Source organism: Streptomyces sp. NBC_00876, from assembly GCF_045207435.1.
GTDB lineage: Bacteria > Actinomycetota > Actinomycetes > Streptomycetales > Streptomycetaceae > Streptomyces.
In genome coordinates this window covers 4,022,807-4,136,930 of record NZ_CP108800.1, presented here as the reverse complement: position 1 = coordinate 4,136,930, position 114,124 = coordinate 4,022,807, and the positions used below count along the sequence as shown (strand labels likewise).

Genomic DNA, 114,124 nt, shown 5'->3' with positions numbered 1-114,124 from the left:
GCAGGATCAGCGCTGCCACCATGGAGATGTAGGTGTACCGCTGAAGGATGCGGTGGTCCTTGAGGATCATCAGCACGGCGACGAAGAACGCGACGCCGATCGCCGAGTAGAGCAGCTGCTTGGGGGCGTCGGGGCTGTATGCCCCGTACATGCTCTCCGCACGGCGGATCAGTCTCGGCGACTGGTCCAGCCGCCAGATCAGGACCAGGCCCAGCCCGTTGAGCAGCGTGGCCAGGGGCAGCAGCAGCGGGTCCGCGTACGGAGCGAACTTGCGCACCACGAGGTGGGCGACGCCGCCGAGCAGGATGAGACCTGCCCCGTATCCGAACATGCCGGACGGGAGCTCGCCGTCAATGGCGAGCCCCACGTTGGCGTAGGCGAACACCGAGATGGCGATGGCGAAGACCATCATCATCAGTTCGGTGTTGCGCCGGCTCGGTGCGTCGATCGCGCCGATCGTGGTCGTGTTGGTGACAACGCTCATGGTGCTGAAGGCCCCCTACGGCTTTACTGCTTACCGCACTGCGGGACCAGCTTCTTCTCTTCCTCCGAGAGGCTGGGACCAGGAGTGGGAGTCGCTGAAGTCTGCTTGGTCTTGGTGCCGCCGGACGTCGAGGAGGTCTTGGTGGCCTCGGTGTCCGTACCGGCGGCCTGGCCCTCGTCGGCCTGGGCGTTCTTCTCCGCCGCGCGACGCTGCGCGTCCTTCTTGCAGGCGGTGGCCTGGGCGGAGAGCTCGCCGATCTTCTCGCGGGCGTCGTCGAGGCTGCCCTCGGCGATCGTCGCCTCGACCTGCTTGCGCTGGTAGGGCGGGAGGTACTTGAGTTCGATCTCGGGGTGGTCTTTCTCGACCTTCGAGAGCGAGACCCAGGCGAGGTCCTGGCTGATGCCCCGGTACAGCGCGACGTTGTCGTTCTTCGCGCCGACGTAGAACTGGGTCTGGGTCCATCGGTAGCCGCCGTAGAGACCGCCGCCGATGACCGCCAGCGCGAGCACGATGTACAGGGACCGCTTGAGCCACTTGCGGCCGCCGGGCTTGACGAAGTCGTCGTCTGAGTAGGACCCGAAGGACCCGTCCGGCATGCCGCCGTAGCCGACGTCGTCACCGCTGCCGGGCGGGCCGAAGCCGCCCGTGGGCGGCGGGACGGTGCGGCCGAGACCGGCCGCGCGTCCGGCCGGGGTCTCCATCGCGCCGCCGTCGTTCAGCTGGGCGGCCTGGTTCTCCGCGACCGCGCCGACGATGACCGGGGTGTCGTTGAGCTGCCCGGCCAGGGTGTCGTTGCTGTCGACGTCCAGGACGTCGGCGACGATGCAGGTGATGTTGTCCGGGCCGCCACCGCGCAGGGCGAGCTGGATCAGGTCCTGGATGGTCTCCTGGGGGCCCTGGTAGCTGGCGAGCGTCTCCTCCATCGTCTGGTGGGAGACGACGCCGGAGAGCCCGTCGGAGCAGATCAGGTAACGGTCGCCGGCCCGGACCTCACGGATGGAGAGGTCGGGTTCGACGTGGTCGCCACTGCCCAGCGCACGCATCAGCAGGGAGCGCTGCGGGTGGGTGGTGGCCTCCTCCTCGGTGATCCGGCCCTCGTCGACCAGGCGCTGGACCCAGGTGTGGTCCTGCGTGATCTGGGTCAGGACGCCGTCGCGAAGCAGATACGCGCGGGAGTCGCCGACGTGGACGAGGCCGAGGCGCTGACCGGTCCAGAGGAGGGCCGTGAGCGTGGTGCCCATGCCCTCGAGCTGAGGGTCCTCCTCGACCATCATCCGCAGCTGGTCGTTGGCCCGCTGGACCGCCGTACCGAGCGAGGTGAGGATGTCGGAGCCGGGCACGTCGTCGTCGAGCTGGACGAGCGTGGAGATCACCTCGGAGCTGGCGACCTCACCGGCCGCCTGGCCGCCCATGCCGTCGGCGATGGCGAGAAGGCGGGGTCCGGCGTAGCCGGAGTCCTCGTTGCCTTCCCGGATCATGCCCTTGTGCGATCCGGCGGCGAAGCGCAGGGAAAGACTCATGCGCACCTCGCCCGTCGGCTCGGGGTACAGCCGGTCTCGAGCCACACTGCCCACCCTCCGGTCGGGAGCCTGGCCGGGTCCGTTGCCCGGACCGCCGCGGCTCGCTCGCTCCGCTCGCTCATTGTCGTACTACTTCCGCAGCTCGATGACGGTCTTGCCGATCCTGATCGGCGCGCCCAGCGGAACAGGCGTCGGGGTGGTGAGGCGGGTCCGGTCCAGATACGTGCCGTTGGTGGACCCGAGATCCTCGACGATCCACTGGCCGTCACGGTCGGGGTAGATCCTGGCATGCCTGCTGGACGCGTAGTCGTCATCCAGCACGATCGTTGAATCATGGGCCCGGCCCAGCGTGATGGTCTGCCCCTGGAGCGCCACCGTGGTGCCGGTGAGCGTGCCCTCGGAGACGACCAGCTTGGTCGGTGCTCCCCGGCGCTGGCGGCCGGGCTGCTGGCGTTGCTGCGGCGGTGCCGCGGCGGTCTGGCGTGCCTGTGGAGGGCGCGCGTCGGTCGCAGTGCGGCGTGAGCCGCGCTGCGTCACGCGCGTTCCGAACAGGTCGCTGCGAATGACCTGGACGGCCACGATCACGAACAGCCACAGAACAGCCAGGAATCCTAGCCGCATGACCGTAAGGGTCAGCTCTGACATTGCCCCCGCTTCACCCTTCGGCTTGCCGGTAAACGATGGTGGTACTGCCCACGACGATCCGTGAGCCGTCGCGGAGCGTAGCGCGGGTTGTGTGCTGTCCGTCTACCACGATGCCGTTGGTGGACCCGAGATCCTGGATCGTCGAGGGCGTTCCGGTCCTGATCTCGCAGTGCCGGCGGGAGACGCCGGGGTCGTCGATCCGCACGTCGGCGTCGGTGCTGCGCCCCATGACGAGCGTCGGGCGGGAGATCTGATGGCGGGTGCCGTTGATCTCGATCCAGCGCCGCACCTGCGCGTTCGGCAGGGGGCTGGGAGTCGCCGGCGGACGGCGGTCGGACCCGGGCGCTCCGGGACGCCCGCCACCCGGCGGCGGGGCCGCGGGCATGGGCGGGGGGGAGCTGGGCGGGTAGCCGTAGCCGCCGGTGGGCTGCGGGGCTGCGGGGCGTCCGGGACGGGCCGGCGGGGCCTCTCCCGGGTGGCCCTGCTGTGACGAACTCGACGCCAGGGTGCGGCTGCGGACCCGGTAGAGACCGGTGTCGAGGTCTTCGGCCTTCTCGAGATGGACCTTGATGGGGCCCATGAAGGTGTACCGCTGTTGCTTGGCGTAGTCCCGGACCAGTCCGGAGAGCTCGTCGCCCAGCTGGCCGGAGTACGGGCTGAGCCGCTCGTAGTCGGGGGCGCTGAGCTCGACGATGAAGTCGTTGGGGACGACGGTCCGCTCTCGGTTCCAGATCGTGGCGTTGTTGTCGCACTCCCGCTGGAGGGCACCCGCGATCTCGACCGGCTGGACCTCGGACTTGAAGACCTTGGCGAAAGTGCCATTGACCAGACCTTCGAGACGCTGCTCGAAACGCTTCATGACTCCCACGGGGCACCTCCTCCGGTGTCGTCGTCCCTGTACTGCTTACTGATCGTATCCACGCGTCGGGAAATCGGCTGGTTCCCCTTGTCTGCACTGTGGATGAGTGTCCCCCCTCACACGGATCGTAGAGGCGGCCTCCTGACAGTGTCCCGCACCTTGGGTGCACTCAGGAGGAGTGGGGGGCGGCCGCTCCGGGTTCCCGTTTCCCTCCGGGCGTTCGGCGAAACAAACGGATGTGAATCCACCCTGTCCAGCGTGCTAATCTTCCGTTTGTCGCCAGGCGCTCACAGTGCAAGTGAGAGTCTGGAAACACCACTCATGCGCGAGTGGCGGAACGGCAGACGCGCTGGCTTCAGGTGCCAGTGTCCTTAGGGACGTGGGGGTTCAAATCCCCCCTCGCGCACAAGAGAGAAGCCCCACAGGCCATTGGCTTGCGGGGCTTCTTCAGTTTGGTCTCCAGGCTTCGTCTCCGGGCTTCGCCGCCCGGTTGCGTCTCCCGGTTGCGTCTCCCGGTTCGGTCTCCCGGTTTGGGTTCAGGGTTTGGTCCCAGGGTTTGGTTTCACGTGAAACGCCCGATTCGCGGTCTCCGTCGAGTCGAGAGGCTGTGAATCGGGACGGTTGCAACGGAAGGGCCGGGGTCCGTGGACCCCGGCCCTTCCGTTGCTGCGGGCGAATCAGGCGGCGAGGCGGGCGGCGAGGGCCTTGGCCTTCTCCGCGGCGTCGTCGAGCGCCTTGGTGCGGGAGGCGTCGGCGAGCGGAATGAGCTCGGCCATCTGCGGGTTGACGCGGGCCAGGGTCAGCTCCGGGACGATGAAGTCGATCTCGGCGGCGAACATGGCCGTCAGCAGCTTCTCCAGGTAGTTCTGGACGAACTCGGCGTCCGCGCGCGGAGTGCCCGGGGCGTACGAGCCGCCGCGGCTGGCGACGATGGTGAACGGGGTGCCGGCCACCGGACTGTCGGGGCCGACGTTGTGGCCCACGATGATCACGTGGTCGAGCCAGGCCTTGAGTGTCGACGGAATCGTGAAGTTGTACATCGGGGCGCCGATCAGGACCGCGTCCGCGGCAGCCAGTTCGGCAGCCAGCTCGCCGCGCAGCGGGTGCTCGGCACCGGCGGCGAGGGCCGAGGCGTTCAGGTGCGGCAGGGGCTCGGTGGCGAGATCGCGGTAGACGACCTTTCCGTCGGGGTGCTGCTCACGCCAGGTCTGCACGAATGCGGCGGTGACCTCGCGCGACGAGGAGCCCTCGGGGGTGATGGCGGAGTCGAGGTGCAGGAGTGTGGCCATGGGGGATCTCCACGATTTCGGTGCGGTGGCGGGCCGTGGGGCGGGCCGAGTTTTCGTACGCACCTAGTAATAACATAGGGACTTACTTTTCGTAAGTCCCTCACGGTGACGCAGTACCCTGGGCGTATGGCTGATCACAGCGAACAGGCGTGCCGACGGGTCGATGTGGGCATCAGTCGCGTCTTCGAGCTGTTCGGTAAGCGCTGGACGGGGCCGATCGTCTCCGTGCTGCTTCAGCAGCCCGTGCACTTCGCCGATCTGCGGCGGGCGATCCCGGGCATCAGCGAGCGCATGCTTTCGGACCGGCTGTCCGAGCTGGGCGCTGCGGGGCTGGTCGTTCGCGAGGTCGACGAAGGGCCGCCGCTGCGTGTCGCGTACCGCCTGACGCCGGCCGGTGCCGCGATGGAGCCCGCGCTCAAGGAGCTGGGGCGTTGGGCGGAGACGCACCTGAAGGACGACGTAGGCGGCTGCTAGCCGGCTGTACGGGCGGTCGGGGCTGCGGGGCTGCGGGGCTGCGGTGCGGCGGGCGTCAGGTGGCGGGCGGCAGCGGAGTGTCCGGGCTGCTCGCCGAGTTGTAGCGCAGCAGGTACGTGGCGAAGCGTGCGAGGTCTTCCGCTGTCCACTCCGCGAGGCGTTCCTGGTAGGCGGCCCGGCGGCTGGCCTGGGTCGAGGTGAGCGCCCGTGATCCGGCCTCGGTGGGGTGCAGCACCTGGATGCGGTGGTCGTCCGGATCCGGGTGGCGCTCGACCAGGCCGAGCTTCTCCAGCGTGCCGACCTGCCGGCTGACCGTGGACTTGTCGAGCATGTAGTGCGCGGCCAGATCCGTGGCGCGGCATCCCTGTTGGTCCTCGATGTGCGCCAGCAGCGTGTATGAGACCAGTGGCAACTCCGGATGGAGGCGGGCCGCCGCTGCTCGCGCGCGGCGCGCGAAGGCGGTCAGTTCGCGCTGGATGACATCCAGCGACTCTTCGCGTTCTCCGGGGGTGCCTGGCACGGGCTCGCCTTCCTCGAAAGTTCAGTTGTATAGTACAACGGAATAGGAGTTGTAAAAGCCAACCATCTGCCGAATGTCTGGAGCTTTCCGATGTCCACAGGCCCGAGCGCCACCACCGGTAACACCGCAGGAGCGCTGCGCCATGTGCTGAGCCACCTCGTCACGCCCCTGCTGATGTGCGTCGGGATGGGGCTCGCCTACCTCGGGGCCTTCCATGCCCCGCAGCCGCACGATCTGCGGGTGGATGTGGTCGGCTCCGGGCCGAGTGCGCAAGTGCTCGCTCAGACATTGCAGGACAAGGGCGACGGGGCGCTGACCGTCCGCACGGTCGCCGACCGCGCCACCGCGGTCGACCACCTGGCGACGCAGGCGAGTTACGGCGCCTACATTCCGGGCCGGGCTCCCGAACTGCTGGTGGCCACAGCCTCCTCCGACACAAGCGCGACGGTGGTGGAGAAGGTCTTCACGGGGGTGGCGGCCGGACAGGGCGCTCCGCTGAAGGTGACGAACACGGCCCCCACGGCCGACGGCGACCCGACCGGACAGGGGATCTTCTTCCTGCTCGTCGCCGTGAGCATCGGCTCGTATGCGTCCGTGGCCGTGATCGGCGGAGCCGGGGCGGTTCTGGCGCTGTGGATCAGGGCCGCGCTGGCCATCGGCGCTTCGCTCGTGGTGAGTGTGATCGGAGCGGCGTTCGCGGGGCCACTGTTCGGGCTCGTGGATCACGGGCTCGGGGGCCTCTGGGCGATTGCGTGGCTCTACTCGGCGGGCATTCTGCTGATCGGCGTCGGCCTGCACACCTTCCTCAAGCGGTGGACCACGCTCGGGATCATGGTGCTGTTCGTCATGCTCAACTTCACCAGCTCCGGCGGGATCTTCCGCCCCGAGCTGCAGCCCGGGTTCTTCGGCGCGCTGCACTCCTTCTGGAACGGGGCGGGCTTCGTCGAAGGTGTCCGCAGCCATGTGTACTTCGGCGGCCACGCGCTCGGCGGGCATCTGCTGGTGCTCGCCCTCTGGTTCGCGGTGGGCCTGGTGATGGTGGCCCTGGCAGGTCTGGCCGAGCGCAAGCGCCGGGAGGCCGTGTCAGGCGGCGCACCGGCGGCTGCGGGGGAGCGAACCGGAAACCGGGCGGAGCAGACGGTAGGGGCCGGGCTGGCGAAGCCGGCAGGGGCCGGGGCGGGCGCGGGGCCGGGGTCGGAGGGCGAGGAGGATGCCGAACAGGAGATGGAGGAGGCCGTGGGCGTCTGACCTGGGCGGCCGGCGCGGCGGCGGAAGTTGTCCACAGGCTGTCGGGCAAGTCGTCCACAGGGGCAGACGGCCGTCGGTGGACGGCGGTACCGTCGTCGGCAGTTGATGTTGGGCCGGACGCCCGGCTGCGTCGGGCGAGGGCGGGGGAGGCTGCGCGACATGGGCGGAATCGAAGCGGCAGTGCCGGTACAGCGGATCCAGCGGGCCGTGAAGGGGGAGCCGCGCATTCCGGTCGTGCCCGGGTTCGCGCGACGCGCGGACCCGGCGGACCCCAGCGCTTCCCGGTCACCGAGAGACGCGGGCCGGGCGCTGCGCCAGCGTGTCCCCCGGTCCTCGCACGACTCGCTGGTCCTGCCCGCCGGGCGGCCCGACGCGGTGCGGGCGGTCGAGGAGTCGAACCGGGGCCGGGTGCCCGGGCTCACCCCGATCCGGGTGGGCCGGATGGCCGCCACCCCGTTCGCCTTTCTGCGGGGCTCGGCCGGGCTGATGGCCCACGACCTGGTGGGCACCCCTGTCACCGGGGTGGCTGCCCAGCTCTGCGGTGATGCGCATGCGGCCAACTTCGGTCTGTACGGCGATGCGCGGGGCAGCCTGGTCATCGATCTGAACGACTTCGACGAGACCGTGGCCGGTCCGTGGGAATGGGATCTCAAGCGCCTCGCCACCTCGCTCGTACTCGCGGGCCGCGAGGCGGGTGCGGACGAGGACACCTGCCGTCGGGGCGCGTACGACACGGTGGGCGCCTACCGGCGGACGATGAGGCTGCTGGCCAGACTGCCGGCGCTCGACGCGTGGAACGCCATCGCCGACGAGGAGCTCGTCTCGCACACGGACGCACGGGATCTGCTCGGTACGTTGGAGCGGGTCTCGCAGAAGGCCCGTAACAACACCAGCGCCCGCTTCGCGGCGAAGTCGACTCAGGACTCCGGGGACGGCGGACGCCGGTTCGTCGACGCACCGCCGGTGCTGCGCCGCGTGCCCGACGCTGAGGCCGCGGCGGTGGCGGTGGGACTCGGCGACTATCTGGGGACCGTCTCGCAGGACCGGGTCCCGCTGCTCGCCCGGTATGCGATCCACGATGTGGCGTTCCGGGTGGTCGGCACGGGGAGCGTGGGCACCCGTTCGTACGTGGTGCTGCTGCTGGATCACCGGGGTGAGCCGCTGGTACTGCAGGTGAAGGAGGCCAGGCCCTCAGTGCTCGCACCGTATCTGCCCGCTGTGGGGTTCGACGTGCCGGAGGTGGAGCACGAGGGGCGTCGGGTGGTGCTCGGGCAGAAGCGGATGCAGGTGGTCAGCGACATCCTGCTGGGCTGGGCAACCGTGGACGGGCGGCCTTTCCAGGTACGGCAGTTCAGGAATCGCAAGGGCAGCGTCGATCCGGCGGCACTGTCGGCCGACCAGGTCGACGACTACGGGCGGATGACCGGCGCGCTCCTTGCCCGGGCCCATGCGCACAGCGTCGATCCTCGGCTGATCGCGGGCTACTGCGGTAAGAACGACGAGCTGGACGAGGCGATGGCGTCGTTCGCGGTGACGTATGCGGACCGTACCGAGGCGGATCACGCGGAGCTGGTGCGGGCCATCGGGGCGGGGCGGCTCTCTGCCGAGCTGGGGGTGTGACGTCCGGGGGCGTGACATCCGTCCAGGCGTGCGATGGCTGCCGGTCCGAAGGGCGTGACGTTCATCGGGCCGGGACGGGAGGGACAGAGCGGGACGGTTGTCGGGCAGGAGCGGGATGGGGGCGGGACGGTCATCGGGCCGGGTGTGACGTCCGTTCCGCCGACCGTGTGTGCTCGGCGGGTGAGCGGTGGCCATACGCTGGACGGGTGACCCACGAAGCCGCCGGGGTGCCGACCACCCGGAACGACGATGACCGGCAGGACGACGACCCTCAGGACGAGCAGTCCGGGTCGCCGGCCGACGCCGAGCCGACCACTGCGCAGACTGCCGAGGCGACGACCGGGACGAACGCCGGGCCGGCGGCTGCTGAGCCGGTAGCCGCGGCGTCCGCTGCTGCTGGGCCGGTCGCTGAGCAGGAGCGGCCCGAGGCGCGGCTTGCGCATGCGGTGCGGGTGGCCGAGCAGGCCCTGATCGAGTTCGAGATCGCGGTGGAGACGTTCCGGGTCGAGGTCGAGAACTTCTCCCGGCTGCACCACCAGCGGCTGGGGCCGATGTACGCGCGGCTCGATGAGCTCGATGCACAGATCGCCGAGGCGCGGGCCGCCATGACCGGTGACCCAGAGGACCTGCGCAAGGCGCAGGAAGCGCGGGCGATCGTGATGCCCATGCCAGGGGTCGAGGAGCTGTTCCACGACTGGATCGACTCCGACGGTCTGTCCCCCGAGGCGGCGGCCATGCTGACCGAGCAGCCGGTCCGGCCGCCGAAGCGTGTCCGGCCGACCGAGGAGGCGCGCAAGCTCTATCGCGAGCTGGCTCGCAAAGCCCATCCGGATCTGGCTCAGGACGAGGGGGAGCGGGCCCGACGGGACGAGTTCATCACCCGCGTCAACGCCGCATACGGGCGTGGGGACGAGGCACTGCTCAAGGAGCTGGCCCAGGAATGGGCGGCCGGGCCGGTCGCGCCGCAGGCCGAACTGGGTGAGGCCGACGAGCTCTACGCTCGGCTGAACTGGCTGACCCAGCGCAAGGAACTGCTTGCCGAGCTCGCCCAAGAGCTGGAGCAGAGCGCGATCGGGGCCATGCTGCGGATGGCCCCGGACGACCCGGATCATCTGCTCGAGGAGATCGCCGAACAGCTGCTGGGCGAGGTCTCGCAGCGCGAGGCGGAGCTGGCAGCGCTGGTGCAGTAGCGTTTTCGGTGACTCCGGAGCGTATTGACGAGAGAAGGCATGACCCATGAATTTCGGCCCGCTTCCCACGGTCGATGTGACGGCGGTACCGGCGGACGGCCTCGTGCTGGACGTCCGGGAGGACGACGAATGGGCGGCCGGGCATGTCGACGGCGCCCTGCACATTCCGATGAGCGCCTTCGTGGGCCGCTTCGGTGAGCTGACCGAAGCGGCGCAGGACGGCCGGCGCGTGCATGTGATGTGCCGGGTCGGCGGCCGGTCCGCCCAGGTCACCCAGTATCTGGTGCAGCAGGGCATCGACGCTGTGAACATCGACGGCGGAATGCTCGCATGGGACAGTGCCGGGCGCCCGATGGTCACGGACAGCGGCAACCCGGCCTTCGTCGTCTGACCAGGCCGGACACGGCATTGTCCGAGCGGACCGGATAGAGCTTCACCCGGGCCGGACCGGGATCTGCCCGGGCTGGACAGAGCTTCGTCCGGGCCGGACAGGGCTTCGCCCGGGCGTGCCGCTCCTGGCGGGAAGCTTTCCGTCGGGAGCGGCAGGCCGGGCTGCCGGGGACCGGCCGCCGGGCGGATCCGCCGCGTCTCAGCCGAGGGGGTGCGCGGCCAGCAGGTCGCCCAGGGCCTCTTCGTGAGCCGCCGCCGGGCCGAGGGACAGCTCGATCTGCTTAGCCCAGGCGTGGAAGCGGTGCAGGGGGTAGTCGGTGTCCGCGCCAAAGCCGCCGTGCAGATGCTGCGCCGTCTGCACGACCCGGCGGACTCCGTCGGATGCCCAGATCTTCGCCACCGCGATATCGCCTGCCGGGGGCAGCGCTCCACTCTCACCGGTGGCGATCCTCCAGGCTGCCTGCCAGAGGGTCACCTCCATGGCCCGCAGATCGATGTAGCGGTCCGCCGCCTGGACGGCCACGGACTGGAAGGTCGCCACGGGAAAGCCGAACTGCTCGCGCTTGCCCGTGTACTGGCTTGTCATGGCCAGCACGGTTTCGCCGAGACCCAGTGCGAGCGCGCAGGTTCCGGTGGTGAGCAGGGCGTTCAGCCAGTCCCAGGCGCCATCGGCGTCGATCAGCTCGCGCGGTTCGATCCGTACCGCGTCCAGCCGTACCTCGCCGAACAGTTCGCCGTTGGTTGAGACCTGCTCCGCGATGGTGAGACCGTCGTGATCGCGCCGGACGAGAGCGAGAACGGCCTTGCCCTCCGGGGTGTGGGCGGGCACCGCGATCAGGTCCGCAGCCTGTGCCCAGGGCACGCCCGACTGCACCCCGTCCAGGACCCAGGCCGCGCTCCTCCCGGCCCCGTTCCCTGCCCCGTCCACCGCTCCGTCCCCGGCGTTGTCCAGGCGCGCGGTGACGGCGAGTTCGGCCGGGTCGTGGCCGGTGCGGCCATTGGCGCCGACGGTGAGAACCAGCTCGCCCCGGCCGACTCGGGGCAGCAGTTCCGCAGCCACCCCCTGATCGCCGTAGCGTTGGAGAGCCATCGCGACCGCGCATGTCTCCAGGAGCGGAACCCGCGCGAGAACCTTCGCGGACTCGCGCAGTACCAGGCAGAGCGCGATCAGGTCGAGACCGGCCCCGCCGTGTTCGGGCGCCAGGGTCAGGCTCAGCAGGTCACCGGCGGCGAGACCGGCCCACAACCGCCGGTCGATGTCCTCGGCCACCGCACCCGGTACGAGTGCCGGGCTGGGCACCGCATCGGGCGCGACGCCCGAGAAGACCGCCTGCGCCGCCTCTGTGGCTGCCTGCTGTTCCTCGGTGAAGGTGAAGTCCACTGTCCTGGCCTCCCGCGAACCGCTGCGCCCGTACTCGGACCTGACGGATCGTCAAGATAGAACAGGTTCTACAAGAAGGGAACAGCTGTGTGCCGTGACGCGCATGCCGCGCGGCGTGCGCCGGGCCGCATATGCCGCGCGGCGACCGTCCGGCCACGTATACCGGTCCGGCCGGTGCCGGGTCAGCGGTCGAAGTCGAGCTCTACCTCCCCGGTCACCGGATGGGACTGGCAGGCCAGGACGTAACCCGCTTCCGTCTCCTCCGGCTCCAGCGCGAAATTGCGGTTCATCCGCACCTCGCCCGAGACCAGGAAGGCGCGGCAGGTCCCGCATACCCCGCCCTTGCAGGCGTACGGCGCGTCCGAACGGCTGCGCAGCACCGTTTCCAGCAGCGATTCGCCTTCCTGTACCGGCCACTTGCCCGAGCGGCCGTCCAGGGTCGCCGTGAGTGTGCTGTGCGCGGGTGCTTCGGCCCGGGGCCGGGGGGAGGTGTCCGGAGCCTCGTCGACGTGGAAGATCTCCTGGTGGATACGGGCCCGGTCGACGCCCAGGCCGTGCAGCGCGCCCTCCGCTGCCCGGACCAGGCCGAGCGGTCCGCACAGATACCAGCCGTCGATCTCCGCCACCCGCAGCAGAGCCGGCAGCAGTCCGGTGAGCCGCTCGCGATCCAGCCGTCCCGAGGGGAGGCCGGCCTGCTGCTCCTCCCGGGAGAGCGCGGTGACCAGCTGGAACCGGTCCGGGTAGCGGTCCTTGAGGTCGGCGACCTCGTCCAGGAACATCGTCGACGCGGCGCTCCGGTCGCTCCGGATCAGGCAGAACGTCGCGTCGGGCACGCGGGCCAGCAGGGTCGCCGCGATGGACAGCACCGGGGTGATGCCGCTGCCGCCGACGACCGCCGCGAACTGTCCGGGACGCGGGGCCAGGACGAAGCGGCCCATCGGAGGCATCGCTTCGATCTCGTCGCCGACCGCCAGTTCCTTGATCGCGTAGGTGGAGAAGGCGCCGCCGTCGACGAGCCGGATGCCCACCCGCAGTGCCGGACCGGCCGGCTGCTCGGTGGCCGGTGCGCAGATCGAGTACGACCGGCGGACCTCCTGGCCGTCGACGGTGTAGCGGACGTTGAGATGCTGGCCGGGCTTGTGGCGGAAGGTCTCGTGCAGATCCGGCGGCACGGCGAGGGTGACGGCCACCGAATCGTCCGTGAGCCGCTCGATCGCGCTGACCCGGAGCGGATGGAACATCTACAACTCCTTGAAATGGTCGAAGGGTTCACGGCAGGCCACGCAGCGGCGCAGCGCCTTGCAGGCGGTGGACGAGAACCGGCTCAGCAGCTCCGTGTCGGTGGAACCGCAGTGCGGGCAGCGGATGGACAGGGCGAGAGGTACTGGTTCGCCCGAGGGGGAGGCGGCGCCGTTCGGCCGAGGGGGTGCGATGCCGAACTCGGCCAGCTTGCGACGTCCTTCCGCGCTGATGTCGTCCGTCGACCAGGCGGGTGAGAGGACCGTGACGACGGAGACCTCGGTCATCCCGTGGTCGTGCAGCACGCGCTCGATGTCCGCGGACATGGCCTCTATCGCCGGGCAGCCGGTGTAGGTCGGCGTGAGCCTGACCGTGACGCGGCCCGGTGCCGGCACGTCCACGCCCCGGACCACTCCCAGCTCCTCCAGGGTCAGGACGGGCAGTTCGGGATCGGGGACTGAGCCCGCGAGGCTGAGCAGTTCCTCCTCCAGCGGAGTCGAGGTCACCATGACGCCCCCGGATGGCTGCGGTGCAGATGCTGCATCTCCGCGATCATGCGGCCGAAGGGCTCCGTGTGGATGCCCTGTCTGCCGGCCCCGGCCGTCCAGGCGCCGGACTGCGGACCTGTCGGCACGGTCAGCGTCGCCCGCTCCAGCACGGTGGTGACGGAGTCGAGCCAGCGGCTGTGAAGCGCCTGCCAGTCCACGTCCACACCCTCGACGGGCTGGAACAGCTCACCGGTGTATCGCCACAGCGCATCGACCGCCCGCTGCATCCGCCCGTGGCTCTCCGCGGTGCCGTCACCGAGCCGCAGCGTCCACTGCTCGGCGTGGTCCCGGTGGTAGGCGACCTCCTTGACCGCCTTGCCCGCCAGCCCGGCGAACTCGCCGTCACCGAGCGCCAGTTGCTCGTACAGTCCGTGCTGGTGGACGGAGAAGTACAGCTGCCGGGCGATGGTGTGGGCGAAGTCGCCGTTCGGCTGCTCGACCAGCTGGACGTTGCGGAAGGCGCGTTCCTCGCGCAGATACGCCAGCTCGTCCTCGTCACCGGCCAGGGAGAGCAGCAGCCGGGCCTGGCCCAGCAGGTCCAGAGCGATGTTGGCCAGGGCCACTTCCTCCTCCAGCACGGGGGCGTGGCCGGCCCACTCCCCCAGCCGGTGCGACAGCACCAGCGCGTCGTCGCCGAGGGCGAGGGCGGCGGTCACAGGTGCTTCACCCCTTCCGGGATCTCGTAGAAGGTGGGGTGCCGGTAGGGCTTGTCGCCCGCCGGTTCGAAGAACGTGTCCTTCTCGTCCGGCGAGGACGCCGTGATCTGAGCGGACGGCACCACCCAGAGGGAGACTCCCTCGGACCGGCGTGTGTAGAGATCGCGGGCGTTGCGCAGGGCCATCTCGGCGTCCGGGGCGTGCAGGCTCCCGGCATGGGTGTGCGAGAGCCCGCGCCGCGAGCGTACGAACACCTCCCAGAGCGGCCAGTCGGTCGAGCTGCTCATGCTGTCGCCTCCCCGTTCGGTACAACCGTGTGTTTCTGTGCGTACGCGGCGGCGGCGTCCCGGACCCAGGCGCCTTCCTCGTGTGCCCGGCGGCGCTGGGTGAGCCGCTGCTCGTTGCACGGTCCGTTGCCCTTCAGGACCTCCTGGAACTCCGTCCAGTCGATGGCTCCGAAGTCGTGCCGTCCCTGCTCCTCGTTCCACCGGAGGTCAGGGTCGGGGAGGGCGAGACCCAGCACCTCGGCCTGCGGGACACAGATGTCCACGAAGCGCTGCCGCAGCTCGTCGTTGGAATGCCGCTTGATCTTCCAGGTCATCGACTGGGCCGAGTGCGACGAGGCGTCGTCCGGCGGGCCGAACATCATCAGGGACGGCCACCACCACCGGTTCACCGCGTCCTGGGCCATCTCGTGCTGCGCGGGTGTGCCGTTGCTGAGCGCCAGCAGCAGCTCGTATCCCTGGCGCTGGTGGAAGGACTCCTCCTTGCAGACGCGGACCATGGCCCGGGCGTAGGGGCCGTAGGAGCAGCGGCAGAGAGGCACCTGGTTGGTGATCGCGGCACCGTCCACGAGCCAGCCGATCGCGCCGACGTCCGCCCAGGTCAGCGTCGGGTAATTGAAGATCGACGAATACCTCTGACGGCCTGCGTGGAGCTTGTCGAGCAGCTCCTCACGGCCGGTGCCCAGGGTCTCGGCCGCGCTGTACAGATACAGACCGTGTCCCGCCTCGTCCTGCACCTTGGCCATGAGGATGGCCTTGCGGCGCAGCGAGGGTGCGCGGGTGATCCAGTTGGCCTCGGGCTGCATGCCGATGATTTCGGAGTGGGCGTGCTGGGCCATTTGCCTGACCAGTGAGGCGCGGTAGGCGTCGGGCATCCAGTCGCGCGGTTCGATCCGCTCGTCGGCCGCCACCGCGGCGTCGAAAGCCGCCTCCAGGGCCACGTCCACCCCATCGGTACTGCCCGCTGTCGCCTGCGCTGTCTGGCCCGCAGTCACTGCCGCCATCCCGGACTCCCTACCGACCGATCGTTCGGTTCAATGTCTTCAATGGTGAGTCTGCGGCCCGTAGGGTGTCAACCCTGTGGATAACTGACCGGGATCGATGGGGATCGGGGCGGGATGGACTCGTACGGCGGCAGGGGCGTCGGCGGTGGGGGCGAGAGCGTGGCCGGCCCCGATCCACATCCGGTTCCCGGGCCGCGTACAGGCCCCGGCCTGCGGGCCGGTCCGGACGCTGACGCCGGCTCGGAGCCCGGCGCCGGGCAGGCGTCCGACGGAGGGCCGGAGTCCGGAGCCGGTTCGGGGTCCGGGGCCGGTTCGGGCCTGCGCACCGGAATGGCGGGGCTGTCATTTCCGTACCAGGTCGTCGCCGCCGTGGCACTGTCGGTGATCGGGCTGATCGCGGGCGTTCAGCTGGTCATGGTGTTTCTGCACGTCGCACCCTCCAACACGCTGACCAAGCAGCACGGCGAAGCGGTCGACGAATGGGTCTATCCGGAGTTCGAGCAGAACTGGAAGCTCTTCGCGCCCAATCCGCTGCAACAGAACATCGCCGTGCAGGTACGCGCCGAGACAGCCGGCTCCGACGGCCGCCGGACCACGTCCTGGCGGAATCTCTCGGGTGAGGACGGCCAAGCGATACGGGGCAATCCGTTGCCCAGCCACGTCCAGCAGAACGAGCTCCGCAGGGCCTGGGACTTCTATCTCGGGTCCCACGACAGCCAGAACCGGGCCAACGGCCCGCGCGGCACCCTCTCCGAGCAGTACATCCGCCGCATCGTGATGCTGCGCCTCAGCGAGCACGACTACGGCAACACCGTCCTGAGGATCCAGGTCCGGTCCGAGGTGCGGTCCGTCGCGGCGCCGGACTGGAGCGACGAGAAGATCAGCACCGCGCCGTCCTACCGGGTGCTGCCCTGGTGGACCGTCACCGAAGCCGACCTGCCCAAGGGCTCGGCCGACTCCGAGGAGGCGGACCAGTGAGCACGCCCGGCCCCGACCACAGGCTCGCCCGCGGAATCCAGCGCATCACCGCCTCGGCCCTGGGCCCGTACCAGAGCGCCGTCATCCGTATCGGCTTCTCCGCCACCTACCTGCTGTTCCTGCTGCGCGAACTCCCCCACCGGCACGAGATGTACGGCCCCGACGCCCCGTGGCGCTGGGACATGGCGCAGCAGCTGATATCGGGCAACCGGGCCTTCACGGCGCTGATGTGGTCGGACAGCACCGTCTGGTTCGAGGCCGTGTATGCCCTGGCGCTGATCTCCGCCGCGTTGCTGATGGTGGGATGGCACACCCGTGCCATGTCCGTCCTGTTCATGGCCGGGGTGCTCTCGCTGCAGAACCGCAGCATCTTCATGGGTGACGGCGGCGACAACGTCATCCATCTGATGGCGATCTATCTGATGCTGACCCGGTGCGGGCAGGTCTGGTCGCTGGACGCCCGCCGTGCGCGGCGCCGGGCCGCTGGGGTGGAAGCCCTGGATGCCGTGGACGAGGTGGACGAGGCGCACTGGACGCGTGTGGCGGACGAGGGCGGGGAGCCGTACGCGAAGGCCGGTGGCGGGCGTCCGGCGCGGGGGGATGTGGCCGGTCCGCTGCTGTGGGCGGTGCTGGGTGCCGTTCTCCTCGGGGCCACGGTGACGGACAGCCTGGGCGGAACCGTCTGGCTGCCGGTTCTCCTCTGGATTCTGTGGACCGGCCACGCCGCCTGGTGGGCCGTGAACCGGAACGCACCGCGCAGCGAGCTGCGCACCCTGCTCGATGTCATCGCCAACCTCGCCCACAACGCCACTCTCGTCGTGATCATGGCCGAGGTCTGTCTGATCTACGCAACCGCCGGCTGGTACAAGATCCAGGGCTCGCGATGGCAGGACGGCACGGCGCTGTACTACCCCCTCAAGCTCAACTACTTCACGCCTTGGCCCGGCCTCTCGGACATGCTCGCTTCCAGCGGTGTGATGGTGATGGTGCTGTCGTACGCCACGGTCATCGTGCAGGTCGCCTTCCCCTTCACCCTGTTCAACCGGCGCGTCAAGAACGTGCTGCTGGTCGCGATGATCTGCGAGCACGCCGGCATCGCCATCCTGCTGGGCCTGCCCTTCTTCTCGATGGCCATGATCGCCGCGGACGCAGTGTTCCTGCCGACCGTCTTCCTGGTGTGGCTGGGCGGCCGGGTGACGCTCGGGCGGGAGCGGCTGTTCCGGCGGCGCGGCAGGGTTCCGGGTCAGCGGGATGCCGCCGGCGGCCGGGAGGCACCGCAGCACAGCGACGGCGGGGGCCATACGCTCGTCGGGTGAGCAGCGAGACAGGCAGTACGAGCAGTACGGGCAGTGCGGGCAGTGCCGGAAGTACGGGCAGCGCCGGAAGCGCGGGAGGGGCGGCTGAGCCGTCCGTGACGGGTGGGGGAGCCGCGCCGTCCGTGACGGATGAGCCGGCGCAGTACGACGAAGGGTTCGGGACGGAGATCGGCGTCGGACCGCATCCCCGGCCCTGGCCCGAAGGCGAGCGGTACGACCCCGAACTGCTCGCCGGGGGCGACCGGCGCAATGTGGGCGACGCGTACCGCTACTGGACCCGGGAAGCGATCGTCGCCGATCTGGATCTGCGGCGGCACGACTTTCATGTGGCGGTGGAGAACTGGGGCCACGACTTCAATATCGGTTCGGTGGTGCGCACCGCGAACGCCTTCCTCGCCAAGGAGGTGCACATCGTGGGGCGGCGTCGCTGGAACCGGCGCGGGGCGATGGTCACCGACCGCTACCAGCATGTCCGTCACCACCCCGACACTGCGGATCTGACCGCCTGGGCGGCGGCCGAAGGGCTGCCGATCATCGGTATCGACAACCTGCCGGGGGCTGTCCCTCTGGAGCGGACCGAGCTGCCGCGGCGGTGTGTGCTGCTCTTCGGGCAGGAGGGGCCCGGGCTGACCGAGGAGGCTCGCAAGCATGCCTCGATGGTGTGCTCGATCGCGCAGTTCGGGTCCACGCGGTCGATCAATGCGGGGGCGGCTGCGGCGATTGCGATGCATGCGTGGGTGCAGCGGTATGCGGATATTCCTGGGGCGGGTGTGTAGGTGCCGCGATCGTGACCCTGTGACCCTGTGACCCTGTGACCCCGTGGTGGCCCTGCGGCCGGTCGCTTGTGGGGGCGGCCGGCAGGGCCTCGATTTCGGGTGCGGGTGGGGGTGCCTGCGGCGGGGCTTTTCCCCTACCCGCCCCTTCCCGTAACCGGGGGCTCTGCCCCCGGACCCCCGGTCCTCAAACGCCGGACGGGCTGGGATTGGGCTCGGTCGGTAGGCGGGGTGGGCCTGCCGGGTGGGCTGGGATTGGGCCCGGTCGGTGGGCGGGTGGGGTTGCCGGGTGGGCTGGGATTGGGCTTGGTCGGTGGGCGGGGCGGGGGTGTCTGGCAGGCCTCGGGTTGTCAGCGTTGGCGGCGGACTTCGAGGGTGCGGAAGCGGTTCGAGACGAAGGCTCCGTCGCACAGGGCCGCGTTTGCCGCCGGGTTGCCGCCCGAGCCGTGGTAGTCGGAGAACGCCGCCGTCTGGTTGACGTACACCCCGCCGGTCAGATTCAGCGAGAGCTGGGCCGACTCGTCCAGGCAGACGTCCTCCACCGCGCGCTCCACCTCCGGTGACGTGGTGTACGCGCCCACCGTCATCGCTCCCTTGTCGCGGATCGTGCGGCGCAGCAGTTCCACGGCGTCCGCCGTCGAGTCGACCGCGACCGCGAAGGAGACCGGGCCGAAGCACTCCGACAGGTAGGGGGACTCGGCGTCCGGCTTGGCGCCGTCGAGCTTGACGATCAGCGGCGTACGGACCACGGCCTCGGGGAACTCGGGGTTGGCCACCTCTCTCGACGGCAACGCGACCTCGCCCAGTTGTGCGGCCGCCTCCAGGCGGGTCCGCACGTCCGGGTTGACCAGCGCGCCGAGCAGCCCGTTCGCCCGCGCGTCGTCACCCAGCAGGCCGGTGACCGCTGCGGCGATGTCGCCGACCACGTCGTCGTAGGTCTTGTCGCCGGCATCCGTCGTGATCCCGTCCCGGGGGATCAGCAGGTTCTGCGGGGTCGTGCACATCTGGCCGCTGTAGAGGGAGAGCGAGAACGCGAGGTTGGCGAGCATGCCGCGGTAGTCGTCCGTCGAGTCGACGACGATCGTGTTGACCCCGGCCTTCTCCGTATAGACCTGTGCCTGGCGGGCGTTGGCCTCCAGCCAGTCGCCGAACTCCGTGGACCCCGTGTAGTCGATGATCCTGATCTCGGGGCGGACCGCCAGGGTCTTGGCGATGCCCTCGCCCGGCCGCTCGGCCGCCAGGGCGACGAGGTTGGGATCGAAGCCCGCCTCGGTGAGCACCTCGCGCGCCAGCTGAACGGTGAGTGCCAGCGGAAGCACCGCACGGGGATGCGGCTTGACCAGGACCGGGTTGCCGGTGGCGAGGGAGGCGAAGAGGCCCGGGTAGCCGTTCCACGTGGGGAAGGTGTTGCAGCCGATCAGCAGCGAGATGCCGCGGCCGGCCGCGGTGAACGTCTTGTGCAACGCGATCGGGTCGCGCTTGCCCTGCGGTTTGGACCAGTCGGCGGTCCGGGGAGCACGGATCTGCTCCTCGTACGCATACGCGACCGCTTCCAGACCCCGGTCCTGGGCGTGCGGGCCGCCGGCCTGGAACGCCATCATGAAGGCCTGTCCGCTGGTGTGCATCACCGCGTGGCCGAATTCATGGGTGCGGGCGCTGATCCTCGCCAGGATCTCCAGACAGACCAGGGCCCTGGTCTCGGGGCCCGCCTCGCGCCAGGCGGGCATGCCGGCACGCATCGCCGGAAGCAGGACGTCCAGGTCCGCGTGCGGATACTCGACGGCCAGCTCGGGGCCGTACGGAGAGATCTCCCCGCCCGTCCAGCCGTCGGTGCCGGGCTGACCCAGGTCGAGACGCGTGTGCAGCACCGCGTCGAAGGCGGCCTTGCCCTCGGCGGCACCCAGGCTGCCGGGGGCGCCGCCCTCGCCGTACGCCTTCGGGTGCTCGGGATGCGGGGACCAGTAGTCACGTGTGCGGATCGCTTCGAGGGTCCGGTCCAGCGTGGGGCGGTGCCTCTCGGACAACTGGTGCGGGGAGAGCTCGGCGGCCATGACGGACCAACTCCTCATCGAGCTGGGCAGGGACGGGCGGACAGAGTTAGAGTAACCGAACGATCGGTCGGGACAAGGGGGCCCACCAAACCTGTGGACAACTCGTAGGGGAGGATCGCGGGCATGACCACGGCCAAGCGGGACACGTACACCCCGGAGACTCTGCTCACGGTCGCCGTCCGTGTCTTCAACGAGCGCGGCTACGACGGCACGTCCATGGAGCACCTGTCGAAGGCGGCAGGGATCTCCAAGTCGTCCATCTACCACCACGTCGTGGGCAAGGAAGAACTGCTGCGCCGCGCGGTCAGCCGGGCCCTGGACGGACTGTTCGGAATCCTCGACGAGGCGGGCGCTAAGCGGGGCCGCGCAATCGAGCGGGTCGAGTACGTCACTCGCCGTACCGTCGAGGTGCTGATAGCCGAACTGCCCTACGTCACGCTGCTGCTGCGGGTGAGGGGCAATACGAAGACCGAGCGCTGGGCCCTGGAGCGGCGGCGCGAGTTCGACCAGCGGGTGGCCGATCTGCTCAAGGCCGCGGTCGCGGACGGCGATCTCCGTTCCGATGTGGACATACGGCTCGCGACGCGGCTCCTGTTCGGGATGGTCAACTCCCTGGTGGAGTGGTACCGGCCGTTGCCGGACGGTGGCGCCGAGGAGGAGCAGCTCGCGGACACCGTCGTGCGGCTGGCCTTCGAGGGCATGAAATCCAGTCGCTGAGCCGGACGGGGGCGTCTGCCGCGCCCACCGCGCCGGCCCGGGCGGGGCAGGTTCTGGTGGGTAGGGGCTTTCCGCGTCTCAGGTGAGTTCCGTGGGGCGATCGGGGCCAGGTGCCAGGTCCGTCTCCTCGAACACCAGCAGGGTGCGGGTGGAGAGCACCTCCGGTATGGCCTGGATCCGGGTCAGGACCAGTTCGCGCAGAGCCCGGTTGTCCGGGGTGTGCACCAGCAGCAGGACATCGAAGTCGCCGCTGACCAGTGCGATGTGCGTGGCCCCCGGCAGCGCCTGGAGCTGTTCGCGGACCGTGCGCCAGGAATTCTGGACGATCTTGAGCGTGATGTAGGCGGAGGCCCCCTGCCCGGCCCGCTCATGGTTCACCCGTGCGCTGAATCCGCGGATCACGCCGTCGTCGATGAGCCGGTTGATCCGGGCGTACGCATTGGCCCGCGACACATGGACGCGGTCGGCCACCGACCGTATCGAGGCGCGGCCGTCCGTCTGGAGCAGCCGGAGGATGGCGCGGTCGATGGAGTCGAGCGGGCGCGCCGGAGGGATCTCGGAGGGTTCCTCGCCTCCGTCGGCCATTTGTTCAGCTGCCATGTTCCCGTGCCTCCCCGTCCTGGACGACCTGCCCCCATCCCAGGCTGTGGAGAACCGTTTGTCCACAGGCTGGCGGCGCCTGTAGCCAAAATGCGCTCGCGACCGAACAATCGGTAGGTGAGACGCACCACACCCGCGCCTCGCACGGCTTTCGATATTTCGACATATTTCGACACCCCTCGATATCGGGGCATCCCTCGATATCGCCAGATGCCGCTCGATACCCCTCGATGCCAGGAGGTGCTTGTCATGACGGTCCAAGAGCTGCCCGGCGCGGCCGCCTACCGGCCCACGCCGCCCCCGGCCTGGAAGCCGCTCACCGATCCCGCGCCTCTGCTCCCGGACCCCGAGCCGTACCGGGTGCTCGGTACGGACGCCGTGGCCGACGCAGACCCCGAGCTGCTGCTGCGGCTCTACGCCGAGCTCGTGCGCGGTCGGCGGTACAACGCGCAGGCGACCGCCCTCACCAAGCAGGGCAGGCTCGCCGTCTACCCGTCGAGCACCGGGCAGGAGGCCTGTGAGGTCGCGGCCGCCCTGGTGCTGGAGGAGCGGGACTGGCTCTTCCCCAGCTACCGCGACACGCTCGCAGCCGTGGCTCGGGGCCTGGACCCGGTCGAGGCGCTGACCCTGCTGCGCGGCGACCGGCACACCGGTTACGACCCGCGCGAGCACCGCATCGCCCCCCTCTGCACCCCGCTCGCCACCCAGCTGCCGCACGCCGTGGGCCTGGCTCACGCGGCGCGGCTCAAGGGCGACGACGTGGTCGCGCTTGCGATGGTCGGCGACGGCGGCACCAGCGAGGGCGATTTCCACGAGGCGCTGAACTTCGCGGCGGTCTGGCGGGCCCCGGTCGTCTTCCTCGTGCAGAACAACGGCTTCGCCATCTCCGTACCCCTGGCCAAGCAGACCGCGGCACCGTCCCTGGCCCACAAGGCCGTGGGGTACGGGATGCCCGGCCGGCTGGTCGACGGCAATGACGCGGCCGCCGTGCACCAGGTGCTCTCCGAGGCGGTCGTGCGAGCCAGGAGCGGTGGCGGACCGACCCTCGTGGAGGCCGTCACCTACCGCATGGACGCGCATACGAACGCCGATGACGCGACCCGCTACCGCGGGGACAGCGAGGTCGAGGCCTGGCGGGCGCACGATCCGGTTCTGCTCCTCGAGCGTGAGCTGACCGGGCGAGGGCTGCTCGGCGCGGAGGCCATCGAGGAGGTGCGGGCGGCCGCGGAGCGGATGGCGGCCGGACTGCGGGAGCGGATGAACGCGGACCCGGTGCTCGACCCGATGGACCTCTTCGCCCATGTGTACGCGGAGCAGACCACGCAGCTGCGCGAGCAGGCGGCCCGTCTGCGGGTCGAGCTGGACGCGGAGCAGGACGAGCACGGCACGGACGACAGGGGTGCAGGGCGATGACCACCGCAGCGGCCACGGCCGGAGCGCGGACGGCGAAGGCCAAGCCCGCCACCATGGCGCAGGCTCTCGGGCGCGCACTGCGTGACTCGATGGCCGAGGACCCCTCCGTGCACGTCCTCGGCGAGGACGTCGGGACGCTCGGCGGGGTATTCAGGATCACCGACGGTCTGGCGAAGGAATTCGGCGACGACCGGTGCACCGACACCCCGCTGGCCGAGGCGGGCATCCTCGGGGCGGCCGTCGGCATGGCGATGTACGGGCTCAGGCCCGTCGTGGAGATGCAGTTCGACGCCTTCGCCTATCCGGCGTTCGAGCAGCTCATCAGCCATGTCGCCAAGATGCGGAACCGGACCGGGGGCGCGATGCCGCTGCCCATCACGGTCCGGGTGCCCTACGGCGGCGGAATCGGCGGCGTCGAGCACCACAGCGACTCCTCGGAGGCGTACTACATGGCGACCCCGGGTCTCCACGTCGTCACTCCCGCCACGGTCGAGGACGCCTACGGGCTGCTGAGGGCCTCGATCGCCTCCGACGACCCGGTGGTCTTCCTGGAGCCCAAGCGGCTCTACTGGTCGAAGGCCGACTGGTCGCCGCAGGCTCCCGCGGCTGTGGAGCCCATTGGGCGGGCCGTCGTACGGCGTCCCGGACGCAGCGCCACGCTGATCACGTACGGGCCGTCCCTGCCGGTCTGCATGGAGGCCGCCGAGGCCGCGGTCGAGGAGGGCTGGGACCTCGAGGTCGTCGATCTGCGCTCGCTGGTGCCGTTCGACGACGAGACCGTCGCCGCTTCCGTGCGGCGTACCGGCCGCGCGGTCGTCGTCCATGAATCCACCGGCTTCGGCGGCCCGGGCGGCGAGATCGCGGCCCGGATCACCGAGCGCTGCTTCCACCATCTGGAGGCGCCGGTGCTGCGTGTCGCCGGATTCGACATCCCGTATCCGCCGCCGATGCAGGAGCGGCACCACCTGCCGGGCGTGGACCGGGTCCTCGACGCCGTCGCACGACTGCAGTGGGAGGCGGACAACTGATGCCTCAAGTACTCGAATTCAAGCTTCCGGATCTCGGCGAGGGGCTGACCGAGGCCGAGATCGTGCGCTGGCTGGTGGAGGTCGGTGACGTCGTCGCAATCGACCAGCCGGTCGTCGAGGTCGAGACGGCCAAGGCGATGGTGGAGGTGCCGTGCCCGTACGGGGGCGTGGTCACCGCACGGTTCGGCGAGGAGGGCGCGGAGCTTCCCGTCGGGGCTCCCCTGCTGACCGTGGCCGTCGGGTCCGTGGAGTCGTCCCGGGAAGCGGCGGATGCCGGTTCCGGTACGGGGGGCGCCGCCGGGGCGGAGCCGTCCGGCTCCGGGAACGTCCTGGTGGGGTACGGGACCGGCGCACCGCCCGTGCGCCGCCGACGGGTCCGGCCGGAGGGTCTGAAGCCGCCCACCGTCGCCCCTGACACTGCCCCTGTCACCGCCCCGGCGCCTGTTGCTTCCGCCGGTCAGGTACCGGCCGGGACTTCGTTCTCCGCAGCCCTTCCTGACGGGCTGCGGGTGCCGGTCGCCGAGCCGGTCGCCGGGCCGGCTGTTGGGCCGGTCGCCGTGGTCTCCCCGCTGGTGCGCAAGCTCGCACGACAGCACGACCTCGATCTGCGCCGTCTTGCGGGATCCGGTCCGGACGGGCTGATCCTGCGCGCCGACGTCGAGTCCGCCATCCGGGCCGCGACGGTGGTTGCGACGCGGCCTGTGGAAGCCGAGCCGTCGGCACGACGTGTGGGCGAGCGGATCGCGTTGCGCGGTGTACGGGGCGCGGTCGCCGAGAAGCTGTCGCGCAGCCGTCGCGAGATCCCCGACGCCACCTGCTGGGTGGACGCCGATGCGACGGAGCTGATGGCGGCCAGAGCGGCGATGAACGGCGTCGGCGGCGCCGGGTTCGGGACGGGCGCCGCCAAGGTCTCTGTGCTCGCGCTGCTCGCCCGTATCTGCACGGCGGCCCTGGCGCGGTACCCCGAGCTCAACTCGACGGTGGATCAGGAGGCGCGCGAGATCGTGCGGCTGCCCGAGGTCCACCTCGGGTTCGCGGCTCAGACGGAGCGGGGGCTGGTCGTCCCGGTCGTACGGGATGCGCAGACACGCAACGTGGAGTCGATCGGCGCGGAGATCACCCGGCTGACCGAGGCGGCCAGGACGGGGACGCTGAAGCCGGCGGAGCTGACCGGCGGCACGTTCACGCTCAACAACTACGGGGTGTTCGGGGTCGACGGATCGACGCCGATCATCAACCACCCGGAGGCGGCGATGCTCGGCGTCGGCCGCATCGTTCCCAAGCCGTGGGTCCACGAGGGCGAGCTGGCCGTGCGACGGGTCGTCCAGCTCTCGCTGACCTTCGACCACCGGGTCTGCGACGGCGGCACAGCGGGGGGCTTCCTGCGCTATGTGGCCGATTGCGTGGAGCAGCCGGCGGTGCTCCTGCGGACGCTGTAGGCGGGGCCGGGAAAGGGAAAGGGGAAGAGGCCGGGCGGGCCGCAGTAACTGCCTTGGCTGCCGTGCCCTCTGCCCTCTGCCCTCTGGACTCTGGCCTCCTGAGTCTCCGGGGCTGTGCGGCACGCATACTCGGGGCATGACCGCGTATGACGCCATCGTTCTCGCCGGAGGGGCCGCCAAACGGCTGGGCGGCGCCGACAAGCCCGGGCTCCGGATCGGGGGCCGGGCGCTGCTCGACAGGGTGCTCGCGGCCTGTTCCGATGCCGGGACCACCGTGGTGGTGGGCGGCCGGCGGCCCACCGTGCGAGCGGTGACCTGGACACGCGAAGAACCTCCGGGCGGCGGTCCGTTGGCCGCACTCGGGGCCGGGGTGCGGCATACGGCGGCGGAGCGCGTTCTCGTGCTCTCCGCCGATCTGCCGTTTCTGGGGGCGGCCACGGTCAGGGCGTTGCTGGACGCCTCCGGTCACGGGGAGGCCGAAGGCGCTGTCTGCGCCGATGAGGACGGCCGGGACCAGCCGCTGGTCGCCGTATACCGCGCGGAGCCGCTGCGGCGAGAACTGGCACTCCTCGCCGCCGAGCACGGCAGTCTGGCCGGGCTGCCCCTGCGGCTGCTCACACACGAGTTGCAGCTGTCGCGGGTGACGGCGGACCCGCTCGCCTCGTTCGACTGCGACACCTGGGAGGACATCGCTTCGGCCCGGGCACGAATCAGAGAGCATGGGACCGTGCTGGACGAATGGATCACCGCAGTCAAGAACGAACTGGGCATCGAACTCGACGTCGACACCGGCCTCCTGCTCGACCTCGCCCGTGATGCCGCCCACGGTGTCGCCCGTCCCGCCGCGCCTCTGACCACATTCCTGGTCGGCTACGCGGCGGCGAAGGCGAGCAGCGACGGCGGCGGACCCGAGGCAGTGGCGGAGGCGGCCCGCAGGGCCGCCGCGCTTGCCCTCCGGTGGGCGGACGAGACCGAGACGCCAGAGACACCGTGACGGGGCGCAGCGGCAGTACCGAGCGTCTCCCGGCGACGGCCTCGCCTGCGGAGGCGGATGACTCGCTCCTGGTGCCCGAGAACCCGGCCGTCTCGAGAAACCACGCTGCCGAGGCTCAGGCCGAAGCCGTGTCCGAAGCCGCATGCGGATCTGCGTCCGAAGCCGTGTCCGGAACCGCATCCGAGGCCGCATCCGGATCTGCGTCCGAAGCCGCAACCGGAACCGCATCCCAGGCCGAGGCGGACGAGGAGCGGGCCGTCGAGCAGGCGCTCGCCCTGGTCGGCAGACGGGCACCTGATGGGCCCGGACCGGGCTTCCCCGGCCGGCCCCGGAATGCGGATCCCTCCCGGGCCGATCCCTCCACCCTCCGGCACGACGCCGCCCGTTCCACCGCCCATGCCCCGGACCGGCCCGCCACGCCCGGCTCGAACCGGTCCGCCATGCCGGGCCCCGGCCCCGGTCGGTCCGCCGGGCGTCACCCCGATCGGCCTTCCGCGCACGACCGGCCTTCCGCGCACGACCGGCCTTCCGCGCACGAGCGGCGGCACGCCCGCGCGACTGCCTGGGGCGAGGCCCGTGCCGTCGCCGCCCGTGCGGGCCGCGCGGTTCCTTCGCGTGCTGTGCGGCTCTCTCTCGATCACGCGCTCGGACACGTGCTCGCCGAGCCGCTTGTCGCGCTCACCGATCTGCCGTCCTTCGACACCTCCGCCATGGACGGCTGGGCCGTCGCGGGACCGGGCCCCTGGCACATCCGGGAGAACGAAGGCGTCCTCGCCGGCCACGCCGCTCCCGCCGCGCTTCCCGACGGCGAGGCCGTCCGCATCGCCACAGGAGCCCGCATTCCGGCGGAGGGCACCGCCGTCATCCGCAGCGAGCACGCCCATGCGGATGAGGCCAAAGGACTGCTGCACGCCCAGCGGCAGGTGAGCCCCGGGCAGGACATCCGGCCGCGAGGACAGGAGTGCCGGTCGGGCGATCAACTGCTCCCTGCCGGAACGCTGGTGACACCCGCCGTCCTCGGACTGGCCGCAGCCGCCGGGTACGACGAACTGCTCACCCGGCCCCGGCCGCGCGTCGACGTCCTCGTCCTGGGTGACGAGCTGCTGACGGCCGGGCTGCCGCACGACGGGCTGATCCGCGACGCACTCGGACCGATGATCGGCCCCTGGCTACGGGCGCTGGGCGCCGAGGTCTCCGCGCCGCGGCGCCTCGGTGACGATGCGGAGGTTCTGCGGCAGGCGCTCACCGGCTCCGAGGCCGACCTGGTCGTCACCACCGGCGGCACCGCGGCCGGCCCTGTCGACCATGTGCACCCCGTTCTTGCACGGATCGGCGCGGAGTTGCTCGTCGACGGTGTCGCGGTGCGTCCCGGACATCCCATGCTGCTGGCCCGGCTCAGTCCCGGAGGGCCGTATCTCGTGGGGCTGCCCGGCAACCCACTGGCCGCGGTCTCCGGATTGCTCACACTGGCCGAACCGCTGCTCAGAGGGCTCGCCGGACGGACTCCGGAGGACCCCTACCGTGTCGCGGTAGGGGACGAGGTGCACGGTCACCCGCATGACACCCGGCTGGTGCCCGTGGTCCATCGCGTGTCCGGTGCTCGTGGCTCCAGTGACTTCCGCAGCGGCGCCGGAACCGGTGGTGGGGCGGATCACGTCGTACCCCTGCATTACAACGGTCCCGCCATGCTGCGCGGGATCGCCGCCGCAGACGGGCTGGCCGTCGTGGAGCCGGGCGGGGTACGGTCCGGCACCGAGGTGGAGATCCTCGATCTACCGTGGGCCCCGGCGACGCCGTGGACTGAAGGGTGTTTCACGTGAAACTTCCCGGCCATGATGCGATGGCCCGGCAAGCCGATGAGCATGTCGTCCCTACCAGGGTGATGCTTCCGCGCCGGGTCGTCGACGGACCGGCGCGTCAGGTCGCCAAGCGGCTGATGATGGCTCTGATGGTGCTATTCGCCACCGTGTTGATCGTGTGGGTCGACCGCGGTGGGTACCACGACGCGGCCGACGGCACGGTCGACCTTCTGGACGCGGTGTACTACGCGACGGTCACCCTCTCGACCACCGGGTACGGCGACATCACCCCGTACAGCGACGGCGCCCGGCTCATCAACGTGGTGCTCGTGACACCGCTGCGTGTGCTCTTCCTCATCATCCTGGTCGGTACCACCCTCGAGGTCCTCACGGAGCGGACCCGGGAGGACTTCCGGCTGAAGCGTTGGAGAACCAACTTGCGTGACCACACTGTTGTCGTCGGCTTCGGTACGAAGGGCCGTTCGGCCATCCAGACCCTCCGTGCCACCGGGCTGAGCAAGGACCAGATCGTCATCGTCGACCCGGCGTCCAAGGTGATCGAGATCGCCAACGCCGAGGGATACACCGGAGTTCTCGGGGACGCCACGCGCAGCGATGTGCTGCTGCGGGCCGAGTTGCAGAAGGCGCGTCAGGTCATCATCGCGACTCAGCGCGACGACACGGCGGTCCTGGTCGCGCTGACCGCGCGCCAGCTCAACCGTGGCGCGAAGATCGTGGCGGCGGTGCGCGAGGAGGAGAACGCTCCGTTGCTGCGGCAGTCCGGAGCCGACGCCGTGATCACCAGTGCCAGTGCGGCGGGCCGGCTGCTCGGCCTCTCCGTGCTCAGCCCCAGCGCGGGCACGGTGATGGAGGACCTCATCCAGCAGGGCAGCGGGCTCGACCTCGTCGAACGGCCGGTGATAAAGGCCGAGGTGGGCAAGAGCGTCCGCGAGACGGATGACCTAGTGGTCAGTGTTCTGCGCGGTCACCGGCTCCTCGGCTACGACGATCCGGCGGCCAGCCCCTTGCAGCTGACGGACCGGCTGATCACCATCGTGCGTGTGTCGAACGATCCGCCCCTCAGCCAGCCGCCGCAGAGCGCACCGCGCTCCTGAAGGTCCCGGCCCCGGCACGGTCCCGGCCCCGGCACGGCCCCGGCACGGCCCCGGCCCCGGCCCCGGCCCCGGGCCCAATCCTGGCCCGGGCGCCGCGCGGGGCCGCCGTACTCACCGTGCTTCGCTGCCGTCCGTGTGCCACGGAGTAGCCTCGCGGCCATGTATGCGATCACGATCCCCGAACCCGGTGGCCCCGAGGCGCTCGTGTGGGCCGAGGTGCCCGATCCCGTAGCCGGTGAGGGCGAGGTCCTCGTCGACGTCGTGTCCAGCGCGGTCAACCGGGCCGATGTGCTGCAGCGCCAGGGCTTCTACAACCCGCCGCCCGGTGCGTCCCCCTACCCGGGTCTGGAATGCGCGGGCCGGATCTCGGCCCTCGGCCCCGGTGTCACCGGCTGGTCCGTCGGCGACGAGGTGTGCGCGCTCCTGGCGGGCGGCGGATACGCGGAGAAGGTCGCCGTTCCCGTGGGGCAGCTGCTCCCCGTACCGGACGGCCTGGACCTCGTCCTCGCCGCCGCGCTCCCCGAAGTGACCGCGACTGTCTGGTCGAACGTGTTCATGGTGGCCCATTTGCGGCCCGCCGAGACGCTGTTGGTCCACGGTGGGTCCAGCGGGATCGGCACGATGGCGATCCAGCTCGCCAAGGCGGTCGGCGCCCGGGTCGCGGTGACGGCAGGCGGGCCCGAGAAGCTGGCGCGCTGTGCGGAACTCGGTGCCGACATCCTGATCGACTACCGGGAGCAGGACTTCGTCGAGGAACTCCGCAAGGCGACGGACGGGGCGGGCGCGGACGTCATCCTCGACATCGTCGGTGCGAAGTACCTGGACCGGAACGTGAACGCGCTCGCCGTCAACGGCCGCCTCGCGATCATCGGTCTCCAGGGAGGCGGCAAGGGCGAGCTGAATCTGGGCGCTCTGCTGATCAAGCGGGCCGCGGTCACGGCGACCTCGTTGCGCGGACGTCCGCTCGCCGAGAAGGCGGCGATCGTCGCAGCCGTGCGTGAGCACGTCTGGCCGCTCATCGCCGACGGCGTCGTGCGTCCGGTGGTGGACCGTACGCTGCCGATGCACGACGCCGCGGAAGCGCACCGCGTGCTGGAGTCCAGCACCCACATCGGCAAGGTGCTGCTTCAGGCCCCCACGGCGGTCTGAGCAGGTCACGCGTCACGAGTGAGCTCCCAGGAGTTCCACGGGGTTCCAGGAGTTCCAGGAGTTCCAGGAGTTCCAGGGGTTCCAGGGGTTCCAGGAGTTCCAGAAGTTCCAGGGGTTCCAGAGTTCCGGGGGTTCCGCGGTACCCCCGGACGCCCGCAGGGCCCGGCACACGGAGTTCGCGTGCCGGGCCCTGCGGGCGTGATCGTTCGACGGGTTACAGGACCGGGACCGGGGCCGGACCGGGGTCGGTACTACAGGTACGGGCCGGAGCGGATCGCGCCGTGCGGGTCCGCGCCGCCGTCCTCCTCGTCGTGTCCGCTGCCGGGCGGCAGGGCGCGGCGCATCTGCTCCAGCTGCGCACGGGCCGCCATCTGCTGGGCGAACAGGGCGGTCTGGATGCCGTGGAAGAGGCCCTCCAGCCAGCCGACCAACTGGGCCTGCGCAATCCGGAGTTCCGCCTCGGACGGAACCGACTCCTCGGTGAACGGCAGGGACAGCCGCTCCAGCTCCTCCACCAGCTCAGGTGCGAGGCCGTCCTCCAGCTCCTTGACCGAGCTGGCGTGGATCTCCTTGAGGCGTACACGGCTCGCCTCGTCGAGAGGTGCCGCCCTGACCTCCTCCAGGAGCTGCTTGATCATGCTGCCGATGCGCATGACCTTCGCGGGCTGTTCGACCATCTCCGTCACCGGGACCTCACGCGACTCGTCGTCAGTGCCACCGCCGCCGATCGCCATTCCGTCCTGTCCCACTACGAGGACTTGGGGGTGCTCCTGCGACCGTTCATTCCTCGGCATCTCCATGCCGCCCATTGTCTCGCACACGCGGCGTACAACACTGTGGTGCCCCCGGAAACGGATGATCCACCGTTTCCGGGGGCACCGGATCAGCCGCGAACCAGCTGCAGATCAGCATCGAATCAACGTCGCATCAAAGTCGAAGCAGCCTCGAATCAGCCGGTCAGGCCGTTGCCGTCGCCTCCGCGGCCGTCCGCGCGCTCACCCGGCGCGCCGCGCCAGTGTCAGCCGGGAGCGGGTGAACACCGCCGCCAGCACCCCGGCCAGCAGCGGAACGACCACGGCCAGCAACCCGATGGTCGACCAGGGCAGCACGATCGGGGTGAACGCGGACTCCATGGGTTCGCGCCGCATCGCCTGCATCGCCTGGCGCAGATCGACCAGGCGCAGCGCCACCGCGGGCACCAGGCCCGCCGCGGTGCCCAGAAGCACCCCTGTCAGCGCCACCACCACGCACTGGAACCCGGAGAGCGTCCGACGCACCCGAGGGGGCGCGCCCACCGCGCTCAGCGTGGTGAGGTCGGCCTCCGCGTCGGCCTTGGCGAGGCCGGTGGTGATCGCTGCCGCACCCAGGGTCACCACCCCGGCGAACAGGGTCAGGATCATCAGAATGGTGCTCTGCTGGCTGTCGGGGCCGGATTCGGACTGGATCCAGTACCCGCCGCCGGCCTGCTCGATGGCGGCCGAGACGCGCTGCTCCTCGGCGTCCGTGGTCGGGTGGGAGAGCGCGTACACACTGCCGGACGGCTGGGTGTACAGGCCGAGCCGCTCGGCGGTCTGCCGGGGCATGATCATGCGGATGCCGGGGGTGGCGGCGTACTCGGCATCCGCGACGTACACCTTCAGGCGGTCCGTGGTCCTGCGGGCCGGGCCGGGGTGCAGCTTGCGGTTCTTCGTGTCCTCGGCGTTGTACGCGTGGACGGTCTTGAGCGTGATCTCACCGTTCTTCGCGTACGCGCGGTTCAGCAGGACGGGGGTGCCGGCCTTCAGCGCCGCGGCGGCCGCCGGGTCGTCGAGCTTCACGTAGGTGTCCAGCAGGGCCGCGTCGCCCACGACGATGTTGTTGCTCTCCGAGCTGAAGCCGCCCGAGGAGGTGTACTCGTCCAGGCAGGCCGGGGAGCGCATCATCGTGCGGTGCTCCTGTGCGGAGAGCCGGGCGGCGAGTTCCTTGGCGCCCTTCGTGTTGAGCGGGCAGGTGTGGCCCTTGCCGGTGGGCTTGACCAGCTCGATGCTGCCGCAGCCGCCCTCGTCCCCGAAATAGACGTGGCAGTCGCTGCCTGCCCAGATACGGGAGAAGTCGGCGTGGCCGCCGGTCACCGCGAGGTTCCGCTCGACGGCGGCGCGGATCAGCGGAAGCCGCTCGGCCGCCTTGGCGTCGGTGGACGAGAGGGTCAGCGCCCCCTTGGTCAGCATGGGCGTGTAGTCGTAGTCCTCCTCGGCCATGCTGCTGGACATGTACGTCGCGATGGCCACCGAGCCCGCGACGGCCGCCATCACGGCGGCGACCGCGGGAGCGGTGCGGCCGCGGTTGCGGGCCGCGTCGCGCAGCGCCATCCGCGGCGAGAGCGGCAGCCTGCGGCCGAGCCGGCCCAGCAGGCCGACGATCACCGGAATGCAGGCGAGCAGTCCGAGTTCGGCGACGACCGAGCCGCCGGCGACCAGTGTGGAGTTGCCGCTGGTTCCGCCGTAGACGGCGACGGCGACACCGAGGGCCAGCACACAGGAGCCCACGGTGGGCATCACCCGGGAGCTGCGGCGTACGCCGCGCCGCCCGGTGAGCGATTCCAGCACGGACTGCCGGGCGGCCACGATCGCCGGCGCGAAGGCCGCGAGGAGCCCGGTGACCAGGCCCAGTACGGCGATGACCAGCAGTTCCGACGGATTCAGGATCAGGGAACCGAAGCGCTGTCCGGCCCAGTCCTCGATCAGCGGCCGGAACGCCACGGTGAGCAGCAGCCCGGCCGCGACACCGGTCACCGCTCCGACGCCGCCGAGCACCAGGCCGCCGGAGAGCACCACGGCGCGGACATGGCGCCGGTCGCCGCCGCAGGTGCCGAGGAGTCCGAGCTGACGGCGGGAGCGGCGCGCACCGACGGCGAAGGCCGGTCCCGCGAGCAGGACGATCTCCAGGACGGCCATGGCGACCACGGTGAGGACGGCCGCACTCGTCTCTGCGGCGTTGTCCGAGGCGTAGCCGTTCATCCTCTTCGACAGGGGGACCTCGGAGTCCGGCGGCGGGTCCAGGACCACCTGGCGGGACACGACGAGCGCCCCGGCCTTGTTGGCCGAGAGCACATCGCCCCAGCCGATACCCGTCGCACCGGATCCCTTGACCAGCCACTCGGTCGAGCCGGTATTGGGCGGCAGCACCTTCTTGTCGCGGTCGGCCGCGGCCTGCCACGGGTCGATGACCGCGCCCGGGTCCGCGTACAGCTGCTTCGCCTCCAGGTCGGAGGGCAGCTCGACCACACCGGTGATCGTGTACGTACGGCCGGCGCTGTTCACCGTGGTGCGGGAGCCGATGTGCAGCCCGGACGACTTCAGGAACGGCTCGGTGGCCGCCATCTCACCGGTGCCGCGCGGGAACTCGCCCCGGAGCAGTTCGATCTTGCCGCGGGCCAGGCGGTCCGAGGTCCGGAACTCCACGATGTCGGTGTTGGTGACCCCGTACGCGGTCGTGACGCTCGCGGGGACGGACCGGATGCTGATCGCCCGCGCACCCTCGGGGAAGGTGTGACGCATGTCGACCGGCGCGATCTCCCCCTCGGGCATGTCGTCAGCGGCGGTGTCGTACATGCTCCCGTCGGGCATCTGCGTCAGCGGCCCGTAGGCCGGGTCGCTGAACAGTGCGTCGGCCGAGCCCATCTGGGCCGTCAGCTTCTCGGCGGTGGTGGAGTCCACGCTGCGGTACGTGACGTCCGCGGCCGTCACCCCGAGCACCGGCAGCGCGATCATCGCGACCACCAGGGCGCTGCGGCCCTTGGCCCGCATGGCGTCGCGGCGGGCTATCCGGAGGGCGGCGCGCCACCCCGTGAAGAGGCTCACTCGGGGCTCCCGGCGGCCAGCAGGGAGTCGGCCCCGGCCGTCAGTGTCTGGTCGACGATCGAACCGTCCCGCAGGAAGACCACCCGGTCCGCCCAGGCGGCGTACCGCGGCTCGTGCGTCACCATCACGCCGGCGGCGCCCTGGTCACATCGGCTGCGCAGCAGGGCGAGGACGGCCTCACCGGTCTCGGAGTCGAGGGCCCCGGTCGGCTCGTCGGCGAGCACCAGACGCCGGTCCCCCACCAGTGCGCGGGCGATCGCGACGCGCTGCTGCTGACCGCCGGACATCTCGTCCGGGAAGCGGTCGGCGACCTCCAGGAGGTTCATCTCCTCCAACGAGGCCCGGGCCTCCTTGCGCGCCTTGCGGACCGAGACGCCGTCGAGCTCGCGCGGCAGGGCGATGTTCTCGGCGGCGGTCAGCGCGGGGATCAGGTTGTAGTCCTGGAAGACGTAGCCGACGCTGCGGCGGCGCAGAGCGGCGACGCCCTTGCGGCCGAGCGCGGATATGTCCTGACCCTCGATGACGACCTGACCGGCGGTGGCGGTGTCGAGCCCGCCGGCGATCGTCAGCAGGGTGGACTTGCCCGAGCCGGAGGGGCCCATCACGGCGACGAGTTCACCGGCGTGCACCGAGAGGTTGATTCCGCGCAGGGCGTGCACCTCGGCCATGCCGGTGCCGTGGGTACGGGTGAGCCCGCGGAGCTCGAGCACCGGTGCATCCACGGACAGGGGCGGGACGGCTGGGGACGGGGTCGGGACGTGCAGGGACATGACGGTGGGTTCCCCCTCGGAACGGGTCTGTGGTCGGTGTGTGGCGCGTGGCGCGTGGCGCGTGGTGCGCGGTGTATGGCGCGTGGTGCGTGGCGCGTGGTGTGTGGGCGTGGTGTGTGGGCGTGGTGCGTGGTGCGTGGTGCGTGGTGCGTGGTGCGTGGTGTGTGGCGCGTCCGCCGTGTGTGCGGGACGTGTGCCGACGCATGCGTGCCGACGCCTGCGGGTCGTCGCGTGCCTGCCGCGCGTGGGGCGTGTGCCGGACGCGTACGGGACACGTGCCGGACGCGTACGGGGCACGTGCCGGACGCGTACGGGGCACGGGTTGCGTGCGGTAACGGGCAGGCGCGCCGTGGTCAGCGGCGCGTGCGGGACCGCGGGGCGGCGGTACGGGCAGGGCCGCGCGGGGGCGTCGTCGCCTCCGGTTCCGTGGCGGCGGCCTCGGCGAGGCGGACCAGCCGGGACTCGCAGTGGTCCAGCCAGCGGGCCTCGGCCTCGGCCTGGAAGATCAGCTGTTCCAGTACGAGCAGCCAGGCGACCTCGTCGCGGTTGCCGGGGACGTCGGCGAGGGCCTGCGCCTTGAGCCGCGTGTAGTCCTGCATCGCCTTCACCGTGTGGTGGCGCTGGGACTGGATGACGGCCCGGATGTCGACACCGGGCGCGCCGACGGCCATGGCGAGCTTGATGGCCAGCTCGTCGCGGGGCGGGTTGGTGCGGTCGACGGGTGTCTCGAACCACGCGCGCAGTTCCGTGCGGCCGTCGTCGCTGATCGAGTAGAGGGCGTGCCCCTGGTCGTCCTCGCCGTCCTGGACGACCAGGCCGTCGCGCTCCAGCCTGCTCAGCGTCGTGTACACCTGCCCGACGTTGAGCGGCCAGGTGGAGCCGGTGCGTGACTCGAATTCGGTGCGGAGCTGGGAGCCGTACCGCGGCCCCCGTTCCAGCAGGGCGAGCAGCCCGTGACGGATCGACATACTGAGTATGTATACCGAGTATGTTGCTGGATGCAAGCCCCCTGGAGCATGCGGGGCGACCGTTGTGGACGTCGGCGGGTGGTCAGAAGGTGCGGCGCATACGGAACGCGAGGAAGCCGAGACCCAGTCCGACCAGGGCGATTCCGGCGCCGAGAGACACATCCTGGACCTGCTTCGCAGCCGGTGCCTCAAGGGCCTGCTGCGAGAGCCGCCCGGATCCGGCGGGCGTACTCGGTTCCGGGGTGACGGCCGGCAGTGCGGCGGGGGCCGTTGCCTCGGGCTGCTCCTCGCGCGCATCGAGGGCGTCGTCCCGGTCGCGTTCGGAGGGCGTCATCGGCCGGCCGGGCCGCTCCCGTCCCTCTCCGGCGGGCAGCCCGGCCAGCGGCGACTGGGCGTCTCCGGGGCGCGGCGACCCGGTGCTCGGCGAGGGCGATCCTGAGTCGGCGGACGCGGACGGGGACGGGGGGAGCGCGGCGGCGGACAGCAGGGGGGCAGGGTGCGCGGGCACGGCCGAGGGTGCGACGGGCGTATCGGAACCGGAAGGGGCCGAAGGAAACGCGGACGGCCGTGCAGGCGCGCGGGACGCAGACGCCGATGCGGACGCGGAGGCCGGAACAGAAGGCTGAACGGAGGTCCGAGCGGAAGCCGAAGCCGTGGCGGACGGCGAAACCCGGGCCTGGACCGAAACGGAGAAGCCGGCAGCCGTCGCACGCCGGTCCGCGTGCGCCTCCCCACCCGCCAGGGCCCCCAGTGTCACGGCTGCCGTCAGTGCCAGGCAGGCCACGCGCCTTGAGGGCCGCAAGGAGAGGTGTCCTGGAGCCATGGAATCAGCGTCACATGTGACGGTATGTCCGGCATCTCAGGTGAGACAGACGGATGCCCCCGCACAGAACCGGCGACCGGCCCCGGGAGCCAGCCCTCAAAAAATCGGCCCCCGGACCCGCCCCCAGGAAACCCGACGGTCCTACGCCGGGTCCCCCGTGGCGATGCGCAGCTCGAAGTGGGCGCCCGTCTTGGGCACCGCGGTGCCGGATGTCGGGAACTGGTCGATGATCTGGTCCTCCGCGTAGGCGTTGCCCGGGACCTTGATCTGCTTGATGGTCCAGCCGGCCGCGTCCGCGCAGGCCCGGGCGGAGAGGATGTCCTTGTACAGGAAGCTCGGGGCGTCGACCTTGTTCGGGTCGTCGTCGTCCTCGTACGCGTCCGTGCAGTCCTCGGTGTCCATCGTCCGGTTCCGCTCCGGATCCTTGTGCTCACCGGCGGACGGGGACTCGCTCGACGAGGCGTCGGTGCTGCCCTTGTTGTCGTCCTTCAGCGCCATGACGGTGATCAGGCCGCCGATCGCGATCAGGGCGACCACGATCGAGCCCACGATCACCGGCATGTTCCGCTTGGAACCGCCGCCGCTCGAAGGGGCGGACGTGGTCTGCGGCGAGATCGTGTACGGCGGCGGGGTCTGCTGCTGCATCGGCGACATCGGCGCGGGCGACTGGTAGGCCGGAGCCGCCTGCGGATAGCCGTACGAAGGTGCCGTGGCGGGAGCCGGGGTGGCCGGGCCGTAAGGACCGGCCTGCTGCTGGTAGGGGCCCGGCTGGTACGGAGTCTGGACGCTCTGCGGGGCGGGGGCGGACTGGTCGACCGGCGGGAAGACCGCCGAGCCGACACCGGAGCCGCTGTTCGACGGTGCACCGGCGTCGCCGATGATCGCCGGGGCGCCCGTGTGCCCGCTCGCGCTCAGCACGCGCGCGATCTCGTCCTGCATCGCCGCGGCGCTCGGGAAGCGCTCGTTCGGGTTCTTCTTCAGGGCGCGGGCGACGAGGGCGTCGATCGCCGGGGTGAGCGAGCGGTTGATGGTGGACGGGGCGACCGGCTCCTCCTGCACATGCGCGTACGCGATGGCGAGGGGCGAGTCCGCGTCGAACGGGATGCGCCCGGTCAGCAGCTGGAACAGCATGATGCCGACCGAGTACAGGTCGGAGCGCGCGTCCACCCCACGGCCCAGGGCCTGTTCGGGGGAGAGGTACTGCGGGGTGCCGACGACCATGCCGGTCTGGGTCATCGACGTGACGCCCGACTGCATGGCGCGGGCGATGCCGAAGTCCATGACCTTCACGACACCGCGCTTGGTCACCATCACGTTGCCGGGCTTGATGTCGCGGTGGACCAGGCCCATTTCGTGGCTGTTGTCCAGGGCGGCCAGCACGTCGGACGTGACCTTGAGCGCCTTGTCGGCGGGCATCGCGCCGTAACTGCGGATGTCAGCCTGGAGAACGGAGCCGAGCGGCTGCCCCTCGACGTACTCCATGACGATGTACGGCATCAGCGCACCGCCGAGCTCGTCCTCGCCGGTGTCGAAGACGGAGACGATGTTGGTGTGCTGCAGCTTGGCGACGGCCTGCGCCTCGCGGCGGAAGCGCTCACGGAAGGACTGCTCGCGGCCCAGTTCCGTGTGGAGCGTCTTGATGGCGACCTGCCGGTCGAGTGCGGAGTCGTACGCCAGATATACGGACGCCATCCCGCCTTCGCCGAGCAGATCACGCAGCTGGTAGCGGCCGCCGGCGACCGAACCGCCCGCGTAGCGACCCTGGGCACCGTGTGCGCCGTCCTGGCTCATGACTTGCTTCCCCCTCGGCGCGCGATTCGCGCGAAGATCCGTATTACTGGCCAAGTCTGCCCGAGGGGTACGACACGTCAAGCCAGGTGCCCGTTCCGTGACCCTACGCACAAGAAGCGTCTCGGAAGCGTTACAGGAACCGCATGGAATTTGCGCGGGTGGCGCGCAAGCCGGTTGGATGACCCGTCCCTCTCGAAATCGGTGTGTCCGACAGAGGCTGTAGCGTGACGTGGCAATGCAGCAAGGCACCGTGAGAACCCGCGGACGCGCGGACAGATACGACGGCGAGGACTGATGGCACCCGAACCCGAAGCAAACGGCGGCGGAGTTCCGGATGGCACCGACTCCTGGGGCATCGGCGGTGTCGTCGGCGACGGACGCTACCGGCTGACCCACCGGCTCGGCCGGGGCGGCATGGCCGAGGTCTTCGCGGCCGAGGACGTCCGGCTGGGACGTACGGTCGCGGTGAAGCTGCTGCGCTCCGATCTTGCCGAGGACCCGGTCTCCAAGGCCCGGTTCACGCGTGAGGCGCAGTCGGTCGCCGGCCTCAACCACCATGCGGTCGTCGCGGTGTACGACTCCGGCGAGGACACCGTGGCCGGCCAGACCGTGCCGTACATCGTCATGGAGCTCGTCGAGGGCCGCACCATCCGTGACCTGCTGCTCAATGCCGAGGCCCCGCCTCCGGAGCAGGCGTTGATCATCGTTTCCGGGGTGCTGGAGGCGCTCGCCTACTCGCACCAGCACGGAATCGTGCACCGGGACATCAAGCCCGCCAACGTGATCATCACGCACTCCGGTGCGGTCAAGGTGATGGACTTCGGCATCGCCCGTGCGCTGCACGGTGCGCAGTCGACGATGACGCAGACCGGCATGGTCATGGGGACGCCGCAGTACCTCTCCCCCGAGCAGGCGCTGGGCAAGGCCGTCGACCACCGCTCGGACCTCTACGCCACCGGCTGTCTGCTGTACGAACTCCTCGCGCTGCGGCCCCCGTTCACCGGTGAAACGCCGCTTTCCGTTGTATATCAGCACGTTCAGGATATTCCGGTCCCGCCGTCGGAGATCTCCGACGTGGTGCCGCCGGAGCTCGACGGGCTCGTCATGCGCTCGCTGGCGAAGGACCCGGACGACCGGTTCCAGAGCGCCGAGGAGATGCGCGGGCTCGTCCAGTACAGCCTGCAGATGCTCCAGGTGCAGGGCGGTCACACCGGTACGTGGAACACCGGCCCGGTCGGAATGTACGAGGGCGCTGCCACGCCGCCCCGGGGCATGACCGGTTCCACCCGCGCGATGGGCCACCCGCACCACGGGACGACTTCGCAGGGACCGATCCTGCCGCCGATGAACCCGGACGACGGCGGATACAACGGATACGACGGCGGCAGCAGCCGGCAGGGCGGTGGCGGCCGCGGCAAGCTGTGGCTGTTCGTCGTGCTGGCGCTGATCGCGATCGGTGTGGGCGTGGCCTTCGCGGTCAACGCGGCGAAGGACAACGGCGGGAAGCCCGAGACCCCGACCGTCTCGACGTCGGATTCCCCCTCCCCGACGAAGACGTCGGCCTCGCCGACCGAGGAACAGACCGAGGACACCCAGCAGCCCGAGAATTCGACGGGCAATCAGCAGGAGTCGCCGGCCCAGCCCTCGTTCACCCCGCCGGCCTCGCCGACCGAGACCGCCGAGAGCCCGACGACCTCCCCGACCGACCCGGGCACGGGTACGACGACGGACGGCGGCACGGACAACGGGGGCACGGGCAACGAGAGTCCGGAGCCGACCGAAACGGACACCGGGGAGCCGGGCAGCCCCGGCGGCAACGGCGGCGAGCCGGGCGGCACCAACGGCGGCGCGGCCTCCGGGGCCAGCGCCGGGGCCGCTGCGGGCGCCGACGGCGGCACCACCCCGTAACCCGTCGTCACCCCACCTCACCCCACCTCACCCCACCTCACCCCACCTCACCCCACCGCACCGCACCTCATCCCACCCGCTCTCACCCCGTGAACGCCTCGCGCACCGCCTCGTACTCACGGGTCCACCAGACCGCCAGGGCCGACACCGCAGGGAACTGCGGGTCGGCCCTTCGGTCGTTGAGGCAGTAGCGCCAGCGCAGTATCCAGAAGTCGTTGAGCCGCTCCCACCACACCCGGTGCACCGCCGCGGCCAGTTCGGCGGCCCCGGCACCGGCCGCGCGCCGGTAGGCCCGCGCGTACGCCCGCACCTTGCCCAGCTCCAGCTTCCCGGCCGGCTGCACGAAGAAGATCACCGCGGCCCGTACCGCCTCCTCGGCGCGCGGCTGCACGCCCAGCCGGTCCCAGTCGAGGATCGCTACCGGATCGGCGCCCCGGTAGAGGACGTTCAGCGGATGGAAGTCGCCGTGCACCCAGCCGGTCGCCGGACCGTCCGGGTCGGGCGGCCGGCGGTCCGCGTGCTGTTCCAGCAGGGTGCGCCGCTCCAGGAGCCGGTGCTCGGCCAGTTCGTCGAAGGAGTCCCGGGGCCGGCGGCTGCGCGTGGCGGCCAGCAGCTCGTCGATCAGGGCGAACGTTTCGGCAGGATCGGGGCTCGCGTGCCCGGACCGCCCCCCGGCACCGGCACCGGCACCGGCACCGGCACCCGTATCCACCCCCGTGCCCGCCCCCACGCCCATCACCTGTTCAAGACCTGTGTGTACGGCTCCGAGCAGCGCCCCGAGCCGCAGCGACTGGGCGAGGGTGAGCTGGGCGCCTGCCCGGTGCAGCCCGTCGACCCAGGGGTGCAGGGCGTAACAGCGGCCGCCGATCTCGGTGACGGTGCCGCCTTCGCTGTCCTCGACGGGCGGTGCCACGGGCACTCCGAGTGACTGGAGCCGCTGGGTGGCCCGGTGCTGGCGCAGGATCGTGGCGCGGTCGCCGGTGGAGTCGTCCAGGTGGTGCTTGAGGAAGTAGGCGCCGCGGGTGGTGGACACCCGGTAACCGTGGTTGAGCAGTCCCTGGTCGAGGGGTTCGCAGGTGAGCGGCTCACCGGCATGCGGGTAGCGGCGCAGCACCTCGCCGACCGGAGGGACAGGCGGGAGGGTTACAGATGAGCGCGGCACTCGCCAGATGTTAGATCACGCTACGTCGCGGATCTGCGGAGTTGCGTGGAAGTCCAGAGTGTGCACAGTGACGAAGTGCGGGTCGAGCCGGATGTAGGACGGTTCGAAGGGCTCACCGTTGACCTCGACGGGCGCCGGACCGAAGCGCTCGCGCTCGGCGCAGGTCGGCTCGACGATCTGCGCGGGCCCGGTGAACTGCACGGACCACAGATCGCGGCTGCCGGCCGAAGTGGCCGCGTTGTAGTTGTCCGCCCCGTACGCCACGACCGCGCCGTCGCAGGCGTCGTGGTAGCCGAGACCCCTGTGCATGCGCAGGACGACGCGGCCGTCCGTGACGATGTGCCGGGCCACCGTCAGGATCGGGAGGGCCCGCATACTCGTCGCCAGCCGGCCGTAGGGGACCCTGCCGAGCAGCTCGATCGCGTGGAGTTCCTCTGAGGACATGCCCTCTACTGTCCGTCACCGCGGGGGACGGAAAGTAGAGGCCGCGGCCCCGGGTGACCCGGGACCAAAGTCCCGAAGATCACCGGGGGCCGCGGCCCCTTCCGTACGGATCCGCTCAGCGCTTCTCGGCCTGGAGCCGGGCCACGTACGCGGCGGCCTGCGAGCGGCGCTCCATGCCCAGCTTGGAGAGCAGGCTGGAGACATAGTTCTTGATCGTCTTCTCGGCGAGGTGGAGCCGCTCACCGATCACCCGGTTCGTCAGCCCCTCGCCGATCAGGTCCAGGATCCTGCGCTCCTGGTCGGTCAGGCCCGCGAGCTTGTCGTCCCCGCGCCCCTTCTTGCCGTCGCGCAGCCGCTCCAGCACCCGCGCGGTGGCCACCGGGTCGAGCAGCGATTTCCCGGCCGCCACGTCCCGTACCGCATTCAGCAGTTCATTGCCGCGAATCGCCTTGAGCACATATCCGGAGGCCCCGGCCATGATCGCGTCGAAAAGCGCCTCGTCGTCGGCGTACGACGTCAGCATCAGGCAGTTGATGGAATCGTCCTGGGAACGGATCTCGCGGCACACCTCCACCCCGCTGCCGTCCGGCAGCCGTACGTCGAGGACGGCCACGTCGGGCCGGGTCGCGGGGATGCGCACCAGCGCGTCCGCCGCCGTACCGGCCTCGCCGACCACTTCGATGTCGTCCTCGACCGAGAGGAGCTCATGGACTCCGCGGCGGACGACTTCGTGGTCATCCAGCAGAAAAACAGTGATTTTTCCTTCTTTGCGCACAAACGCAGTCTCACACACTCCCCTCTTCCCTGCCGGTGTCGGGCGGGATAACGTGCCGTTGTTCCGGCGGCCTGCAAGGCTGTTACCAGTGCTGTGACCAGCGAGTGTTCCCGAATTCTTCGATTTACTTGGATATCCAAGCAAAATCGCAGGTCAGGAAGGGTTTCGCAGTTATGCGAAGCACTGGGTAACGTGCCTTTGACAGGGCGCTCGCCGGGGCACCTGTCACGCCTGTTCCCGGACCGAGCGGCACCCACCCCGTGCACGGGTACGGACACAGGCGAGCCGCACTGGTCTCCCGGCAGACCCCGGGGGCCGGACCGACGGAGGAGCACGCACGTGACCGTGGAGAGCACTGCTGCCGCGCGTAAACCGCGACGCAGCAGCAAGCGGACCAGCGCCGCGAAGACACCCGCGAAGACGCCACAGAGTTCCGGACCCGAACTCGTACAGCTGCTGACGCCCGAGGGCGAGCGCGTCGAGCACCCGGACTACTCGATCGACCTGACCGCGGACGAGCTGCGCGCTCTGTACCGGGACATGGTCCTGACCCGCCGCTTCGACGCGGAAGCCACCGCGCTCCAGCGCCAGGGCGAGCTGGGCCTGTGGGCCTCGCTGCTGGGCCAGGAGGCCGCGCAGATCGGCTCCGGCCGGGCGCTGCGCGACGACGACTACGTCTTCCCGACCTATCGTGAACACGGTGTGGCCTGGTGCCGCGGTGTCGACCCGACCAATCTGCTCGGGATGTTCCGCGGTGTGAACCACGGCGGCTGGGACCCGAACACCAACAACTTCCACCTGTACACGATCGTCATCGGCTCGCAGACGCTGCACGCCACCGGCTACGCCATGGGCGTCGCCAAGGACGGCGCGGACTCGGCCGTGATCGCGTACTTCGGCGACGGCGCCTCCAGCCAGGGCGACGTGGCCGAGGCGTTCACCTTCTCCGCGGTCTACAACGCGCCGGTCGTGTTCTTCTGCCAGAACAACCAGTGGGCGATCTCCGAGCCCACCGAGAAGCAGACCCGGGTGCCGCTCTACCAGCGCGCCCAGGGCTTCGGCTTCCCCGGCGTCCGCGTCGACGGCAACGACGTACTGGCCTGCCTGGCCGTCACCAAGTCGGCGCTGGAGCGGGCCCGCCGGGGCGAGGGTCCCACCCTCGTGGAGGCGTTCACCTACCGGATGGGCGCGCACACCACCTCCGACGACCCGACGAAGTACCGGGCCGACGAGGAGCGCGCCTCCTGGGAGGCCAAGGACCCGATCCTGCGTCTGCGCACCTACCTGGAGAAGGTGGGCGCGGCCGACGAGGCGTTCTTCACCGCACTCGACGAGGAGAGCGAGACCCTCGGCAAGCGGGTGCGTGAGGCGGTGCGGTCCATGCCGCAACCGGACCGGATGGCGATCTTCGACCACGCCTATGCCGACGGGAGCGCCCTCGTCGACGAGGAGCGCGCCCAGTTCGCCGCCTACCAGGCATCGTTCGCCGAGGAGGGCAAGTAGCCATGGCCGTGGAAAAGATGTCCATCGCGAAGGCGCTCAACGAGTCGCTGCGCAAGGCCCTCGACACCGACCCCAAGACCCTCATCATGGGTGAGGACGTCGGCAAGCTGGGCGGGGTCTTCCGGATCACCGACGGACTCCAGAAGGACTTCGGCGAGGACCGGGTGATCGACACCCCGCTCGCCGAGTCCGGCATCGTCGGCACCGCGATCGGCCTGGCCCTGCGCGGCTACCGGCCCATCGTGGAGATCCAGTTCGACGGCTTCGTCTTCCCCGCGTACGACCAGATCGTCACGCAGCTCGCGAAGATGCACGCCCGCTCGCTCGGCAAGATCAAGCTGCCGGTCGTCGTGCGCATTCCGTACGGCGGCGGCATCGGCGCCGTGGAGCACCACAGCGAGTCGCCCGAGGCGCTGTTCGCGCACGTCGCGGGCCTGAAGGTGGTCTCGCCCTCCAACCCGTCGGACGCCTACTGGATGATGCAGCAGGCCGTCCAGAGCGACGACCCGATCATCTTCTTCGAGCCGAAGCGCCGCTACTGGGACAAGGGCGAGGTCGACACCGAGTCCATCCCCGGCCAGCTGCACCGCGCGTCCGTCGCCCGCACCGGCACGGACCTCACGCTCGTCGCGTACGGCCCGATGGTGAAGGTCTGCCTGGAGGCCGCCGCGGCCGCCGAGGAGGAGGGCAAGTCGATCGAGGTCGTGGACCTCCGCTCGATGTCCCCGATCGACTTCGACGCCATCCAGGCCTCGGTCGAGAAGACCCGCCGGCTCGTCGTGGTCCACGAGGCGCCGGTGTTCTACGGCTCCGGGGCCGAGATCGCCGCTCGCATCACGGAGCGCTGCTTCTACCACCTGGAGGCACCCGTGCTGAGGGTCGGCGGCTACCACGTCCCGTACCCGCCGGCGCGGCTCGAGGACGAGTACCTGCCGGGTCTCGACCGTGTGCTCGACGCCGTCGACCGCTCGCTGGCGTACTGAGGACTGGGGCGTGACAACGATGACCGACACTTCCAACGCTGCTCGCTTCCGTGAGTTCAAGATGCCCGACGTGGGCGAGGGACTGACCGAGGCCGAGATCCTCAAGTGGTTCGTCCAGCCAGGCGACACCGTCACCGACGGCCAGGTCGTCTGCGAGGTCGAGACGGCGAAGGCCGCCGTGGAGCTGCCCATCCCGTTCGACGGTGTGGTGCACGAGCTGCGCTTCCCCGAGGGCACGACCGTCGACGTCGGCCAGGTGATCATCGCGGTGGACGTGGCACCGGGTTCCGGCGATGTGCCCGTGGCCGCCGAGCCCGTCCCCGCCCCCGCGCCCGTCGCGGAACCGGAGCCCGAGGCCGAGGCGCCGAAGGGCCGCCAGCCCGTGCTGGTGGGTTACGGCGTGGCCGAGTCCTCCACCAAGCGGCGCGCCCGCAAGGGCACGGAGGCGGCCCCCGCGGCCGCGGCCACGGCGATCCAGGGCGAGATGAACGGCCACGGCACCGGCCACACCGCGGTCGCCGAGGCCCGCCCGCTCGCCAAGCCGCCGGTCCGCAAGCTGGCCAAGGACCTGGGCATCGACCTGGCGACGGTCACCCCGACCGGCGACGGCGGCATCATCACCCGTGAGGACGTGCACGCGGCGGCGACGCCCGTACCGGCCCCCTCCGTGCCTGTTCCTTCCGTACCTTCCTCCGTACCGGTGCAGACCGAGGAGACGGTTCCGGCCCCGGCCGTGGCCGTCCCGGTCACGGCGGGTGCGCGCGAGACGCGTATCCCCGTCAAGGGCGTACGGAAGGCCATCGCGCAGGCGATGGTCGCCAGCGCGTTCACCGCGCCGCACGTCACCGAGTTCGTGACCCTCGACGTGACGCGCACGATGAAGCTCGTGGCGGAGCTCAAGGAGGACAAGGACATGGCGGGGGTGCGGGTCAACCCGCTCCTGATCATCGCCAAGGCCCTCCTGGTCGCGATCAAGCGGAACCCCGAGGTCAACGCCGCCTGGGACGAGGCGAACCAGGAGATCGTGCAGAAGCACTACGTCAACCTGGGCATCGCCGCCGCCACCCCGCGCGGACTGATCGTCCCGAACATCAAGGACGCGCACGACCAGACGCTGCCGCAGCTGGCCGCGTCCCTGGGCGAGCTGGTCTCCACGGCCCGCGAGGGCAAGACGTCCCCCGCCGCGATGGCGGGCGGCACGGTGACCATCACCAACGTCGGCGTCTTCGGCGTCGACACGGGCACGCCGATCCTGAACCCGGGCGAGTCCGCGATCCTCGCGGTCGGCGCGATCAAGCTCCAGCCCTGGGTCCACAAGGGCAAGGTGAAGCCCCGTCAGGTGACCACGCTGGCACTGTCGTTCGACCACCGCCTGGTCGACGGCGAGCTCGGCTCCAGGTTCCTGGCGGACATCGCCGCGGTCCTGGAACAGCCGAAGCGGCTGATCACCTGGGGGTAGTTGCCCCGGTGGTACGTGTTCGAGGTGGGCCCGCACGGAGTTCGTGCGGGCCCACTCGCGTGTGCGTGCTCGGGCCGAAGCGGGCGGCTCTGTCAGGCGGGGACGCCGGCACGGTTCAGGACGGCGGCCATCTCGCTCTCGGGGAGCGCGGGGTTGGCACCCGCACTGGAGGCCAGTTCGGGCACGTGAAGGGTCTCGCGGAGCCGGCGGATCGGCAGACGCGGATCACTGACCGCCGCCTGACGCGTCCAGACGGCGGGGTCATGGCTGAGCCGTTCGACCAGCGCGGGCGTGGCGGCCGGGTCCCGCACGGCCAGCCGACGGTAGTCCCCGTCCGGGTGGTCCGCGTAGCGGGCGGCGAGGCCCTCGCGGGGAAAGCGGGGGTGCGTCTGTGCCATCCAGGCGGAGAACGTCCCGCCGAGCCGCGCGTACACACGCATCAGGACCTCCTCCGGGGTGTCGGGGTGGTGAATACCCAGGAGGTTCTCCACCACCGGGTCCTCGACGCCTGCGAGGAGGTGCAGCAGGTCGGGTGGCAGGTAAGGGCTCCGGGCGGCGGTGCGCCGGAGCAGCGGGTGGGCGGAGGTCGCGGCCCGACGCAGCACCTCGGGGTCGGCGAGCCCGTCCCGTACCCACTGCACGCCGTCGCCCCTGTCGAGGTCCCCGACCGTGAAGTCGATCGCCATGCGCCGTGTCTCGTCCAGCTCGGGCCTGAGGGAGACGGCGAGCCGTACCGCCTCGTCTGGGTCGACGGCGAGACGCGCCACGAGGTCGGCGGGCAACGACGGGTTCTCGGCGAGGGCCGCCAGATGCGTCCTCTCGGCGACGCACCGTTCGGCGTCGGTCCGGACGAGGAGCCCGCGGCGCAGCGCCTCGGCAGCGGACTTCGGATCGCGGAGGAGTTCGGCGGTGACGCGTGCGTCCCGCCGGCACTCCCACAGAGCGGCGGCCCGCCGTACCTCGGGGTCGGGGTCGGCCAGCAGCGCCCACCGCTCGCCCGGCGCCAGGATCTCCCATGCACGCGCTGCACCCCGGCGCGCGGCCGGATCGTGGTGCGTAGCCAGCGAGGCCACGAACGACGGCACCAAGAGGGGCGAGTCCAGCAGGGCCGCTCGTACGGAAGCGTCGGGGTCGTCGAGCAAGCGGGCGCACACGGCGTCCGGCAGCGGCGCGACCGTCGTGCGCGGCTCGCTCCACTCGGGTCCGTACGCGAGGGCGGCCCGCACCTTGGGTGAGGGGTCGTCCGCAAGCCGGGCCCGCTGTGCGGGCTCGGCCCCGCCGCTCATCGCGAAGCCGATCCGGGCGCGCGGGTTCGGATGGGCCAGGATCACCGCGACCGCCTGATCGGGGAGTCCGGCTCGCTGGAGTGCGTAACGGGGCGGACCGTCACCGTCGCCGTCGAAGACCAGCAAGCGCAGCAGAAGCGGTGTCGGCAGCGCCGGATTGCGTGCGACTCCGTCCAGCGCGGATGCGTGGAACGCCACCATGATTCCCCCACCCCTGTGTATTCCCCGACGGGCCCGCGACCATGATCTCCCCTGTGTCCACCAGGAACCGCTGATCGGTATCGACTGTCCGGCCGGGTCTGCGCTGTCCGGGCGATTGGCCACGAGCCGCTCCGAGGGCCGACTACTCTGCGGGCATGCAGAGTCACCCGACGCAGTTACCCGAGGAGGCGTCCTGTGTCATCGAGTTGCGATCCCCAGCAGGCCCCCGCAGGCGACGTGGGCGCGGCGCTCATGATGATCGACTCCCGGCTCAAGAGCGTGTACGACGGCACGGCCGAGACCGATGCCGAACAACGGGCGCTGGTCGAGCAGTTCATCGCCTCGATGGGCCCCGGGGACGCCGATGACGTACTGGACGGCACCTGCACCCTCATCTACATGTTCACGACGTGGCTGCGGAAGGCTCATGAGGCCCACGACAAGGACGTCATCGAGTACGTGGTGCCCACCCTCGTGGCCTCGATGCGCATGATGCCCAAGAGCGTCGGCCCCGAGGCCATCCCCACCATGGCCGGCCTGGTCGTCGCCGCGGGCACCGGTCTGAGCCCCAGCCTGTGGCGCAAGCAGTACGGGGACTGGACCGAGGCGGAGATGACCCCTCTGGAGGCCACGGCCTTCCTGCTCGCGGAGCAGATCAACCGCATCACCGACGACCACGACTTCGCCACCCGCATGATCGCCGAAGCCCTGACCCGTGCGGACGAGGGCTGACGGGCCAGGCCTTCGCCGCGCGCTCCTCCGGATTCGCAGCCACCACGGTTCCGTACCCGCTTACCTACAGGCGCAGGGCGCCATGGAGAGGGACCTCTCCATGCTGCCCGACGAAGCATCAGCCGCTCGCCGGCCCGTCACTCTTTGATCGCCTCCGCACTCATCAAAGGGACGCGCCTTGTGCCTGCCCGTGACCGGCCGGCTGTCAGGACGGCACGGCGGGGCAGGTCGTGCCCCGAGGCGGGACTGCCAGGTCGGTGAGGTAGCCGTCCACGGCGTTCTCCATGCAGGGGCCGCTGGTGACGCTGCCGTGCCCCTGGCCCTCGTAGGTGAGGAGCACGCCGCTGCGACCGAGCTGCCGGGCCACCGAGACGGCCCACGGGTAGCCGGTGGCGGGATCGTGCCGCGCGTTGGACACCAGGATCGGTGGGGCACTGTGTGCGGCCAGGCGGTGCTGCGGGTTGGCGGTCGGCGCGCCCAGACATGCCGCCACCATGTGGATCGGCAGCAGGTAGGGCAGATCAGGCGCGGTCCTCCTCATCGCGGCGACGAGTGAGGCGTACTCCTGGTAGTCGCGTACGGGCAGGTGCCAGTCCGAGCAGAAGACCGGGGTGGCCGGAGGCAGCGGCGCCGTCGAGGTGGGCGACGCCGGCAGCGGCCTGCTCGCGTCCATCCCCGCGATCACCGTGGCCAGACCCGCGTAGTCGGCGTCATAGAACTTCCGGAACGCGTTCCTGTTGACCAGATCCGAAGGCGACAGCGACATGCCCGGCTTCGCCGGGTCCTCCAACTCACCGCGTCCGGCCCGGTCCAACAGGCCCTGCCAGACGGAGCGGACGTCGCGCCCGTGCAGCGCGCAGTTCGCGGCACCGTCGCACCACTTCACGAACTCCTGGAACGAATCCTCGGCCGTGGCCGCCTCTGAACGCAGGAAGTCCCGGGTGGTCGGGACGCTGTGGTCCATGACGCTTTCCAGCACCATCGCGCGCACGCGCCGCGGGTAGGTCTCGGCGTACTGCGCGCCGAGCAGGGTGCCGTACGAACTGCCGTGGAAGGTCAGCTTCCGCTCGCCGATGGCGGCCCGGAGAGCGTCCAGGTCCCGGACCGTCCGGGCGGTGTCGAGGTGGTCGAACACGGGGCCGGTACGGGCCCGGCAGTCGGCACGGAGTCGTGCGTTGTACGCCACGGTGGCGTCGAAATCCGCCTGGCTCCCCAGCTCCGGCGACGGCCGCTCGGCAAGCAGTCCGCCGGAGCAGGTCACCGGGTTGCTGTCGCCCACGCCGCGCGGGTCGAAGCTGACGATGTCGAACCTGCGGCGGACTTCGGGGCTGAACCGGCTGATACGGCCGACCACCATCTCCACACCCGAGTCGCCCGGCCCACCGGGGCCGAACACCATCGAGCCGATGCGTGCGCCGGGGTCGGTGGCCTTGCGGCGGGCCACGGCCAGATCGAGTCTCGGCCCGGCGGGGCGGTCCCAGTCGACCGGCACCGAAAGTACGGCGCACTCGGCTCCCGGCTTCGCCGGGTCGGCACACGGTGCCCACCGCAGGGCCCCGGCTGCCGCGGACGGTAACGCGTGGGCCGCAGGCTCGGCGGCGAGGCCGGTGGTGACGGCCATCGCGGCTCCCACGGCCATGGCCGTGCCGCGCGTGGCGATGAGCCGCAGCGCGGATCTGTCCTTGAACGGCATGGATCCTCCTGGTGGAGTGAGCGGTTGTGCCCGTGCCAGGCGTACGGCCCCGGCCGGGACGCTGCCGCCACGCTAGGTGCGCTGCCGCCCGTGCGGTGCCCGTGTCAGGGGTTTCTCCGGGTCGGATCGGGGGCCGCTCAGGGGCGTTCGGGGTGCAGGGCGAAAGGCGTTCGGGGCCGGGCGCCGGGGGAGGGGCTCCGTCGCGGCAAGGGCCACCCGATACGACCGGCCGTCACGGGCAGCCCGATATTGGGAGTGATTTGGGCGCTCGCTCGCGCATCCGAGGCCGTCCAGGAGCCTCTGCCGCGCCCATTTCGCTTCCAACTTTTCCGCCGTCGATGTCGGACGCCGCTGGGCGGGCCGTTCGCGTCACGGAGTTGCTGGTGTGTTCGCCCGCTGCCGCACGGTGAGTTCGGCGAAGACGGTCTTGCCGACGGTGCGCGGCTCGACGCCCCAGCGGTCGGCGAGCCGGGCGACGATGAGGAGCCCCCGCCCGTAGCAGTCGTCGGCGCCCGCCTTGCGCAGTCCGGGGAGTCGTTCGCCGCGGGGGTCGCTGACCTCGATGCGGAGGGTGGTGGCGGTGAGGGCGAGGTGTACCCGGAAGAGCCGGCCCCGCATGCAGCCGTGGAGTAAGGCGTTGGTGGCCAACTCGCTGACGAGGAGGGCGGCTTCGCCCGCGTAGCGGGGGTGCCCCCACTCGGCGACCAGCCGTGCGGCCCGGCGGCGGCAGAGGGTGACGCTGCGGGCGGTGGGCGTGTAGTCGAGGCGGTCCTCTTGGAGCGGGGGTGCCGGGGTGGGGTCGGGCTCGGGCTCGGGAGCGGGGGCTTCTTGGGTTGCGGTCATGGTCGCGTGCCTCTCTGTTGAGGTGCGGGCGGTGGCAATGCCGCGCCTGCGCTGGGCAGGGCGGTGCACTTCCGCTGACGGTTCCGCAGGGTGAGCGGCCGAGGCCCGACAGTAGCGACGCATAGTTCTCACGCTCAAGTGCTTCAGGAATATATTCCTCAAACGAGCTAACGGGCACTGCTTGATGGGTAGTTGCTGGCACACTGAGCACGATCAGCGGGAGGGCTACATGCAGAGATCCGGATCCGGCACAGGCAGCAAGCAGGCATCGACCGTGCTCGGCCGTCGCTTGGGTGGTGAGCTGCAACGGCTCCGCCTGGACGCTGGAATGACGCAACAGCAGGCGGCTGAGTACCTCAGCGCGACTGCGACCAAGGTCGTCAAGATGGAGAGCGGCTTGGTTCCAGTCCGTGATCCGGATATCCGGGCGCTGTGCCAGTTGTACGGGCTGACGGACCATGCTGTTCTCGTGGGGCTGCTGGACATTGCGAAGACGGACCGTGAGCGCAGAAAGATCAAAGGTTGGTGGGACGACGGGCTGGTACCTGGTGCGGCGTCCTATATCGCTATGGAAGACGGCGCACTCCGGAATCGGCAGTGGCAGCTCTCTTTGATCCCCGGTCTATTCCAGACGGCTGAGTACACCAGGGCTATGGGTGTGGCGGACTCGCTGTGGGAGAACCTGGACCAGGTCGAGGCAGTGGTATCGACTCGGGCCCGACGTCAGCAGCGGCTACACGGCGACAATCCGTTGCTGATGCACGCTGTGATCTGGGAGGCTGCCCTCAGGCAGATGGTCGGCGGCTCCGCGGTCATGAGGCGTCAGCTCAACCACCTGTGTGAGCTGGCTGAACTGCCCAACGTCCATATCCAGGTGCTCCCGTTTCGAGTAGGCGGGCACAGCGGGGTCAGCGGGCCGTTCAATATCTTGTCGTTCGGTGAAGATGAGGCTGTGGACGTGGTCCACATGGATACGCCGCGCTCTGAGATCTGGATCGAGGATGCGGAGCGGAGTGCGGTGTTTGCTGGGATGTTCAACAGCCTGTCGCGTTCAGGTCTGTCGCCTCACGACTCGATGCAGCTCATGCAGAGCATCGGTAAAGGGATGAGTGAGTGAAGTTGTTCCAGTTCGCCAAGTCCAGTTACAGCACCCTGGAGAACGACTGCGTAGAGGTCGCCCGCAACATCCCCGGCACCGTCGCCGTCCGCGACTCCAAACGGGCCGCCGGCCCCGTCCTCCTCCTCGCCCCCACCGCATGGGACGCCTTCCAGGCGGCCCTGCGCCGAGCATAGGTACCGGCGCCGGCGGGCCCACAACACGGGACCACCGACCCCGAACCCGACCCCGGAATTCGGCGCGTGGCCCTCAGTGGTCCACGGTCTCGGTCCACGGTCCCGGCAACGCCGCCCGGACGCCGTCCAACGCCTCCCGCGTCAGCGCGCGGACGTACAGCCAACCCAGCTCCGACTCCTCGTCCGAGCGGTCCTCGTGCACCAGGACATCGGCGCCCGCGTACCAGCGGTGCGCGTTGTCCCGGCCGCCGGGGGAAAGCAGCGGCGGTATGAGGGTGAGCGACCGCTCAAGGCGCGCGGCGTCGGGGGCCAGGCACTCGCGGCGCCACCCGCCCCAGTCGCCGCACAGAGAGTTCTCCGACATCACCGTCTCCACGCACGCGGCGGAGAAGCGGTCGGCGAACGGCTCCCAGTCGTCGTACGCCGGTGAACTCCCGTCGATCAGCACGGGCGGGTCGGTCTCCGTGATCCGGTCGAGCGGCACAGCGACCTGGTACAGCCAGAACCTCTCCGCCTGCCACATCAGAGCGGCGCCGTCCGCCTCCAACTCCTCGGGGGGCAGGAGCAGCCTCGACCCGTACAGCAGGTCGTGACGGCGCCCGAACCTGGAGTACAACTCCCGCATCGCTTCCGGCAGTCGAAACCCGAGCCGCAGCTCCGCAGCGGCGAGATCGGCCTCCGGGAAGCCGTCATCCGGCCCTGCCGGCGCGCCGAGACGTGCAGCGAACCGCTCGATGAAACGCCAGGCCGCCGCGGGGCCCGTGAGGGCCTCGGGAAGCTCTACGCGGAGATCGAAGGCCTCAGGCATCCGTACACCCGAAGGGCTTACCGGGCTGCCGACACCGTCCTCGCGGGATGTCGGCCTGGCAGCGTTCACCAGCCGACCAGGTCCATGGACCTGCGCGCGAGCCAGTCCGTAAAGGACACGGGCTGACCATTCAGGTTCAGAGGCAGGATCTGGTCGCAGCTGGCCCGGCCGTCGAACCACAGTGAGCCGTCGTGCGGACCGGTGACAACGAGCAGGGTCGAGAAGCCACAGCCGTTGTCCTGGATGAATACAGCGCCGGACGTCTTATGCTCCTGGAACACCTCGTATTCGGCGTTCCACTGCTCACACGCTGCCTGGTAGGCGCTGGGGTCCGGGAAGTCCTCCGGCAGCGGCTCGCGTGCGTCCAGCTCGTCCTCATAGGCGCGGTAGGAGTCGGGATGCGGGAAGGCGGTGGTGAGCAGGTCGTAGTTGGTGTCCGAGTCCCCATGCCAGCCCCAGCCTGCCGTGGATCGGCATAGACGGTTCACCGCGCCGCCGGCGTCCTGCCGGAGCAAGTATTCCCGGTACTGGTCCGGGAACGCGATGCCCAGTTCCGCCTCCGCTTCGCAGATCTCCACTTCGGACAACGGCGCCGCCGGGCAGGCACCCTGCCGCGAGGGGGAAGAGCTGAGCTCGTCAAAGCGCCGCCCCCGGGCCATGCGTTGTGCTTCCGCTATCCAGTCGGTCGTCATACGGGTGAGGTTAGACCGAGCGATTCGGACTCTGCCGTGATGTGGGAGCGCCCCGCCATGTTCTCGAGGTGTGAAGAACAAGCAGGCTCGTACTGCGATGTCGCACCGTGCGTTCTGCGGCATCTCGGCACAGCATCTTGGAGAGTTGATTGCCGAGCTCGCGACTGGCTGGGATGCACGATGTGAGTCAGACCGATACAAGCGGCGGCGTGGGGCCCGGAGCCGGAAGGCCGGCGCCGGACCCAAGTACGATCTCGTCTTCACCGACCGGGTCCTGGTGACGCTCGTCCGCCTGCGGACGGGACCGACCCACGAGGCACTCGGAGCGATCTACGACGTGGGCTCCTCCATGATCGGGCGGGCGATCCACGAGATCCGTCCGCTGCCGGCCACGCGTGGATTCGCCGTGCCCGACCGGCCCGGCCTTCGGCTACGAACACTGGAGGACGTGTTCGCCTGTGCCGCGGCCGAGAACGTCACGCTGCGGATCGACGGCACCGAGACCCAGGTCCGCCGCCCGCAGGCGCACTGCCCCGGACGCCGAGCCTTCGTCTCCGGCAGGCGTAGGCAGAACACGATCAAATCAATCGCGGGGCAGGCCGTAAGACTTGTCCCGCAACAGGGTGGCGCCCCGTACCGATCCCGGATCGGACCATGTCAGTGCCTGGTGACAGGATCCGAGGGTGCTGATCAAGGGATACGACGACGGCCCGCTGGTGGCGGGCGAGCCACTGCTGGCCCGCCTGGGCTTCTGGTCGAACTACCTTTTGGTGATGTGCAGTGACGGGGCATGTGCCGAGCGGCCGGCTCCGGAGTGGTTCGGCGATGACGGCGCCGATGCCGATGCCATGTCCGAGGTCCTCTTCGATCCCGAACGCTGGCCGACGTTCCGAGTGCCCGCCGAAGATGGTCCCGGAGCTGTGGTGATCTACCGCAATCTGGTCGGCGACTACGGCACCGACTACCTCCTCACTCACCCGGACAGGAGCTGCACCCAGCAGATCGCCAGCTGGGAAGGAGATTTCTCGGGTATCGGCCTGACTTGGCACGAACTGGTCCGCATCGCTGACAACCCTTCCATCGCGGCCGAAGGCGTCCAGGACACAGCCACCCGCCTGCTGCTGGTCCTTCCCCTCCTTGCGGACCCGGACCTGCCGGAGGCGGCTCGGGCAAGGCTCACCGCCTCCCTGACTGCGGTCGGCGCGCCACAAGACACGGCCTCCAACGCGGCGGAGCACCTGCTTGCCCACCTGGAGAGAAGGTCCCGCCATGATCCCACGTGGGAGTCTCCCCTGAGCGGCAGCCAAACGGCAGGTCAACCCTCATCGGCGTGAGGGCGCAGACGCGGTCTGCAAGGGCCGGTCGTGGGCCTTCCGCTGGGGGGATGCCGGACAGCGGGGCGGTCTGCCGCATCGTCAAGTCGGCCGCCAGTACGCCGTGACGAGCAGCGGCCGGTGGTGATCCATTGCAAGGGGTTCGTGGCAATCCCGGCGTGGATACGTCCGACTACGGTGTCAGCACGATCCTGCCGAAGACCTCGCCCGCGTCCATTTTCTGGTGCGCCAGGACGGCTGCGGCCAGTGGCAGCACCTCGTGCACCACTGTTTCGATCTCGCCCCGGCCCGCTGCGGCGAACTGCTCGTTCCGCACGGCACGCCGTTCGGCTGCGGTGACGGTGGCTGCGCTGAATGCGGCGAAGGACATCGACTTCTGGAACGCCGCCATGATCTTCGTGCCGAAGTCCGCCGGTGGCAGGCCCGCGACAGCGCCCACGGCCACCATGCGGCCGTTCGGGTTGAGCCGGTCGAAGAACGAGGGCATGTCCTTGCCGGCCACCACGTCGATGATGACGTCATAGCCTGCGGGAGACGGTTCCCCTCCGTCGCCGGAGCGGTCCAGCACGTGGGTCGCGCCGAGACGTCTCAGCCGCTCGCCGCGCCCGGCCGAGGAGGTGGTGACCGCCACTGCGGCGGCGCCGCCGCGAGCGGCGAGTTGCACCGTCATGATCCCGATGCTGCCGGCCGCACCACGCACCAGGACCGTCTCCCCCGGAGCGAAGTGGGCGTGGCGGAGCCCGAAGTGGGCCACCACGCCGGAGCTGCCGAGTGTCACCGCATCGACTGCGGACAGGTTCACGGGCAGGGAAACCAGCTCCTCGACCGGCGCGAGGGCCTGTTCGACGTAGCCTCCGCCGGTTCCCGTGAAGGCCCACACCCGCTCGCCGATCCACGACGCGTCGACGCCGTCGCCGACCGCGGTCACGGTGCCCGCCACCTCGCTGCCCGGGATGTGCCCCTCCTTGAAGCCGTAGGCGGCCAGGGCCCCGCTTCTGATCAGGGTGTCGACACCACCGACGCCCACCGCCTCGGTGGCTATCAGTACCTGCCCGGCAGCAGGTGCGGGTGCCGGAAGGTCGACAACAGCCAGGCCGTCAGGACCTCCGAACGTCTGGATCGAGATTGCCTTCAATGCGGTCTCCAGGTTGTCGGACAGCTCAAGCACGAGGGCTTCTACGTCCCGGACGGTAACGGACGCCCCCGTCCGTTTAGGTAAAGTGAGAGTGGTGACCGACCGTTTGCCTCATACGTTGCGTTCCGACGCGCTGGACAACCGCGAACGCATCCTCGACGCGGCCCGAGCACTGTTCTCCACCGATGGCCTGGACGTGCCGATGCGGGAGGTCGCGCGGCGTGCCGGGGTGGGACCTGCCACCTTGTACCGTCGCTTCCCGACCAAGCAGGTGCTGGTCGCCGAGGCCTTCGCGGACCAGCTGAACGCATGTCGCGCCATTGTCGACGAGGGGTGCGGCGATCCCGATCCGTGGCGTGGCCTGTGCCTGGTGATCGAGAGGATCTGTGAGCTGCACGCACGCGATCGAGGCTTCACCGAAGCTTTCCTGTCGACCTACCCGGAGGTGCAGGATGTCGCCGCAGGCCGGGAGTACACGGTGAAAGCAGTCGCCGGACTGGCTCGGCGAGCCAAGGAAGCGGGGCGCCTGCGGTCCGACTTCGTCATGGACGACCTGATTCTCGTACTCATGGCCAACAAGGGGATCCACGCCGCATCGACCGCCGGCCAGGTCAAGGCCTCCCGACGCTTCGCGGCGTTGGCGATCCAGGCGTTCGAAGCCTGCCCTCGGCACACACCACTGCCACCGGCGGCACGGCTGGCATCCGCAGCACCGGACAGCACCTGACCGTGGGCGAGCGGTGGGTGCTTCGCCGTCTCCACGGGCCCTTCTACCCTTGAGGGCAAGGCCACTTGGCCGTTGTGGACCTACCTGGACATCCGGGGGATGTCCCCCTGTGGATCCACCAGCCCGCCGGATGTCGCCCCCGCGCGCGTTCCGCGATCGTCGATCCCCTGACGCAGATCGCGTACAGGGAGAGGAACACCTTGCGACACGGGATTCCCAGGGCGGCAACGGCACTCGTAGCACTGGCCCTTGCCGGCGGGGCGATCGTCCCCGCCGCCGCGGCGCCACGGCCGACCGTCGACGGCGTCTGGCGGGTGAACGGCTACGGCACCGTCCTGTCGATCGCGCACGGGCGGCTGCAGCAGTACCAGACCACCGCGTTGGGCTGCCTCAGGGGCGAACCCGCGCAGCAGACCGCACCGGGTGTGTACAGGTCCGGCGACGGGACGCTCCTCACCGTACGGGCGTCCGGGTCGTTGCGGCTGTCCGGTTCGGCCGGGTACCGGGAACTGCGGCGGCTCGGCAGGCTTCCGGCCGCTTGCGAGCAGCCCGCAACCGATGACGGCCCGCTGACGACGTTCGACGTCTTCTGGCAGTCCTTCGAGGAGAACTACCCCTTCTTTGCCGCCAAGGGCATCGACTGGCATGCCGTACGCGACACGTACCGGCCGAAGGTGCACGCGGGCACGTCCAGGGACGAACTCTTCGCCCTCTTCAGCGAGATGGTGAAGCCGCTGCACGACGCGCACGTCACCGTCTTCGACGGCGAGCGCCGCTACTCCCAGGTCCGCCCGGGTACGGCCGATATCGGTGGGGATCTGGACACCAAGGTGAAGGACTACATCGTGCGGAGCGACCTGGACGGCGAGCCGCTGCGGGAGTTCGGGAACGGCCGGATCAGCTACGCGGATCTGCCCGGTGGGCAGGGCTATCTTCGGCTCTCCGGGTTCGCCGGCTACAGCAGCGAGGAGGGGCATGAGTACGCCGCAGAGCTGGCCGAGCTCGACAAGGCGCTGGATGCCGTGTTCACCGCCGAGCGCACGGCTTCGCTCACCGGTCTCGTCATCGACCTGCGGATCAACGGGGGCGGCGCGGACGCCCTCGGCCTGCACCTGGCCGAGCGCCTGACCGACTCCTCGTACACCGCCTACCGCAAGCGCACCCAGTACACCCGGCCGCAGCCCGTCCCCGTGAGGCCCGCTCGCGGGGTTCCCCGCTACGGCGGTCCGGTGGCCGTGCTGACGGCCGCGACGACGTTCAGTGCGGGTGAGACGTTCACCCAGGCCCTCATCGACCGGCCCGGCAGGACCGTCCGGATCGGGGAGAACACCCAGGGCGTCTTCTCGGATGCCCTGGACCGCACGCTGCCCAACGGCATGGCGGTCTGGCTCCCGAACGAGGAGTTCCTCACATGCCGGGGAGGGACCTTCGACGGCGCGGGCATCCCGCCCCACATCCGTACACCGGTCTTCACCGAGGAGGAGTTCGCGACGGACCACGACTCGGCCTTCGACGCGGCGGTCGCGGTGCTACGGGAGCAGAAGCTGTAGGGAGAAGCCACGTGTCCGTCCGGTGTGTCGGGTCACGGGTCTGTCCCAGCGGGCGGCGGCCGCGTACGAGTGCGCAACCGTGGCGGGACGTGCCCTCCCGGCAGGCCTGGCGGCGGGTTCCGGTTCGGCGCGCCCGGTGGGGAGGGGCGTACCGGCAGTCGGTGCGTGTAACAGGCATGTCTTGGGCGGTGGTTCGGCGGAACGGTGCGGCGGGCCTGCCGCTCTTGTGGATCAGTAACGCTCGCTCGTACCCGACTCGTACGGAGCGGCCGGTCCCGTTCACCGATGCTGAGGAAGAAATGATGCGCGCTCACAGGATCACCTTCGCCGCCCTGGTCGTTGCCGCCGGTCTCTCGCTCACCGCCTGCCAGAACGGCGACGACGGTGCGGCGGCGAGTGACCCGTCGTCGTCCTCCTCGGCCTCCGCCGCGTCCTCCTCGGGAGGCGGTTCGGGCTCGGGCGGTTCGGATCAGGACAGCGGGAAGGGCTCCGCCGGCAGCGGCTCCGACGACAAGGGCACGGCCGCCCCCGCCGACTCGGGATCCGGCTCCGGCTCCGGATCCGGCTCCGGTGACAACGGCTCGGCCCCCAAGTGCACCACCGACGGGCTGAAGATCACGGCGCAGGACGGTTTCATCGACGGCGACCCCGACGGCAGCGTAGTGGTGGCCTTGACGAACGGCAGTGGCGCCGACTGCGTGATCTCCGGGTTCGCGGGCGTCGACCTGAAGACCAACGCGGGGGACATCTCCGCCACGCGCAAGGGCGAGCCCGGTGACCCGTACATCCTCAAGAACGGCAAGGAAATCGACTTCTACATCAGCTACCCGCTCAATGAGACGGGCGGCTCCGGCGTCCGCATCACGGGGCTGGTGGTGACCCCGCCGAACGAGACGAAGTCGGTCACCCTCGACTGGCCGGGCCAGGCCTCGCTGCCCGTCACGGACGGTTCCGGCTCCCCGGTGCTGGTGGGCCCGATCGGCAGCGCCGGCCAGGGCGGCTGACCCGGGCGGTTCGGGCGCGGTCGGGAGAGAAGCCCCCGATTGCCGCGCCGGCGGCCCGGACACGCAGTCGGCGATGAGGGCGTTCGTGGACCAGGAACTGTGCGGGGCTGCTGCCCCCGGAAAGCAACCCGCTAGGGCGAAGTGACGGCCCAGGCCGCCTCGATCATCTCGAAGATCTCGACCACCGCGGCGTCCGGATCGGACGCCGTCCGGGCCAGCGCATGGGCGTCGATCGCGAACCTCGCGATCGTCCGGCAGGCCGTCGTGCTCCGTGACAGGCCGGGATCGGCGGCGATGGCTGTCGCCAGCGACTCCGCGTGGCGCAGCCTCATCCGCCGGGATCGGCGGCGATGGCTGTCGCCAGCGACTCCGCGTGGCGCAGCCTCATCGTCTCCTCGTACTCCCGCAGGACGGGTGAGGCGTCGATCATGCGCCAGACCGGGGTGCCGCCGTTGGCGGTGCAATGGTGCACCAGGGCGCGGATCTCGTGGCGCAGGGCGGGGATGAGCGGCTCGTCCGGCGCCCGGCCGGTGACCGCCTGTGTGAGGCGTTGCTCGAAGTCCTCGTCCTGCTCGAACACCAGGGCCTCTTTGGAGGCGAAGTGGGAGAAGAGCGTGGTGACGGCCACGTGTTCGGCGGTCCCGACGTTCTGTAACTCCTCGACGCCGAGGAGCCCCACGCGGGCCCCGGCCGCATACGCATCGCCGTGCGGGCGGCGGGGGTGAACCCGGTCGACTGGAGGATCCGTGAGGGCCAGGTCCTGGGGGCGCATCCGGTCGAGCTGCCCGCAGGGGTCGGGCTGGACGCCGCCGGGGTGGTGGACGAGGTCGGCGAGGGGGTCGCAGGGGTGGCGATCGGTGACGCCGTGTTCGGCGAAGGCTCCTGCACCTACGCCGAGTTCGCCGTGCTGTCGGCGTGGGCGGCCATGCCCGAGGGGCTGACGTTCGAGGAGGCCGCCGGATACCGTTCCTATTCAGTGAGCAGGAGTGAGTTTTGGACCCATGCCTGGTCGCTGCGGACATCCCGAACGGTTTTGGGTGTCCTGGTCGCCCGCGTTCTCGCCGCGTCCGGTGACACGGATCGTGTCCGTGGTCCGGGGGTGCGGGGGCGGGGTCCCTCACGCCCTTGTGCACCTGGTACGGCCTGGACGGTCCGATGCCCCGCACGATCACTCCGGTCGTGTGGGGGCGGTGCCGTCCGACGCCGGACCGGGTGTCCGAGGGCGCGTCGCCCGATCGCGATACCGGCGGCATCGTGACGGGACATTCTGCGGTGCGGGGTGGTCAGCGGTTTCTGCCAGTGCTGGCCGCCCCATATCGAGGTGTAGGCCGGATCCACTGCGATGATCGCCAAGCCCTGCTCGGCGGCCATGGAGACGAGTCGGGCCTTGAGTTTGCCGGTGGGGATGCCGGAGATCAGTTGCCGGAACCGTTTCCTGCGGCCGTGCTTCTCCCTCGTCTTCTCGGTACTGAAGTCGAGGTTCTCGATGGCGATCGCGCCCACACCGGTCTGCCGTGCCCAGTGCAGGAGTTGGGTCAGGGCGTGGCGGAGTTGTGCGTCGCGGTGGTGGGTGGTGCCGGTCAGGTTGTAGGCGAAGCGGTGGGGTTCGCCGACGGGGTTGCCGTGCGGGTCGAGGTGGTACGCGGCGAAGTGGTCGGCGTTGGTGTCGACACCGATCACACCTGCGACCCGTGCGGCCTGCCACGGGATGGTCTGAACGGTGGGGCGTTGCCAGGACGCGGTCAGGTACCAACGGTCCCGGGTGGTGTCGTAGTGGATGCGGTAGGCGACCGCCCGGTTCGCCTCGATACGGTCGGCCCACTCCACACCCCGGTGCGCGAACGCCACCGTGGTGGAGGTGAGGGTGTAGCGGCCATGTGTGGTGTTGGCCAAATGAACCAAGGGTGCGGGCAGTTTGATGGACACCCGGCCGTCCGGGGTGACGCGGATCGTTTCGTTCCCGTACCGCTTGCCCGACTCACCGTCCGCCGCCAGGAACCAGCGTTCCGCCTCCCACCTCTCCCGCCACTCGGCCTCGGTCAACCCCGCCTCGGCGAGGTGGTGGCGGGTGTTGAGAAGCCGTTTCCCGCCCCGTACGACCCGGACCCGCCCTGCTTGCCAGTCCGTCACTGCGGCAGTGTGCCGGTGTTCCAGGGCGTGGAGGCGGCGGGATTTGTGGAACCACTCGCTCCTGGACCGGTAGCCACCCGGGGCGCGCTTGGTGCCCTTCGCTCCGACCGGGAGCGACAGACGGTGCTTCAGCGTCCTGATTCCGGCCTCAAGACTGCGGATGTGTGCGGCCTGGCAGCGCCGGGCGAGCGCCCACTGATCGTGACTCGCCTTCGTGATCGCCCCGGCGATCCTGGATGACGACTCCTTCGTCAGCTCCCGCTTACGCCCGGCCCAGGACTCGGCGTTGTGGTTCGGGCCGTCCGCGCACCTGGCCTTCAGGTCACGCGAGGCCAGAGCCCCCTGGTGGGCGCCAACGACCCGCAGCACGTGCTGGTCCTGCGGGGTGAGGTGCTTGAGACGGTCCCGGACCGCCACTCCGGACGGACCCGGCGCCACGAACGGCGCAGCCAACTCACGCAAACCATCCACCACCACACCCCCTCCCCGGAACTGCCGAGCAACCCTTCACCCGGCACAACGAACAATCCTCGACAAGGTCACCCATTCGACCCCGAAACGTTCGTTCCCACCCTCACCCCTCAAGCCACGGGACTCACTTCCGGGTACCAAAACGCACTCATATACATAGGAACGACAGCAGTTCACAACCCCTCCGTGGTGGAGACCGCGTTGCGCATCATCCGCGAGGTCGGTGTGGAACCCGGGCAGACGCTGCTGGTCAGCGGTGCGTCAGGAGGAGTCGGATCGGCGGTGGTGCAGATCGCCCGCGACCGCGGCATCACGGTGATCGGTACGGGCGGAGCCGCGAACCAGGACTACCTGCGTGGCCTGGGCGCCCTCGCCACGACGTACGGCGAGGGCTGGGTCGAGCGGGTGCGTCGGCTCGGGCCTGTCCACGCGGCGCTCGATGTGGCCGGCTCGGGCGTGATCCGGGAGCTCGTGGAGCTGACCGGGGACCCGCACAAGGTGGTCTCCATCGCCGATCTCGCCGCACCGGAACTCGGCGTCCGGTTCTCCGGGGTGGCCGGGAGCGTGCCGGACGCGCTCGCGGAAGCCGCCGGCCTCATCGCGCGGGGGAGGCTCCACATCCCGGTCGAGAAGACGTACCCGCTCGCCGACGCGGCGGCGGCCCACGTGGACAGCCGGGCCGGCCACACCCGCGGGCGCAGGGTCCTGGTCGTCTGAGCCGAGTCCGGGTCCGGGTCCCGCGCAGGGTGCAGGGATCGGCGGACCGGGGCCCGCCGGTACGGGGCGGCGGCCGGCCCCGGGCCCCGGTGCACGTGGTCATCCGCAGGGGCGAGCCGGTGCGGACGGTGGTCGCTTCGCGGCCTCCGCGGATCGCGCATCAGGCGTTCTGCGGTGACCGTGAGGACCCGTCGGCCGCCGGTTCACCGACCGCACCCCGGGGACGGTGCGGTCCTCGGCGCTCACGGCCGGGCCGGCGGAGGCCGATGACGACGCCCGCGGTGACGAGAAGTGCCCCGATGACGTCGGCGGGGCCCGCCCGGCCGAGGCCGAGGGCGACGGTGGTGAGCAGGGCGCCCACGGGTACGAGGCCGGCGAAGAGGCCAGCGCGGTCGGCGCCGAGGCGGCGCAGCGCGTCGTACCAGAGGAAGAACGCGGCGGCGGTGACGATCGCGCCGAGGTAGATGAAGGCGGCGGCCTCACCGGGGGCGGGCAGCCGCAGGGCGTCCGTACCTTCCAGGGCGAGGCTCGCGGCCAGCAGCAGGGGCACGGACAGGGCGGCGGGGTAGGCGGCGACCCGCAGGGGGCCGATCTTCGGCAGCAGCGGGATGGCGAGCAGGGAGAAGGCCACCTCGCAGACGAGCGCGCCGAGTGACAGCAGGAGGCCCTCCAGGCTGCCCGAGCCGAGTCCGGCGGCGACGGCTGCGCCGAGTGCGACCACGAGCGCGGCGCCGACGGTGTGCGGGGCCGGGCGACGGCGCTCCATCAAGGGCCCGAGGAGGGCGAGGACGAGGGGGACGGCTCCGACCACGGTGCCGATCATCGCGGGGCCTGCGTGCCGGGTGGCCGCGACGAGGAAGAGATTGAAGCCGGCCAGGCCGGTGGCGGACAGTGCGGCCAGGAGTACGAGATCACGTGCCGTCAGGCGGACACGGGGCAGGCGCTGGTGGCGTACGACGACGAGCAGGATCGCTGCGGCGAGCGCATAGCGCAGAGCCTGTCCTGCTAAGACCGGATAGTCGGCGATGGTGGCGGACACGGCTGTCGAGGTGCCGACGAGCAGCATGGCCGATGCGGCGCCGATGGAGGCGGATTTCATGCTGCGTGCTCCCGCTGCGTCGAGGCGGTGGCCGACGGGGCGGTGAGGACCTTGCGGGTGACGCGCTCGGCGATGGCGGCGACCAGGGTGCGGGGGCGGCGGGGTGTCAGGTGGGCGCCGAGGGCGTTGCTGAATCCGGGGGCGACATAGCCGCGGTCGCGGTCCAGGGCGCGCAGGGCTGCGCGTACGACGGGTTCCGGAGTGGTCATCGAGCCGGTGACGGCCGCCTTGCGGGTGCCGATGGTCTCGAAGAAGGCGGTCTCGACCGGGCCGGGGCACAAGGTGAGCACGCGGATGCCGCGCCGGCGGTACTCCTGACGCAGGGCGAGGCCGAAGTTGAGCACGAAGGCCTTCGACGCGCTGTAGACGGCGAAGTACGGGGACGGCTGGAAGGCGGCGTTGGACGCGACGTTGACGACCGCGCCGCTGCCGCGCTCCAGCATGCCGGGCAGCAGCAGGTGGGTGAGGTCGACGAGGGCGACGACGTTGACCATGAGCTGGTCGTGGTCGCGGGCCCAGGGGATTTCCTCGAATCGGCCGCAGGTGCCGAAGCCGGCATTGTTGACCAGCAGGTCGACGTTCAGGCCGCGTTCTGCCAGCTCGTCGGCGATGCGGCGGGCCGCGTCCGGCTCGGCGAGGTCCTGGACCAGTACATGGGCGCGGACGCCGTGGTGGGCGATCAGTCGCTCGGCGAGCGCGGCGAGCCGGTCGCCGGACCGCGCCACCAGGATCACGTCGTGCCCCTGGGCGGCGAGCTGCTCGGCGAACTCCGCGCCGAGCCCGGACGATGCTCCGGTGACGAGGGCGGTGCTGTGCATGAGTTCCTCCTGCGATCGGCGGCAACTAGGACGTGACAGTACTAGTAACTGGAAGAAATGCAACAGCGATGATGCATATATGGCTGGGATCGCATCTTGGTTGTACTGTGTTTCAGGGCAAGTGGTCGAATGGGAGGCGTAATGGGCGAAATGGCGGCACGACCGCTGCGGGCGGACGCGGAGCGCAGCGTGCGCGCGGTCCTGGAAGCGGCCGAGCGGGTGCTCGCCGAGGACCCCGGCGCATCCATGGAGCAGATCGCCGTGGCTGCGGGAGTGGCCCGGACGACGATCCACCGGCGGTTCGCGAATCGGCAGTCGCTGATCGAGGCGCTGGCGTTGTCGGCGGCCCGCCAGCTCGCCCAGGCGGTGGACGACGGCCGGCCGGACACCGCGCCGCCGCTGGTGGCGATGCACCGGATCACGGCCAATGTGCTTCAGGTCAAGGGCGCTTGGGCCTTCGCCCTGGGGCTGCCGGCGGATCCGGACAGCGAGGCCGCCGTCCTTCAGCAGGACATCGACCGCCGCTGCGTCGCCGTGTTGCAGCGGGCCCAGGCGGAGAAGGTCATCGACTCGGCGGCCGACCTGGAGTGGGTGCGCCGGGTCTACTACGCGCTCATCGGGGAGTCCCTGCGCGGCAACGCGGACGGTTCCGACCCGGACGGCGCCGACCCGGACGCGGCCGCCGCCCGCATCATCGACACCCTGCTGCACGGTGCGGGGCCGCGCGCCTGAAATGGGGGCGGCCGGGCGTCTTCGCGGGACGGGTCGGCGGTGGGTGAACACGAAGGTGCCCGGCGCATGCGAGACCGCACGCGCCGGGCACCTTCGTGCACATTCCTGCCGCTGCGGTACTTCCGTGGCGCAGGGCTACTTCCGTACCGCTGCGGTACTTCCGTGGCGCAGGGCTACTTCCGTACCGCTGCGGTACTTCCGTGGCGCAGGGCCACTTCCGTACCGCTGGGCTACTTCTTGAAGCCGTAGTCCATGAGCTTCTTCGCGTCAGCCGTACGGGTGGTCTCCGAGGTGGAGGTCAGGACCGTACCGATGACCGTCTTGCCGCTGCGGGTCGCGGCGAAGACCAGGCAGTACTTGGCGGTCGGGCCGGAGCCGGTCTTCACGCCGATCGCGCCGCTGTAGGTGCCCAGCAGCTTGTTCGTGTTGGTCCACGCCATGTAGCGGTAGCCACCGCTCTTCGTGGTGACCTTCTGCTTCGTCGACTTCGTCTTCACGACCGTGCGGAACGTGGAGTACTTCATCGCGCTGCTCGCGAGCTTCGTCAGGTCGCGCGGGGTCGAGTAGTTGGACCCGTTCCCTATGCCGTCGAACGAGTCGAAGTGCGTGTTCTTCAGGCCGAGGGTCTTCGCGGTGCTGTTCATCTTGCCGATGAACGACTTCACCCGGGCCGCGCGCGTGGTGCCGGAGCCGAACTTGTCGGCCAGGGCGTACGCGGCGTCGCAGCCGGACGGCAGCATCAGGCCGTACAGCAGCTGGCGGACGGTGACCTTGTCGCCCACGATGAGGCGTGCCGAGGACGCGCCCTTGGAGACGATGTAGTCGCTGTACGCCTTCTGGATCGTGACCTTGGAGTCCAGGTTCAGGCCCTTCTGGGCCAGCACCACCCGGGCGGTCATGATCTTCGTGGTGGAGCCGGTGGAACGACGGGTGTCCGCGGCCTTGGTGAACAAGGTCTTCCCGGTGCCGTTGTTCATCACGAAGCCGCCCTTGGCGACGATCGTCGGTGTCGGCGGCGTGGCGGCCTGTGCCGTGGAGGCGAACGCGCCGCCCGCGATGACGGCACCTGCGGTGAGGGCCACCGTGGCGGTGACGGAAACGCGCCGTATGCCCTTAATGCCGAGTTTCAACTTGAATGCTCCAAATGCCCCTGGAATGCGGCCACATGAGGGTGCCGCGCGCTGATGAGACTTATGAGTGCGATGAATGGTTGTGGCGTGTGAGAGGTGATTTTCTACGACATCCGGGGCGAGGCATTCCGGATGTCGTGTGACGGGGGCTTCGCTCGATTCCGGATGCTGTGACGTGCGGGGTTCTGCCCGATTTCCGGATGTTGTGCGGCGGGGAGTCTGCCCGATTCCGGATGCTGCGCGGCGGGGGGTTCCGCTCGATTCCGGATGTTGTGCGGCAGGAATTCCGCTGGATTCCGGCTGGGGCGGACGTCCGGATCGTGGACCTGGTCCCTCATGCGTTCATGTTGTATCTATGCTGTGCGCATGCCTGCCCCAGCCCCGTCCCCCGTACGCCCGCCCGTGAAGCAGCCCCCCGCCGCCGACCGCGTCTACGCACACATCAAGGAGGCGGTCCTGGACCGCCGCTACGAGGGCGGGACGCTTCTGACCGAAGGCGATCTCGCGGAGGCCGTGGGGGTCTCCCGTACGCCCGTGCGCGAGGCGCTGCTGCGGCTGGAGGTCGAAGGGCTGATCAAGCTCTACCCGAAGAAGGGCGCCCTGGTGCTCGCGGTCTCCGCCCAGGAGATCGCGGACGTCGTGGAGACCCGGCTGCTGGTCGAGGAGTTCGCCGTACGCAAGGCGGTGCCCGCGTCGGCGAAGCTGATCGCCCGGCTGGAGGAGCTCCTGGAGGAGCAGCGGCAGATGTCGGACGCCGGCGATCTGGCCGCCGTCTCCGTGAAGGACCGCTGCTTCCACGCCGAGATCGTCCGCCACGCGGGCAACGAGATCCTCTCCCGCCTCTACGACCAGCTCCGCGACCGGCAGCTGAGGATGGGCGTCGCCGTCATGGAGGCCCACCCCGGCAGGATCGCCGCCAACATCACCGAGCACGGTGAGCTGCTCGAAGCGATCAGGTCCGGGGACGCGGACGGTGCCGCACAGGTCGTGCGCCGCCACGTCAGCCGGGTCAAGGTGCTGGTCAGGGGTGAGGACCGGTGAGCTCCGCCGCCGCCCCCACCCTGTCCCTGCCCGGTGATCCGCCCGGCGGCCGGCGTGCCGCCCGGGTCTGGGGCATCGGTGTCGCCGTCTACTTCGTCGCGATCATCTTCCGCACCAGCCTGGGTGTCGCCGGACTGGACGCCGCGGACCGGTTCGACGTCAACGCCTCGGCGCTCTCCACCTTCTCCATCCTCCAGCTGCTCGTCTACGCGGGCATGCAGATACCCGTCGGGCTGATGGTGGACCGGCTCGGCACCAAGAAGGTCCTCGCCATCGGGGCCGTCCTGTTCACCCTCGGACAGCTCGGATTCGCGCTCTCCCCCTCGTACGGCACCGCGCTCGCCTCCCGCGCCCTGCTGGGCTGCGGCGACGCGATGACGTTCATCAGCGTGCTGCGGCTCGGGGCGCGCTGGTTCCCGGCCCGGCGCGGGCCGCTGATCGGGCAGGTCGCCGCCCTCTTCGGCATGGCGGGCAACCTCGTCTCGACCCTGGTCATCGCCCGGTCCCTGCACGGCTTCGGCTGGACCAGCACCTTCGTCGGCAGCTCGCTGGCCGGGGTCGTCGTGCTGGTGCTGCTCCTGCTCTTTCTGAAGGACCACCCCGAGGGGCACGAGCCGCCGCCCGCCGAACACGCCGGCGGGGCGTACGTGCGCAAGCAGATCGCCGCCGCCTGGCGGGAGCCCGGCACCAGGCTCGGGATGTGGGTGCACTTCACCACGCAGTTCCCGGCCATGGTGTTCCTGCTGCTGTGGGGCATGCCGTTCCTGGTGGAGGACCAGGGGCTGAGCCGGGGGACCGCCGGGGAACTGCTGACCCTGGTCGTGCTCTCCAACATGGCCGTCGGCCTCGTCTACGGGCAGATCATCGCCCGCCACCACACGGCCCGGATCCCGCTCGCGCTCGGCACCGTCGCGATGACGGCCCTGCTCTGGGCGTCGGTCATCCTGCACCCCGGCGACCACGCCCCGATGTGGCTGCTGATCACGCTGTGCGTGGTGCTCGGCTCCTGCGGGCCCGCCTCGATGATCGGCTTCGACTTCGCCCGCCCGGCCAACCCGCCGGAGCGCCAGGGCACCGCGTCCGGCATCGTCAACATGGGCGGCTTCGTCGCCTCGATGACCACGCTGTTCGCCGTCGGTGTGCTGCTGGACGCGTCCGGCGACAACTACCGCATCGCGTTCGCCTCGGTCTTCGTCCTGGAGACGCTCGGGGTCGCACAGATCCTGCGGCTGCGCCGGAAGGCCGCCCACCGGGAACGGGAGCACCACGTGATCAGCCGCGTGGAGGCCGTGCACGTGCCCGCGTGACTCCGCGGAACGGCCGTGCACGTGCCCGCGTGACCCCGTAAAACGGCGGTGCGCCCGTCCCCCCTGCGGGGCGGGCGCACCGGTTGCCGTGACTCGTGACTACGGGGCGATGACTACGGGGTGGCGGCTACGGGGTGACGGCGAAGTTCTGCAGGATGGCGGCGGCCAGGTCCTGATCGCCCTCGGCCTTGACCCGGTCCGCGACCGCACCGGCCCGTACCCGCCCGCAGGCGAGGCGGACGTACGTCTCCCAGTCCATCGCCAGCGTCACCGCGGGACCCAGCGACGGCGCACCGTCCACCGAACCGCGGCCCTCCGCGTCGACCCGGACCGTGCGCAGGAACTCCACCGGCCCGTGCACATCCAGCACGACCGCCGAGTTGGGCGGGGCGCCCGCGTCCTTGGCGACCACCTTCGGCAGCCCGGCCAGCAGGGTGTCCCGGACGATCGAGGAACCGGGGGAGTCCAGATTGCCCGGCCGGCCCAGCGTCGTACGCAGATCCTGCTCGTGCACCCAGACATCGAAGACGCGCATCCGCAGCGCCAGTTCGAGGGTCTGCTCGGCGCCCAGCGGCGCCCGCGTCATGGTCTCCGGGTCACGCGACTCATTGCGCAGCTGACGGGCCCGGCGGATGATCGTGTACTCCAGCTCGGAGGTCATCTCCGGCGCGGTGTGATGGCGCCGCACATCGACCTGCATCTCCATGTAGCGGGCGAAGTCGCTCTGCACATGGTAGAGATCGCGCGGCAGTGTGTGGATCGGGCGCGGATCGCCGAGCTGCTCGCACTCCATACCGATGATGTGCGACACGATGTCGCGCACCGACCAGTTGGGACATGGCGTACGGCCGTTCCACTCCCCCTCGGTGAGCGGGCTCACCAGCTCGGCTATCGACTCGATGGAGTGGGTCCAGGCGTCGGCGTAGGTCTGGAGGATGGGATGGACGGTCACGGGACCCCTCGTGCGGTTCTGCGGTGCATGGGCTGGAGAGCTTGGGCGCGGACTGCGGGCTGCTGGCTGCAGTGAGGTTCGGTCGGTCCAAGTTACGCTGCGAGCAGGCACCCCGGCAGTGCTTTCGTGTGACGATCGTAGGCCCGTGTTGACGGCTCGAATGCCAGGACGGTGGTAGTGTGCGCGCCTCTCTCATCCAGATCGCAGTAGACCCGGACGAATCCGTCAGTTCCCGTAGGGAACGTGCGGCTTCACTGGTCGCCGCCCAGCGGGGCGCTGACCTGGTGGTCCTGCCCGAGCTCTGGCCGGTCGGGGCCTTCGCCTACACGGAGTTCGAGGCCGAGGCCGAACCGCTGCGGGGCCCCACGCACGAGGTGATGGCCAAGGCCGCCGCGGATGCCGGGGTCTGGCTGCACGCCGGTTCCTTCGTCGAGCGGGCCGCCGACGGCACGCTGTACAACACCACGCTCGTCCTCACCCCCGAGGGCGAACAGGCCGCCGTGTACCGCAAGATCCATCGCTTCGGCTTCGACAAGGGCGAGGCGGTCATGATGGGGGCCGGCGACGAACTGGTGACGCTCGCCCTGCCGCAGACCACGATCGGCCTCGCCACCTGCTACGACCTGCGCTTCCCGGAGATGTTCCGCGGGCTGGTCGACGCGGGCGCCGAAACCCTGGTCCTCGCGGCGGGCTGGCCGGAACGCCGCCGCGCCCACTGGACACTCCTCGCCCGGGCCCGCGCCGTGGAGAACCAGGCCTACGTCCTGGCCGTCGGCTCGGCCGGCACCCACGGCGGGGTCCAGCAGGCCGGACACAGCATCGTCGTCGACCCCTGGGGCGAGGTGCTCGCCGAGGCAGGGGCGGACGAGGAGGTGCTGAGCGTGGAGTTCGACCCGGCCAAGGTCGCCACCGTCCGCGACCAGTTCCCCGCACTCAAGGACCGCCGCCTGGGGCTCGCGCCGCCGGTGGGTCTCGGATAGCCGGTCGGGGCTCGCGCCGCCGACTGGCCTCGGACAGCTGCCCGGGGGCTCGCGCCGCCGACGGGTCCGGGACAGCCGGATGCCTCGCCATCGGCCGGTGCCTGTTTCACGTGAAACAGGCACCGGCACGCCTCAGCCCGCGTGCTCCTTCTCCGCGAGCACGATCACGCACACCGCCACGGCGATCAGCAGCCCCGCATCGGCGTCCTCGCGGACGACATCGATTCCGTACGTGTCCCGGACGGTCAGCCAGCGGCGCGAGATCTGGGCCAGCAGCTCCCCGTCGTACTCCACCGCGAACTCGCGGTCCAGGATCTTGCCGCTGACGTCGAGCTCGGTGCCGTCCACCAGCGTCACCCGGTAGTGATTGCGCAGCAGCGACAGCCGCTTCCGCTTCACCTTGGCGAGCTGCTCGCCGCCCCGCTCGATGAGCATCGTGTCGCGCAGACTGAGCAGCTTCTGCTTGATCTCGACGACGATCCGGCCCTGCGCGTCCTTCAGCTCGAAGGTGTCGCGCACCCGCATGGCCTTGCCGTCGACGAGGAACGCCTTGCGCCCGTCCGCATCCTCGATCCAGTAGTCGTCGCCGATGCCGAACAGTCGCTCACGTACGAGAAGTCTCATGGCTCACAGGTTCCCCGAGCCCTCCGCGGAATGCGTGGACGCCACGGTGAGGTTGACTGTTCACATGGCAACACGTGCGCGCGTCAGGGCCCCCGAACTGGTCGGCAAGGGCGGCTGGCTCAATACAGGCGACCAGCAGTACACCCTCGCTGACCTGCGAGGGCGCATTTTGATCTTGGATTTTTGGACCTTTTGCTGTGTGAATTGTCTGCACGTCCTCGATGAGCTGCGCGAGCTGGAGGAGAAGCACCGCGACACCGTGGTGATCGTCGGCGTGCACTCGCCGAAGTTCGTCCACGAGGCGGAGCACCAGGCTGTCGTCGACGCCGTCGAGCGGTACGAGGTGCACCACCCGGTGCTGGACGACCCCGAGCTCGTCACGTGGAAGCAGTACGCCGTGCGCGCCTGGCCGACGCTCGTCGTCGTCGACCCCGAGGGGTACATCGTCGCCCAGCACGCGGGCGAGGGGCACGCCCATGCCATTGAGAAGCTGGTCGAGGAGCTGGAGGCCGAGCACGCCGCGAAGGGCACTCTGCGGCGCGGTGACGGGCCCTATGTGGCGCCCGAGCCGGTGGCCACCCATCTGCGGTTCCCCGGGAAGGCGCTGGCGCTGGCCGACGGCGGGTTCCTGGTCTCCGACACCACCCGCCACCGGCTGGTCGAGCTGGACGAGGACGGCGAGAGCGTCCGCCGTCACTTCGGGACCGGTGACCGCGGATTCGCCGACGGCGGGCCCGACGAGGTCCGGTTCAGCGAGCCGCAGGGTCTGGCGCTGCTCCCGGACGGGCGGATCGCCGTCGCCGACACCGTCAACCACGCGATCCGTGCCCTCGACCTCACGACCGGTACGACGACCACCCTGGCCGGCACCGGCCGTCAGTGGTGGCAGGGCGCCCCCACCAGCGGCGCGGCCCGCGAGGTCGACCTCTCCTCGCCGTGGGACGTCGCCTGGTTCGACGGCCGGCTGTGGATCGCCATGGCGGGCGTGCACCAGCTGTGGACGTACGACCCCGAGGGCTCCACCGTGCGCGTCGAGGCCGGCACGACCAACGAAGGGCTGGTCGACGGTCCCGGCGCGGAGGCCTGGTTCGCCCAGCCGTCCGGGCTCGCGGCGACGCCGGACCGGCTCTGGGTCGCCGACTCGGAGACCTCCTCGCTTCGCTACGTCGACCGGGAGGGCGCCGTCCACACCGCCGTCGGCACCGGCCTCTTCGACTTCGGCCACCGTGACGGCCCGGCCGGGCAGGCGCTGTTCCAGCACCCGCTGGGCGTCACCGCGCTGCCGGACGGATCCGTCGCCGTGTGCGACACGTACAACCACGCCCTGCGCCGTTACGACCCGGCGAGCGACGAGGTCACCACGCTGGCCACGGATCTGCGCGAGCCCAGCGACGCCGTACTGGTGGACGGCGATCTCGTGGTCGTCGAGTCCGCCCGGCACCGGCTGACCCGGCTGCGGCTGCCCGAGGAGGCGGTACGCGTGGCGGACCAGGCGCACCGCACGCAGCGCGCCGCCACCGAGATCGCCCCGGGCACGCTCCGGCTCGATGTCGTCTTCCAGGCGCCCGCCGGTCAGAAGCTCGACACCCGGTACGGGCCGTCGACCCGGCTGCTGGTCTCCTCGACCCCGCCGGAGCTGCTGGCCGGGGGCGAAGGAGCCGGTACCGACCTCTTCCGCGACCTCGTCCTGGCCGACGGGGTGACCGAGGGCGTCCTGCACGTATCGGCGATGGCCGCGTCCTGCGACGACGACCCGGCGAACGAGTACCCCGCCTGCCATGTCCACCAGCAGGACTGGGGCGTTCCCGTCCGCGTCGGTGCGCAGGGGGCGACCCGGCTGCCGCTGGTGCTCGCCGGAATGGACGAGCAGGGCTGAGCGGGGCGGGGGGTGTCGGGCGGGAGCGCTCACCGCCCGACACCCCCCGCCCGACCGCTCCGCCCGGCACTCCCGCCCGACCGCCCCGCCTCACCCGTCGTCGGCCAGTCGCCGGGCCGCCTCCTCGTGCCGCCGTACGTACTCCGTCGTGGCCGTCACCCGCAGCAGCGCCGTCAGCGCCCGCACCGCGCCCTCGTCGTACCCGGCGCGTTCCGCCTCCGCGGCCGCCAGGTCCAGCAGCCGTATGCCTTCGTCCTCCGCGCCCAGGGCCAGGTGCGCCTCGCCGCTGACGGTCAGCAGCAGCACCCGGCGGGCCGCCTCCTCGTGCTCGGGCCCCAGATCGAAGGCGGTCCGGGCGGAGTCCAGGGCGTCCTGCGGGCGGCCGGCGGCGAGCTGCAAGCGTGCGAGGTGCTGAAGGGCGAGCATCTCGGTGTGCGCGTCGGGCTCCCTCCTGGCCAGTTCCAGGGCGCGTTCGCAGCCTTCCAACGCCTCGTCGAGCCCACCCTGCTCGGCCTGGACGATGGCCAGGTTGATCAGCGCGGTGGCTTCGCCGAGCCGGTCACCGGCCTGCCGGGCCAGGCCCGGGGAACGCTCGAGCAGCGTGACGGCCTCGGTGAGCCGGCCCTCCTCCGTCAGCACCCAGCCGAGCAGATTGCGCACCCGGGACTCGGCGTACGGATCGTCCTGGGCGACGGCCGCGTCCAGCGCCAGTTCCAGCATCGGGGTCCAGCCGTCCCGCACCCGCCACACCACGTGCGGCCACTGGAGCAGGATGATCCGCCAGGCCCGGTCGTCGAGCCCGGCGCTCCGGGCGGCGGCAGCGGCGAGCGCGAGGTCCTCGCGTTCGGTGGCCAGCCAGTTCATCGCCGATGCCCGGTCGGTGAAGTCCCTTACGGCGGCCGGCCGGTGGTAGTCGTCGGGCAGTACGAAGCAGGGCTCACCGCCGGGTTCGGCCGTGTCGGCGGCGGCGAGCGCGGTGGCGATGCAGTGGTCGAGCACACCGATGAGCGCGGCGGGACCGGACGCGGGGTCCAGGCCCCGGGCGTACAGGCGCACCAGATCGTGCAGCACCCAGCGCCCGGGACCCGTCTCGGTGACGAGGTGGGCGGCGGCGAGCCGTTCCAGCGCCGCCGCGGCGACGACCGGGTCGCTGCCGGCGAGGGCGGCGGCCGTGTACGGGTCGAAATGGCTGCCCGGGTGGTGCCCGAGGCGGGTGAAGTGGTGGACGGCGTCCGGCGGCAACTGCTGCACGGTCAGCCGCAGCGCGGCGGAGACCCCGGTGTCCTCCGCGTCGAGGTACGTCAGCCGGCTGCGTTCGTCGGCGAGTTCGTCGGCCATGCCGGCGAGTGTCCACTGCGGCCGGCCGGCCAGCCGGGCCGCCGTGACCCGCAGGGCGAGCGGCAGGCCGCCGCAGAGTTCGGCGAGCCGGCGTGCGGCCACCGGTTCGGCGAGGACCCTTTCCTCGCCGAGCACCCCGGCCAGCAGCGCGGTGCCGTCCGGCGGTTCGAGCACGTCCAGCGGGACCGGGCGCGCGGCGTCGGAGGCGATGAGGCCTTCCAGCCGGTGCCTGCTGGTGATCAGGGTGACGCAGTCGGCGCCGCCCGGCAGCAGCGGCCTGACCTGGGCCGAGCTGCGGACGTTGTCGAGGACGACGAGCAGGCTGCGCCGGTCGGTCAGGGTGCGGAAGAGCGCGGCGGCGGCCGTGACGGACTCCGGGACCCGGCGGGCCGGGACCCCGAGCGCCAGCAGGAACTCGCGCAGGACCTCCAGGGGTGTCGGCTCACCGGTGTCGCCGTACCCGCGCAGATCGGCGAAGAGCCGCCCGTCGGGGAAGGCCGCGGGGGAACGGCGTGCCCAGTGCAGGGCCAGCGCGGTCTTGCCCACTCCCGCGGGGCCGGTGACCAGACAGACGGGTGCCTCGCCCGCCGCCGCCCGGGAGAGCGCGGCGAGTTCGCCGCCGCGTCCCTGGAAGCCGCGCGGGGGACGGGGCAGCAGATCGATGAGGAGCGGCTCGCCGGCGGAGTGCGCCGGGGCGGGCAGGCGCGGGGACCGGGGCGCGGGTGGTCCCTGCACCTCGGCGAGTGCGGTGCGTGCCGTGGCGGGGGCATCCTCCGGCCCCTCCGCACCGCCTTTGGACGCGGTGGCCGCGGGGGGTGTTCCCGCCACGGACCTCGTACGCGGTACGGACGCCGTGGCGGCGTCCGGGGCCGGGGCGCCGCGCAGGATCTGCGCGTACGCGTCGGCGAGTTCGCGGCCCGGGTCGATGCCCAGTTCGTCGGCGAGCAGCCGTCGCGTGCGGTGGAACCAGTCCAGCGCCTCCGACTGGCGCCCCGACCGGTACAGCGCCGTCATCAGCGCCGCGGCGAGGGACTCCCGCATCGGATGGGCGACGGCCTCGGCCCGCAGCACCGCAGCCGCTCGGTGGTGCTCGCCCAGCAGTCCGTAGGAGTGCGCCAGTTGCTCGACCGTGATGAGCCGGGACTCCTCCAGCGCGTGTGCGGCGGCCTGGAGCGGTGCGCTCGGGGACGTGCCCGTGAGTGCGGGCCCCTGCCACAGCGACAGGGCCTCCTTCAGCATGAGCACCGTGTCGGACGGGCTGCGCTGTTCCCGGGCCAGCATCAGCAGTTCGTCGAACCGCTGGGAGTCCAGCAGGGTCTCCGGCACCCGCAGCATGTAGGCATCGCCGAGGGTGGCCAGCTCGACCCCGTACGCCTCCGCGTCCGCGCCCATCAGCAGGACGCGCAGCCGGGACACATGGCCCTGGATGACCGTGCGGGCGTGCAGCGGAGGGGTGTCGTCCCACAGGCAGTCCGTCAACCGGGTCATGGACACCGGTGTGTTGGGGCGCAGCAGCAGGGCGGCGAGCAGGCTGCGGCGCTTGGCTGGGCCAAGTGGCAGCGGCCCGGTCAGCGTGTCGACGCAGACCGTGCCGAGCAGCCGGAACTCCACGAGCGGCTCCCCTTCGGGGTGTGACGCGCCCGGTGCCGGGTCACGGACAAGTGCCCAGAATATCGGGGGTTGCGGTCCGCCGGCCAAGGGGTGCGCCCGGTCGGCGGGGCGCACCCCTTGGGGTCAGAACCGGCGTTCGTCCTCGGACACCACCGTGGTGGTGGGCGGCACGACCATGCGGCGTCGCCGCATCACACTGGCGTAGACGAAGACGCCGATGATGCCGACGATCATCATGATCCAACCGACCATGCCGACGTTGACGGTGTCCAGTTCCCAGTCGGTCGCAAAGGCGAGTACCGCCCCCGCACCGATGAGGATGATGCATCCTCCGAGTCCCATGAATCCCGCCTCCTCGACGGCCCGGAAGCTCCGGGCCGTGTACGGAGCGGGTACCCGGCCCGGTGGCGGCCATGCGCGTGCCCCGGGCCGGGACGGGGACTCAGCCCGCCAGGAACGAAGCCAGCGCGTTCGCCAGCAGGTACGGGTCGTCCGCGCCGCACAGCTCACGGGCGGAGTGCATCGACAGGATGGCGACACCGATGTCGACCGTCTGAATGCCGTGCCGGGCCGCGGTGATCGGGCCGATCGTCGTGCCGCACGGCATCGAGTTGTTGGAGACGAACGTCTGCCACGGCACGCCCGCCTTCTCGCACGCCGCCGCGAACACCGCCCGGCCGCTGCCGTCGGTCGCGTACCGCATATTGACGTTGATCTTGAGGATCGGTCCGCCGTTGACGACCGGGTGGTGCGTCGGGTCGTGGCGCTCGGCGTAGTTGGGGTGGATCGCGTGGCCGGTGTCGGAGGAGAGGCAGACCGTGCCGGCGAAGGCGCGGGCACGGTCCTCGTACGTACCGCCGCGGGCGAACACGGAGCGCTCCAGGACCGTGCCGAGCAGCGGTCCGTCCGCGCCGGTGTCGGACTGCGAGCCGTTCTCCTCGTGGTCGAAGGCGGCCAGCACCGGGATGTACGGGATCTCGGAGTCGGGCTGCCCGGCGACGGCGGCGAGTGCGGCGGTCGCCGCGTGCACGGAGAGCAGGTTGTCCATGCGCGGACCGGCCACCAGCTCGCGGTCGCGGCCCAGGTAGGACGGTGCCTCGACGGGGTGCGGCATCAGGTCCCAGCCGGTGATGTCCTCGGCGTCGACGCCCGCCTCCTCGGCGACGAACCGGATGAGGTCGCCCTCCTCGACGTCCCCGAGCCCCCAGATGGGCTGCATGTGCTTCTGGCGGTCGAGCTTGAGCCCTTCGGGGTTGACCGACCGGTCCAGGTGCACGGCCAGCTGCGGGACGCGCAGCAGCGGCCGGTCGATGCTGACCAGCCGGTGCGTCCCGTCGCGGAGCGAGATACGGCCGGCGAGACCGAGGTCGCGGTCGAGCCAGGTGTTGAGGAGCGTGCCGCCGTAGACCTCCACGGCGACCTGGCGCCAGCCGTACGCACCGGTGTCGGGCAGCGGCTTCACCCGCAGGTTCGGCGAGTCCGTGTGGGCCCCGGCGATCCGGAACGGGGTGTGTGCCGTGGCCCCCTCCGGCACGTACCAGGCCACGATCGCGCCGCCGCGCAGGACGTACTTCCCCCCGGTGGACCCGTCCCAGGCCGCCGTCTCCTCGACCTGCCGGAATCCGGCCTTCTCCAGCCTCGAAGCGGCGGTCGCCACGGCGTGGTACGGGGAGGGAGAGGCCATCAGGAAGGCCATCAGGTCGTCGGTGTGCCCGCGGTCGAAGCGGAGGGAGGAACTCATGTTCTTCACTGTAACCAGACCGGGCCGGGAGGATTCACCGTCGTCCCCCGGGTACGCCGCAGCTACTGTCCGGACACGGCCGCAGAGGGCTTATCGCCGTTCTGTGCCTGCTGGGCGCGCTCGGCGAACATGGCGGCGAGGTCCTTCACCTCCTGGTCGGAGACGGTCTTCCTGCCCTGGTTGCCGGTGCTGACGCCGAGCACGGTCGTGCCGACCCGGATCTGCGTGATGGTGGCGGGCCCGCCCATCGTGCCCGTCCCGGCACGGTTGGAGACCCGCTCCGCACCCGGCTCGCCGATCTCCACCGGCACCGCTCCCACACCGACCCGGTCGCCGCCGTAGTACTCGGCCAGCGCGTCATAGGCGGCGTCGGCGGTCTTCTCGTCCTTGTAGGCGAGCGTCCAGAAGTTGAGCGAGGTGGCGTCGGGCTTGCGTACGTAGGCGGAGACACCCCAGTAGGTGATGCCGCCGCAGGCCGTCGCGCGCTTCTTCCTGTCGACCGCCAGGCAGACCGTCGGCGGGTAGTCCGGGACCGGCTCCTGGGCGTCGGGCTTCAGCTGGGTCCGCCAGCCGGGCATCGCCTTCGCGTCCGGCAGGACCGAGGCGAGCTCCGTCTTGCCGAGCGCCTTCGAGGCCGCCGCGCCGTCCCCGTCCCCGCCACCGCAGCCCGCGAGCAGCAGCGCGGCCGCCCCGGCCACCGCGCCGCGTATGTACCACTGTCGTTGCGTCATGATCCGCTCCCCGTTCGGTTGGGCGCCCCGCCACGGGGCCGCCGTGGCAGGAATCCTTACGCGGCGGCCAGTGCCGCCGAGGGTTCCTCGCCGTTCTGCGCCTGCTGGGCCCGCTCGGCGAACATCGCCGTGGCGTCCTTGGCGAAGTCCTTGTCGGCCGGGTCGGCCACGCCCTTCGCGTCTGTCGCGGCCGAGCCGCCGACCCAGAGGATCACGGTGCCGACGCGGACCTGGGCGGTGAACCCCTCCGCGTGCCGGCCCGCGGTCCCCCCGGTGGCGCCGCGTTCGGCGCCCACGGTGCCGATGTCGACGTTGCGGGTGCCGTTCTTGCTCCAGGTGTCCTTCCACAGCGAGTCGTACGCGAAGTCGGCGTCCTGCTCCTCCTGGTAGGTGACCACCCAGAAGCGGGCCTCGGCCTTGTCGTCGTCGCGCCGGAAGGTGACGGAGCCGAGGAAACGGGCCCGCTCACAGCCGGTCTTGCTCTTGTTGGGACAGATGAGGTTCTTTGTCATCCGGTCCGTCATCGGAGTGGTCGAGGCCGCGCCGGTCGTCGTCCAGCCGGGCATGGCCTGCGCGTCGGGCAGGACCGTCCGCATGCGGCTCTGATCGATCCAGGCCGCCTTGGCGTCCTCGCCGGCGCCGGCGCCGGAGTCCGCCGCTCCGCAGCCCGCGAGCAGCAGCGCCGCCGCTCCGGCCGCCGCGCCCCGTACGTACCACCGCTTGCGCAGACCACTCACGCGTCAGCCTCCCCCTCGGCAACCGGCCCCTCCCGGACCCGGGTCGATCATAGAGAGGACACCGCACAGCACCGCCACCCGGCGGTAAGTCCGGGTGGCGGTGCCGTGGTTGAGGTGAGAGTGACTAGAACGCGGCCTCGTCCAGCTCCATCAGGGAGTTGTCGACGGCCTCGGCCAGCGCGCGCTCGGCTCCGACGCCCGGCAGGATGTTCGCGGCGAAGAACTTCGCGGCGGCGATCTTGCCCCGGTAGAAGGCGACGTCCTTCGGGGAGGCGGTGGGCAGCTTCTCGGCGGCCACGGCCGCGCCCTTGAGCAGCAGGTATCCGACGACGACATCGCCGGAGGCCAGCAGCAGGCGGGTCGTGTTCAGGCCCACCTTGTAGATGTTCTTGACGTCCTCGCCGGTCGCGGTGAGGTCGGCGATCATCGTGCCGACGATCGCCTCCAGGTCCACGGCCGCCTTCGCGAGGCTGTCCAGCGCGCCGGACAGCTCCTCGTTGCCCTGGGAGTTGCCCTGGGAGTCGGCGAGGAACTTCTTGATCTCCTCGGAGAGCGTGTTGAGCGAGGCGCCCTGGTCGCGGACGATCTTGCGGAAGAAGAAGTCCTGGCCCTGGATGGCCGTCGTGCCCTCGTACAGCGTGTCGATCTTGGCGTCACGGATGTACTGCTCGATCGGGTACTCCTGGAGGTACCCGGAGCCGCCGAACGTCTGGAGCGACTGGGCGAGCTGCTCGTAGGACTTCTCGGAGCCGTAGCCCTTCACGATCGGGAGCAGCAGGTCGTTGAGGCCGTGCAGCGCCTTCGCGTCCTCGCCCGCGGCCTCCTTCTCCTGGATCGCGTCCTGGACGGAGGCGGTGTAGAGCACCAGGGAGCGCATGCCTTCGGCGTACGCCTTCTGCGTCATCAGCGAGCGGCGGACGTCGGGGTGGTGCGTGATGGTGACCTTGGGGGCCGTCTTGTCCATGAACTGCGACAGGTCGGTGCCCTGGACGCGCTCCTTGGCGTACTCCAGCGCGTTCAGGTAGCCGGTGGAGAGCGTCGCGATGGCCTTCGTGCCGACCATCATGCGGGCGAACTCGATGATGCGGAACATCTGGCGGATGCCGTCGTGCTTGTCACCGATCAGCCAGCCCTTGGCGGGGTGCTGGTCGCCGAAGGTCATCTCGCAGGTGTTGGACGCCTTGAGGCCCATCTTGTGCTCGACGTTCGTCGCGTACACGCCGTTGCGCTCGGCCAGCTCGCCGGTGGTCCAGTCGAAGTGGAACTTCGGGACCATGAAGAGCGAGAGGCCCTTGGTGCCGGGTCCGGCGCCCTCGGGGCGGGCCAGCACGTAGTGAATGATGTTCTCGGACATGTCGTGCTCGCCCGAGGTGATGAAGCGCTTCACGCCCTCGATGTGCCAGGAGCCGTCCTCCTGCTCGACGGCCTTCGTCCGGCCCGCGCCGACGTCGGAACCGGCGTCCGGCTCGGTCAGCACCATCGTCGAGCCCCACTGCTTCTCGACGGCGATCTCGGCGATCTTCTTCTGCGCCTCGTTGCCCTCCTCGAAGAGGATGCCGGCGAAGGCCGGGCCGGAGGAGTACATCCACACGGCCGGGTTGGCGCCGAGCAGCAGCTCCGCGTAACCCCAGATCAGGGAGCGCGGCGAGGTGGTGCCGCCGATCTCCTCGGGGAGGCCCAGGCGCCAGTACTCGGAGTCCATGAAGGCCTGGTAGGACTTCTTGAAGGTGTCGGGGACCGGTGCGGTGTTGGTCTCCGGGTCGAAGACCGGCGGGTTGCGGTCGGCGTCGGCGTAGGAGTCGGCGAGCTCGTTCTCCGCGAGGCGGGCGACCTCGTCGAGGATGCTCTTCGCGGTCTCGACGTCCATCTCCGCGAACGGGCCGGTGCCGTACAGCTTGTCGCGCCCGAGGACCTCGAAGAGGTTGAACTCGATGTCGCGGAGATTCGACTTGTAGTGCCCCATGGGAAGGCTCCGTAATCAATAGCAGTGGCGCGCAGCGCCCCGTGGAGGAGTGAGGATCGGGCGACGGGCTGTGGCGGGTACCGGTCGGCCGCACCGCCGGGGACCTGGCCGGTCCCAGACGTATCAGCTGACCTCTCCGATGATGCTACCCGTCAGTAATAAGACGCAACCCCTCAAGGCACAGATGTGTCCGATTACTCTTTGTTCCATGTACGGCTACGACCAGAACCAGGGCGCACAGCAGCCGATGGGTGGCGGCTACGGCGAGCAGCCGCTGTATCCCGAACCCTCGCCGCCCTCGCTGGGCGACGCGGTACGGGCCTTCACCACCGGCTCGCTGGCCGCCGAGGACTTCCAGCAGATCTTCGCGACGTCGAAGGTCTACTGCCCGCGCGGCGACAACCCGGGATTCCTCGCGCTGCACAACACCCAGCAGCCGGTGATCCCGATGTTCACCACGCTCAAGGAGCTGAGGCTGTACGCGGGCAAGGAGTCCAAGTACTTCGTGATCACCGGCGCCGAGGTGATCGACCTGCTGCCCACCGGCTACGGCTTCGTCCTGGACATGGAGGGCGAGCACCGCATGGTCTTCGACGCCAAGGCCGTGGAGCAGATGGTCGACTTCGCGATGCGCCGTATGTACGGCTAGAAGCCGCCTCGACCTGCCCGAAGGGGGCCCGTACCGCTTGGTACGGGCCCCCTTCCGGCTGCCGGGAGCGGTGCGGGAATGAATGCCGCCTTGCGAGATGTTCACCATTCAACTAAATTGGATGCAGAACAATCCCCGGAGGTGGCTTCCATGCCCGCAGTGACTGTCGAAAACCCGCTGACCCTGCCCAAGGTCGCCGCATCCGGCGATGCCGTGGCCCGTCCCGTGCTCGCCGTGACCACGGCGCCCACCGGGTTCGAGGGCGAGGGCTTCCCGGTCCGCCGCGCCTTCGCGGGGATCAACTACAAGCACCTCGACCCGTTCATCATGATGGACCAGATGGGTGAGGTGGAGTACGCCGCCGGGGAGCCGAAGGGCACCCCGTGGCACCCGCACCGCGGCTTCGAGACCGTGACGTACCTGATCGACGGCACCTTCGTGCACCAGGACTCCAACGGTGGCGGCGGCACCATCCAGAACGGCGACACCCAGTGGATGACGGCCGGCTCCGGCCTGCTGCACATCGAGGCGCCGCCGGAGTCCCTCGTCATGTCGGGCGGCCTCTTCCACGGCCTCCAGCTCTGGGTGAACCTGCCCAAGGCCGACAAGATGATGGCCCCGCGCTACCAGGACATCCGCGGCGGCCAGGTCCAGCTGCTCGCCTCCCCGGACGGCGGCGCGCTGCTGAGGGTGATCGCGGGTGAGCTCGACGGCCACGAGGGCCCCGGCATCACCCACACCCCGATCACGATGATCCACGCCACCGTGCGCCCCGGCGCCGAGGTGACGCTGCCGTGGCGCGAGGAGTTCAACGGCCTCGCGTACGTGCTCGCCGGCCGCGGCACCGCAGGCGAGGAGCGCCGTCCCGTCCACATGGGCCAGACCGCGGTGTTCGGCTTCGGCTCCTCGCTGACCGTCCGCGCGGACGAGCAGCAGGACGGCCACACCCCGGACCTGGAGGTCGTGCTGCTCGGCGGCCGTCCCATCCGGGAGCCGATGGCGCACTACGGGCCGTTCGTGATGAACAGCCAGGCCGAACTGAAGCAGGCCTTCGAGGACTTCCAGGCCGGCCGCCTCGGCACCGTGCCCGCCGTCCACGGAATGTGAGTCCCGCAGCCGCCGTATGACGGATCGTCACCCATACGGCGGCTCGGACGGGCCACGGCACCCTTGCTGTGATCGGGTGAGGGGGTGCAGACCAACAAGCCCCTCCTGCCCGACGCCGCCCGGCGCACGGCCGCCTGGTGCGGTGTCGTCCTGCTGGTCGCCGGTGTCGCCGGCGTCGCCATCTTCCTGTGCATCATCCTCAAGACCGCCGTCACCCCGGTCCTGCTCGCGCTGCTCGGTACGGCGCTGCTGGGTCCGGTCAACCGCCGGCTCACCGCCCACGGGGTGAACCGTTCGGTGGCCGCCGGGGTCACCTGCGCCCTGCTCGTCGCGGTGGGCGGTGGCGCGGGCTACATCGTCGTCACGGCACTCGTCGACACCGGCGCCCAGATCGTCGACTCGCTGAAGGAAGCCGGACAGTGGGTCATCGACCACTTCGGGCTCGCGGACGGCGCGAACGTGAACGCCCTCGCGGACAATGCCAAGAAGCTCGTCGAGAAGTTCGGCGCGAGTGCCGCGGGCGGGCTCCTCACCGGCCTCAGCCTGGTCGGCTCGCTGATCGCCACCACCGTGCTCGCCCTGCTGCTGACCTTCTTCTTCCTGCGCGACTCCGACCGGGCCGTGAACCTCGCGCACACCGTCGCCCCGCGCGGCACCGGCGACCTGGTCGAGGCGATGGGCCGGCGGGCGTTCGAGGCCGTCGAGGGCTTCATGCGCGGTACGACGTTCATCGCGCTCATCGACGCGGTCTGCATCACGATCGGTCTGCTGATCCTGCGGGTGCCCGGCGCGGTGGGGCTCGGCGCGCTGGTCTTCGTCGGCGCCTACATCCCGTACCTGGGCGCCTTCCTGTCGGGAGCCGTCGCGGTACTGGTGGCACTGGCGGACCGGGGGCTGGTGATCGCGCTCTGGGCGCTCGGCGTCGTCCTCGCCGTCCAGGTGCTGGAGGGGCATGTCCTGCAGCCGATGATCCAGAGCCGGACCGTGCAGATGCACCCCGCCATGATCATGATCGCGCTGACGGCGGGGGCGAGCGTGGCGGGGTTGCTGGGGATGCTGCTCGCGGTCCCGGTGTGCGCCGCGGCCTTCGGCATCATCGGCGAACTGCGCAAGGACCGCCCGCAGGGCCAGGACCCCGCAGCACCGCCGCCGGACGCGCCCCCCGCCCCGACGGGCGGATGAGGACCTACGGTTCCGGCTCCGGTTCCGGATGCGAATCCGGCTCCGCCCCCATCGGTTCCGCCGGTTCCGCCGGTTCTTCCGGTTCCGGATGCGAATCCGGCTCCGCCCCCATCGGTTCCGCCGGTTCCGCCGGTTCCGCCGGTTCCGGATGCGAATCAGGCTCCGCCCCCATCGGCTCCGCCGACTTTGCCGACTCGTGCAGCTCGAACCAGATCGACTTTCCCGCGCCCCGCGGATCCACGCCCCACGCATCGGCGAGCATCCCCATCAGCACCAGCCCGCGCCCGCTGGACGCCATCTCCCCGGGCCGCCGGGTGTGCGGGAGCTCGTCGCTGCCGTCGGACACCTCCACCCGCAGCAGCCGCTTCCCGTGCTCCCCGCGGGCCTGCGCGACCATCAGTGCGTCGCCGTCCGTGTGGACCAGCACGTTCGTGGCCATTTCGGAGAGCAGCAGCACGGCCGCGTCGACCTGATCCGGGTCCGCCCAGTCGTGCAGCATCTCCCGCAGCTGCTGACGGGCGGCCGCGATCCGCTCGGGTTGCGCCTGGGCGATGGTCAGCGCGGTCTGCCGCGTTGCCGTCGGGTGCGTCGTGGGGCTCTCGCGGCGCAGCAGCAGCACCGCGACGTCGTCCTCGCGCCGGTCGGCGAGCGGGCCCGTCGTGTAGTGCGAGGTGGGCCCGTGCACGGCCTGCACCAGGGCGTCGGCGAGTTTCTCCAGGTCGCTGGTGTGCCGCTCCAGGATCGGGCGGAGCCGGACCCAGCCGGTGGACATGTCGTGCCCGCCGGTCTCGATCAGCCCGTCCGTGCACAGCATGATCGTTTCTCCGGCCTCCAGTGTGATCCGGGTGGTCGGATAGTCCGCGTCCTCCTCGATGCCGAGCGGCAGACCGCCCTCGGTCTGCCGGATGACGGCGGTCCCGTCGGAGGTCATCACCACGGGGTCGGGATGGCCGGCGCGTGCGATGTCGAGGGTGCCGGTGTCCGGGTCGGCCTCCGCGTACAGGCAGGTCGCGAAGCGTCCGCCCGTCCGGTCGTCGTCCTCGTATCCGTCGGTGAGCCCGGAGAGGAAGCGCGAGGCGCGCGAGAGCACGGCGTCCGGGCGGTGCCCCTCGGAGGCGTACGCGCGCAGGGCGATCCGCAGCTGGCCCATCAGCCCCGCGGCCCGCACGTCGTGGCCCTGGACGTCACCGATGACGAGGGCGATGCGGCCGCTGGGGAGCGGGATCATGTCGTACCAGTCGCCGCCGACCTGGAGCCCGCCCCCGGTCGGGACGTAGCGCGCGGCCACGGTCATCCCGGGGATGTCGGGGCCCAGGGACGGCATCATCGAGCGCTGGAGCCCCAGCGACAGCTCCCGCTCGGTCTCGGCGACCCCCGCCCTGGCCAGTGCCTGCGCGAGCAGGCGGGCGACGGTCGTCAGGACGGACCGTTCGTCGGGGGAGAACGACACCGGATGCCGGAACCCGGCCATCCAGGCGCCCATGGTGCGCCCCGCCACGATCAGCGGGAGGAAGGCCCAGGACCGGCGCCCGAACCGCCGGGCCAGCGGCCAGGTCGCCGGGTAGCGGTCGCGGTACTCCTCGGGCGAGGGCAGATAGATCGCCCGCCCCGTCCGTACGACCTCGGTGGCCGGGTAATCGGTCTCCAGGCGCATGTCGGCGAACGGGCTCTCGTCGTCCATGGTGTGTCCGTGCTGTCCGACGATGGTCAGCCGCTCGCCCTCGACGCCGAAGACCGCCAGCCCGTCCGGCGAGAAGCCGGGCATGGAGAGCGAGTAGGCCACGCGCAGCACTTCCGTCGTCGACCGGGCCTCGGCCAGGGCCCGCCCCGCGTCCAGCAGGAACGCCTCGCGCGAACGCCGCCAGTCGCCGGTGATCGGGGTGTGCGCCCCGGTGGTGCCGGGCTGCGGTTCGGCGACCTCCTGGAGGGTGCCGACCAGCACATAGCCCGCCTCGCCGGGCCCGTCGGGCGGGAGCGGTTTGGAACGGCTCCGTACGGTACGCAGCACCCGGCCCTGGGCATCCACGATGCGCAGCCGGGCCTCGGCGAGCGTGCCCTCGGCGACGGCGAGGTTCACCACCCCGTAGATCTCGTTCCAGTCGACGGGGTGGAAGCGGGAACGGACCTCGGACTCCCGGAAGACTCCGGCCTCGGCGGGCAGCTCGAGCATCCGGGCGGCTTCCGCGTCGAGCGTGACCGTCCCGGCTCCGTTGTCCCAGCGCCAAAGTCCGGTCGCGGTCGCGGCCAGGACGTCCTCGGTGCGCATTGCCCCACTTTAAACCGGCATGCGTGTGCGGGGCAGTGTCAGAGGCCCGCAGACGATCTTGATGCGGACAATGACAATGAAACGGGCCGGTCGCGGGCGGTAGCCTGGGGTGGCTGTATCCGCCCCCAACCGCGAAGACTGGATGAACGACGATGCATCGGTACAGGTCCCACACCTGCGGCGAGCTCCGCGCCTCTGACGTCGGCACCGACGTCCGGCTGAGCGGCTGGCTGCACAATCGCCGAGACCTGGGTGGCATCCTCTTCATCGATCTGCGCGACCACTACGGTCTGGTGCAGCTCGTCGCCCGCCCCGGCACCCCCGCCAACGACGCCCTGTCGAAGCTGACCAAGGAAACCGTCGTACGGATCGACGGCAAGGTCTCCGCCCGCGGCGCCGACAACGTCAACCCGGAGCTCCCGACCGGCGAGATCGAGATCGAGGTCACCGAGGTCGAGGTGCTGGGCGAGGCCGCCCCGCTGCCCTTCACGATCAACGCCGAGGACGGGGTCAACGAGGAGCGGCGCCTGGAGTACCGCTTCCTCGACCTGCGCCGCGAGCGCATGCACCGCAACATCATGCTGCGCTCCGCCGTCATCGCCTCGATCCGCGCCAAGATGGTCGCCCTCGGCTTCAACGAGATGGCGACGCCGATCCTCACCGCGACCTCCCCCGAGGGCGCCCGTGACTTCGTCGTCCCGTCCCGGCTGAACCCGGGCAAGTTCTACGCGCTGCCGCAGGCCCCGCAGCAGTTCAAGCAGCTGCTGATGATCTCCGGCTTCGACCGCTACTTCCAGATCGCGCCGTGCTTCCGCGACGAGGACGCCCGCGCCGACCGGTCGCCCGGCGAGTTCTACCAGCTCGACGTCGAGATGTCCTTCGTCGAGCAGGAGGACGTCTTCCGCCCGATCGAGAAGCTGATGACCGAGCTCTTCGAGGAGTTCGGCAACGGCCGCCACGTCACCTCGCCGTTCCCGCGCATCCCGTTCCGCGAGTCGATGCTGAAGTACGGCAACGACAAGCCGGACCTGCGCGCCAAGCTGGAGCTCGTCGACATCTCCGACGTCTTCGCGGACTCGGAGTTCAAGGCCTTCGCCGGCAAGCACGTCCGCGCCCTCCCGGTGCCGGACACCGCGGGCCAGTCCCGGAAGTTCTTCGACGGCCTCGGCGACTACGCCGTCGAGCACGGCGCCAAGGGCCTGGCCTGGGTCCGTGTGGGCGAGGACGGCAAGCTGGCGGGACCGATCGCCAAGTTCCTCACCGAGACCGACGTCAAGACGCTCACCGAGCGCCTCTCCCTCGTCCCCGGCCACGCCGTGTTCTTCGGCGCCGGCGAGTTCGACGAGGTCTCCAAGATCATGTCCGTCGTCCGCGTGGAGGCCGCCAAGCGCGCCGGCCACTTCGAGGAGGGCGTCTTCCGGTTCTGCTGGATCGTCGACTTCCCGATGTACGAGAAGGACGAGGACACCGGCAAGATCGACTTCTCGCACAACCCCTTCTCGATGCCCCAGGGCGGCCTGAAGGACCTTGAGGAGAAGGACCCGCTGGACATCCTCGCCTGGCAGTACGACATCGTCTGCAACGGCATCGAGCTGTCCTCCGGCGCCATCCGTAACCACGAGCCCGAGCTCATGCTCAAGGCTTTCGAGATCGCCGGTTACGACCGCGAGACCGTCGAGCAGGAGTTCGCGGGCATGCTGCGCGCCTTCCGCCTCGGCGCCCCGCCGCACGGTGGCATCGCCCCGGGCGTCGACCGCATCGTGATGCTGCTGGCCGACGAGCCCAACATCCGCGAGACGATCGCCTTCCCGCTGAACGGCAACGCCCAGGACCTGATGATGGGCGCGCCCACGGTGCTGGACGAGACCCGCCTGCGCGAGCTGAACATCCAGCTCCGCAAGCCGGTCGCGTCGGCGAAGGGTGACTCCGAGAAGTAGGAGCGTCCGGTTCGCACGCCGGTTTCACGTGAAACAGCCCCTGGCCACCACCAGGGGCTGTTTCGCGTCGTGGGCCCGCTCCGGCGCATGGTTGTGCGCATACAAGTACATGAACCACCTGAACGGGTACAGCCGGATGGCCCCGGCGCCGGATTGACCGGCTCCGGCTGCGGCAAAGACTGGCTGGGCCGACACCGGCGCAGCGGACTCCCGGCAGGGTCCGCACCGGCCCCGCGGCTTAGCCACCGACTGCTGAGGAGCCCTGCCGTGCCCCTGCCCCCTTCGCACCTCCCCCTGCGCCCCCCGTACGTCGTCTGCGCCATCTTCCTTCTGCTGCTGCTGGCCGGGTGGGGGGCGGACGGCTTGGCCGGTACGGGCATCGGCGGTGCCACCACGAAGGGCGCGGGCGCCACGGCCGTGCCAGGACCGCCCGGCGCCGCCGGAGTACCCGGACCGCCCGGAGCCGCCGCCACGGCCGCGCCGTCGTCACCCGGGGCGGCCGCCGTACCGCCCACGCCGTCACCGCCGGCCCCGCCGAGGGAGATCCCGGGGCTGGGGCCACGGACCCGTGCGGCGATCCCGGCCGGCACCCGCCAGGCGTTCGTCGTCACCGGTGAGTCCGCCGACTCCAACCGGTCGAGTGCCGTCCTGTACACCCGGGACGACCCCGCCGTGGGCTGGCGGGCCGCGATCGGCCCCTGGCCCGCCCACAACGCCCTGAACGGCTGGACGGCCGAGCACTGGGAGGGTGATCTCCGCTCACCCGTCGGTGTCTTCACGCTGACCGCGGCGGGCGGCCGGCTGGACCCCCCGGCCACGGAGTTCCCGTACGACCGGAGCCCGGACTTCTACGTGGAGGGCGAGGGCTTCCACGGGGAGCCGCTGGAGGGCTCCTTCGACTTCGTCATCGCCATCGACTACAACCGCGTCCCCGGCACCTCCCCGCTGGACCACACCCGCCCGCTCGGCGAAGAGCGCGGCGGCGGCATCTGGATCCACGTCGACCACGGCGGCCCCACGCAGGGCTGCGTCTCGGTCACCGAGGACCGGATGCAGGAACTGCTGGGCGCGCTCGACCCGGCGCAGGAGCCGGTCATCGTGATGGGTGACGCGGCGTCCCTGAGCCGCTGAATACGGCGGCGCGTCCGGCCGGTGGCCCGCAACCTGGGGACTGCCCGACCGGTTCTTGAGGAGGCTGGCGTGACCGTGGTCGACAACGGTGTGCTGACCCAGGAGACCTTCGAAGATCTGGCCCGTCATGCCATACGCGTGGACGAAGCACTGCGTCTGGAATTCGTGAACGGGAAACTGGGGGTCAAGGCTGTCCCGGACGGGGATCACGGGCGGATCATCGTCTGGCTTACGCAGATCTGTATGCGGTCGGATCCACGGAACTGGCTCTTCGCTGAACAGGGCCTGCACATCGACACGTATCGAAAGGGCAATGCGCGTCCTGACGGTGCGCTGGCCCGCCTCGACACCGTCGCCGGCCAGGGCGAATGGGCGGACCCGGCCGCCGTCCTCATGCTCGTCGAGGTCACCTCGTACGACGAGGACACCGACCGCCGGGAGCGGGTCGAGAAGCCGCGTGCGTACGCGGAGACCGGGATCCCCGTCTACCTGCTCATCGACCGTGAGACCTGCGAGGTCAAGGTGCACTCGCAGCCTGACGGGGTGCGGTACGAAACGGTGGTGACCGTCCCGTTCGGCAAGACGGTCCGGCTGCCCGACCCGGTAGGCATCGAGCTGGACACCGAGCCCCTCAAGAACTGGGTCCGCTGACCGGAGAAACGCGTGAGGGGCGGGACCGGTTCACCCGGTCCCGCCCCTTCGCCGTACGTACACCCGTTACGCGGGCTTCTCCTCCAGGCGCGGGAACAGCACCGCGCCCTTCGTCACCGTCGCACCCGGCCGCAGCAGGCCCCACGTGCCCGCGTCCTGCACGAGCTGGCCGGACAGCGCGCCCAGGGACTCCTCGGCACCCAGCGACTCCCACAGCTTCTGCGAGGTCTCCGGCATGACGGGGTTGAGCAGGACCGCTACACCGCGCAGCGCCTCGGAGGCCGTGTACAGGATGGTCGCGAGGCGGGCTTTGCCCTCCGGGGACTCGTCCTTGGCGACCTTCCACGGCTCCTGCTCCGTGATGTAGCCGTTGACCTGCTTCACGAAGTCGAAGATCGCCAGGATGCCCGCCTGGAAGTCCAGCTCCTCGCCGATCTTCAGGTCGGCCGTGGCGACGGCCTTGGCCAGGCCCTCCTGGACCGCCTGCTCGGCCTCGCCCGCGGCCGTGGCCTCGGGCAGCGTGCCGCCGTAGTACTTGCCGACCATGGCCGCGAGGCGCGAGGCCAGGTTGCCGTAGTCGTTGGCGAGCTCGGAGGTGTAGCGGGCGGTGAAGTCCTCCCAGGAGAACGAGCCGTCACTGCCGAAGGCGATGGCCCGCAGGAAGTACCAGCGGTAGGCGTCCACGCCGAAGTGCGAGGTCAGGTCCTGCGGCTTGATGCCCGTCAGGTTCGACTTCGACATCTTCTCGCCGCCGACCATCAGCCAGCCGTTGGCCGCGACCCGGCCCGGCAGCGGCAGACCCTGCGCCATCAGCATCGCGGGCCAGATCACCGCGTGGAAGCGCAGGATGTCCTTGCCGACCAGGTGCACGCTGGCGGGGAAGGTCTCGTCGAACTTCTCCTGGTTGGCGCCGTAGCCGACCGCCGTGGCGTAGTTCAGCAGGGCGTCGACCCACACGTAGATGACGTGCTTGTCGTCCCACGGCACCGGGACGCCCCAGTCGAAGGTCGAGCGCGAGATCGAGAGGTCCTGGAGACCCTGCTTGACGAAGTTCAGGACCTCGTTGCGGGCGGACTCGGGCTGGATGAAGCCCGGGTTGGCCGCGTAGAACTCCAGCAGCTTCGGACCGTACTCGCTGAGCTTGAAGAAGTAGTTCTCCTCCTTGAGGATCTCCACCGGCTTCTTGTGGACGGCACACAGCTTGGTGCCGCTCTCGTCCTCGATGAGGTCGCCGGGGAGCTTGTACTCCTCGCAGCCCACGCAGTACGGGCCCTCGTACCCGCCCTTGTAGATCTCGCCCTTGTCGTACAGGTCCTGCACGAACTCCTGCACACGGTCGGTGTGCCGCTTCTCCGTCGTACGGATGAAGTCGTCGTTGGCGATGTTGAGGTGCTCCCAGAGGGGCTTCCACGCCTCCTCGACGAGCTTGTCGCACCACGCCTGGGGCGTGACGTCGTTCGCCTCGGCCGTGCGCATGATCTTCTGACCGTGCTCGTCCGTGCCGGTGAGGTACCACACCTTCTCGCCGCGCTGGCGGTGCCAGCGGGTGAGCACGTCGCCTGCGACGGTCGTGTAGGCGTGGCCCAGGTGAGGAGCGTCGTTGACGTAGTAAATGGGGGTCGAGACGTAAAACGCCTTCGCCGCCTGCTTCTCGGATCCAGTGGCCGCCATGGTCGAAATCCTAACGGTCCGTGGGAGATCCACTCACACCGCTGAATCCGGCTGCGGCGGGGGGAGAGCTTTGCGAAACATCCCTTCCCGTAGCAAAGACGCATCCTGGGAGGGAGTGGACACGCGTGCACGAGGCAGGGGACATCACGATGCGGGTACTGGTCGCCGAGGACGAGGAGATCCTGGCGGAGCTGGTCGCCACCGGGCTGCGGCGGGCCGGGTTCGCCGTCGACACGGTGTACAGCGGTGACGCGGCCCAGGCCTACCTGGGCCTGCACGACTACGACGTCGTCGTCCTGGACCGCGATCTGCCCCGGGTGCACGGCGACGACGTGGCCCGCGCTCTGGTCGCCTCCGGCTCCCGCACCAGGATCCTGATGCTGACGGCCGCCGGGTCCATGGAGGACCGTGTCTCCGGGCTCGACCTGGGCGCCGACGACTACCTGGGCAAGCCGTTCGAGTTCCCCGAGCTCGTGTCGCGGGTACGCGCGCTGCGGCGGCGCAGCGCCCGCCCCGTACCGCCTCAGCTGCACCGGTACGGCATCCGGCTCGACACCGTGCGCCGCACCGCGACCCGGGACGGCCGCGACCTGGACCTTTCGCCGAAGGAGTTCACCGTGCTCCAGCTCCTGCTGGAGGCCGACGGCGGAACGGTCAGCGCGGAGGAGCTGCTGGAGCGGGCCTGGGACGCCAACGCCGACCCCTTCACGGGAGCGGTCCGCGTCTGCATGAGCAAGCTGCGCGGCAAGCTCGGAGAGCCTGCCCTCATCCGCACTGTTCAGGGCGTGGGGTACGCCCTGTGAGGCGTCCGCCCCGGGTGCCGCACTCCACGATCAGGACCCGGATCGCGCTCGTGTACGGCGGGGTGTTCCTGGTCCTCGCCACCGGCCTGCTCGTCACGGTCAACCTGGCCTTCCGGGCCGGCACGGACTCGCAGGCCCGCGACATCGCCCAGACGGCCGTGGTCGTCCAGCCGGGCTACGCGGTCAACGGCCCGCCCGTCTCCCGGGCCGAAGTCGGACCGCTGACCGTCTACGACCTCACCGACGACGTCAGCACCGCGGCCGGGCACCAGCTGCTCATCTGGTCCGCGGCCGCCGTGTTCGTGATGACGGCGTGTGCGGTGGGCGTCGGGTGGTGGACGGCCGGGCGGGTCCTGCGGCCCGTGCACGCGATGACCGCCAAGGCGCGCAGGCTCTCCGAGCACACGCTGCACGAGCGGATCGCCTCCCACGGCCCCGACGACGAGATCAAGGAGCTCGGCGACACGCTGGACGCGCTGCTCGCCCGGCTGGAGCGGGCGTTCGACAGCCAGCGGCGGTTCATCGCCAACGCCTCGCACGAGCTGCGGACCCCGCTGGCCACCCAGCGGGCGGCCATCCAGGTCGGCCTGGACGACCCGACGCCGGCCGACCTCGTACGGACGAAGCAGACACTCCTGGACAACAACCGGCGCAGCGAGCGGCTCATCGAGGGGCTGCTGGTGCTGGCGCGCAGCGAGCGCGGGCTCGCGAAGAGCGAGCGGGAGGCCGTGGACCTGGACCGGGTGGTGGCGGAGGAGGCGGGCCGGCACCCGGGGGTGACGGTGGAGCCCGGGCGCTGCACGGTGCGCGGGAACCGGCTGCTGCTGGCCCAGCTGGTGGCCAATCTGCTGGCCAACGCGGTGACGTACAACGTCCCCGGCGGGAGCGTGGAGGTGGCCCTGGTGCCGGCGGGCGCAGGGGTGCTGCTGGAGGTGCGCAACACCGGTCCGGTGGTGGACGCGGCGGACATTCCCGGCCTGTTCGAGCCGTTCCGGCGCGGCGAGGGCAGGGACCGGATGGGGCCGGGCTCGGGACTCGGTCTTTCGATCGTGCGGTCCATAGCGATGGCGCACGACGGTACGGTCACGGCGGTGCCGGGCCCGGAGGGCGGCCTCGCCGTGACCGTACGTCTGCCGGTGGATCAGGCGCCGGCGGCCGTCTCACGGGCGGCGGCCCAGGCGGCCGGCGCGGCGAGAATCCCGCGGTAGAGCGCGGCGTCGGTGACCTCGCGGGGGGCGGGGCCCGCGTGGAAGAAGCCGGCGTTCGGGGCGTCCAGCTTCCGCAGGAAGTCGAAGCCCTTCGCGTCCTCGTCGCCGAACGCGACGAACTGGAAGAACAGCGGCAGCCGTGCCGCCTCGTTCAGCGCCTGGCGGGCGGCCTGCTTGACGTCCGGCGGGCCGTCGGTCTGGAAGATCACCAGCGCCGGGCCGGTCGCCCCGGACTTCTCGTAGTGCGCGACGACCTCCTCGACGGCGCGGTGGTAGTTCGTCCGGCCGAGCCGTCCGAGGCCCGCGTTCAGCTCGTCGATCCGGCCCTCGTGGCCCTCCAGCCCGACCGTGCCGGTGCCGTCGATGTCGGTCGAGAAGAAGACGACCTGGACGGTGGCGCTCTCGTCGAGGTGCGCGGCCAGGGCGAGCGTGCGGTCGCCCAGGTGCTGGGCGCTGCCGTCCTTGTAGAACGGCCGCATGGAGCCGGAGCGGTCGAGCACCAGGTAGACGGTGGCGCGCAGGCCCGTGAGCCCGTGCGCCTTCAGCCCGGCCTGCGCGGCCTTGTACGGGGCCACGAGCTCCGGCGCACCGGCCTTGACCTTGGCGAGAGTGAGCGCGGGCTTGCCGACGGGGGCGGCGTCGGGCTCGGCCTCGGCGACGACCGGCTCGGGCTCCACGGCGGCGGGTGCCTCGGCCACGGGCTCCGGTTCGGCCGTCGGCGCGGCGGCGGCGAGCGGCTCCGGCTCGGGCTCGGGTTCCGGCTCCGGGTCCATGTCGATGGTGATCGGCTCGGGGACGGCCTCGGGGGCCGGAGCCTCGGCGACGACCGGCTCGGGCTCGACAGCGGCGGCGACGACCGGCTCGGGCTCGACAGCGGCCGGAACCTCAGCCACGGCCTCTGCCTCGACCACTGCCTCTGCCTCAGCCACGACCTCTGCCTCTGCCACGACCTCTGCCTCGGCCTGCGCGTCGGCTTCGACCTCGGCGGCCGGCTCCACAGGCTCCGACGGCTGTACGGGCTCTGCCGGCTCCGCGGGCTTCACGGCAGCGGCGGGCTCCGCAGGCTTCGCGGGCTCCGCAGGCTCCGCGGGCTTCACGGCCTCCGCGGGCTTCGTGCGGGATGCGGATCCCTGCGACGGAACCGTGGGAGAGGCCTTGGGAGCGGCCTTGGGGGCAGGCGCGGCGGCCTTGTCGAAGGCCGCGGCCACCAGGTCCGCCGCCGCCCCGCCGTCGTCCGTCGTGGTCCGGGACGCGGTGGTCAGGACCGACTCCGAAGAGGCCGGGGCCGGTACCGACGCCTTGACGGCCGAGGCGGGCTCGGTCTGCGCAACCGGCTCGTCCACCGCCACCGGCTCCGTGGCGAGGGTGCGCTCGCCCTGGGGCGGGACCGTGGCCGTCGTCGGCTCGTCCTGCTCCGTGCGGTCACGGCCGAACACCTTGCGCAGCAAGCTCCGAATGCCCATGGGCGAGGCCTTTCGCATGAGTTGGGTGCGATGAATGTCCGTACTGCGGGAATTGATCCCTGGCCAGGGCGGATACGTAAGGTTAGCGGCCGGATCCGGCCCTTCGGTGGCGCGGCCCGCCTGTGGGACAACTGAGCCGCAACCGATTCCGGACCGAGTCCTGGGCGGTTGCCGCGCCGGACGGGCGCTCGTCATTCACCCGCACCTGTGCGGTGGCGAGTTGTTCCGCCGCTGTGAACCACGCCTGTGGTGCCTGACCTGTGGTCAGTCGGGCCGGCCGGCGCGCGTGGCGGACGCCGCTGCCGGCACCGTACCCGGCGATCGTCGGATCACGCAGGTCCCGCGCGCGTCCGCCGGACTACAGTCGGACCCATGGTTTCCGGTGAGGCACCGCAGGCGGCGGGCAGCGTTCGGGTCGATGTCTGGATCTGGTCGGTCCGGCTCACGAAAACCCGTGCGCAAGCCGCTGCAGCCTGCCGCGCGGGTCATGTGAAGGTCGCCGGTGAGCGCGCCAAGCCGGCCCAGGCGTTGCGCGTCGGCGACGAGGTACGGCTGCGGCACGCCGGCCGGGACCGGGTCGTCGTCGTGTCGAAGATCGTGAAGAAGCGGGTCGGGCCGCCGGCGGCGGCGGAGTGCTTCATCGACAACAGCCCGCCCCCGCCGCCGCGCGAGAGTGCGATCCAGGTTCCGGTGCGGGACCGGGGCGCGGGGCGGCCGACGAAGCGGGACCGGCGCGACATGGAGCGACTGCGGGGCGCGGGGCCGGACCCCGCGGAGTGAGGGCGGGGCCCCCTCGGCGCTACGGCTGAGGCCATGGCTGGGGCTACGGCTACGGCTACGGCTACGGCTGGGGTGAGGCGATGGCTCTGGCCGCCGCGACCTCCTGGCGCAGCGGGGCCAGTACGCCCTCCTCGTCGCCCGGGAGTTCGGCGCGCACCTCCACCAGGACCTCGCTCGCCCGCACGCCGTCGGCGAGTTCGACGAGCTGGCGCCGCACGGCGGCGACCTCCGACGGTTCCGGTTCCGGGGCCCCGTGGTCGACGCGGACCCGGGCCGCCGTGGTGGCGTCCACGATGCGTTCGACCGCGACGACCAGCGGCCACCAGGCGGCGGCGCGGGGGCCGGTCGGGGGCGGTTCCGTCAGGGCGCGCTGGAACTCGGAGCGTACGGACGACAGATCGCGGTAGATGCGGCGGCGGGCCCGTACGCGCTCCGCCCGGTCGCCGTCGTCGCCCGGCTCGAACGCGCAGGCCACATAGTCCGCGATGTCCGTCACCGCGTCGGCCAGGCGGTGACCGATCCGGGTGTGCCAGCTCTCCGGCCACAGCAGGTATCCGGCCACCAGCACGATGGCGCAGCCGATCAGGCTGTCCAGGAAGCGCGGCCAGACCAGGTGCAGGCCCTGGTGGTTGAGCAGGTCGGACAGGAGCAGGATGACCGGGGTGACGGCCGCGGTCTGGAAGGCGTACCCCTTCGCGGTGAGGGCCGGGATCAGCGCCGCGAGCACCACCATCACCGGCACGTCCCACCAGCCGATCGGCACCTTCGCCAGCACCGGCGCCGCGATGACGAGCCCGGCGGCCGTGCCCACCGAACGCAGTACGGCGCGGGAGAACACCGAGCCGAAGTCGGGCTTGAGCACGAACGTCACGGTCAGTGCCACCCAGTAGGAACGCGGTACGTCGACCAGCGAGGTCAGGGCCTGGGCCAGTCCGATGCAGAGGGCGAGGCGCAGCCCGTACCGCCACGAGGGGCCGGACAGCAGGACGTTGCGGGTGGCGCGCCGGACGCGCACCCCGAGCGCGGCGGGGCGGCCGAGCCGGTCGTCGACGTTGTACGGATCCGGCTCGGCCTTGTGGACGACCGCGAAGGCATGGCGCAGCGCGCTGTCGACCGCGCGGGTGGCGGGCGAGTCCGGGGCGGGCAGGGCGGGTTCGGCGCCGCCGGTGCGGGTCTCGGCCACGTCCGCGGCCAGGTCCCGCACCGCCGCCGGGATCGCGTCGGGCAGCCGGAGCCGCCGCACGTGGACCGCGGGCGCGGCTTCGACCAGCGGGATGACGACGTTCAGCTGGGACAGCATCCGCACCATCGCGCCGCTGCGGCCGTGGTAGCGGGCGCGGCGCGCGAGGATCAGGTCGTAGGAGGTGTTGAGGGACTCCGTGACGGCCTGCCGCTTCTCCTCGTACGCGTCGGTGCCCGCGGCGGCGAGCAGATCGGCGACCGCGAGGTAGGTGCCCGTGACCGCGACGCGTTCCGGCAGTTTCCGCCGCAGCGGCCAGGCCAGCAGCGTCAGGGCGAGGACGAGCAGACCGCCCAGCGTCAGCAGCAGCGGCGCCACCCACCAGGGGTCCGGCATCGGCAGTCCGGCACCGACCACGGAGTTGAGCAGGAGCAGCAGCCCGGACACGGAGGCGACGGCACCGATCGTCGACATCATCCCGGAGACGAGGCCGATGACGGTGAGCACGGCGACGGCCGCCCAGCCGGTCCCGAACACGAACGTGCCGATCAGGATGCCGAGGGCGCCGAACAGTTGCGGCACGGCGATGTTGAGGATGCGCATCCGGTACGCGTCGGCGGTGTCGCCGATCACGCCGGAGAGCGCGCCCATGGAGACCAGCGCCCCGTAGACCGGCCGGTCTACGGCGAATCCGACGGCGAGCGGCGCGGCCAGGGCCACGGAGGCGCGGGCGACGGCGGCCCAGGGGATGGGGGTGGGCTGGGGGCGCAGACCGTAGCGGAGCCAGACGGGCGGCATGGCCCGCCGCTGGGCCGCGGTGGGCAGGACGGTGGATCCGGCGGACGACGCCGCTCCAGTGCCTCCCGGCCGTGCGCCGCCCGCGTCCCCGCCCCCGGCGTTCGCCTTGCCCGTCCCCTTCGCACCCGCACCCGCGTCGGCTCCGGTGCCTGTCAACGCGTCCCCCTTAACCGCTCTTCACCGCTCTTCACCGCTCTGTGGTCGAGCCGGACCTCCACGGTACGCAGTCGGGCCTTCTCCCCGGTGCAGAGACCTGAGCGTCGTTCTCTCAGCGGTGTCCGTTCTCCCGCAGCACGATGACGGTCTTGCCGCGCGCCCCGCCGGTCCGGTTGCGGTCCAGGGCCTGCGGGGCCTTCTCCAGGGGGAGTTCGATGTCGATGGGCACCCGCAGGATCCCTTCCGCGGCGCCCGCGGCGAGTACGTCCAGCAGTACGGGGGTGGGATCGAGCCGGAAGTCGACACCCCGCACACCGTCGGGGAGCACGGCCCCGGCCGCGACTCCGCGGGTGGAGAGCGCGATGCCGCGCGGCCGGACCGTCGCGGCGTGCGCGGCGAACGCCTCCGGGGTCGCGGATGCCAGGTCGGCCAGCGCGTCGATGCCGTCCGGGCAGGCCGCCCGCAGCGCTTCGGCCGCGGCTCCGTCCGTGAGGTCGATGGTGACGACGGCGCCCAGCGAGCCCATCCTGGACCGTTCGTCCCCGCGCACCGCCGCGATCACGCGCACGTCCCTGGCCCTGGCGAGCTGCGTCAGACAGCTGCCGACACCGCCCGCGGCCCCGATGACCAGCAGGCTCTCGTGGCCGCGCAGCGCCACCGCCTCCAGGATCTGGGCGGCGGCCATCCCCGCGGACGGCAGCGCGGCCGCGATGCGGGTGTCGAGGCCGGGCGGGACGAGGGTGATGGCGGAGTCCTGCGGTACGCAGACGTAGTCGCCGTACGTCCCCGGGCCGGCCGCCGGTCCGCCGGCCCGGCCGAAGACGCGGTCGCCGACCCGGAAGCGGTTGTCGCCGCTGCCGATCATGTCGACCCGGCCCGCGAAGTCGACGCCGACGACGAACGGGAAGACTTGAGGGGCCCGGCTCTCCGGGGAACCGTCCGCGAACTGCCAGTCGTGCGGATTGAGCGAGGCGTACTCGACCCTCACCCGGACCTCGCCGGTTCCGGGCTCCGGCTTGGGTATCTCGACCAGTGCGGGGTCGGCCCGGAACGCGCCGACGGCGATGGCTCGCATACGGAAGACCTCTCAGTCGCCCCCGGCAGTCGGCCCGTCCACTCCTCCCCATCCACTCTTCCCCGGCCCGCGCGCACCCGCACGTCGGCGGCCGCGGGCCCCGCCCTCAGCCGGATTCGCGCAGTTCCAGGGCGACGAGCAACGCCCGGTGGTCGGTGGCGGCGAGGTTCAGGAAGCGGGCCGAGCGGACCGAGAAGTCGTCGCTGACCAGCACATGGTCGATCTGGGTGCGCAGCGGTGTGGTGCGGTCGGCGGGCCAGGAGTACGTACGGGAGGAGCCGGCGAGACGGGCGCTGTCGTGGAGGCCGCCCGCGTCCAGGACGGCCCGGAAGGCGGCATGGTCCTGGGAGGCGTTGAAGTCGCCGGCCACGACGGCGGGCTCGGCCCGGACCGAGGCGGCGAAGTCCCGGATCCGGCCGAGCTCGCGCCGCCAGGCGGACACCCCGCCGGGGAGCGGCGGCATGGGGTGCGCGAGCTGGAGCCGCACCTCACGGCCCGCCACGACCGCGACCGATCCCGGCATCGCCATCGCCCCGTCGATCCGGCCCGCCGGGCGCAGCGGGAACCTGCTGAGGATCGCCGAGCCGAGCGAACCGTCCAGCCGGACGACGTCGCGGTACGGGTACGAGGCGGCCGGGACACGGGTGGCGAGCGCGTCCGCGCACCCGAAGTCGCACTCCTGGACGAAGACGACATCGGGCCGTTCGCGGCGGATCGTGGTGATCAGCGCGTCCGTCCCGGCCCCGAACTCCACGTTGGAGGTGAGGACGTCCAGCCGGGCCACCACCCGGCCGTGCGCGCCTGTGGTGGCGGGGCCGTACGGGCGCACGAACCACACCGTCAGCGCGAGCGCGACGACCGCCCACACGAGCCCGCCGCGCCACCGGGCCAGCGCGGCCAGCCCCAGACCGGCGGCGCCGGGCACCAGGAGCCACGGCAGGAAGGCCAGGGCCTGCGGGAGCGGGGTCACACCGTCGGCGCCGGCGGCCCGGAAGCCGGTCACGAGGCTCACCCCGGCGAGGAGGAGGGCGGCAGCGCAGAGCGCGAGGAGGCGGAGCGGTTCCGTCATGCCCCGGACGCTACCGGCAGCACGCGCCGGGCCCGGACCGGTCATCGCCGGACGACCGGCAGCACCTGCCGGGGCCGGCCCGTCGTTCCCGGCGATCGGCGCCTCGCGCCGGGCCGTGACCCGTCACTTGCCGGCGGGGACCGGCAGTACGCGTTGCGCCCGGATCCGTGCCGCCACCGCGCACACGGCCAGCGCGAGGCCCGTACCGAAGACGATCCACACCGTGGTGCGCAGCGACCCGGTCAGCGCGTCGTACACCGCCGCGGCCGCGTCCGTCTCGCTGCCGGGCACCTCGGCCAGCAACCGGTTGCGGGCCAGCGCGAGTGCCCCGCGCAGCACCAGCGCGCCGGCCGCGAAGCCGGCCCCGGCGACGGCGGTGGCGGCGAGCGCGGCCAGGACGGAGCCCCGGCGGCCCGGACCGCCGCGTACCCAGGCCAGGGCGACGGCCAGCAGGGCGAGGACCAGCGTGCCGATCGCCGGCCACACACCGGCGGCCCGCAGCCACCGGAAGCTCTGGCGCAACTGGTCGGCGCGGTCGGCGGTGATGATCCGGATGTCCGTGTGCTGGACGGGGATCCGGTCGGCGAACGGCACCCCGTTGTCCACCAGGTTCTGCTTCACCCGTTCCGTCACGGGCGCCAGATCGATGGTGACGCTCTCGCCGCTCTGCCCGTCGAGTGCGGCGGTGACGGCCTCGTGGGCGGTGCGGTTGGCGGCGTTCCAGGCGGCCTGGAAGGCGTCGGTGGTGGTGAAGGACTGCACGGCCTGGTGCAGGAAGTCGCGGACGGTGTCCTGGAGCGGGCCCACGTCGATCTGCTTCATCGCCTCGTCGGTGATCAGATCGGCGACCGTGTTCTGCACATCGGGGTCGGAGGCGAGCGGCGCCACCGCGGCCACGTAACGGTCCGTGTCGTCGATCTCCAGATCCACCCAGGCGGACAGCGCGCTCAGCGGCACCAGGACGGCGAGCAGTACCAGGAGCACCGCCGAGAGAGCCGCCGAGAAGTAGGTCCGCACCTCACCAGGGAATCGCGGATGACGGCGGTGCGCCCCGGGCCGTAGCCCATCCGAGTTGCCGGGGGGCGCGAGCAGGTGTGCTCTGGAGGGAAAGCGGGGGCGACGGAAGGAGCTGTCTGCCATGGCCGCACACGCTTCGGTGCAGGCACGCGGAATGCGAGCGCGTGCCCAGCGCCCCTCCATGCTCAGCTGGGCCGTTCCCGTCACGCTCGGCGTGATCCTCGGCTGGTACGCGACGTCCATCGTCCGCGGCGGCGGTGTGCTCACCGGCACGCAGCTCGCGCTCGGGCTGATCTCCGGCGCCGTGCTCGCGGCGCTCTGCTTCGTTCTGGGCCGGATGCAGAACCGTCTGCCGCGCGAACTCAGGGCGGCCGCCTACGGCGCGCTGTTCGGCGGTTCGGTCGGCTTCCTCTACAGCCTGTCCGGCAAGAGTGTGCTGGCGGCATCGGTACTGGGGCTGCTGACCGGGGCGGGCATGCTGATCGCCGCGTTCTACGTCTTCTACACCCACGAGGACTGAACCCCGGCGGCTTCGCACCCCCTGCGCAGGCGATCCTTGACCTTCTCCATGGGGGAAGGCCAAGGATCGGGCGTGCCGGGCGGACCGCCCGGTATGAGGAGGCGTGAGGGTGACGGACGAGGGGCAGGGGCGTACGCCCGGCGGGGCGATGGTGACGATCGGGGCTTTCGCCCGGCTGTCCCGGCTGTCCGCCAAGGCGCTGCGCCGCTACGACGAGCTCGGCCTGCTGACACCCGCCCTGGTCGACCCGGTGAACGGCTACCGGTACTACGACCCGGCGCAGGCGCGGACGGCCCGGCTGGTGGCCTGGCTCCGCCGGATCGGGATGCCGCTCGCCCGGATCACGGAGGTGATCGCACTGGACTCCGGTGCGGCCGCCGCGGCGATCCGGGCGTACTGGGCTCAGGTCGAGGCCGAGACGGCGGCCCGGCGGGACCTTGCGGCCTTCCTCATCGACCAGCTGTCGACGGAGGAAGTCATGACACAGGTGGGAACGCTCGGAATCCGGTACGCGGCCGGCACCGACACCGGCGCGGTGCGCGGGACCAACCAGGACGCGGCGTACGCAGGGGCCCGGCTGCTCGCGGTCGCCGACGGGTTCGGCGAGGGCGGCGCGGGGGCGAGCACCGCGGCGATCGACGCCCTGAAGCCGGTGGCGCGGGCGGCGGTGCCGGCCGCGGAGCTGCTGAACAGCCTGCACGACGCGGCGGAGCGGGCCGCCCGGGCGGTGCGGGACGCGGTGGCGGGGAGCGGGGCGCCGCAGGAGTCGGGGACGACGCTGACCGCGATGGTGTGGACGGGCTCGCAGCTGGGTCTGGTGCACATCGGGGACTCGCGGGCGTATCTGCTGCGCGACGGGGAGCTGTTCCGGATCACGCACGACCACAGTCTGGTCCAGTCGATGATCGACGACGGTTCGCTGACCGAGGAGGAGGCGGCCTCGCACCCGCAGCGGGCCATGCTGCTCAAGGCGCTCGGGAGCGGTCCGGAGGGATCGGGACCCGACCTGGAGGTCCGGGACGTGCGGCCCGGTGACCGCTATCTGCTCTGCTCGGACGGGCTCTCGGCGGTCGTCGAGGGTACGGACCTGGCCCGGGTGCTCGCCGCGGCGGACGGCCCCGGCACGGCGGTGCGCGAGCTGGTCGCGCTGGCCGGTGCGGCGGGCGCCCCCGACAACGTGGCCTGCGCGGTCGCGGACGTCGTGGAGCTGTGACGGCGCGGGGCGGGCCCGCGCGTCCTCACCGAGGATGCACGGGCCCGCCCCGTTTCCGCCGTCGCGCCGGCGGTCGTCAGTTGCGCACCACGGTCACCGGGCACGGTGCGTGCTGGGTGACGTGCAGGCTGACCGAGCCGAGCAGGGTGGCCTTGAGGGCGCTGCGTCCGCGCGCTCCGACCACCAGCAGATTCGCGCCCTCGGCCCGGTCGAGCAGGGACTGCGCCGGATTGCCGATCACCACGACCTTGCTGATCTCGGCCGCGCGCGCACCGCCGAGGGCCTCCTCCAGCGCCTCGGTGAGGGACACGGTGGCCAGGGCCTGCGGATCGAAGTCCTCCGGCATGCCCGGCATCATGGACGCCCAGCTGGTCGCGGGGTACTCCCAGCTGTTGACGGCCTCCACCGTGTCACCGGTCAGCTCCGCCTGGCGTACGGCCCAGTGCAGCGCCTTGATCGACGACTCGGAGCCGTCAACGCCCACCACGATCCTGCCCATCTCTGCCTCCAGCTCGGTTCGGCTCGGTTCAGTTCGGTTCAGCGCGGTCGTGCAGGTGCGTCGTACGGGATACAGGTCGGGGCACCCGTACCACGCACCTTCTCGCACAACTCTAGTCAAACCGGATGTATGCATCGTCTTCGGGTCCAACAACGCACTCCGGGCGCCATCATTCGAGGCGGAGATCCGCCAGCTGGCGCTCGAAGGGGACCACCTCGTCGTCCAGGCCGAGGGCCCTGGACGCTCCGGAGACCGCCCGGCCGCCCGTGATCGCGTGCGCGAGCTCGCCGCCCGCGCGCCGGATCCGGGCCGGCAGCCCGTCGGTGTACTCGTCGCCCGACGAGCCCCAGTCCTCCGAAGCGGCGTACACCGACGTCGGCAGGGTCACGGCCCGCAGGTAGGCGAAGAGCGGACGCATCGCGTGCTCCAGCACCAGCGAGTGCCGGGCGGTGCCGCCGGTCGCCGCGACGACGACGGGCTTGCCGGTCAGCGCGGTGTTCTCGACGAGATCGAAGAACGACTTGAACAGACCGCTGTACGAGGCGGTGAAGACGGGGCTGACCGCGATCAGCCCGTCGGCCCCGGCCACCGCGCCGATGGCCTCCTCCAGGGTGGCCGACGGGAAGCCGGACACCAGGTTGCCCGCGATGTCGACGGCCAGGTCGCGCAGTTCGATGACCCGGACCTCGACCGGGCGGTCCTGCTCGGCCTCCAGCCGTTCCCGGGTGGCGGCGGCGAGCCGGTCGGCCAGCAGCCTGGTCGACGAGGGGCTGCTCAGTCCGGCCGAGACGGCGACGATCCTCAGCGGTTCGGTGGCGAACACGGTGTCAGCTCTCCTTCGCGACGGTGGCGGCAGTGGTGGCGGCGACGGCCGGGTGCAGCGGGGCGGAGTCGGGCACCCCGGCCGGCCGCAGCGCGGCGAACTCCTTGCGCAGCACCGGGACGACCTCCTCGCCGAGGATGTCGAGCTGCTCCAGGACCGTCTTGAGCGGCAGTCCCGCGTGGTCCATCAGGAACAACTGGCGCTGGTAGTCGCCGACGGCGTCCCGGAACGACAGCGTCCGCTCGATGACCTCCTGCGGGGAGCCGACGGTCAGCGGCGTCTGCTGCGAGAAGTCCTCCAGGGACGGGCCGTGCCCGTAGACCGGGGCGTTGTCGAAGTACGGGCGGAACTCCCGTACCGCGTCCTGCGAGTTCTTGCGCATGAACACCTGGCCGCCGAGGCCGACGATGGCCTGCTCGGCGGTGCCGTGCCCGTAGTGGGCGTAGCGCTGCCGGTAGAGGTTCACCATCTTCTTCGTGTGCTCGATGGGCCAGAAGATGTTGTTGTGGAAGAAGCCGTCGCCGTAGTACGCGGCCTGCTCGGCGATCTCCGGGGAGCGGATCGAGCCGTGCCAGACGAACGGCGGGACGCCGTCCAGCGGGCGCGGGGTCGCGGTGAAGGACTGGAGCGGCGTACGGAACTTGCCCTCCCAGTCGACGACGTCCTCGCGCCACAGCCGGTGCAGCAGGGCGTAGTTCTCGATGGCGAGCGGGATGCCCTGGCGGATGTCCTTGCCGAACCAGGGGTAGACCGGTCCGGTGTTGCCGCGGCCCATCATCAGGTCGACGCGGCCGTCGGCGAGGTGCTGGAGCGTGGCGTAGTCCTCGGCGATCTTCACCGGGTCGTTGGTGGTGATCAGGGTCGTCGAGGTGGACAGGATGATGCGCTCGGTGCGGGCGGCGATGTAGCCGAGGGTGGTCGTCGGCGAGGAGGGGACGAACGGCGGGTTGTGGTGCTCGCCGGTCGCGAAGACGTCGAGGCCGACCTCCTCGGCCTTCCGCGCGATGGCGACGGTGGCCTTGATCCGCTCGTGCTCGCTCGGCGTCGTGCCGTTCGTCGGGTCGGTGGTGAGGTCCCCGACGGTGAAGATCCCGAACTGCATGGCGCCGCCTCCAGAGTGCTGAACCGTAGTTGTTGAACGTTGAACTATCTGAATACACCCTACAACGGAGCGCACCGCTTCCCTATTCCGCCGCCACCGGACCCGTGCCGCGCTGCTCCTCGACCCACCGCCCGGCCCGCTCCATCGCCTCCAGCTGGGCCCCGAAGATCTCCTCGCGGGCGGGCACCACCCGGTCGTCGCCCAGCTCGGCGGTGAGACCGGTCCGGCGCAGCACCGCCAGCAGTCCCGGCTGCACCCCGGCCAGATAGAGCCGGCCGCCGTGATCCCCCAGCTCCTCCGCGTACCGGCTGAGCAGCTTCACCACCGCGGATGAGGGCACCTCGGGTGTGGTGCGCAGCGACAGCACCACGGCCGATCCGCGCGCCCGCGAGACATCGGGCCACTGGGCGTCGATCCGGGGCGCCTCGGCGAACAGACTGGTTCCGGCGTAGAAGAGGACGGTGACCTCGCCGGGCCCGATCCGTGCGGGCGGATCGGTGAACCGCCAGGTCCCGGGGTCGGCGCCGCGTTCGAGTCCGCGCAGTCCGCTCTGCCGGGCCGCCTGCACGCAGTACAGCAGCAGCGAGAGCAGCGCCCCGATCACGATGGCCTGCTGGAGGGGCAGCTGGGTGGTGGCGACGAAGGTGACGAGCATCGCGGCGGCCGACAGCCAGGACGTACGCAGCACCAGCAGGATGTCCTTGCGGCGGCCCCAGATCAGCTCGCAGCCGATCACGATGATCAGGCCGCCGATGACCGGCATCGGGATCCGCTCGGCCAGCGAGCCGAGCGTCAGGACCAGCAGCGCCAGCCACAGCCCGGCGAAGATGCCCGTCCACCGGGTGCGGGCGCCCGCGCTGACGGCGACGCCGGTACGGGACATGGAACCGCCGGCGGGCAGCGCGCCGAACAGCCCGCCGCCGATGTTGCCGATCCCCTGGGCGACGAAGTCGCCGTCGACGGACGACTTGGAACCGTCGGGGTTGCGGACGGTCGGGCCGATCGAGGCCGCCTGGGCCAGTGCGACCAGCGCGACGGCGAAGGCGCCGGGCAGCAGCTTTCCGATGACGGACAGGTCGGGCGCGGTGAAGTGCGGCAGCGCCGCCGGGATGTGCGCGATGTCCCGGGCCAGTTCCACATCGACGGAGAGGAGCCCGACCCCCAGACTGACGGCGACCAGGGCGACCAGGATCGCCACCGGTTCCAGCCGCTTGACCAGCCGGACGAGCGCCCACACGGCGACCGTCACCACGGCCGTCAGGGTGGTGGTGAGCTTCCAGTCGCCGATGTGGAGGACCCAGTCGGCCAACTGGGTGAGCCGGTTGTGGCCGTGCGGTTTGTAGCCGGTGGCGTCGTCGAGCGAGCCGGTGATGATCTGGAGCGCGATCCCGGTGGAGAAACCGGTCATCACGGCGTTGGAGACGAAGCTCATCACCGCGCCGAGCTTCAGCAGCCCCAGCACCACCATGATCAGCCCGGCGAGCACGGCGACGGTGGCGATGTTCCCCGCGTCCTTGGGGTCCAGATGCGCCCCGGACAGCACGCTCTGCGAGGTCAGGGCGATCGCGGAGGTCAGGGTCGTGACCATCAGGACCGTACGCGCGAAGACGGACGCCAGGATGGTCGGTACGACGCCCGCGTAGATGCCGGTGACCGGGTTGAAGCCGCCGATCGCCGCGTAGGCCATGCCTTCGGGGATGGAGAAGAGCCCGGTAACCAGACCGGCCGACACATCGGAAGGTGTCGGCCGGCCCAGCTTCGTCTTTCCGCGCAAGGAGAGACCTTCCCTACGGGGTGACGATCGGGAACGAGGTGTCGCCCTCGGCCAGCAGTGAGAACAGCGTGGCGAGCACCTGCGGATCGCCCTGGGTGCCGATGCCGTCGAGCCCGCGCCCGGCGAACACACCGAGCAGCTGCGGCTTGGTCAGCGTGAGGGTGAGGCCGGCCGGGGTCCGGGGCGGGGAGGCGTCCGTGGTGGCGCGCTGGGTCAGGGCCCCGTTGTGCAGGGTGAGGCGGTGGCGGGTGCGCTGGTCGGTCAGGTCCAGGTCGATGACCAGGTTCTTGTCCCAGGCGCGCGGCCCGTCGACCCGTACCGCGATCGAGTCGATGAGCTGCTCGACGGTGAGGGCCATCGCCACCTCGGGGTTGGCCGGGTCCAGGAGGTTGGTGTCCGGGCCGTTCTCCAGCTCCATGGCGCCCATCAGGTAGAAGTTGCGCCAGGTGCCGTTCTCCGAGCCGTGCCCGAGCCTGCGGTAGACGGCCGCCAGGTCGGATCGGGCCTGCCGGTCGGAGGCGTCGGCGAAGACCACGTGGTTCAGGAGCGTCGCCGCGAACCGCAGATCGCCCTGTTCCGCGTACTTCGCGGCCTTGCCGATCACCTCGTCGGCGCCGCCCATGCACTCCACGTACCGGGTCGCCGCCGCGACCGGCGGGTGCTCCCAGAGGTGGGCCGGGTTGCCGTCGAACCAGCCGAGGTAGCGCTGGTAGATCGCCTTCACGTTGTGGCTGAGCGATCCGTAGTAGCCGCGCGCGTGCCAGGAGTTCTCGATCGCGGGCGGCAGCTTGATCTCCTCCGCGATCTCGGGACCCGTGAGACCGGCGTTGAGCAGCCGCAGCGTCTGGTCGTGCATGTACGCGTACAGATCGCGCTGGACGGCCAGGAACTCCACCACGTTCTCGGCGCCCCAGGTCGGCCAGTGGTGGGAGGCGAAGGCGACGTCCATCGTGTCGCCGAAGAGCTCGATCGCCTCGTCCAGGTAGTGCGACCAGATCCGCGAGTCGCGGACGACCGCGCCGCGCAGCGTCAGGATGTTGTGCATGTTGTGGGTGGCGTTCTCGGCCAGGCACAGCGCGCGGCGGTCCGGGAAGAGGAAGTTCATCTCGGCCGGGGCCTCGGTGCCGGGCGTGATCTGGAAGACGATCCGTACGCCGTCGACCGTCTCCTCCTGGCCCGTACGGGTGATGTCCACGGTCGGCGGGATGAGCGTGACCGTCCCGGTGGAGGTGGTCATGCCGAGCCCGGCGCCGAGCTGCCCGTCGGGCGCCTTCTCGATCCGGTCGCCGTACATGTACACCGCGCGCCGGGTCATGGCGTTCCCGGCGTACACGTTCTCGCTGACCGCGTGCTCCAGGAAGCCGACGGGGGCCAGGATCGGCACCCCGTCCTCCTCGCCCTTCGCCAGTACCCCGCGCGAGCCGCCGAAGTGGTCGGCGTGCGAGTGCGTGTAGATCATCCCGGTGACGCGCCGGTCCCCGCGTTCGCGCCGGTACAGGGCGAGCCCCGCGGCGGCCGTCTCGGCGGACAGCAGCGGATCGATGACGATCACGCCGGTGTCCCCCTCCACCAGCGTCATGTTCGACAGGTCGAGCCCGCGCACCTGGTAGATGCCCTCGGCCACCTCGTACAGCCCCTGCCGGGAGACGAGTTGTGCCTGCCGCCAGAGGCTGGGGTGCGCGGTGTCGGGGCAGTCGGCGTCCAGGAAGGCGTAGGCGTCGTTGTCCCAGATGACGCGGCCGTCGTCGGCTTTCACCACAGCGGGCTCGAGCGCGGCGACGAAGCCGCGGTCGGCGTTCTCGAAATCGGTCGTGTCGTGGAACGGAAGGTCACTCATGAGAACTCAGTAGAACCCAGTTGGGCTATTTATGCACTTCATCCTTTTTTGTCGGAATCGGCGTGTCGGCCGGTGCGTACGCTGAACCGTACGGAGGCCGCCCGAGCCCCGGGCGGACGGAGGCCGACATGAGCGGGACCGGAGCGGGGAGCGGTGGCGGAACCCGCTTCGACGGTGCGGCGGACCGGGAGTCCGGATCCGGGAGCGAGCGCTGGAAGGAGCGCGGCGTAGCGCTGCGCGTCTTCGTCTACGTCTTCGCGACGCACCTGTTCGCTGGGTTCATCTGGATCCTCTTCTATGTGGGCGGGCACGCGAAGAAGTAGCCGGCCGGGTTTCGCGGCGCGGGGGGCCGGCGAGGGGTGCGTACCCGCCCGGGGCGGGCAGTTCCGTGTCCCTCTTGTGGGTGATGGCCGCCTCGTGAGTTTCGAACTATTTTGAAAGTCATGAGCATCGAGAGCGCTGCCGTGAACTTCTCCGAGCTGGTGAACAAGAACAAGCAGACCCTTGCCAGACTCGAGGAATCACCACGGTTGCTGCTGCACCGCAGAGATGGTGAGGACCTGGTCCTCACCACCGCTGCACGGGCCGAGCAGGACCGCAGCGTGGTATCAGCTGCCACGCGGATGCTGGCCGCCATGGCACGCCGGGAGCCCGGCAGCATGGAGCTGCTCCTCGACATACTGCCGGACGCGTTTCCCTGGGTCCGGTTCCTTCCCGGGCCGGACGTCCACGCCTTCGCTGTCGAGCTGGTGGACACCATGCGTGCCGCCGACTCGATCGGCAACAGCGCTTCCGTCGCCCAGCTCCTCACCGCGTGGCAGCACACGGCCGAGGTCCACTCCGACCCCGAACTGCTGGCCGCGCTGACCAGGGATCATGAGGCGGACTACGGCCAGGCGTCTGATCCGCGGGAGCTTGCATGACCGCGGGGCGCGGCGACCGGGCCGCGCCTCCTGCGCCGGAAGGGCAGTGGGAAGTCCGCCTCGCCGATGCGGCCGCGGCCAAGGGGTGGGAGAGCCTCGGCCGGCAGGCCCGCGGCAACACGTATCGCGCCTGGATTGCTATGCGCACTGATCCGAGGCCGACGGTGGAGACGCCTCGGCAGCACCGGCTGAAGGGCAGTCTGGCGCACGGAACCCACCGGGGGCGGACCTGTGAGCAGTGGCAGATCGAGGTGACCGGCGGCGGCCGTATCTGATACCTCGTCGACACTGCTGGCGAGACATGCCGGATCACTTTCGCCGGCACGGGGCACCCGCGGGCCACGGACCGCCGATGAGTGAGGGCCTCGGCGGCGCCGTTCCGCGGTCGTGGGCGCTGCGCGGGCGGTTCAACCCGTGACGGGGTGCGCACGGAGTCACCGAGCGGCCGGCCACCGCGCGCCGGCCTCACACCATCAGCGACCCGTACACCGTGTAGCGGCAATCACCGAGCCCGTGCCGCCGCGCTCGGCTAGGCTCGCCCCATGACCTCCGTACCGTGCCGGAACTGGTGGCGCTCCTCCTAGGAGCGGCCACCTCTTCAGCGCGGGACCAGGGCCGTTCGATAGGGACGGCCCTCTTCTCTGCCCTCTTCCGGTACGGGCTCCGAGCCCGGCGGGGGCCGTCCTCCACGCACACGCCATCGCGAGGAGAGACCACCATGACCACGACCCATGCCGACAGCACCGCCACGCTCGACGAGCGGATCCACCGGGACCCCGCCGCCTTCAGGGTCCTGACCGGTGACCGGCCCACCGGGGCGCTGCACCTCGGGCACTACTTCGGCACGCTCCACAACCGGGTACGGCTCCAGGAGCTCGGGGTGGAGGTGTTCATCGTCATCCCCGACTACCAGGTGCTCACCGACCGGGACGTCGCCGAGCGGCTCACCGCGACGATGGAGGGGCTGCTGCTGGACTATCTGGCCGTCGGCATCGACCCGGAACGTTCGGTGATCTTCAACCACAGCGCCGTCCCCGCGCTGAACCAGCTGATGCTGCCCTTCCTCAGCCTGGTCTCCGTCGCCGAGCTGGGCCGCAACCCCACGGTCAAGGACGAGATCGCGCACTCCCGGCAGGCCTCCGTCAGCGGCCTGATGTTCACCTACCCGGTCCATCAGGCGGCCGACATCCTGTTCTGCAAGGGCAATCTGGTGCCGGTCGGCCAGGACCAGGTGCCCCATCTCGAAGTGGCCCGGACCGTCGCCCGGCGGTTCAACGAGCGCTACGGGACGGTCTTCCCGGAACCCGAGGTGCTGCTCTCGGACGCGCCGCTGCTGCTCGGCACCGACGGCACCAAGATGAGCAAGAGCCGCGCCAACTCCATCGCGCTGAGCGCCGACGAGGACACCACGGCCCGGCTGATCAAGGGGGCGACGACGGATGCCGAGCGGCACATCACGTACGACCCCGAGGGACGGCCCGGGGTGTCCGGGCTGGTGCTGCTCGCCGCGCTCTGCCTCGACCGGGACCCGCACGACGTGGCCGAGGAGATCGGGGGCGGGGGTGCGGCGGCGCTGAAGCGGACCGTGACCGATGCCGTCAACGGCCGGATGGCGCCGATGCGCGCCCGACGGGCCGAGTACGCAAGGGACATGGGGTACGTACGGTCCGTGCTGCGGGCCGGCAACGAGCGCGCCAACGCCCTCGCCGACGCGACGCTGATGGAGGTCCGGGAGGTGATGGGGGGACTGGTCTAGGGCGTTCTCCGCGACGGCCGGCCGGCGCGCGTCACGCCGGCCCGGTCTCAGTGCCTCGTCAACGACCCCCGCCTGCGGAGCAGTTCGGCCAGTCCGCGCCGGGTCGCCGCGATCACCACCCGGTCGGTGGGCTGGAGGACGTAGCCCGGGTGCAGGTTCCAGATCAGGCCGCCCGGCCGGTCCTCGGTGGCGGGGCCCGTTCCCGGTGTCGCCAGGTCGGGGCGGCGGTCGGCGGGCGGGGCCACGTCCAGGGCGAGCACCCGCCAGGCCCCGGCCCGGAACGCCTGCTCCACCGTCCGGCCCTCCAGCTGCGGGTGCCCGGCCACCTCGACGGCGGCGAACAGCATCACCTTCCGCTCGACCGGCACCGCCCCCAGGATCTGCCGGCCCATCATGGCGACCGCGAACGAGGGCGCCGCCAGATGGGAGACCGAGCGGGAGCGGGTCAGCGCCTGCGGGTGGGCCGTGCGCAGGGTGCGGTAGACGGCGGTGGCGAACTCGTCGTCGAACAGCCGCAGCGTCACCCGCAGATCCGGCTTGACCGAGCGGGCGTACAGCGCCGCTTCCAGGTTCGTGGTGTCGACGCTGGTCAGGGCGAGCAGGGCGCGGGAGCGCCGGATCTTCGCCGCCTCCAGGACGCCTTCCTGGGTGACGTCCCCGATGACCACCGGTACGTGCAGCCGACGGGCCACCGGGATGCCGCGCGCGTCCGGGTCGTCCTCCACGCACACCACGGGGATGCCGAGTTCACGCAGCTGGACGAGGACACGCGTACCGATCTTGCCGAGGCCCAGCAGCACCACATGACCGGACAGGCCGCGCGGCGGACGGCGCAGCGAGGAGGCCGTCCGCAGCGAACCGAAGGCCTCCAGCACCCCGGCCACCAGCAGCGGCAGGAGCATCAGCCCGGCGACCCCCGAGAGGATCTGGATGATCTGGCGGGCGGTCGGCTCGCCGATCGCCGGGTCGCCCATCGCGAACAGGTCGAGCAGGGTCAGATACGTGGCGTGCAGCGGATCGTCCCCGGTGGTGAACGAGGACGCCACCGCCAGGCCCAGGACCGCCAGGCCGACGCCGAGCGCGGACCAGC

Annotated in this window: 100 protein-coding genes, 1 tRNA gene and 5 pseudogenes (2 of these 106 cut by a window edge); 51 read left to right on the top strand and 55 right to left on the bottom strand. The window is 70.8% G+C overall.

Annotated elements, in window-relative coordinates; all coding sequences use genetic code 11:
• The 4 genes from OG782_RS18140 to OG782_RS18125 form a co-directional block, all read right to left on the bottom strand.
• Positions 1-484 carry the 5' portion of an FtsW/RodA/SpoVE family cell cycle protein gene (locus tag OG782_RS18140; RefSeq protein WP_406452218.1) on the bottom strand. 926 nt of this gene lie to the left of the window's left edge, so the window shows 484 of its 1,410 coding nt (coding positions 1-484); the start codon lies at positions 482-484; its stop codon lies off the left edge, out of view.
• A gap of 23 nt (positions 485-507) precedes the next feature.
• Entirely contained in the window at positions 508-2,004 is a 1,497-nt protein-coding gene (locus OG782_RS18135) for a Stp1/IreP family PP2C-type Ser/Thr phosphatase (protein ID WP_406452216.1), read from the bottom strand.
• A gap of 129 nt (positions 2,005-2,133) precedes the next feature.
• Positions 2,134-2,649, bottom strand: coding sequence for an FHA domain-containing protein (locus OG782_RS18130; RefSeq protein ID WP_148019768.1), 516 nt, complete (start codon positions 2,647-2,649; stop codon positions 2,134-2,136).
• A gap of 10 nt (positions 2,650-2,659) precedes the next feature.
• A complete protein-coding gene (locus OG782_RS18125; RefSeq protein WP_406452214.1) occupies positions 2,660-3,517 on the bottom strand; it encodes an FhaA domain-containing protein in 858 nt (285 codons plus the stop codon).
• Between the two features lie 314 nt (positions 3,518-3,831).
• Here OG782_RS18125 and OG782_RS18120 point away from each other — a divergent pair.
• Positions 3,832-3,914 (top strand) — tRNA-Leu (locus OG782_RS18120).
• 271 nt (positions 3,915-4,185) lie between these two features.
• Here the strand turns inward: OG782_RS18120 and OG782_RS18115 are convergent.
• Positions 4,186-4,797 (bottom strand): FMN-dependent NADH-azoreductase, encoded by a 612-nt coding sequence (locus OG782_RS18115; protein ID WP_406452212.1) that lies wholly within the window; start codon positions 4,795-4,797, stop codon positions 4,186-4,188.
• Positions 4,798-4,923: 126 nt separating this feature from the next.
• On the opposite strand from OG782_RS18115, the gene OG782_RS18110 reads away from it, so the two are divergent.
• Positions 4,924-5,271 (top strand): winged helix-turn-helix transcriptional regulator, encoded by a 348-nt coding sequence (locus tag OG782_RS18110; protein WP_406452210.1) that lies wholly within the window; start codon positions 4,924-4,926, stop codon positions 5,269-5,271.
• A gap of 55 nt (positions 5,272-5,326) precedes the next feature.
• On the opposite strand, the gene OG782_RS18105 is transcribed toward OG782_RS18110, so the two are convergent.
• Entirely contained in the window at positions 5,327-5,791 is a 465-nt protein-coding gene (locus tag OG782_RS18105; protein ID WP_406452208.1) for a MarR family winged helix-turn-helix transcriptional regulator, read from the bottom strand.
• 90 nt (positions 5,792-5,881) lie between these two features.
• On the opposite strand from OG782_RS18105, the gene OG782_RS18100 reads away from it, so the two are divergent.
• The 4 genes from OG782_RS18100 to OG782_RS18085 all read left to right on the top strand — a co-directional run bounded on the left by OG782_RS18100 (position 5,882) and on the right by OG782_RS18085 (position 10,240).
• The gene (locus OG782_RS18100) at positions 5,882-7,039 is read left to right on the top strand and encodes a hypothetical protein (RefSeq protein WP_406452206.1); all 1,158 of its coding nucleotides are present in this window, start codon (positions 5,882-5,884) and stop codon (positions 7,037-7,039) included.
• 159 nt (positions 7,040-7,198) lie between these two features.
• The gene (locus tag OG782_RS18095; protein WP_406452204.1) at positions 7,199-8,659 is read left to right on the top strand and encodes a DUF2252 domain-containing protein; all 1,461 of its coding nucleotides are present in this window, start codon (positions 7,199-7,201) and stop codon (positions 8,657-8,659) included.
• 206 nt (positions 8,660-8,865) lie between these two features.
• Positions 8,866-9,849, top strand: a complete 984-nt coding sequence (locus OG782_RS18090) for a hypothetical protein (RefSeq protein ID WP_406452202.1) — start codon at positions 8,866-8,868, stop codon at positions 9,847-9,849.
• 46 nt (positions 9,850-9,895) lie between these two features.
• Positions 9,896-10,240, top strand: coding sequence for a rhodanese-like domain-containing protein (locus OG782_RS18085; protein WP_406452200.1), 345 nt, complete (start codon positions 9,896-9,898; stop codon positions 10,238-10,240).
• A 198-nt stretch (positions 10,241-10,438) separates the two neighbouring features.
• On the opposite strand, the gene OG782_RS18080 is transcribed toward OG782_RS18085, so the two are convergent.
• The 6 genes from OG782_RS18080 to paaA all read right to left on the bottom strand — a co-directional run bounded on the left by OG782_RS18080 (position 10,439) and on the right by paaA (position 15,351).
• On the bottom strand, positions 10,439-11,620 hold the full coding sequence (locus OG782_RS18080; RefSeq protein WP_406452198.1) for an acyl-CoA dehydrogenase family protein: 1,182 nt from the start codon (positions 11,618-11,620) through the stop codon (positions 10,439-10,441).
• A gap of 182 nt (positions 11,621-11,802) precedes the next feature.
• Positions 11,803-12,861, bottom strand: a complete 1,059-nt coding sequence (locus OG782_RS18075) for a 2Fe-2S iron-sulfur cluster-binding protein (RefSeq protein WP_406452196.1) — start codon at positions 12,859-12,861, stop codon at positions 11,803-11,805.
• Positions 12,862-13,368 carry a 1,2-phenylacetyl-CoA epoxidase subunit PaaD gene (paaD, locus tag OG782_RS18070; RefSeq protein ID WP_406452194.1) on the bottom strand — a complete coding sequence of 169 codons (507 nt, stop codon included), beginning with the start codon at positions 13,366-13,368 and terminating at the stop codon, positions 12,862-12,864. It abuts the gene before it with no gap.
• Positions 13,362-14,063, bottom strand: coding sequence for a 1,2-phenylacetyl-CoA epoxidase subunit PaaC (gene paaC / locus OG782_RS18065; RefSeq protein ID WP_406452192.1), 702 nt, complete (start codon positions 14,061-14,063; stop codon positions 13,362-13,364). The genes paaD and paaC overlap by 7 nt, the downstream gene beginning before the upstream one ends.
• Positions 14,060-14,350: a 1,2-phenylacetyl-CoA epoxidase subunit PaaB gene (gene paaB, locus OG782_RS18060; RefSeq protein WP_406452190.1), complete on the bottom strand. Its 291-nt coding sequence runs from the start codon at positions 14,348-14,350 to the stop codon at positions 14,060-14,062. Before paaB ends, paaC begins: the two co-directional genes overlap by 4 nt.
• Positions 14,347-15,351, bottom strand: coding sequence for a 1,2-phenylacetyl-CoA epoxidase subunit PaaA (gene paaA / locus OG782_RS18055; protein ID WP_406452188.1), 1,005 nt, complete (start codon positions 15,349-15,351; stop codon positions 14,347-14,349). The genes paaB and paaA overlap by 4 nt, the downstream gene beginning before the upstream one ends.
• 114 nt (positions 15,352-15,465) lie before the next feature.
• Between paaA and OG782_RS18050 the strand changes: the two genes are divergently transcribed.
• The 3 genes from OG782_RS18050 to OG782_RS18040 all read left to right on the top strand — a co-directional run bounded on the left by OG782_RS18050 (position 15,466) and on the right by OG782_RS18040 (position 18,421).
• Positions 15,466-16,329, top strand: a complete 864-nt coding sequence (locus tag OG782_RS18050) for a DUF5819 family protein (RefSeq protein ID WP_406452186.1) — start codon at positions 15,466-15,468, stop codon at positions 16,327-16,329.
• Positions 16,326-17,645 carry an HTTM domain-containing protein gene (locus tag OG782_RS18045; RefSeq protein WP_406452184.1) on the top strand — a complete coding sequence of 440 codons (1,320 nt, stop codon included), beginning with the start codon at positions 16,326-16,328 and terminating at the stop codon, positions 17,643-17,645. Before OG782_RS18050 ends, OG782_RS18045 begins: the two co-directional genes overlap by 4 nt.
• A 95-nt stretch (positions 17,646-17,740) precedes the next feature.
• Entirely contained in the window at positions 17,741-18,421 is a 681-nt protein-coding gene (locus tag OG782_RS18040) for a TrmH family RNA methyltransferase (protein WP_406459138.1), read from the top strand.
• 347 nt (positions 18,422-18,768) lie between these two features.
• On the opposite strand, the gene paaN is transcribed toward OG782_RS18040, so the two are convergent.
• Complete coding sequence (gene paaN / locus OG782_RS18035) at positions 18,769-20,469, bottom strand: phenylacetic acid degradation protein PaaN (protein ID WP_406452182.1); 1,701 nt, start codon at positions 20,467-20,469, stop codon at positions 18,769-18,771.
• 123 nt (positions 20,470-20,592) lie between these two features.
• Between paaN and OG782_RS18030 the strand changes: the two genes are divergently transcribed.
• Positions 20,593-21,186, top strand: coding sequence for a TetR/AcrR family transcriptional regulator (locus OG782_RS18030; protein ID WP_406452180.1), 594 nt, complete (start codon positions 20,593-20,595; stop codon positions 21,184-21,186).
• Between the two features lie 78 nt (positions 21,187-21,264).
• Here OG782_RS18030 and OG782_RS18025 read toward each other — a convergent pair whose 3' ends face one another.
• A complete protein-coding gene (locus tag OG782_RS18025; protein ID WP_406459136.1) occupies positions 21,265-21,771 on the bottom strand; it encodes an Lrp/AsnC family transcriptional regulator in 507 nt (168 codons plus the stop codon).
• Between the two features lie 264 nt (positions 21,772-22,035).
• Here OG782_RS18025 and pdhA (OG782_RS18020) point away from each other — a divergent pair, with 264 nt between their 5' ends.
• The 7 genes from pdhA (OG782_RS18020) (at position 22,036) to OG782_RS17990 (ending at position 30,723) form a co-directional block, all read left to right on the top strand.
• Positions 22,036-23,199, top strand: a complete 1,164-nt coding sequence (pdhA, locus tag OG782_RS18020; RefSeq protein WP_406452178.1) for a pyruvate dehydrogenase (acetyl-transferring) E1 component subunit alpha — start codon at positions 22,036-22,038, stop codon at positions 23,197-23,199.
• Entirely contained in the window at positions 23,196-24,227 is a 1,032-nt protein-coding gene (locus OG782_RS18015; RefSeq protein WP_406452176.1) for an alpha-ketoacid dehydrogenase subunit beta, read from the top strand. Before pdhA (OG782_RS18020) ends, OG782_RS18015 begins: the two co-directional genes overlap by 4 nt.
• Positions 24,227-25,666 (top strand): dihydrolipoamide acetyltransferase family protein, encoded by a 1,440-nt coding sequence (locus tag OG782_RS18010; protein ID WP_406452174.1) that lies wholly within the window; start codon positions 24,227-24,229, stop codon positions 25,664-25,666. The genes OG782_RS18015 and OG782_RS18010 overlap by 1 nt, the downstream gene beginning before the upstream one ends.
• 136 nt (positions 25,667-25,802) lie before the next feature.
• Complete coding sequence (locus OG782_RS18005) at positions 25,803-26,660, top strand: NTP transferase domain-containing protein (RefSeq protein ID WP_406452172.1); 858 nt, start codon at positions 25,803-25,805, stop codon at positions 26,658-26,660.
• Between the two features lie 275 nt (positions 26,661-26,935).
• Positions 26,936-28,480: a molybdopterin molybdotransferase MoeA gene (locus OG782_RS18000; RefSeq protein WP_406459134.1), complete on the top strand. Its 1,545-nt coding sequence runs from the start codon at positions 26,936-26,938 to the stop codon at positions 28,478-28,480.
• Positions 28,481-28,500: 20 nt separating this feature from the next.
• Complete coding sequence (locus OG782_RS17995) at positions 28,501-29,574, top strand: potassium channel family protein (RefSeq protein WP_406459132.1); 1,074 nt, start codon at positions 28,501-28,503, stop codon at positions 29,572-29,574.
• Positions 29,575-29,733: 159 nt separating this feature from the next.
• A complete protein-coding gene (locus OG782_RS17990; RefSeq protein WP_406452170.1) occupies positions 29,734-30,723 on the top strand; it encodes an NAD(P)H-quinone oxidoreductase in 990 nt (329 codons plus the stop codon).
• A gap of 251 nt (positions 30,724-30,974) precedes the next feature.
• Here OG782_RS17990 and OG782_RS17985 read toward each other — a convergent pair whose 3' ends face one another.
• The 6 genes from OG782_RS17985 to OG782_RS17960 all read right to left on the bottom strand — a co-directional run bounded on the left by OG782_RS17985 (position 30,975) and on the right by OG782_RS17960 (position 38,914).
• Complete coding sequence (locus OG782_RS17985) at positions 30,975-31,523, bottom strand: bacterial proteasome activator family protein (RefSeq protein ID WP_406452168.1); 549 nt, start codon at positions 31,521-31,523, stop codon at positions 30,975-30,977.
• 195 nt (positions 31,524-31,718) lie between these two features.
• The gene (locus OG782_RS17980) at positions 31,719-34,562 is read right to left on the bottom strand and encodes an FtsX-like permease family protein (protein WP_406452166.1); all 2,844 of its coding nucleotides are present in this window, start codon (positions 34,560-34,562) and stop codon (positions 31,719-31,721) included.
• Positions 34,559-35,332 carry an ABC transporter ATP-binding protein gene (locus tag OG782_RS17975; protein ID WP_406452164.1) on the bottom strand — a complete coding sequence of 258 codons (774 nt, stop codon included), beginning with the start codon at positions 35,330-35,332 and terminating at the stop codon, positions 34,559-34,561. Before OG782_RS17975 ends, OG782_RS17980 begins: the two co-directional genes overlap by 4 nt.
• Before the next feature lie 353 nt (positions 35,333-35,685).
• Entirely contained in the window at positions 35,686-36,300 is a 615-nt protein-coding gene (locus OG782_RS17970; RefSeq protein ID WP_406452162.1) for a PadR family transcriptional regulator, read from the bottom strand.
• An 82-nt stretch (positions 36,301-36,382) separates the two neighbouring features.
• Entirely contained in the window at positions 36,383-36,808 is a 426-nt protein-coding gene (locus tag OG782_RS17965) for a hypothetical protein (protein ID WP_406452160.1), read from the bottom strand.
• Positions 36,809-37,264: 456 nt separating this feature from the next.
• Positions 37,265-38,914, bottom strand: a complete 1,650-nt coding sequence (locus OG782_RS17960) for a protein kinase domain-containing protein (RefSeq protein WP_406452158.1) — start codon at positions 38,912-38,914, stop codon at positions 37,265-37,267.
• Between the two features lie 294 nt (positions 38,915-39,208).
• Between OG782_RS17960 and OG782_RS17955 the strand changes: the two genes are divergently transcribed.
• Positions 39,209-40,822, top strand: coding sequence for a protein kinase domain-containing protein (locus tag OG782_RS17955; RefSeq protein ID WP_406452156.1), 1,614 nt, complete (start codon positions 39,209-39,211; stop codon positions 40,820-40,822).
• Between the two features lie 82 nt (positions 40,823-40,904).
• Here OG782_RS17955 and OG782_RS17950 read toward each other — a convergent pair whose 3' ends face one another.
• The 3 genes from OG782_RS17950 to OG782_RS17940 form a co-directional block, all read right to left on the bottom strand.
• Positions 40,905-41,936, bottom strand: a complete 1,032-nt coding sequence (locus tag OG782_RS17950; protein WP_406459130.1) for a phosphotransferase — start codon at positions 41,934-41,936, stop codon at positions 40,905-40,907.
• 63 nt (positions 41,937-41,999) lie between these two features.
• Positions 42,000-42,428: a pyridoxamine 5'-phosphate oxidase family protein gene (locus OG782_RS17945; RefSeq protein WP_406452154.1), complete on the bottom strand. Its 429-nt coding sequence runs from the start codon at positions 42,426-42,428 to the stop codon at positions 42,000-42,002.
• A 115-nt stretch (positions 42,429-42,543) separates the two neighbouring features.
• Positions 42,544-43,203 carry a response regulator gene (locus tag OG782_RS17940; RefSeq protein ID WP_406452152.1) on the bottom strand — a complete coding sequence of 220 codons (660 nt, stop codon included), beginning with the start codon at positions 43,201-43,203 and terminating at the stop codon, positions 42,544-42,546.
• A gap of 339 nt (positions 43,204-43,542) precedes the next feature.
• On the opposite strand from OG782_RS17940, the gene pdhA (OG782_RS17935) reads away from it, so the two are divergent.
• Genes pdhA (OG782_RS17935) through OG782_RS17925 form a run of 3 tightly spaced genes read left to right on the top strand, consistent with a single transcriptional unit; the run spans position 43,543 to position 47,148 of the window.
• Complete coding sequence (pdhA, locus tag OG782_RS17935; protein ID WP_406452150.1) at positions 43,543-44,706, top strand: pyruvate dehydrogenase (acetyl-transferring) E1 component subunit alpha; 1,164 nt, start codon at positions 43,543-43,545, stop codon at positions 44,704-44,706.
• 2 nt (positions 44,707-44,708) lie between these two features.
• Entirely contained in the window at positions 44,709-45,689 is a 981-nt protein-coding gene (locus tag OG782_RS17930; RefSeq protein ID WP_406452148.1) for an alpha-ketoacid dehydrogenase subunit beta, read from the top strand.
• Between the two features lie 10 nt (positions 45,690-45,699).
• A complete protein-coding gene (locus tag OG782_RS17925) occupies positions 45,700-47,148 on the top strand; it encodes a dihydrolipoamide acetyltransferase family protein (protein ID WP_406452146.1) in 1,449 nt (482 codons plus the stop codon).
• Positions 47,149-47,240: 92 nt separating this feature from the next.
• On the opposite strand, the gene OG782_RS17920 is transcribed toward OG782_RS17925, so the two are convergent.
• Positions 47,241-48,635, bottom strand: coding sequence for a Mucin-2 (locus tag OG782_RS17920; RefSeq protein WP_406452144.1), 1,395 nt, complete (start codon positions 48,633-48,635; stop codon positions 47,241-47,243).
• A 195-nt stretch (positions 48,636-48,830) separates the two neighbouring features.
• Between OG782_RS17920 and OG782_RS17915 the strand changes: the two genes are divergently transcribed.
• Complete coding sequence (locus tag OG782_RS17915) at positions 48,831-49,367, top strand: hypothetical protein (RefSeq protein ID WP_406452142.1); 537 nt, start codon at positions 48,831-48,833, stop codon at positions 49,365-49,367.
• 205 nt (positions 49,368-49,572) lie between these two features.
• Here OG782_RS17915 and OG782_RS17910 read toward each other — a convergent pair whose 3' ends face one another.
• Positions 49,573-51,060: an alpha/beta hydrolase gene (locus tag OG782_RS17910; protein WP_406452140.1), complete on the bottom strand. Its 1,488-nt coding sequence runs from the start codon at positions 51,058-51,060 to the stop codon at positions 49,573-49,575.
• Positions 51,061-51,429: 369 nt separating this feature from the next.
• Entirely contained in the window at positions 51,430-51,903 is a 474-nt protein-coding gene (locus tag OG782_RS17905; protein WP_406452139.1) for an ATP-binding protein, read from the bottom strand.
• 229 nt (positions 51,904-52,132) lie between these two features.
• Between OG782_RS17905 and OG782_RS17900 the strand changes: the two genes are divergently transcribed.
• A complete protein-coding gene (locus tag OG782_RS17900) occupies positions 52,133-53,020 on the top strand; it encodes a helix-turn-helix domain-containing protein (RefSeq protein ID WP_406452137.1) in 888 nt (295 codons plus the stop codon).
• On the top strand, positions 53,017-53,196 hold the full coding sequence (locus OG782_RS17895) for a DUF397 domain-containing protein (protein ID WP_406452135.1): 180 nt from the start codon (positions 53,017-53,019) through the stop codon (positions 53,194-53,196). The genes OG782_RS17900 and OG782_RS17895 overlap by 4 nt, the downstream gene beginning before the upstream one ends.
• Before the next feature lie 73 nt (positions 53,197-53,269).
• Here OG782_RS17895 and OG782_RS17890 read toward each other — a convergent pair whose 3' ends face one another.
• Positions 53,270-54,004 carry a hypothetical protein gene (locus OG782_RS17890; protein ID WP_406452133.1) on the bottom strand — a complete coding sequence of 245 codons (735 nt, stop codon included), beginning with the start codon at positions 54,002-54,004 and terminating at the stop codon, positions 53,270-53,272.
• Positions 54,005-54,069: 65 nt separating this feature from the next.
• A complete protein-coding gene (locus tag OG782_RS17885) occupies positions 54,070-54,696 on the bottom strand; it encodes an SMI1/KNR4 family protein (protein WP_406452131.1) in 627 nt (208 codons plus the stop codon).
• Positions 54,697-54,793: 97 nt separating this feature from the next.
• Here OG782_RS17885 and OG782_RS17880 point away from each other — a divergent pair, with 97 nt between their 5' ends.
• Together OG782_RS17880 and OG782_RS17875 are read left to right on the top strand one after the other, a co-directional pair.
• Positions 54,794-55,480, top strand: a complete 687-nt coding sequence (locus OG782_RS17880; protein ID WP_406459129.1) for a transposase family protein — start codon at positions 54,794-54,796, stop codon at positions 55,478-55,480.
• On the top strand, positions 55,380-56,030 hold the full coding sequence (locus tag OG782_RS17875; protein ID WP_406452129.1) for a hypothetical protein: 651 nt from the start codon (positions 55,380-55,382) through the stop codon (positions 56,028-56,030). The genes OG782_RS17880 and OG782_RS17875 overlap by 101 nt, the downstream gene beginning before the upstream one ends.
• 172 nt (positions 56,031-56,202) lie before the next feature.
• Here the strand turns inward: OG782_RS17875 and OG782_RS17870 are convergent, their stop codons facing one another.
• On the bottom strand, positions 56,203-57,165 hold the full coding sequence (locus OG782_RS17870; protein WP_406459127.1) for a zinc-binding dehydrogenase: 963 nt from the start codon (positions 57,163-57,165) through the stop codon (positions 56,203-56,205).
• A 94-nt stretch (positions 57,166-57,259) separates the two neighbouring features.
• Between OG782_RS17870 and OG782_RS17865 the strand changes: the two genes are divergently transcribed.
• The 3 genes from OG782_RS17865 (at position 57,260) to OG782_RS17855 (ending at position 60,446) form a co-directional block, all read left to right on the top strand.
• Positions 57,260-57,892, top strand: a complete 633-nt coding sequence (locus OG782_RS17865) for a TetR/AcrR family transcriptional regulator (RefSeq protein ID WP_406452127.1) — start codon at positions 57,260-57,262, stop codon at positions 57,890-57,892.
• Positions 57,893-58,092: 200 nt separating this feature from the next.
• Positions 58,093-59,442 carry a S41 family peptidase gene (locus tag OG782_RS17860; protein ID WP_406452125.1) on the top strand — a complete coding sequence of 450 codons (1,350 nt, stop codon included), beginning with the start codon at positions 58,093-58,095 and terminating at the stop codon, positions 59,440-59,442.
• Between the two features lie 302 nt (positions 59,443-59,744).
• Positions 59,745-60,446 (top strand): DUF4232 domain-containing protein, encoded by a 702-nt coding sequence (locus OG782_RS17855; RefSeq protein ID WP_406452123.1) that lies wholly within the window; start codon positions 59,745-59,747, stop codon positions 60,444-60,446.
• 131 nt (positions 60,447-60,577) lie between these two features.
• Here OG782_RS17855 and OG782_RS17850 read toward each other — a convergent pair.
• Positions 60,578-61,077, bottom strand: a pseudogene (locus OG782_RS17850) (TetR/AcrR family transcriptional regulator); the annotation flags it as partial.
• Between OG782_RS17850 and OG782_RS17845 the strand changes: the two are divergent.
• Positions 61,075-61,416, top strand: a pseudogene (locus OG782_RS17845) (alcohol dehydrogenase catalytic domain-containing protein); the annotation flags it as partial. The pseudogenes OG782_RS17850 and OG782_RS17845 sit on opposite strands and share 3 nt — an antisense overlap.
• Here the strand turns inward: OG782_RS17845 and OG782_RS17840 are convergent.
• On the bottom strand, positions 61,416-63,047 hold the full coding sequence (locus tag OG782_RS17840; RefSeq protein WP_406452121.1) for an IS200/IS605 family accessory protein TnpB-related protein: 1,632 nt from the start codon (positions 63,045-63,047) through the stop codon (positions 61,416-61,418). The pseudogene OG782_RS17845 and the gene OG782_RS17840 overlap by 1 nt on opposite strands.
• 180 nt (positions 63,048-63,227) lie before the next feature.
• On the opposite strand from OG782_RS17840, the pseudogene OG782_RS17835 reads away from it, so the two are divergent.
• Positions 63,228-63,764 (top strand): annotated as a pseudogene (locus OG782_RS17835) (zinc-binding dehydrogenase); the annotation flags it as partial.
• 160 nt (positions 63,765-63,924) lie between these two features.
• Here the strand turns inward: OG782_RS17835 and OG782_RS17830 are convergent.
• Together OG782_RS17830 and OG782_RS17825 are read right to left on the bottom strand one after the other, a co-directional pair.
• Positions 63,925-64,863: a DMT family transporter gene (locus OG782_RS17830; RefSeq protein ID WP_406452120.1), complete on the bottom strand. Its 939-nt coding sequence runs from the start codon at positions 64,861-64,863 to the stop codon at positions 63,925-63,927.
• Positions 64,860-65,681, bottom strand: coding sequence for an SDR family NAD(P)-dependent oxidoreductase (locus tag OG782_RS17825; protein ID WP_406452118.1), 822 nt, complete (start codon positions 65,679-65,681; stop codon positions 64,860-64,862). The genes OG782_RS17830 and OG782_RS17825 overlap by 4 nt, the downstream gene beginning before the upstream one ends.
• A gap of 141 nt (positions 65,682-65,822) precedes the next feature.
• Between OG782_RS17825 and OG782_RS17820 the strand changes: the two genes are divergently transcribed.
• Positions 65,823-66,413 (top strand): TetR/AcrR family transcriptional regulator, encoded by a 591-nt coding sequence (locus tag OG782_RS17820; protein WP_406452116.1) that lies wholly within the window; start codon positions 65,823-65,825, stop codon positions 66,411-66,413.
• Between the two features lie 230 nt (positions 66,414-66,643).
• On the opposite strand, the gene OG782_RS17815 is transcribed toward OG782_RS17820, so the two are convergent.
• The gene (locus tag OG782_RS17815) at positions 66,644-67,543 is read right to left on the bottom strand and encodes a D-alanyl-D-alanine carboxypeptidase family protein (protein ID WP_406452114.1); all 900 of its coding nucleotides are present in this window, start codon (positions 67,541-67,543) and stop codon (positions 66,644-66,646) included.
• Between the two features lie 366 nt (positions 67,544-67,909).
• Here OG782_RS17815 and OG782_RS17810 point away from each other — a divergent pair, with 366 nt between their 5' ends.
• Together OG782_RS17810 and OG782_RS17805 are read left to right on the top strand one after the other, a co-directional pair.
• Positions 67,910-68,584 carry a GntR family transcriptional regulator gene (locus OG782_RS17810; RefSeq protein ID WP_406452112.1) on the top strand — a complete coding sequence of 225 codons (675 nt, stop codon included), beginning with the start codon at positions 67,910-67,912 and terminating at the stop codon, positions 68,582-68,584.
• A complete protein-coding gene (locus OG782_RS17805; protein WP_406452110.1) occupies positions 68,581-69,891 on the top strand; it encodes a nitrate/nitrite transporter in 1,311 nt (436 codons plus the stop codon). Before OG782_RS17810 ends, OG782_RS17805 begins: the two co-directional genes overlap by 4 nt.
• Positions 69,892-70,018: 127 nt before the next feature.
• On the opposite strand, the gene OG782_RS17800 is transcribed toward OG782_RS17805, so the two are convergent.
• Positions 70,019-70,843 carry a maleylpyruvate isomerase family mycothiol-dependent enzyme gene (locus OG782_RS17800; RefSeq protein ID WP_406452108.1) on the bottom strand — a complete coding sequence of 275 codons (825 nt, stop codon included), beginning with the start codon at positions 70,841-70,843 and terminating at the stop codon, positions 70,019-70,021.
• 179 nt (positions 70,844-71,022) lie between these two features.
• Between OG782_RS17800 and OG782_RS17795 the strand changes: the two genes are divergently transcribed.
• On the top strand, positions 71,023-71,823 hold the full coding sequence (locus OG782_RS17795) for a carbon-nitrogen family hydrolase (protein WP_406452106.1): 801 nt from the start codon (positions 71,023-71,025) through the stop codon (positions 71,821-71,823).
• Positions 71,824-71,955: 132 nt separating this feature from the next.
• Here OG782_RS17795 and OG782_RS17790 read toward each other — a convergent pair whose 3' ends face one another.
• Complete coding sequence (locus OG782_RS17790; RefSeq protein WP_406452104.1) at positions 71,956-72,447, bottom strand: LURP-one-related/scramblase family protein; 492 nt, start codon at positions 72,445-72,447, stop codon at positions 71,956-71,958.
• Between the two features lie 64 nt (positions 72,448-72,511).
• On the opposite strand from OG782_RS17790, the gene OG782_RS17785 reads away from it, so the two are divergent.
• Positions 72,512-74,323 carry an NHL domain-containing thioredoxin family protein gene (locus OG782_RS17785; protein WP_406452102.1) on the top strand — a complete coding sequence of 604 codons (1,812 nt, stop codon included), beginning with the start codon at positions 72,512-72,514 and terminating at the stop codon, positions 74,321-74,323.
• Between the two features lie 90 nt (positions 74,324-74,413).
• Here OG782_RS17785 and OG782_RS17780 read toward each other — a convergent pair whose 3' ends face one another.
• From OG782_RS17780 to OG782_RS17755, 6 genes are all read right to left on the bottom strand, one after another.
• On the bottom strand, positions 74,414-77,272 hold the full coding sequence (locus tag OG782_RS17780) for a BTAD domain-containing putative transcriptional regulator (RefSeq protein ID WP_406452100.1): 2,859 nt from the start codon (positions 77,270-77,272) through the stop codon (positions 74,414-74,416).
• A gap of 123 nt (positions 77,273-77,395) precedes the next feature.
• Positions 77,396-77,614: a DUF6458 family protein gene (locus OG782_RS17775; protein ID WP_406452098.1), complete on the bottom strand. Its 219-nt coding sequence runs from the start codon at positions 77,612-77,614 to the stop codon at positions 77,396-77,398.
• A gap of 100 nt (positions 77,615-77,714) precedes the next feature.
• On the bottom strand, positions 77,715-79,013 hold the full coding sequence (locus tag OG782_RS17770) for a M18 family aminopeptidase (protein ID WP_406452096.1): 1,299 nt from the start codon (positions 79,011-79,013) through the stop codon (positions 77,715-77,717).
• 62 nt (positions 79,014-79,075) lie between these two features.
• Positions 79,076-79,744, bottom strand: coding sequence for a hypothetical protein (locus OG782_RS17765; RefSeq protein WP_406452094.1), 669 nt, complete (start codon positions 79,742-79,744; stop codon positions 79,076-79,078).
• A gap of 56 nt (positions 79,745-79,800) precedes the next feature.
• On the bottom strand, positions 79,801-80,481 hold the full coding sequence (locus tag OG782_RS17760) for a hypothetical protein (protein ID WP_406452092.1): 681 nt from the start codon (positions 80,479-80,481) through the stop codon (positions 79,801-79,803).
• 124 nt (positions 80,482-80,605) lie between these two features.
• Positions 80,606-82,444 (bottom strand): acyl-CoA dehydrogenase, encoded by a 1,839-nt coding sequence (locus OG782_RS17755; protein WP_406452090.1) that lies wholly within the window; start codon positions 82,442-82,444, stop codon positions 80,606-80,608.
• Positions 82,445-82,652: 208 nt separating this feature from the next.
• Here OG782_RS17755 and OG782_RS17750 point away from each other — a divergent pair, with 208 nt between their 5' ends.
• The 3 genes from OG782_RS17750 to OG782_RS17740 all read left to right on the top strand — a co-directional run bounded on the left by OG782_RS17750 (position 82,653) and on the right by OG782_RS17740 (position 85,382).
• On the top strand, positions 82,653-83,093 hold the full coding sequence (locus OG782_RS17750; protein ID WP_018522179.1) for an SseB family protein: 441 nt from the start codon (positions 82,653-82,655) through the stop codon (positions 83,091-83,093).
• Between the two features lie 150 nt (positions 83,094-83,243).
• The gene (locus OG782_RS17745; protein WP_406452088.1) at positions 83,244-84,200 is read left to right on the top strand and encodes a pirin family protein; all 957 of its coding nucleotides are present in this window, start codon (positions 83,244-83,246) and stop codon (positions 84,198-84,200) included.
• 84 nt (positions 84,201-84,284) lie between these two features.
• On the top strand, positions 84,285-85,382 hold the full coding sequence (locus OG782_RS17740; RefSeq protein WP_406452086.1) for an AI-2E family transporter: 1,098 nt from the start codon (positions 84,285-84,287) through the stop codon (positions 85,380-85,382).
• 175 nt (positions 85,383-85,557) lie between these two features.
• Here OG782_RS17740 and OG782_RS17735 read toward each other — a convergent pair.
• Positions 85,558-87,648 (bottom strand): annotated as a pseudogene (locus OG782_RS17735) (SpoIIE family protein phosphatase); the annotation flags it as partial.
• Between the two features lie 152 nt (positions 87,649-87,800).
• Here OG782_RS17735 and aspS point away from each other — a divergent pair.
• From aspS to OG782_RS17720, 3 genes are all read left to right on the top strand, one after another.
• Positions 87,801-89,585, top strand: a complete 1,785-nt coding sequence (aspS, locus tag OG782_RS17730) for an aspartate--tRNA ligase (protein WP_406452084.1) — start codon at positions 87,801-87,803, stop codon at positions 89,583-89,585.
• A 267-nt stretch (positions 89,586-89,852) separates the two neighbouring features.
• Positions 89,853-90,716: a L,D-transpeptidase family protein gene (locus OG782_RS17725; RefSeq protein ID WP_406452082.1), complete on the top strand. Its 864-nt coding sequence runs from the start codon at positions 89,853-89,855 to the stop codon at positions 90,714-90,716.
• Positions 90,717-90,785: 69 nt separating this feature from the next.
• Entirely contained in the window at positions 90,786-91,367 is a 582-nt protein-coding gene (locus OG782_RS17720; protein ID WP_406452080.1) for a Uma2 family endonuclease, read from the top strand.
• A 66-nt stretch (positions 91,368-91,433) separates the two neighbouring features.
• On the opposite strand, the gene metG is transcribed toward OG782_RS17720, so the two are convergent.
• Positions 91,434-93,038 carry a methionine--tRNA ligase gene (gene metG, locus OG782_RS17715; RefSeq protein ID WP_406452078.1) on the bottom strand — a complete coding sequence of 535 codons (1,605 nt, stop codon included), beginning with the start codon at positions 93,036-93,038 and terminating at the stop codon, positions 91,434-91,436.
• 149 nt (positions 93,039-93,187) lie between these two features.
• Here metG and OG782_RS17710 point away from each other — a divergent pair, with 149 nt between their 5' ends.
• Both OG782_RS17710 and OG782_RS17705 read left to right on the top strand, forming a co-directional pair.
• Positions 93,188-93,841 (top strand): response regulator transcription factor, encoded by a 654-nt coding sequence (locus tag OG782_RS17710; protein ID WP_406459125.1) that lies wholly within the window; start codon positions 93,188-93,190, stop codon positions 93,839-93,841.
• On the top strand, positions 93,838-95,049 hold the full coding sequence (locus OG782_RS17705; protein ID WP_406452076.1) for a sensor histidine kinase: 1,212 nt from the start codon (positions 93,838-93,840) through the stop codon (positions 95,047-95,049). Before OG782_RS17710 ends, OG782_RS17705 begins: the two co-directional genes overlap by 4 nt.
• On the opposite strand, the gene OG782_RS17700 is transcribed toward OG782_RS17705, so the two are convergent.
• Positions 94,983-96,512, bottom strand: coding sequence for a VWA domain-containing protein (locus OG782_RS17700; RefSeq protein ID WP_406452074.1), 1,530 nt, complete (start codon positions 96,510-96,512; stop codon positions 94,983-94,985). The two genes, OG782_RS17705 and OG782_RS17700, sit on opposite strands and share 67 nt — an antisense overlap.
• A 372-nt stretch (positions 96,513-96,884) precedes the next feature.
• On the opposite strand from OG782_RS17700, the gene OG782_RS17695 reads away from it, so the two are divergent.
• Positions 96,885-97,292: an RNA-binding S4 domain-containing protein gene (locus OG782_RS17695; protein ID WP_406452072.1), complete on the top strand. Its 408-nt coding sequence runs from the start codon at positions 96,885-96,887 to the stop codon at positions 97,290-97,292.
• 61 nt (positions 97,293-97,353) lie between these two features.
• Here OG782_RS17695 and OG782_RS17690 read toward each other — a convergent pair whose 3' ends face one another.
• The 4 genes from OG782_RS17690 to OG782_RS17675 all read right to left on the bottom strand — a co-directional run bounded on the left by OG782_RS17690 (position 97,354) and on the right by OG782_RS17675 (position 102,587).
• On the bottom strand, positions 97,354-99,270 hold the full coding sequence (locus OG782_RS17690; protein WP_406459124.1) for an FUSC family protein: 1,917 nt from the start codon (positions 99,268-99,270) through the stop codon (positions 97,354-97,356).
• Positions 99,271-99,538: 268 nt separating this feature from the next.
• Entirely contained in the window at positions 99,539-100,501 is a 963-nt protein-coding gene (locus OG782_RS17685; protein WP_406452070.1) for an NADP-dependent oxidoreductase, read from the bottom strand.
• Positions 100,502-100,607: 106 nt separating this feature from the next.
• On the bottom strand, positions 100,608-101,570 hold the full coding sequence (locus OG782_RS17680) for an endonuclease/exonuclease/phosphatase family protein (protein ID WP_406452068.1): 963 nt from the start codon (positions 101,568-101,570) through the stop codon (positions 100,608-100,610).
• Between the two features lie 123 nt (positions 101,571-101,693).
• Positions 101,694-102,587 carry a hypothetical protein gene (locus OG782_RS17675; protein ID WP_406452066.1) on the bottom strand — a complete coding sequence of 298 codons (894 nt, stop codon included), beginning with the start codon at positions 102,585-102,587 and terminating at the stop codon, positions 101,694-101,696.
• Between the two features lie 121 nt (positions 102,588-102,708).
• Here OG782_RS17675 and OG782_RS17670 point away from each other — a divergent pair, with 121 nt between their 5' ends.
• A complete protein-coding gene (locus tag OG782_RS17670; RefSeq protein ID WP_406452064.1) occupies positions 102,709-103,107 on the top strand; it encodes a hypothetical protein in 399 nt (132 codons plus the stop codon).
• Between the two features lie 148 nt (positions 103,108-103,255).
• On the top strand, positions 103,256-104,320 hold the full coding sequence (locus OG782_RS17665) for a protein phosphatase 2C domain-containing protein (protein WP_406459123.1): 1,065 nt from the start codon (positions 103,256-103,258) through the stop codon (positions 104,318-104,320).
• 76 nt (positions 104,321-104,396) lie between these two features.
• Here OG782_RS17665 and OG782_RS17660 read toward each other — a convergent pair whose 3' ends face one another.
• The 5 genes from OG782_RS17660 to OG782_RS17640 form a co-directional block, all read right to left on the bottom strand.
• The gene (locus OG782_RS17660; protein ID WP_406452062.1) at positions 104,397-104,819 is read right to left on the bottom strand and encodes a universal stress protein; all 423 of its coding nucleotides are present in this window, start codon (positions 104,817-104,819) and stop codon (positions 104,397-104,399) included.
• A gap of 169 nt (positions 104,820-104,988) precedes the next feature.
• A complete protein-coding gene (locus OG782_RS17655) occupies positions 104,989-105,642 on the bottom strand; it encodes an FMN reductase (RefSeq protein WP_406452060.1) in 654 nt (217 codons plus the stop codon).
• Between the two features lie 4 nt (positions 105,643-105,646).
• Positions 105,647-106,744: an LLM class flavin-dependent oxidoreductase gene (locus OG782_RS17650; RefSeq protein WP_406452058.1), complete on the bottom strand. Its 1,098-nt coding sequence runs from the start codon at positions 106,742-106,744 to the stop codon at positions 105,647-105,649.
• Positions 106,745-106,826: 82 nt separating this feature from the next.
• Positions 106,827-108,518: a SulP family inorganic anion transporter gene (locus OG782_RS17645; protein WP_406452056.1), complete on the bottom strand. Its 1,692-nt coding sequence runs from the start codon at positions 108,516-108,518 to the stop codon at positions 106,827-106,829.
• A gap of 13 nt (positions 108,519-108,531) precedes the next feature.
• Positions 108,532-110,355 (bottom strand): alkyl/aryl-sulfatase, encoded by a 1,824-nt coding sequence (locus tag OG782_RS17640; RefSeq protein ID WP_406452054.1) that lies wholly within the window; start codon positions 110,353-110,355, stop codon positions 108,532-108,534.
• 197 nt (positions 110,356-110,552) lie between these two features.
• Here OG782_RS17640 and OG782_RS17635 point away from each other — a divergent pair.
• The 4 genes and pseudogenes from OG782_RS17635 to trpS all read left to right on the top strand — a co-directional run.
• Positions 110,553-110,678, top strand: a pseudogene (locus tag OG782_RS17635) (DUF6126 family protein); the annotation flags it as partial.
• A gap of 120 nt (positions 110,679-110,798) precedes the next feature.
• A complete protein-coding gene (locus OG782_RS17630; RefSeq protein ID WP_406452052.1) occupies positions 110,799-111,278 on the top strand; it encodes a hypothetical protein in 480 nt (159 codons plus the stop codon).
• Positions 111,275-111,553, top strand: a complete 279-nt coding sequence (locus OG782_RS17625; protein WP_406452050.1) for a hypothetical protein — start codon at positions 111,275-111,277, stop codon at positions 111,551-111,553. The genes OG782_RS17630 and OG782_RS17625 overlap by 4 nt, the downstream gene beginning before the upstream one ends.
• A 443-nt stretch (positions 111,554-111,996) precedes the next feature.
• Positions 111,997-113,034, top strand: a complete 1,038-nt coding sequence (gene trpS, locus OG782_RS17620; RefSeq protein WP_406452048.1) for a tryptophan--tRNA ligase — start codon at positions 111,997-111,999, stop codon at positions 113,032-113,034.
• 47 nt (positions 113,035-113,081) lie between these two features.
• Here trpS and OG782_RS17615 read toward each other — a convergent pair whose 3' ends face one another.
• Positions 113,082-114,124, bottom strand: partial view of an NAD-binding protein gene (locus tag OG782_RS17615; RefSeq protein WP_406452046.1) — the 3' portion only. Its footprint extends 964 nt past the window's final position; the window shows 1,043 of its 2,007 coding nt (coding positions 965-2,007); its start codon lies off the right edge, out of view — the gene reads right to left on this strand; its stop codon occupies positions 113,082-113,084.

Excerpts from the sequence above, each read along its gene's own strand:
- OG782_RS17785 (WP_406452102.1), top strand. The coding sequence starts at position 72,512 with ATGGCAACACGTGCGCGCGTCAGGGCCCCCGAACTGGTCGGCAAGGGC.
- OG782_RS17810 (WP_406452112.1), top strand. The coding sequence starts at position 67,910 with ATGCCTGCCCCAGCCCCGTCCCCCGTACGCCCGCCCGTGAAGCAGCCC.
- OG782_RS17920 (WP_406452144.1), bottom strand. The coding sequence starts at position 48,635 with ATGGTGGCGTTCCACGCATCCGCGCTGGACGGAGTCGCACGCAATCCG.
- OG782_RS17625 (WP_406452050.1), top strand. The coding sequence starts at position 111,275 with ATGACCGCGGGGCGCGGCGACCGGGCCGCGCCTCCTGCGCCGGAAGGG.
- OG782_RS18015 (WP_406452176.1), top strand. The coding sequence starts at position 23,196 with ATGACCACCGCAGCGGCCACGGCCGGAGCGCGGACGGCGAAGGCCAAG.
- OG782_RS18010 (WP_406452174.1), top strand. The coding sequence starts at position 24,227 with ATGCCTCAAGTACTCGAATTCAAGCTTCCGGATCTCGGCGAGGGGCTG.
- OG782_RS18095 (WP_406452204.1), top strand. The coding sequence starts at position 7,199 with ATGGGCGGAATCGAAGCGGCAGTGCCGGTACAGCGGATCCAGCGGGCC.
- paaD (WP_406452194.1), bottom strand. The coding sequence starts at position 13,368 with ATGGTGACCTCGACTCCGCTGGAGGAGGAACTGCTCAGCCTCGCGGGC.
- OG782_RS17955 (WP_406452156.1), top strand. The coding sequence starts at position 39,209 with ATGGCACCCGAACCCGAAGCAAACGGCGGCGGAGTTCCGGATGGCACC.
- OG782_RS17695 (WP_406452072.1), top strand. The coding sequence starts at position 96,885 with ATGGTTTCCGGTGAGGCACCGCAGGCGGCGGGCAGCGTTCGGGTCGAT.
- OG782_RS17900 (WP_406452137.1), top strand. The coding sequence starts at position 52,133 with ATGCAGAGATCCGGATCCGGCACAGGCAGCAAGCAGGCATCGACCGTG.
- OG782_RS17660 (WP_406452062.1), bottom strand. The coding sequence starts at position 104,819 with ATGGGCAGGATCGTGGTGGGCGTTGACGGCTCCGAGTCGTCGATCAAG.
- OG782_RS17890 (WP_406452133.1), bottom strand. The coding sequence starts at position 54,004 with ATGCCTGAGGCCTTCGATCTCCGCGTAGAGCTTCCCGAGGCCCTCACG.
- OG782_RS18100 (WP_406452206.1), top strand. The coding sequence starts at position 5,882 with ATGTCCACAGGCCCGAGCGCCACCACCGGTAACACCGCAGGAGCGCTG.
- paaB (WP_406452190.1), bottom strand. The coding sequence starts at position 14,350 with ATGAGCAGCTCGACCGACTGGCCGCTCTGGGAGGTGTTCGTACGCTCG.
- OG782_RS17685 (WP_406452070.1), bottom strand. The coding sequence starts at position 100,501 with ATGCGAGCCATCGCCGTCGGCGCGTTCCGGGCCGACCCCGCACTGGTC.
- OG782_RS17710 (WP_406459125.1), top strand. The coding sequence starts at position 93,188 with ATGCGGGTACTGGTCGCCGAGGACGAGGAGATCCTGGCGGAGCTGGTC.
- OG782_RS17910 (WP_406452140.1), bottom strand. The coding sequence starts at position 51,060 with ATGCCGTTCAAGGACAGATCCGCGCTGCGGCTCATCGCCACGCGCGGC.
- paaN (WP_406452182.1), bottom strand. The coding sequence starts at position 20,469 with ATGGCCGCCGAGCTCTCCCCGCACCAGTTGTCCGAGAGGCACCGCCCC.
- OG782_RS17885 (WP_406452131.1), bottom strand. The coding sequence starts at position 54,696 with ATGACGACCGACTGGATAGCGGAAGCACAACGCATGGCCCGGGGGCGG.
- OG782_RS18110 (WP_406452210.1), top strand. The coding sequence starts at position 4,924 with ATGGCTGATCACAGCGAACAGGCGTGCCGACGGGTCGATGTGGGCATC.
- OG782_RS17985 (WP_406452168.1), bottom strand. The coding sequence starts at position 31,523 with ATGGAGATGCCGAGGAATGAACGGTCGCAGGAGCACCCCCAAGTCCTC.
- trpS (WP_406452048.1), top strand. The coding sequence starts at position 111,997 with ATGACCACGACCCATGCCGACAGCACCGCCACGCTCGACGAGCGGATC.
- OG782_RS17640 (WP_406452054.1), bottom strand. The coding sequence starts at position 110,355 with ATGAGTGACCTTCCGTTCCACGACACGACCGATTTCGAGAACGCCGAC.
- OG782_RS17765 (WP_406452094.1), bottom strand. The coding sequence starts at position 79,744 with ATGACGCAACGACAGTGGTACATACGCGGCGCGGTGGCCGGGGCGGCC.
- OG782_RS17680 (WP_406452068.1), bottom strand. The coding sequence starts at position 101,570 with ATGACGGAACCGCTCCGCCTCCTCGCGCTCTGCGCTGCCGCCCTCCTC.
- OG782_RS18135 (WP_406452216.1), bottom strand. The coding sequence starts at position 2,004 with ATGAGTCTTTCCCTGCGCTTCGCCGCCGGATCGCACAAGGGCATGATC.
- OG782_RS17700 (WP_406452074.1), bottom strand. The coding sequence starts at position 96,512 with ATGGGCATTCGGAGCTTGCTGCGCAAGGTGTTCGGCCGTGACCGCACG.
- OG782_RS18130 (WP_148019768.1), bottom strand. The coding sequence starts at position 2,649 with ATGTCAGAGCTGACCCTTACGGTCATGCGGCTAGGATTCCTGGCTGTT.
- OG782_RS17880 (WP_406459129.1), top strand. The coding sequence starts at position 54,794 with ATGTCGCACCGTGCGTTCTGCGGCATCTCGGCACAGCATCTTGGAGAG.
- OG782_RS17790 (WP_406452104.1), bottom strand. The coding sequence starts at position 72,447 with ATGAGACTTCTCGTACGTGAGCGACTGTTCGGCATCGGCGACGACTAC.
- OG782_RS17830 (WP_406452120.1), bottom strand. The coding sequence starts at position 64,863 with ATGAAATCCGCCTCCATCGGCGCCGCATCGGCCATGCTGCTCGTCGGC.
- OG782_RS17670 (WP_406452064.1), top strand. The coding sequence starts at position 102,709 with ATGGCCGCACACGCTTCGGTGCAGGCACGCGGAATGCGAGCGCGTGCC.
- OG782_RS17855 (WP_406452123.1), top strand. The coding sequence starts at position 59,745 with ATGCGCGCTCACAGGATCACCTTCGCCGCCCTGGTCGTTGCCGCCGGT.
- OG782_RS17905 (WP_406452139.1), bottom strand. The coding sequence starts at position 51,903 with ATGACCGCAACCCAAGAAGCCCCCGCTCCCGAGCCCGAGCCCGACCCC.
- OG782_RS17820 (WP_406452116.1), top strand. The coding sequence starts at position 65,823 with ATGGGCGAAATGGCGGCACGACCGCTGCGGGCGGACGCGGAGCGCAGC.
- OG782_RS18030 (WP_406452180.1), top strand. The coding sequence starts at position 20,593 with ATGACCACGGCCAAGCGGGACACGTACACCCCGGAGACTCTGCTCACG.
- OG782_RS17665 (WP_406459123.1), top strand. The coding sequence starts at position 103,256 with ATGGTGACGATCGGGGCTTTCGCCCGGCTGTCCCGGCTGTCCGCCAAG.
- OG782_RS18075 (WP_406452196.1), bottom strand. The coding sequence starts at position 12,861 with ATGTTCCATCCGCTCCGGGTCAGCGCGATCGAGCGGCTCACGGACGAT.
- OG782_RS17945 (WP_406452154.1), bottom strand. The coding sequence starts at position 42,428 with ATGTCCTCAGAGGAACTCCACGCGATCGAGCTGCTCGGCAGGGTCCCC.
- paaA (WP_406452188.1), bottom strand. The coding sequence starts at position 15,351 with ATGGCGGCAGTGACTGCGGGCCAGACAGCGCAGGCGACAGCGGGCAGT.
- metG (WP_406452078.1), bottom strand. The coding sequence starts at position 93,038 with ATGGCGGCCACTGGATCCGAGAAGCAGGCGGCGAAGGCGTTTTACGTC.
- OG782_RS18025 (WP_406459136.1), bottom strand. The coding sequence starts at position 21,771 with ATGGCCGACGGAGGCGAGGAACCCTCCGAGATCCCTCCGGCGCGCCCG.
- OG782_RS17690 (WP_406459124.1), bottom strand. The coding sequence starts at position 99,270 with ATGCCGCCCGTCTGGCTCCGCTACGGTCTGCGCCCCCAGCCCACCCCC.
- OG782_RS17770 (WP_406452096.1), bottom strand. The coding sequence starts at position 79,013 with ATGAGTTCCTCCCTCCGCTTCGACCGCGGGCACACCGACGACCTGATG.
- OG782_RS17775 (WP_406452098.1), bottom strand. The coding sequence starts at position 77,614 with ATGGGACTCGGAGGATGCATCATCCTCATCGGTGCGGGGGCGGTACTC.
- OG782_RS17825 (WP_406452118.1), bottom strand. The coding sequence starts at position 65,681 with ATGCACAGCACCGCCCTCGTCACCGGAGCATCGTCCGGGCTCGGCGCG.
- OG782_RS18005 (WP_406452172.1), top strand. The coding sequence starts at position 25,803 with ATGACCGCGTATGACGCCATCGTTCTCGCCGGAGGGGCCGCCAAACGG.
- pdhA (WP_406452178.1), top strand. The coding sequence starts at position 22,036 with ATGACGGTCCAAGAGCTGCCCGGCGCGGCCGCCTACCGGCCCACGCCG.
- OG782_RS17990 (WP_406452170.1), top strand. The coding sequence starts at position 29,734 with ATGTATGCGATCACGATCCCCGAACCCGGTGGCCCCGAGGCGCTCGTG.
- OG782_RS17755 (WP_406452090.1), bottom strand. The coding sequence starts at position 82,444 with ATGGGGCACTACAAGTCGAATCTCCGCGACATCGAGTTCAACCTCTTC.
- OG782_RS17630 (WP_406452052.1), top strand. The coding sequence starts at position 110,799 with ATGAGCATCGAGAGCGCTGCCGTGAACTTCTCCGAGCTGGTGAACAAG.
- OG782_RS17930 (WP_406452148.1), top strand. The coding sequence starts at position 44,709 with ATGGCCGTGGAAAAGATGTCCATCGCGAAGGCGCTCAACGAGTCGCTG.
- OG782_RS18115 (WP_406452212.1), bottom strand. The coding sequence starts at position 4,797 with ATGGCCACACTCCTGCACCTCGACTCCGCCATCACCCCCGAGGGCTCC.
- OG782_RS17650 (WP_406452058.1), bottom strand. The coding sequence starts at position 106,744 with ATGCAGTTCGGGATCTTCACCGTCGGGGACCTCACCACCGACCCGACG.
- OG782_RS17975 (WP_406452164.1), bottom strand. The coding sequence starts at position 35,332 with ATGTCCCTGCACGTCCCGACCCCGTCCCCAGCCGTCCCGCCCCTGTCC.
- OG782_RS18050 (WP_406452186.1), top strand. The coding sequence starts at position 15,466 with ATGGACTCGTACGGCGGCAGGGGCGTCGGCGGTGGGGGCGAGAGCGTG.
- OG782_RS17960 (WP_406452158.1), bottom strand. The coding sequence starts at position 38,914 with ATGAGCCAGGACGGCGCACACGGTGCCCAGGGTCGCTACGCGGGCGGT.
- OG782_RS18085 (WP_406452200.1), top strand. The coding sequence starts at position 9,896 with ATGAATTTCGGCCCGCTTCCCACGGTCGATGTGACGGCGGTACCGGCG.
- OG782_RS17970 (WP_406452162.1), bottom strand. The coding sequence starts at position 36,300 with ATGTCGATCCGTCACGGGCTGCTCGCCCTGCTGGAACGGGGGCCGCGG.
- OG782_RS17745 (WP_406452088.1), top strand. The coding sequence starts at position 83,244 with ATGCCCGCAGTGACTGTCGAAAACCCGCTGACCCTGCCCAAGGTCGCC.
- aspS (WP_406452084.1), top strand. The coding sequence starts at position 87,801 with ATGCATCGGTACAGGTCCCACACCTGCGGCGAGCTCCGCGCCTCTGAC.
- OG782_RS17750 (WP_018522179.1), top strand. The coding sequence starts at position 82,653 with ATGTACGGCTACGACCAGAACCAGGGCGCACAGCAGCCGATGGGTGGC.
- OG782_RS17995 (WP_406459132.1), top strand. The coding sequence starts at position 28,501 with ATGGCCCGGCAAGCCGATGAGCATGTCGTCCCTACCAGGGTGATGCTT.